The organism is Vibrio sp. HENC-03 (assembly GCF_000305755.2).
GTDB classification, from domain to species: Bacteria; Pseudomonadota; Gammaproteobacteria; order Enterobacterales; family Vibrionaceae; genus Vibrio; species Vibrio owensii.
This window is the reverse complement of sequence record NZ_JH976133.1, coordinates 1-115,343: the sequence shown is the minus strand read 5'-3', so window position 1 is coordinate 115,343 and position 115,343 is coordinate 1. Positions and strand designations below refer to the sequence as shown.

Below are 115,343 nucleotides of genomic sequence, written 5' to 3'. Positions count from 1 at the left end.
CCCAATGACACTGCCACTTGTTCGCATGCTGAAAACCAGCAAGAGTGAGCGTCCTTTGGTTTACCTTCCAGTGCAAGTGAGTGAAACCGAGACACAGCAATGGTTGGTCTATCTGCGTGATCGCAGCGGCTTTAGTTCGCAAATCCGTTTGGGCAAAGACGTGGCAAGTCAGCACTTCGTGATTGATACCGATAAAGAGAACTTGCTAGGTGGGGTCGAGAAATCATTCAAGAGCGCGCTTAAATCAAAACCATTGGTTATCTCTCCTGAAGAGACAGTGAATATCGATGGTCACGTGCTATCTGCTTATCCAACTTTTGCGGTTAAAACGCCGTTGTTGCGTGTGGATGGTTTTGAACTGACCGAGAAAGACAAAAAAGAAGTCGTGACCTTCTACCTGCCAAGTTCGAAGGGTAAGGAAGAGAAAATCACCAAACGTGTACTGAAGAAGCTTAAAGTCGGTGATTCGGTTCGCCCAGTTGTTGAGGGGGAATTCCTGTTTGGTGACGAAGAGAAGACCATCGACTTCGCGATTGATGTTTTAGAGAAAGACGACCAAGAGCAGCCGTTCTTTGTCTTCGGCCACAACATGGCGAAAGGTGGTGTGCTGCTAAATACTCGCGCTGACCACTTACTCGATGCGCGTCCACTGTTTAAAGCTGGCCACATTGAAGTGGCAGAAGTGGAAGGCATGTCTTTCCCTGTGAAATTGGATACGGGCGCGGATGTGAGCTCGATTAATGCCAAGAACATCAAACAGTTCAAGAAAGATGGCAAAGACATGGTGAGCTTTACCTACGAGAACGACAGCGGTATGAAGAAAGAATTTACCAAGCCCGTTGTTGACGTGATGCGCATTAAAGCCAAGAAAGGTGAGAAAGCCAACGTACGCCCTGTAGTGGAAATGCACGTTAAGCTTGGCGAATTAGAGAAGAAGATTCGAGTTAACTTGCAAGACCGTAGCCGCTTCCATTACAGCATGATTCTGGGTAAGAACTTCTTGAAGCACGGTGCGATCGTTGCCAGCGACACTAACTACATTGTGACCGAGAAGCCTGACTACGAAGAGTAACCTTCAAGGTTGATATCCAAAACGTAAAAGCCGCACTAAAGAGTGCGGCTTTCTTTTTATCGGGTCATTCAATCAGTTTTCTTCGGCTTGGTAGCGAATACTATTGATAAACCATTCTTTGTAGCCTTCCGGCGTTCTCACTGCGAACTCGTCATCGACTTCTTTTTTTAGTAGCGCACGAGCCATTGGGGAATCAATCGAGATATAACCTTTTGCATCGCCATAGATTTCATCGGGACCAACGATGCGGAAATTCTTCACATCGCCCGCTTCATTCTCAATTTCCACCCAAGCACCAAAGAACACTTTGCCTTCTTGCTGAGGCGAGTAATCCACCACTTTGACTTGCTCTAGACGCTTACGTAAGTATCTGACACGGCGGTCAATTTCACGCAGACGTTTTTTGTTGTATTGGTAATCTGCATTTTCACTTCGGTCGCCCAAGCTTGCTGCCCAAGTGACTTTTTTGGTGACTTCTGGGCGTTCTTCTCGCCATAAAAAGTCGAGTTCTGTTTTTAGGCGATTGTAGCCTTCACGGGTAATTAAATTGGTTTTCATTAGAAGTAAATCAGCCGTTATTGGATTCTGTTGATCATATTAGCCTTGATTTTGTCTGACTGTAAATTGTTGTGATGAGGAGAAAAATAATGCGAAACATCGAAATAATTCATCAAAACCGTGGCTAAGATAAAAAGAGTAACAATTTGAACAAGCACGTTTGAAAAAACAGTGATACATTTTTGACTATAGATGCCTCTGAAAGGATGTTTCAATGCAGGAAAATCATAAAATATTAGTGGTTGATGACGATGCTCGTTTGCGTGCTCTGTTGGAGCGTTACCTTTCTGAGCAAGGTTTTCAAGTGAGAAGTGTCGCTAACGGCGAGCAGATGGACCGTCTTCTGACCCGTGAAAACTTCCACCTTATGGTGTTGGATTTAATGTTGCCGGGCGAAGATGGCTTATCGATTTGTCGTCGTCTACGTCATGCCAACAACATGCTACCTATTCTGATGCTGACAGCGAAAGGCGATGAAGTCGATCGTATCGTTGGTCTTGAAGTGGGTGCAGACGATTACCTACCAAAACCGTTCAACCCGCGTGAACTGCTGGCTCGTATTAAAGCAGTACTTCGCCGACAAACGGTTGAACTGCCAGGTGCGCCAAGCACGGAAGAGAAAGTGGTTGAGTTCGGTGACTTCCGTCTGAACCTAGGTACACGTGAAATGTTCCGTGGTGACGAAGCGATGCCACTGACCTCTGGTGAATTCGCGGTGCTGAAAGCGCTAGTGACCAACGCTCGTGAGCCGATGTCGCGTGATAAGCTGATGAACATGGCTCGTGGTCGTGAATACTCAGCGATGGAGCGTTCTATCGACGTTCAAATCTCACGTCTACGCCGCATGCTAGAAGACGATCCAAGCAAGCCACGCTACATCCAAACGGTATGGGGCTTGGGTTACGTGTTCGTCCCAGACGGCAAAGAAGCGTAATACCTTCTAAGGCCTGCCGATAATACTCGGCTGCTCATATTCCACCCTCAAGCCTCCTTCCTGTTTGAGGGCTGGAAACTCGCAGTTAATGTTGTTCACTAGGAACAGTCCATTAGGGATCCTCCATGCGAATCCGAAGTTCATTTACACAATCCATTCTGCTGTTCATCTCTTTGCTTCTCGCTAGCCAAGTCTTTTCTTACTACGCCGTTTTTAACTACGCGTTGATGCCAAGTTTGCAGCAGTTCAACAAAATTCTCGCCCACGAGTTGAATCTGGTACTCGATGAAGATGGTCTACTCAAAGCTGATGCTCCGCTGCGCCACCAACTGCTGGAAAACTTGGGTGTGACGGTACACAGCGTTGATAGCGAGATGATGAATGAGTTCAATCATGCGATGTCGATTGATTTGATGTCGGAAGAGATGACTCAAGAGCTCGGCTCACCAACAGAAGTACGTTTGCTGCTTGGCAGTGAAAGCTACATTCTGTGGATGCGCATCGATCAGTTGCCTAACTCCATCATCCGTATTCCGCTTTCTGAATTGCAAGAAGAAGACTTTGCTCCGCTGTTCCGTAACAGCTTGATCATGGCGCTTCTGATCATTGCTGGTGGTTGGTTGTTTATCCGTTTACAAAACCGACCTTTGATTGCGCTAGAAAAAGCCGCTAAAGGGGTTGGTCGAGGTGAAATTCCTCCGCCGTTGCCGGAGAAAGGTGCTTCAGAAATCCGCTCTGTCACTCGCGCATTCAACCAGATGTCGAAAGGCATTCAAGAACTGGAAGAAGATCGTGCGCTACTGATGGCAGGCATCAGCCACGACTTACGCACGCCACTGACGCGTATTCGCCTTGCGACAGAAATGATGTCACCTGAAGACAGTTACCTAGCCGAAGGCATCATCAGTGATACCGAAGAGTGTAACGAGATCATCAGTCAGTTTATGGACTACCTCAAGCCAGTAAATAAAGAGTCGTTTGAGCAGGTGGACATTAATACCATCACCAGCGATGTCGCAACGTCGGAAGGGGGTTATGAAGTCGAAATTGAAACTGACCTCAACCCAACGATGCCAACCGCAAAAGGCAGTCCAATCGCGATCAAACGTGCGGTGAGTAACCTTGTGGTCAATGCTCTGCGATACGGCAATGGCTGGGTGAAAATCAGTACAGGCGTCACCGCCGACAAACAGTTGGTTTGGGTGTGCGTTGAAGACAATGGCCCGGGCATTGAGCAATCGCAAATTGCCAAGCTGTTTGAACCTTTTACCCGTGGTGATACGGCGCGAGGCAGTGAAGGGACAGGCTTGGGTTTGGCCATTGTGAAGCGTATCGTTAGCCAGCATTCTGGTTCGGTTGTGGTACGTAATCGCAGTGAAGGCGGGTTAAGCGCACAAATCAGCTTCCCAACCAAGTAAGCTTTCTCGCTCAATCTATCCTAATAAAAAAGCCCAACCAAAGTTTGGTTGGGCTTTCCGATCATCCTAGTGCAAGATTATACCAATTCCATCAATTATCTGCTCATTCTTGCTGGTTAAAATCACTTATAACGGTGTTAAAGATTTTGTAGGTAGAGTAACTAGCTAGCTGCAATCTTTGCCTTGTTCTAAGTGATTTTTCCGGCGCAATTTTTTGAACATCTAATTAACGGAGTTGGTATTAGGATTCTTTTACCTCTTGAGCAACCAGCTCATCCTCCTCTTCCAGTTTCTCTGGAAGCAGCAGGTTCAATACGATAGCGGTGATGCCGCCTGCTGCCACGCCCGTGGAGAAAATGCTCTTAATAAACTCAGGCATGAATTGCAGAATTTCTGGTTTTTGTGCAATGCCCAAACCCATTGAAAACGACAACGCCATAATCAGGATTGCGCGGCGATCGAGGTCGACACGAGAGATGATGCGTACGCCCGCTGCGGCAATGGTACCGAACATCACGATAGTTGCGCCGCCCAGCACTGGCTCAGGAATCAGCTGAACAAAGCTTGCCACGCCCGGGAACAGACCCAGAATCACCAACATGCCTGAGATGAAGTAACCCACGTAACGGCTTGCTACGCCAGTGAGCATAATGATGCCGTTGTTTTGGCTAAAGGTAGAGTTCGGGAAGCTGTTGAATACTGCTGCAATCGCTGAGTTCAGACCGTCAGCTAATACGCCGCCTTTGATGCGCTTCATGTAAACCGGACCTTTCACTGGCTCACCGGACACCTCAGACGTTGCGGTAATGTCACCAATTGCTTCTAGTGCTGTGATAAAGAAAATCAGAACCAGTGGAATAAACAGCGACCAGTCGAAGCTTAAGCCGTATTGCATTGGGATCGGCAGTGCGATGAGGTCAGTTTCGCCCAGTGTTGAGGTGTCGACCATGCCCATGAAGTACGCCATGATGTAGCCAACCAGCATTGCAATTACAATTGATGCAACACGTAGGTATGGGTTCTTTGAGCGGTTAAGGATTACGATCAAGCCAAGTACTGTGCCAGCGAGAGCTAACTTGTCTAGGCTACCGAAAGAGCCATCGCCCATTGCAGCATAGCCTCCGCCCATTGATACCAAACCCACTTGGATAAGCGTCAGACCGATAAGCGTCACGACAATGCCAGATACCAATGGCGTGATGATGCGGCGTGCGTGTTCTAGGACGCGAGATAGCAGGATCTCAGCAAAAGACGCCACCAAGATAGTACCGAAAATCGCTGCCATCATGGTGCCAAGATCAGCGCCACCTGCTTTAAGAGAAAGACCCGCACCAATGATTGGCCCTAAGAAGTTAAAGCTGGTGCCTTGCACTGAAAGCAAGCCAGAGCCGATAGGGCCAAAGGTACGAATTTGAATAAAGGAAGACACGCCAGATGCAAACAGTGACATGCTGATGATGGTGTTGGTTTGGTCAGCAGGCACACCCAAAGACTGACAAATGATCAGAGAAGGAGTGATAACGGCTACGAACATCGCCAATAAGTGCTGAAGTGCAGCAAAAATGGTCTGAGGTAGTGGTGGACGATCGTTTAACTGATAGACCAGTTCCGAAGTTCGGTTTGAAGTTGTCATGTTTGTCTCGCTAGTCGCAATAATTCTTGCCCCAGAGCTCGCTGAATGGGAGTGCTGGGTGGAGTTGACGTTATGACCTGTGATTGCTGTTAATCAGTGTCAACTCAGGTTGGTTTGATGTGACAAGATGCACACCATAAATTTTGAGCGCGATTATAGAGGGATTTATTCAAAAAGCAAACGTTTGCTTTGAGCTACAAAGAAAAGGCGATAACGGAATGGTTATCGCCTTTGAGGTTTTACTTTAGGAGGTTAGTTTTTTAAGTGCTTATCGAAGAAGCTCAACACATGAGCGTAATATTTAGCTCGGTGTTCATCTTTGTAAAAGCCATGTCCTTCATCGTCTAACACAAAAGATTCGTATGGGTAGTTGAGCTTGTCGAGTGCTTTAGCCATTGCCTCATAATGTTCAATAGGTGCACGTTGGTCTTTTCCCCCATGCACGAGAAGGATAGAAGCTTTCAACTTGTCTGCATTATGAGTTGGAGACATGGCTTTCCAGACTTTAGGGTCGGTTCCCAGTACTTCTTTCAAAAAGCTTAACCCCATGCGACTATCGGGCACATCACCTTCGGTGAACATCAACTCAAGGTCATAAACACCGGCACTGCCCACGGCGCACTGAAACAACTCAGGTGCAAGGGTGGCGGATTGTAATGCACTGTATCCGCCAAAGCTTCCGCCAGAAATACAGATGCGTTCTTTATCTGCGATGCCTTCTGCGACAATGTGTTTGGTGGCGTCGATGATGTCATATTGAATGTTCGTTCCCCATTTACGATAGCCAGCCTCTTCAAACTGCTTACCGAAGCCACCACTGCCACGGAAATTTACTTGCATCACAGCATAGCCATTGTTAGCGAGAAACTGATTCTCCTCGGTAAAACGCCACCAATCTCGTGGACCATGAGGACCGCCATGCGGATTGACGATAAGAGGGAGATTTTTAGCTTCAGTATTTGGTGGCAATGTAAGATAACCAGAGATGGTTTTCCCGTCTCGACTAGTGAACTCAAAAGGCTTCACTTCAGCCATTTTCTCTGGGTCTAACCACTCTCGTGCCGAGAACAGATAACGAATTTCTTTTGGTTCGGTGGTAAATAAGTAGTAATCCCCGGGGTTTCTATCGTTGAAGGCCATAATGACGTAAGCATCACCAGCTTCAGTCTCACTGACTAGGCGAACTTGATGACCAGGTAGAGAAGTGAGGATTTGCTTTAAGTATTCGCTGCGTTTGTTTTTTGGATCAACAAAGGCATAAGTAGGGTAATCACTTTCAAACTCGACCGCGTAAAGCTGTTTTGAGTCTGGATCTAACCAATATTCCTTCGGATCGACGGTATCATCCGAGGCAACTTTTGTACTTTTGCCGGTTTTTAAGTTGAGATGATGGATTGCTCTTGGCTCACCTGACTGACTTATCGCGGCATAAACGGAATCTTGATTCTCTGCAAAGGAGATAGGATAGAACTCTTCGAAATTTTTTAAAGCCGCCAATTTATCGGAGCTTTTCCATTGATCGTCGACGCGATAATAAAGCTCGACTTTGTTGTTGCTATTCAAGCCTGAAACAAAGCGAACTTCACCATCATGGTCGGTGAGAAACCGACTCAACGGGATGGGTGCTGTCGTTATCTTCGAGCGTCTACCGGTGTATACGTTGACGCGGTACACCTCTCTTGGCGCTTCCAAGTTGAAACTGTATTCACCGAAAGGAAGAGCTGAAACTAAGATATGGCGGTCGTCTTCAGGCAGAATATCTAAGACATCACCGTAAGCTCTTACGATAGAGGATGCTCGCACTAGGCGGCTAGTTTGAGGAGGGTTATAACCAAATATATAAGCGTATTTGTTTCCATCCACATTGGCCGAGACGAGTTCGCCATAGTAGCGAGGAGCGGTAGACCAACTCTTTAAATATTCTTTGGATGCGACAACACGTTCATTATTGACCCAGTAATAATCACCCACTTGCTCGTTACCTGAGAAGCGCAGCACACTGCTCGGCTGCATGGTTTTACTGTCGAGTATAACCAAAGCATCTTTACCATCGATGCTGGACTCAAAGGCTAAGTGCTTACCATCTGGTGATATTTTGGGATTAAAGTAAGCCGAACTTTTGGCAAAAAGCTCTGCCGACTGAAGAATCGCGCTCTGTTTATCTTGCGCTGCTATGGGGGCGGAGTGTACAGAGCCAACTAATGCTGCTGTTACCGCAAGCAAGGTACGTTTTTTCATGCATCTATCCTTGATGACATTGTGTATTTATGACGTTTTTTATATCCGCTTGGAGTATTAACTTTATGTAGAGTTTACTTGCTCTAACTTGTCGTAATTATTGAATAAAGTCGAGTTGGCTTTTATTAAATGAGATATTCATTGGCGCAATGAATGTATGCGAAACCTCCTTACAGAACGGTGTCTGTAAGGAGGTTTATTGATGGAGCGAGGGTAGGTGAGAAAAGAAGCGCTTACGCCTTAGAGTAAATGTCACGCTCGCCTAACCAACGGTCAATAATTGCCGTCGCATTCGTTGGGTAGTTGTCATGAATGTAACGCGCGATGCGTTGAACTTCCGGAATTAAGCGCTGATCTCGCACTAAGTCGGCAATTTTAAAATCTGCCAAGCCAGTTTGTTTGGTACCAAGAAGCTCACCCGGTCCACGAATCTCTAAGTCTTTCTGTGCAATCACGAAGCCGTCGTTGCTTTCACGTAATACGCCTAAACGTTTTTGGGCGGTTTTTGATAGTGGTGAGTGATACAGCAACACACAATGGCTCGCCACTGAACCTCGACCAACACGACCTCTCAACTGGTGCAACTGCGCTAAACCTAAGCGCTCTGGGTTCTCGATGATCATCAAACTGGAATTGGGCACGTCCACGCCCACTTCAATCACCGTAGTTGCTACCAGCAAATGCAGCTTGTTGTCTTTGAAATCCTGCATCACCGCTTGTTTCTCTGCGGGCTTCATTCGTCCGTGCACTAGACCAATTTTTACGTCAGGCAGTTTCCGTTGCAGCTCTTCTGCGGTATCAGCGGCAGCTTGAGCCTCCAAGACTTCGGACTCATCAATCAAGGTACATACCCAATACGCTTGTTTGCCTTCGTTTAAGCAGGCATTGCGCACTCGTTCGACGATATCATCGCGTTTGGTGTCTGGAATTGCGACCGTCTGGATTGGTGTTCGACCTGGCGGTAATTCATCAATCACTGACGTTTCTAAGTCAGCATAAGCTGTCATGGCTAATGTTCGCGGAATTGGCGTTGCTGTCATGATGAGCTGGTGTGGATAAGCGCCTTGTTTTGCGCCTTTCTCGCGTAGCTCTAAGCGCTGGTGGACACCAAAGCGGTGCTGTTCATCAATAATGACCAAAGCAAGATGATGGAACTCAACATGTTCTTGGAAGAGAGCGTGAGTACCCACGACCATTTGCGCTTCACCACTGGCAATACGCGCCAATTCGGCTTCTTTGGCTTTACCTTTTAATTTTCCTGCAAGCCAACCGACCTGAATGCCCATTTTCTCAAACCAATTGGCGAAGTTAATCGCGTGCTGTTCGGCGAGCAGTTCGGTCGGTGCCATTAAAGCGACTTGATAGCCGTGTTCAATGGCTCTGACTGCTGCGAGTGCCGCAACTAAAGTTTTTCCCGAGCCTACGTCACCTTGAACAAGGCGCATCATTGGGTGCGTTTTTTCTAAGTCAGCTTCAATTTCTTTAACCACTCGTGCTTGAGCATTGGTCGGCGAAAAGGGCAATTGAGCCAGTAACTGCTTTTTCAGCGAGTCACACGACGCCAAAGGTAATGCAACGTCTTGTTGCCCTTTGCTGCGCACTGCCAACATAGAGAGGTTCTGCGCCAGTAACTCTTCCATGATCAACCGAATTTGAGCAGGGTGTTTACCTTCATCAAACTCATCCAAATTAATGGTTGGAGGCGGTCGATGAATCGTATGCAGCGCTTGCGACATGGTGATCTGGTGATTGTACAAACCAGAAGGCAGCAACTCTTGTACAGCGGCTTTATCGAGGAGTGATAAGGCTTGTTCCGTCAGGTTACGCAAAGTGATTTGGCGTAACCCATCGGTGGTTGGATAAACGGGGGTTAAGCTCTGTTCCACATCCGGCTTTTGTTCACTTGCATAAAACTTGTAGTCAGGGTGAACAATTTCTAAGCCCATACTGCCACGCTTAATTTCACCGTAAGCGTGTACTAACTTACCATTCGAGAAATTGTTCTTCATCGCGGCAGTAAAGTTAAAAAAGCGTAGGGTAATCGTGCCATTGCCGTCACTGATTTTTACCGTCAGCATTTTGCGTTTGCCGAAAGTAGTATCGACAGCCATAACTTTGCCCTGTACCGCCGCCCAGAGCCCAGCATGCAGTTTGGCGATTGGGTAAATGCGAGTGCGATCTTCGTAACGAAGAGGAAGATGAAACAGTAGATCTTGAACACTATGCAAGCCAACTTTGGCGAGTTTTTCTGCGACTTTGGCGCCAACTCCAGACAGAGAGGTTAAAGGAACAGCAGATAACATTTGGGCAGACATAGTGGGCTCAAGAAAATAGTTAACATAGCAGTATGTTAACCACTAAGCTGTGTTTTTGTACAGGATTAAGTTATAGAAAGGGATGTGGGAACGCTTACGCTCCGAGATTCGAGAACGCGGAAATAAACTTAACCAGTGAGGCTAGAAAGAGCCATATCGATTGGTTATATGAGGTTATCTCGAAGCAAAGCGTTCTCGCCTCTCGAGTCTATCTATTTCTTCTGCATCTCTTTCCACCACGATTCGTCAGCCATAATTTGGCCTTCGTCATCAAGTTGTGGATATTCTAGCCCTTTGCGTTTCGCTACTTTTGCTAAGACTGGATGACCACGCTCAAACAGAATGCGGTTGATGGTCTCTTTTGGTAGAGCGCTTTCCTCACGTTCGTACATACCAGCGGCTTCACGCTGACGCTGCGCTTCATAAAGAATCACGGCACTGGCGACTGAGACATTCAAAGACTGCACCATACCGATCATTGGAATAATGATGTCTTGGTCTGCGAGTTTCTTCGCTTGCTCTGAAGCGCCAATTTTTTCGCTACCAAGAATGATCGCCGTTGGCTTGGTGTAGTCGATTTCACGAAAGTCGACCGCGGTGTCCGAAAGGTTAGTGACCAGAACTTGCATGCCTTGCGCTTTGAGCTCGGTAATCGCAGTTTCAATCGAATCGTGAGTATCCACTTCAACCCAGTTACGAGCACCTGCTGAGGTGTGAGTCAGTGTGCGCATTTTGTCGGGCCAAATCGCATGAACTTTGTGTAAGCCTGTTGCGTCAGCGGTACGGATCACTGCAGAAACGTTGTTCGGCTTATGGACTTCTTCAAGGCACAGAGTGAGGTCGGTTTGGCGTGCTTTTAGCACCTGATGGATGCGGTTGTAACGTTCTAAATTCATAATAAATAGGGATATAAAAAAATCGCCACCCAGAGTGTGGGTGGCGATAGAGTTTAGTTCTTTCTTCGTCTGACTCGAGTCGCCTGTGGCATGGTCTTAATCTTACGCATGATGCCAGCAAGGTGAACACGATCTTTGGTGGTTAGCAGAACGGTAACGGTGTACAAGCGACCATCGCGTTCTTCGGTTGAGAGACCGTGAATGTTCGAACCAGTTTTCGAAATCACATTGGTCAATTCCGCTAACGCGCCTTGGTTGTTGAGCATATCGACTTTCAGTTCCGCGATGAACTCTTTGTCGTACTCTTCAGACCAAGCGACTGCCATATATTTGTCCGGCTCTTTCTGGTATCCGCGTACGTTTGGACACGTTTCACGGTGAACCACAAGACCACGACCTGGCGATACGTGAGCAATAATGTGGTCATCCGGGATAGGGTGACAACAATTTGCGAAAGTCAGTAGCAGACCTTCTGCACCACGGATTGGCAGTTTCTTGTTAGACTCGTTTGGAATTGAGCTTGTGGTGGTCAATTCATCAGTGTCACCCAATAAGCGACGTGCGATGACGATACTCATCAACTCACCCAAACCAATAGCTGCTAGCAGATCATCGACGCTTTCTAGGCGCAGATCAGTCAGCACTTCTTGGATGTTTTCTGGGTAGATTGAATCAATCGAATGACGACCTAAAGCGTGATTCAGTAGACGACGACCTAAGGTAATCGACTCTTCACGACGCATGGTCTTCAATACTTGACGAATCTTAGTACGCGCGCGAGAAGTCACGACATAGTTCAGCCAAGCTGCGTTTGGACGCGCACCTGGTGCACTGATGATTTCTACTGTCTGACCGTTCTTCAATGCCTTACTTAGTGGGTAAGGGTTACGGTCAACACGAGCACCAACACAAGAGTTACCAACATCAGTATGTACGGCATAAGCAAAGTCGACAGCCGTTGCGCCTAATGGCAGTTCAACGATACGACCTTTTGGTGTGAAGACGTAAATCTCATCAGGGAAAAGATCCGATTTTACGTTTTCGATGAATTCGAATGAGTTACCAGCGCTTTGTTGTAGCTCAAGCAGGCTTTGCATCCAACGCTGAGCTTTCACTTGTGCTGTTGTGCCAGACTTGTCGCCCTTGTCTTTGTATGACCAGTGCGCAGCGACACCTTTGTCCGCCATTTGATCCATATCTTCGGTACGGATCTGAACTTCAACTGGCACGCCATGTGGGCCAACCATAGAGGTATGCAGCGATTGGTAGCCGTTCGCTTTTGGTACCGCAATGTAATCTTTCATACGACCAGGACGCGGCTTATACAAGCTGTGTACTTGGCCTAGAACGCGATAACAAGTATCGGCAGTATCAACAACCACTCGGAAAGCGTAGATATCCATGATGGTGTGGAAACGCTGTTCTTTGGTTTTCATCTTGTTATAGATGGAGAACAGGTTCTTTTCACGACCTAACACGCGCGCATTCAAGCCAACATCTTCGAGTCGACCTTCAATTTCGCTGTGAATACGTTGGATCATCTCTTTACGATTACCACGTGCCGCTCTTACCACTTCTTTTAGAACGCGGTAGCGGTTCGGGTAAAGCGCTTCGAAGCCAAGCTCCTCAAGTTCCGTTTTGATATTGTGAATACCAAGACGGTGAGCCAGTGGCGCGTAGATTTCCAGTGTTTCACGAGCAATACGGCGTTTTTTGTCAGGGCGCAGGGCACCTAACGTGCGCATGTTGTGCGTACGGTCAGCCAGTTTGATCAGGATAACGCGGATGTCTTGCACCATCGCCAGAACCATCTTACGGAAGTTCTCGGCTTGAGCCTCTTTCCTATCGCGGAATTTGAGTTTGTCCAGTTTAGATACACCATCAACCAGCTCAGCGACGGTATTGCCGAATTTCTCTTCGAGATCTTCTTTTGTAACGTCACAGTCTTCGATGACGTCATGCAGCAAAGCAGCTTGGAGGGTTTCGATATCGAGGCGCATTTCGGCCAAGATTCGAGCCACAGCGACTGGGTGGATGATGTATGGTTCACCGCTTGAGCGGGTTTGCCCTTCATGGGCATCTCTTGCTACCACATAAGATTGACGCAGAGCCTCAATTTGAGGCTCTGTTAGGTATTCTTGGGCAACGTCTTTGAGGCTATCGAATAGATACAAATTATAGGCCCGGGAGGTTGTTGAATTCTAAAGTCAGAATTAACGGTTGTGAGCGATGCTGCTTACTGCCGCTAGCTCTGCCGCTTCTTGCTCTTGCTGTTCTTGACGTTCACGAGCGTCTAGAACTTCTTTAGTAATTAAACCTTCTTCGATTTCGCGTAGAGCGATAACCGTTGGCTTATCGTTCTCTTCTGGCACTAGTGCATCTTTACCGCCAGTTTGCATTTGACGAGCGCGGCGAGCCGCAATCAGTACTAGGTCGAAACGGTTGCCAACTTTTTCAACAGCGTCTTGAACAGTTACGCGTGCCATGAGGACTCCAAATAGTTAACTAAATTTTGAATGACGAGAAAGTATACAGTCTCAGCGTAATATTTACTAGCGATAAGACGTGCAACAACAATGACTTTCTATATAAGCAATATAAGCTTCCTTACCGTAATAAAGAAGCGAAAATTTGTGTTTCTGAGCAGAATTACTCTGCTAGAAGTGCGTCAAGCATACCTTTATATTTAGCAGCTTGCTTTTCTTCCTTCAATCTTTCCGCACGTAGGATGGCTTTAAAGTCCATCAATGCAGTATCGAAATCGTCGTTTACGATCACATAATCGTACTCGTTGTAGTGCGAGATTTCTGACTTTGCTTCTGCCATGCGTTTTGCGATAACGTCATCGCTGTCTTGACCACGAGTGGTTAGGCGGCGCTCAAGTTCGCCATTTGATGGCGGTAAGATAAAGATGCTTTTCGCTTCTGACATTTGCTCGCGGATTTGACGCGCGCCTTGCCAGTCGATGTCTAGGAAAACGTCGATGCCTTTGTTTAGCGTTTCTTCAATCCATACACGTGATGTGCCGTAGTAGTTACCAAACACTTCTGCATATTCTAGGAAGTCGCCTTGTGCAATCAGAGCTTCAAACTCTTCTTTTGCAACGAAATGGTAGTGGATACCGTTTTCTTCGCCAGGGCGCATGCCACGAGTAGTATGAGACACAGACACTTTCATTGCGTATGTTGGGTTACGTTCCAACATTGCTGAGATCAAGCTAGATTTACCTGCGCCGCTAGGTGCAGATACGATATAGAGAGTACCTTTGCCCATTGTACTGTTCCACTTTTGGTTGGATTGAGTGAATGCCGAAAAGAAGTCTCGACCTTGTAGTTATGCCAATGATGCTTATCAGCGAGATTGGTATAACGATAGCACTGACGTTGATGATTTCTCCACCAAACCACTCAGGATTGGTGATAAACCCGCCAGAAAAATGGAGGCGAAGAGTATCATGAACTCCCTGTGGTTGCTAGCCGATCTTTTTGATCTTTGATGTGTGGGATGACTTCTCCCTCTATATATAGAGGCGAAAAAAGGGGAAGCTTTCACTTCCCCAGGCGTGCGACTGACTCACACTTAATCTTCGGAGCAACTTTAGCGTTGCACGTTACTGCTTTTCAGGGACTAGCCTTGTGACTCCAAGAAGTTTATCCAAGGGCTAGCTACTGCTTTCATGTCAGGTGATTGTGCTGCACTCTTCATTGCTTTAAGTGCATTACTTGGCTGGTTGAGCTCAAAATAAGCCATGCCTCGAATGTAATTCAGTTCACCTTTATCATCGCGTTTGGCGTCTGGAGCTGCATTCTTCGCAAACTTGGTTGCTGCAGAGTACTGCTTATCCAAGATCATCAAACGAGCAATCTTGATCTGCGTTTTGGCTTTTGGTGCTAATTGGTAAGCCGCTACATAGGTCTCAATCGACTTATCCAGTTCCTGAGCCTGTTGCCAGAAAGACGCTAGCTTCTCTAAGTTTTCAGCATTACGCGCAACATGACCTTCTTCCATCGACGTTTGCATTGTTTTAGCCGCACGGAAAGGTACACCTTGATAAGCTTGGAAGTTCACTAAACGTAGATACTCTTTCTCTCCTTCTAAGAGACCCATTTTATGAGCCATTTCTAAGGTCGAAAGGGCATTACGCTCTTGCTTGAGTTCCATGTAAATACCAGACAATTGAGTCCAGTAACGCTTATTTTGCGGGTACTTGGTGGTTAAGATTTTTAGCACGCCAGCAACACTTTTGAATTGCTTTAGTTCATAGTGAGCAGACATCAACAGTTGATACCAAGATTCACTAGGGTTCTTCGTCATTGCAATTGCCTTTTTGGTTGGCGGAATTGCGTTGCGGTAATCTTCTAGTTGAATGTAAGCACTTGCCAATGTGATGTAAGCATGTGCTTGAGGTTTTTCCTCTGTTGTTTCAGCAATCTTGAACCACTCGTTCATTGTATTAACGGATTGCTTAAATTTGCCTTCTGCTAGATAAAGCTGTGCAAGGCTATAACGAACCTGTTGAGCTACGGGTACTGGTAAAGCATCTAACTTGAGTGCTTCAGCAAAGTATTTCGCTGCTTTTGGGTAATCGTCCTTTAAAGAATACAGAAAGCCCATCTGTTGCAGTAACACGGCGCGGTCGTATTTCTTTTTCTTGGTACTTCCCAAGGCAGAGTTCAGTTTAGAGATTGCATCCGAGTATTTTTCAGTTGCAATCAGTTCCTGAACTTTGTTCACGGTTCGGAATGTTCTGTCAGACAACTCAGGAGTATTGGCAAAAGCAGGCGCGCCATACGCGCCTGAGATAAACACCAGAGAAGCCAACAACTTAGTATATGCTTTCATATTGCGACTCCTTAGTTCGTAGAGAACTCGATTTCCTGAGAAAGACGAGAGCTAACCGCTTGGCCATCAACCATTTTTGGTTTGAAAGTCCACTTTGATACAGTTTTCTTCGCTGCTTTACCCAAGCCCAACTTACGTGGTGATTCTTTTAAGACTTTAACGTCTTGTACGCCACCACGTTCGTTAACCGTAAACTCTACGAGTACGATACCTTTTTCTAATCCCGATCTCGCTGCTTTACGAGGCATTTGAGGCTGGAAAGTCGCAAGAGGAACTGGGCCTCCGCTACCTGCCAACTTAGCACCACCACCTTGGGTGTAGTGTCCAAGTACTGAACCACCGGTTACGTTAACTGGAAGATCAAGTTTTGGCATGTCCATTGGGATTTGATCCATCACCGGTTTTACCGTTGCCGTTACCTTCATTTCTGGAGGTGGTGGCGGACGCTTCGGTGGTGGCGGTTTCGGAAGTTCGCGTTTTTTCTCCTGTATTTTTTCGTCCGGTTTAATGCGAATGAATTCAACCATACGTAGGTCATCATTCGACACTAGCTCGTGGCGCTCTTTGTTTACTAGCTTGTCCATCCCCCAGAACAATCCGAGGGAGACAATGAGCGCCAGTGCAATTGAGGCCAGATACCGCATAGGCTTAATCCTTATTGGTTGCGGCAATGGAGATGCTTTCTACACCTGCCATCTTAATCTGGTCCATAACCTTCACGACTACGCCAGCGTTAGCTTCTGTATCCGCTTGGATAACAACCGCGCCATCTGGGCTTTCTGCACGTAGACGTTCGATGTTGGCACGTACGGCGTCAACTTCAATACGACGTTTATCAACCCAAACATCACCCGCAGCACCGATGGCAACCATGATGTTACCTTTCTTAACGGTTTGCGCTGAGCTCGCCGTCGGACGATTTACTTCAAGACCTGCTTCTTTAACAAACGATGTTGTTACGATAAAGAAGATCAACATGATGAACACGATGTCTAGCATCGGGGTCATATCGATAGCAGCTTCGTCGCTGCTGTCATTGCTATAGCGTCTCTTCATGACCTATACCTCTAATTCCGTTTACTCAGGCAATGTGCTTTAGCTTGTCTTCAAGCTTCTGCGTGGTGACTTTGGCTAAATGATCAAGACGTGTACTAAAGAAAAGTCCTGATAGTGAAGCCACCATTCCCGCTAGTGTTGGGATTGTTGCCTTTGAGATCCCCGAGGCCATTGCTCGAGGGCTTCCTGTTCCTGTTACCGCTAAGATGTCGAATACTTGAATCATGCCGACAACGGTGCCGAGCAAGCCAAGTAGGGGACAAAGTGCAATCAATACTTTGACGATTGGCAGTCCCTTTTTATTCTCAATATCCTGACGAGAAACCATTTCTTGTCGGATCATCTTTGCGTTCCAGCTTTTATGTTCTGAACGCTCTTCCCAAAAGCTAACGGCTTTTTTCATTGCTTTGGGAGCGACGGCAGCGAAGTAAAACCAACGTTCTAGTAAGACTGCCCATAACATGAAGCTGAGGATAAAGATGGCGACAAGTACATCACCACCCATTCCCAAGAAGCGCCTAATTGATTCAAGTTCTCCAACTAACCACCACATAACGCCTCCTTAGCTTTCGGCTTTATGCAGTTTTTCCTGATAGCGAGCGATGAAGCCTGCACTCTGTTCTTCAAGAGTTTGAACCAAACGACGACCTTTACTGTGTACGATTGTGTACAGGAACAGCAGAGGAATTGCGACAACCAGACCAAGCATCGTAGTAACAAGTGCTTCTGAGATACCGCCAGCCATTAGCTTCGGATCACCTGTACCAAATAGTGTGATTGCTTGGAACGTACCGATCATACCCATAACTGTACCCAGTAGACCTAGAAGCGGTGCTACAGAAGCAAACAGTTTGATTGAGCTGATAAAGCGTTCAATGCTCGGTGCGTTACGCAGGATGATTTCGTCCAGCTTCGCTTCAAGATCTTCAAGGTTGTCACCTTTATGTTCTTGGTAAGCTTGGATAACTTCACCCAATGGGTTGCCAGGGATAACAGTGTCTGATTTCGCTTGTTTGCGCATTTTGCCACCGATAACCAATAGGCGTAGGTAACAAACGAGAGCGATAAGTGCACCAATTGCACCCATACCTAGGATGACGTAACCAACGATACCACCTTGGTCAATACGCTCCTGAACAGTAGGGCTTTGTACTAATAGAGACAGAATCACACCACGAGATGGGTCGATAAACAGTGGTTCGTATGTGCCGTCTGCTGATTCAAAACCACCCACAAGACGAGTGATGTTTTTGCTTGGTTGACGTGATAGCTCTTCGAACTTACCTGTTTGAGGTACGTAAGTTACGTATTTGCCATCTGCGATTGCGTTAAACTCACCAACTAAGGTTACGTCACGGACCGCTTCTTTACCTTCACCGTATACAACGGTTGCTGGTGCTGTTGTTGTATCGCCTGAAGCTACGACTTGTTGTAGGATCGTGTGCCAAAATGCTTCAAGTTCTTGCGTTGATGGCAGTTCTTTACTTTCTGCTAGTTTAGACAGTAGAGCATCACGCTCAGGGAAAAGAACGGCGTTTTGCGAAGCGGCAAATAGACCTTTGAATTCACCCGCATACTGACGAACCACACCAAACATCTCACCTAGCGTACCTGAACGAACGCGAAGCGTTTCAGTCAGCTCCGTCAGCTGTTTGTCATTTTCGTCAAACGTGGCTTTAAGCTCATCACCTAGTGCTTGTTGTGCTGCAAGTTCTGCACGAGCTTTTTCAAGCAGTGCAGCTTGTTGGTCACGGTTGTTTTTGAACTCAGCTTCACGAGCTTTGTTCTCTTTTGATTCAACGATACTTTCTGATTTTACGTTTTTCAGTAGTTCAGATAGGTTCTGAGGTGCTTCAGCTTGTGCACCAGAAATCATGAATAAGCTCGCTAGCAAACCAGCGGCTAGAGTTTTGAATCCTTTCATTTCTTATTCCTCCCCAGCAAATACAGGCAGTTTGATCAGCGCTGGTGGCGCTTGTTTCTTAGCGATACGAAGGCCTTGCTGTACAGCGATACGGTAGTTCTCAGGTAGTGATTCCCATTGACGAGTTTGTTGGTTCCACATGCCTGTTTCACCGCCATCCGGAGATTGGAATAGAAGCGCAGTACGACCAATACGTAGGAAGTCGTAAGTCACGGTTTCACCGTTGCGCTCTAGGCTAGCTTTGTAAGATTCAATTGAGCGAGAGAAGCCTTCTTCGATTTGGTAGGCTTCCATCACTTTACGGAATTTCTCTGAAGTTGTTACGTCCGCACGATCCATTAGGTCACGTAACTCAACGACACGTTTAGTACGCTCTTCTTTTTGGAATGGTAGATCCAGAGTAACGAATTCATCTAGGGCATCGATCATTTTTAGCGTAAGAGGCACAACCTCTGTTGCTGTTTGGTCGATTTGAGCAATCTGGCTGTTCAATGAATCCAGCTCTCCCTGCTGAGATTGAACCATGCGGTTGATTTGCTCGTTGTAGACTTTCATGCTGTCGATCTGACGCAGTAGGCCTTTGTATTCAGCCAACATGCCTTCAGTGCTTTCAGCATAGGTGTCGATTTTTTGTTGTGAAGCCTGAGAAGACTTCGTTGTCTTTGCTTGGTTAGCGACAACGGTACCAGAGTCCGCAGCAACAGCTGCTCCACTTACCGTTAGTATCGCGGCAGTAACTGCACTTACGCCAAATTCCTTTAACGTCATAGTTGCATCCTTGTCAGTGTATAAAAGTCAGTCGAGAGGGGCGCAGGAAAAGCTCCTGCGCCAAAGGTTTTAATTAAAAGTTTTGAGAGTATTTCACGAAGTAAACGCGGCCTTGAATGCTGTATAGGTCAGCATCGTAAGTCACACCATCAGACTCAAACGCTGGGTCTTCATCGGTAAGGTTACGTACACCTGCAGTGAACTTCGCATCCCATGGAGCTAGGTAGTTGTATGCTACGTTCCAGATTGTTTGCGATGGGATGTTACCTGTCTTGTTGTAGTTCTCATCAACGTCTTGTGCTTGTGACGCGATGTAGTCTGCTGATAGGTAAACATCGTGCTCTTCTAGGAAGTTAAGACCAACACCAGTGTTGAAACGGTACTCAGGTAGACCATTACGGCCAACTTGGTTGTTCACTGGACCATTCACGTATTCAGGTGCGCTGTAGTCAAGAACATAGCTACCCATGAAGTCGTAACGTAGAACGGCTGAGTCGAAGTCGTAACGGTAGCCAACTTTCAGGTCAAGACCAGAAGTATCTAGAGTACCTAAGTTTTCTAGGCCTGCTGTTGCGTGTGTAATACGGCCTGTTGCATCGCGTTCGATGTTAGGGTTAGCAACACCACTACTACGCTCTTGGTCGATCATGCTTTGTAGAGAGTTAAGCGTAATTACGTCATCGATACTGATGTTGTAGTAATCAAGTGTTAGATCTAGATCTTCGATTGGTGAGTAACTTACACCGAAGTTAAATGAAACTGACGTTTCAGCATCTAGATCTTCGTTTGATGTACGAGTTACATCGTACTGAGTTTCTGGACAGTCTGCGTCTGAGATGCCGTTTGCTTGACAGTAAACGTAGTCTTTTGCTTCGTCGGCAGAGAAGCTATCCGCACCGTAAAGGTTTGCTAATGTTGGCGCACGGAAGCCCATACCTGCACCTGTACGGAACATTAGGTTATCAAGAGGTTGGTAACGGAATGATGCTTTTGGTGAAATCTCACTACCAAAGTCACTGTAGTGGTCGTAACGTGCCGCAATGTTCATCTCTAACTCATCGGTAAACGCGATCAGAGACTCTGCGTAAAGCGCGTAAGTTTCACGGTCACCACCTGCTGAGTTACCAGAACTACCGATGATGTTACCTGCTTCACTTTGTGGATCGTATTGGTCAAAGTAGTCGTAAGTTGTGAACTCTGCACCAATATATACAGGGATGGTAACGTCACCGATTTCTGCTAGGTCAAACTGAAGACCACCGTAGAAGTTGTGCATTTCCATTTGCGTTTCGCGGCTTGTTCCGGCTGCTAGGTCGCTCGTTGCATCAGCACTGAACTCGCCGTTTACAAACTCGCCTGAGTTCGCTAGCTGTTCAGCCGGTGAGCGGAACACGTAACCTGTACCAATTTCGTTACTGTTCGAGAAGTTAAGCTGGTAACCTGTTTCCCAAACCACATCACCGAAGCTATCTGTGTAAAGTGTGCCGTCTAGGCCTGCCTTCAAATCAGCTTGGAAGTCAGTTACGTTGTTGTCACGTGTACCTACGTTGTTGAAACGGTAGTAAACACGAGCTGGGCCTGCTGCTGGATCTAGACCATTCTCTGTGAAGAAATCAGAACCACCAGACGTTGTTGGGTCAACTTCAAACCAACCTGCTGCAGGAGCGTAACGACCGAAGCTTTCGTTGCGGTTCAAAAGCACTTGTGCATTGAACGTGGTGTCGTCATTTAGGAAAATATTACCGTTAACAAAAACAGTATTACGCTCTAGTGAAGCTGTTTGTGCCGCTTCTGACGTGTAGTCGTAACCACAGATATCACCCAGGCCTGGGTAGTTGGTTAGACCAACAAAGCCTTTTGATGAATCACAAGTTGCGTCTGTATCGTAACCTTTCAGCGCTTTCAGCTCGCCGTTATGGTAAACGTTTCGGCCGTAGATACTTACACCAGACATATCAAAGTAGTTATCTGAGCCAGTATTGGTTGAACTTAGGTAGTCACGATCGCGTTGGTAGATTTCGTCTTTACTATCATGCTCAAACGAGAACATGATGTTGCCTTTCTCGCCACTTGTACCCATCACGAAAGCAACATTCTGCTCATCGCCGCCTTCTTGACTAGGTATACCTGAACCAACCGTAACGTTGATGCCGTCGAACTCATCTTTCAAGATGATGTTAACTACACCTGCAACAGCATCTGAACCGTATACAGCAGAACCGCCGTCGGCCATTACTTCAACACGTTCTACGATTGCAGAAGGGATTACGTTGATGTTGGCAGCACCGCCACCCATAGCTGCTGAGCCAGGAAGACGTTTGCCGTTAATTAGAACTAGAGTTCGTTCAGAACCTAGACCTCGTAGAGAGATGGTTGCTTGGCTTTGTGCCGAGCTGCCTGAACGTTCGCTGTGTGAACCAAAAGAGTTAAATGAAGATTTACGTAGTACATCAGCGATAGATACGTCACCAGCTCGTTCAATTTCTGCACGGCCGATAACAGCTACTGGGGTGCTTCCTTCCATAGATGCTCGCGTTAGACGCGAACCAGTAACTTTCATTTTTTGTAGTTTTTCAACTTGCTGCTCTTCTGCCTGCGCTGCTAGAGGGGCCACTGCTGCCGTCCCCAGTGCAAGGCTGATCGCAACAGATAAAGCGGTTGTGTTTTTATACATCCTTGTTGCTCCGATTATTATTATTCCTATATCTGGCCATAACGGCCAATTATGACGTTAATATTTCGTTAACGTTCCGGACATGTATACCTGAGATGAAAAAAGGAAGTCAAACCAGTGGTAAACAGAGATAAAGAAATGTAAAAAAGATGTAAAAAACCAAAAGTGACATAAATCACAGAATAATTTACTGCATGACGTTTATAAATTGAGATTAAATTTTAATAAAACACCGTATTTTGTGTTTCTTGTAAAGTCTAATGACTTATATCGCCTATGCTTTTTAAGTGGGCGATTGGCACTGAATTTAAGTGTAAATCTAGATAATTGTTCTGCTTGAGGGTTTTTATGGAATGCTGGGCATGTTAACTCGATCGCACAAGGTGGTATCAGAATATGATACCCACCGTTATAAAAGGGCTCACTCGTATTTTGAGGTCAAATGGTAGTGGGGGTGTTTTGTCTAATTATTCTGCATATATGCATGTTTATATAGGGTTTTGGCTCTAAAGTGCCTAGATTGATATTCTGTATGAATTGGTTTTGTGGTTTTTTATAATTATTTACAAAAACATTTCTGTTTTTGGACATCGGAGGAAGTTTGTCATGTTTTGGATTCAAACACTTGAAGCTTACTTGGATTCAAGATAAATATGACGCTGAAATTATTGCAGTAGTGGAAAAAACTAGCTTTTGAAACTCAGGGAGTGTGTTTCAACAGCTTTAGTTACTACGGGATAGAGATGCACCATTTTGGGCCGGAATTCTCCTCTCCAAACCCGCCTAATAATGGACAGTAGACAAGGAGCAAGTTGTATATGCTGTCGTACTTTTTACGCCGTTTAGCGTTGGTTATTCCAACGTTTCTCGGGATTACCATTCTTATCTTTGCTATCACTCGATTCGTGCCTGGTGGCCCGGTAGAGCGCATGCTTTCACAAATGCAGGCGCAAGGTGATGGTGCCGCATCTATGACATCAGCTGGTGGTAACACTGCCTTATCTGATGACCAAATTGCAGAGCTAAACGCTTTTTACGGACTGGATAAACCCGTAATGGAAGCCTACGTAGAATGGTTAAGCCGTTTGGTGACGTTAGATTTAGGTGAATCGACTCGATACTACGAACCTGTATCTGACATGATCGCAGAGCGCTTACCGGTGTCTTTGTTCTATGGCGGAATGACCTTCTTTATCAGTTACTTTATTTCGATTCCGCTCGGCTACTATAAAGCGCTTAAACACGGCTCCGTATTTGATTCCGCTTCTTCTATTCTCATCTTTGTCGGGTACGCATTACCCGGATACGTCGTTGGTGTCCTGCTTATTACCTTGTTCAGTTATCACCTAGAGTGGTTCCCGATGGGGGGCTTTGTCGGAGACGACTTTGATGACTATGAAACTTTCTTCGAGCGCGCAAAAGACATCATGTGGCACGCAGTATTGCCGTTGATCTGTTACCTCATTGGTGACTTCGCTACGCTAACGATGACAATGAAAAATAACCTAATGGAAAACTTGTCATCTGATTACATCCGAACCGCGATTGCTAAAGGTCTGCCATTTAAGAAAGCAGTGCGTAAACATGCTCTGCGTAACAGCTTGATTCCGATTGCCTCCCACTTTGGTAACTCGCTGCTGTTCTTCATGACGGGCGCTTTCCTTATCGAAGTAATCTTTAATATTGATGGTATCGGTCTGCTTGGTTATGAATCCATCATGGAGCGCGATTACCCAGTAGTAATGGGGATCGTAGCTATCAACGCGGTATTGCTACTGATCGGCAATATCATTTCAGATATCTGTGTTGCTTTAGTCGACCCACGTGTGAAGTTTGGAGCGTAATATGATTAAAGTGAGCCCGTTAACTCAAAAGAAAATCCGTCACTTTAAAGAAATCAAACGTGGTTACTGGTCGTTTTTGATCTTATCAACCATGTTGATCCTGTCTCTGTTTGCTGAACTGTTGATCAACAGTAAAGCTTTGGTCGTTAAATACGATGGCAGTTATTACTTTCCGGTCGTAAGCGATGTACGTCTAGGTAGCGAGTTTGGCCAAGCGTCTTCAAGTGAGGCCGATTATCGAGAGCTGCAGAAAGTATTTGAAGCGGAAGGCGGCGATAACTTCGTTATTCTACCGATTGTTCCTTGGAACCCATACGAGCAAGACTTTAGTGGTGATTTCCCACCGACAGCGCCAAGTGCCGAAGATAAGCACTACCTAGGCACTGATGTGATTGGGCGAGACATCTTAGCTCGATTGGTTTACGGCTTCCGTACTGCGATGGGATTTGCGCTACTTACAATGGCGATCTCGTACGCGATTGGTACTGCCGTAGGCTGTGCGATGGGGTTCTGGGGTGGCAAGTTCGACTTATTTGTTCAGCGTTTGATCGAGGTCTGGTCAATGGTGCCTTTCCTATACGTCATCATGATCCTCGTCTCGATAGTGCAACCAACCTTTACTCTGTTCGTCGGTATTAACGTACTCTTTGGGTGGATGGGGATGACCTGGTACATGCGTACCATGACCTATAAAGAGTCGGCGCGTGAATACGTAATGGCGGCCCGTGCATTAGGTGCATCGACTGGGCGCATCTTGTTTAACCACATTCTGCCAAACACCATGGTAATGATCGTGACACTTGCACCGTTTACCATTGCAGCCAACATCACCGCTCTGACCGCTCTTGATTACCTAGGTCTTGGTTTGATGCCACCAACGCCAAGTTGGGGTGAGTTGCTACAACAAGGTAAGTCAAACTTAGACTCGCCATGGATTGTTTCTTCAGTAGTAAGCTCTATCGTACTGGTATTGGTGATGGTGACCTTCATCGGCGAAGCAATCCGAGCGGCATTCGACCCGAAAAAATTCACACGCTATGTTTAAGCAAGCATTGTGAGCAAAACATAAAAAAGGGAAGTTTTATGAAAAAATTATTACTAGCGTCAACGCTGAGCGCCCTGAGTTTTGGTGCGATGTCAGCAACGCTTCCGACTGACTTAAACTGGCAAACAAACTGGGATGAGCCTCAATACGGCTCTCCTGAAGCAAAACGCGGTGGTACTTTCCGAGCGTATATGTCGAGCTTTCCGCAGACTTTGCGCAGCGTTGGCCCTGATGCGAACTCAGGTTTACGTTCTTATATCTTGGATGAAACACCGGGCTTGGTGGTACGTCACCCAGATACTCTGGAATTCATCCCAGAGTTAGCGAATGAGTGGGCGTTAGCGGGTGATAACAAAACCGTTTATTTCAAACTGAATCCAGAAGCAAAATGGTCGGATGGTAAACCTGTTACTGCCGACGACTTTGTCTTTATGTTGAAGTTCTACCGCTCGAAAGACATTCTCGAGCCTTGGTACAACGACTACTACAACAAGACTGTTGAAGATGTGATTAAGTTTGATGACCTAACGTTTGCGGTGAAAGCAGCGAAAGAACTTAACCCTGAAGAGCTGTTGTTAAGAATGGGGGCGCTGCGTCCTCGTCCTGCTCACTTCTATGCCAACCCTAAGAAAGATGAAAACGGCGATGGTATTCATGATGACTTCGTTCGTTACTACAACTTCAAAAGTGAGCCAACCACTAGCGCTTACTATCTAGCTGATATCAAAAAAGGTAAGAGTGTTACCTTTAAGCACGTTGGCGAAGATTGGTGGGGATACACCAATAAGTACTATGAGAACCGTTATAACGTCGACAAGATTCGCATCACGGTTATTCGTGATAACGACATTGCCAAGAAGCACTTTGAAAAGGGCAGCCTAGATTCATTTGGCTTGGTTTTACCTAACCTTTGGCACGATAAGTCTGATACTGCGCCTTACCAAAAGGGCTACATTCAGAAGTTTTGGGGCTACAACCAATACCCTGTAGGCGCTGGCGGCGTTTGGATGAATACCGCGATGCCATTATTGGATGACTTAAACATTCGTAAAGGCATCACTTACGCGATCGACTTTGATGGCATGATCGAAAACATCATGCGCGGTGACTACAGTCGTAAGCCAAACCCAACAGGCTACGGGCATGGTAAATACACACTGCCAGACGCGAAAGCACCAAAGTTTGATCCAGAAAAAGCGGCAGAGGCGTTTGCAGCAGCTGGTTTCGATAAGATTGGTTCCGACGGTATCCGTGTTAACGACAAAGGCCAGCGTTTGAGCTTCGAGTTGACCTACGCAACGCCAGTGCACACGCCTCGTATTGCATTTGTGCGTGAACAAGCGAAGTTGGCCGGTTTGGACATCGAACTTAAGCTGATCGATGGCTCATCAATGTTTAAGTACGTACGTGAGAAAAAGCACGATTTAGCGTTCCTAGATATGGGCACTTCTGAGATCCCAACGTATTGGGAATACTTCCACTCAGTGAATGCCAATAAGCCACAAACTAACTCTTTCACGAACTACAGCACACCAGAACTTGATGAGAAAATCATTGAGTACCGTTTCAACATGGACATGGATAAGAAGATCCAACTAGGTCATGAAATCCAACGTGACATCATTGATGCACATGTGATTGTTCCGGGTTACATGGTGCCTTACGTTCGTTACGGCCATTGGCGTTGGTTGAAATTGCCAGAGAAACCAATGAACCGTATGACCGAAGCACTATTTAGTGGCGGCATTATTGGTGATGGTACTTACTGGATTGATAAAGACATCAAGAAAGAAACCCAGAAGGCAATGAAGTCGGGTAAGACTTTTGAACCGGTTGTTGTCGTTGATGACACGTACAAGTTGTAAGGATGTGTTATGGAAAACGATGTAATCTTGAGTGTTAAAGATCTAGAAGTTGAGTTCACCACGGACGATGGTCCGGTAAAAGTGCTGCATGGCGTGAACTTTGATGTTCGCGCTGGGCGTACCCTTGGTCTTGTAGGTGAGTCCGGTAGTGGTAAGAGTGTCACCTCCATGTCCATCATGGGTTTGCTGCCGAAACCTTACGGTAATATCGTTAATGGTGAGATTGATTACCGTGGCACGAACTTGGTCACGCTACCAGCAGAAGAAATGTACGCTATGCGCGGTGACCGCATTTCAATTATCTTCCAAGACCCAATGACGGCGCTGAACCCAGTGCATTCAATTGGTCGTCAGCTTTGCGAAGTGCTAGAGCTGCACCGTCCTGAATTGGATAAAAAAGCGCGCGAATCTTACGCCGTTGAAATGCTGGCGAAAGTAAAAATTCCGATGCCGGAGAAACGCTTGAACGAGTACCCGCATAATCTATCCGGCGGCATGCGTCAGCGTGTGATGATTGCGATGGCATTGGCGTGTAAACCCGACATTCTAATCTGTGATGAGCCAACCACTGCACTGGATGTAACGGTTCAGGCGTCTATCCTTGAACTAATGAACGAGCTTCAAGAAGAGACGGGCATGGCGATGATCTTCATTACTCACGATCTTGGTGTCGTTGCGGAAGTGTGTGATGACGTTGCCGTGATGTATGGCGGTCGTATTGTGGAAAAGGCCGAGATTTTCGAGCTGTTTGATAACCCACAGCACCCATATACAGAACGTTTGATGGGCTTGATGCCAAGCTTAGATAATGAGCCTAAGCAGATGATCGACATTAAACCGATCGATGCCAGTATGTTTGCTAGCTAACTGGTGCAAAGTGAACAAGTCATAAAAGAGGATGTTATGGCAAAAGAAGTATTAAGAATTGAAGATCTTAAGCAGCACTTTGTATCTGGTAAGGGACTGTTTAAGAAAGGCTACACCATTAAAGCCGTTGATGGTGTGTCGCTATCAGTAGGTGAGGGGGAAACTCTTGGCCTAGTAGGTGAATCAGGCTGTGGTAAAAGTACCCTAGGTCGTACTATTTTGAAATTGTACGAGCCAACTGAAGGTAAAATTTTCTTTGAAGGCAAAGACATCACCAAATTGTCTGTGAAGCAAATGCGTTCATTGCGTAAAGACATGCAGATTGTCTTCCAAGACCCAATGGAATCGCTAAACCAACGCCATACTATCGGCATGATTCTCGAAGAGCCGTACGTGATTCACAACATCGGTACGTCTGCAGAGCGCAAACAGTGGGTGAAAGAGCTACTTGTTAAAGTTGGCTTGCCAGAAACTGCGGTAAACCGCTATCCGCATGAGTTCTCCGGTGGTCAGCGCCAACGTATTGGTATTGCTCGTGCGATTGCCCTGAAGCCTAAATTACTGATTTGTGATGAGTCGGTGTCAGCATTGGACGTATCGGTTCAAGCGCAAATCCTAAACCTGCTATTGCAACTGCAACAAGAGATGAACCTTGCGATTATCTTTATCTCGCATGACTTGTCTGTCGTGAAGCATGTGTCTGATAAGGTTGCGGTGATGTACTTTGGCAAAGTCGTGGAAGCGGGTAACGCGAAAGAAATTTACGCGAACCCTCAGAACGATTACACCAAGAAGCTGTTGTCGGCGATTCCAATCACGCATCCTAAGTATCGTAAGAAAAAGCGCTTGGCAGAAAAAAAGCAGCAAGTGGCGTAACGCCACCATCCAAATAAAACCAACTTATAAGATAAAAGCGCTCCACTTAGTTGGAGCGTTTTTATTTCCGATGATTTTCTGTCTTCAGCTTCTTTAAAATAGCGTGCTACACTGCAAACTTATTCCTTTGATTTGTTTGGATAGTTGACCATGCCGTCGCATTTACCTAAATCATTCAGTCGTCCCTTTCTGAAAGTCTTTCATCTGCTCGAAGCTGTGCTTTTGGTCGCCATTACTCTGGCAACTGTGTGGGCGATGGTGGAAGAGTTTGTCCACATTTACGTCCAGAAGCGTGTTGCACTCGATGACATCTTATTAATGTTCATCTATCTGGAAGTGCTCGCTATGGTTGGGCAGTTCGTGATGAACGGTAAGATACCGGTTCGATACCCGATCTACATTGCCATGATGGCGATTGCTCGCTACATCACACTTGGTATGAAAGAGCTCGATTCGGTGATGATTGTATGGCTCTCGTTAGCCGCGTTTATCTTGGCGGCGGCAACCTTGGTTATTCGAGTAGGCCATCATTATTGGCCGTATATAGATAATCAAACCGCTGAAAAAGACGAATAACGTGAAGCCTCGCCTAATGCGAGGCTTTGTTTTTGTGTGAAGGGAAATCACACCTTGATGGCGTGGGGGTAAAAAAGTGTAAAGTCATCTCAAGCCATCTTGTTTCTTGTCTTGTTGATGAGTATCTTCACGCTAACCCTTTATAACTGCTTTGATGAGAGATTGTGATGCTAGCGAAATGCACATCGACAATGTATTTTCTGCTGAGTGTCTTGATTGCATTTGCGCTTTCAAGCGGTATTGCTCGTGCAGAAACGCCATCAAGCGCAGCAAATCACATTGCATCAGCAACAGAGTCTTTGCATATCAGTTTTTGTGATTTGACCTTTAGCTCGGCAGAAAAGAGTGAGCCGGGGTGTTGCGAGCCGGGCGGAACATGTTTTGAGAAGCAGTGTTGTTCCCATGGTCACGCATCGGGTACGGCTGTTGTCGAAACTCAACCAAGATCTTATGAAGCTCCATTCCGAGATGAGTTGGCGGTAAGCAAAGCCGCGCTCTACACCAGTGCAGATATGCACTCTCACTATCGTCCTCCGATAGCTTAATTCCTATCTCGCAGCGTTTCGCTGCCAACAATGTTACTGCACGAATTGTCGTGTGAATTTGTTATGCGTGTGAATAGCTTTCTATTTGCACCATCCTGTGATGGGAATGAAAAATGAAAACCAATCTAATTGCTCGTACCGAGCACCTTGCTGCGTACCTACCAAACCTTGTTATCAACCGACAAGCGGGAGGTCGCCATGACGTATAAGCATCTACCAATTATCTTGTTTGTGTCTGTGTGTTTGATTTGGGGCACCACGTGGTTTGCGATGGAAGTGGCTGTGCAAACTATTCCGCCCATCTTTGCGACCGGCCTGCGCTTCCTGATAGCTGCGCCGCTATTAATCATGTTGGCGAAACACCTCAAACAACCTCTGTTCTTCCCGAAAGGCAAAGTGTTCTGGATGTTCGTCGTTGCGATTTTCTATTTCGCGATTCCGTTTACCTTGATGATTTTTGGTGAACAATACATTTCATCGGGTCTTGCTTCGATCATCTTCGCCAACATGCCGATTGCGGTGATGGTGACATCAAGCCTGTTCCTTGGACTTAGGTTACGTAAATCTCAGATTGCTGGTCTTTTAGTCGCGGTGTTGAGCTTAGTTTTGATCCTAGCGAAAGAGATGAGTTTGGGTGGAGAGGATTACCTGCTAGGCTTTCTCGCTTTAGGTGGGGCGGTCGCGATTCATTCGGTGATGTACGTGTTTGTTGAAAAGTTCTGTAAAGGCATTCCAGTGCTGACTTACAACGCCTTTCCAAGCTTTGTTGCCTCAGCGTTGCTCTTTATCACCTCACTGATCGTCGAACAGCCGGATCTTTCTCAGTTCTCGATGGATTCGATTACCGCTGTGATTTATCTCGGTATGTTTGCCAGCGTCGGTGGCATTGTGGCGTACTTTAAGCTTGGACAAGTGTCGACGCCGTTTACCGCCTCGATCTGTTTTCTGTTTTTCCCGTTGATTGCGCTTAGCCTTTCAACATGGATTGCGGGTAACAGTTTATCGTTGGTTTCTGTCGCTCTGTTGCTGCCATTATTGGGCGGTATTTTTGTGACTAAAGCTGAGCCTACTTTCTGGCAGCGTTTTCGCTTCAAGTCTGCAGAGCAAAAGCCTGTGCTATGTGAGCATTGTATGAAGAATATCAATGCCTAACATAGGCTAAACATCATGAAAAAGCCCCATTTAGTTGGGGCTTTTGGCGTAATGCTATTTACCTTGCTCGTTACGAAGATACATGATGGCAACCATGCTAAAGCCAATAAATTGCCATAGATATTGTCCATCACTTGCACCTGTAATGGTTTGGGTGAAAGCCATACAACCCGTTACGAACAGAGATGCAAAAGCCGCATAGAGTAGCCAAGGGCGCTCTTTACCAGCCATAAACTCACCTGCCAGCACCGAGCGAATCACCAATAAAAACGGTAAGCACTGCAAAGCAATGAGAATCGGGAACATAAAGTCAAACGTTGGGCTCAGCAGTGCATGACCGACTTGGCTCTTATCCCACGTTCCAACGATATAACCTTTCCAGCCAGCCCAAGTATCACCTGCATAGGCGGTGTCAGGCGTTATGATACCAAGTAGCACGCCCATCACTTTATCGATAAAGCCATTTTTGAACCAAAAGACGAACAGAAAGATCTGGATTGGAATGATCTGAAAAGCAAACTTCTTCAACATGTGTGTATCCCAAGAAATGAATGATTTGGTTTACAAGTATGTGGAAGGCGCGTTTTTTACGCTTGATGCAAGGCAAGCGAGTTGAACTCCAAACAAAAATCAAACATCCAGAATACCCATCAGTATTGGGGAGGCTGACTTAACAATAGGCGAGAGCAGCGATTTTTCGTTCTGGCTTATTTGAGGCTATTCTGCTGTTTGGAATAGGTTTGCTTTTTGTGAAGATTCAATAAGATCAAACAGTTGCCCATTATGTTCTTTTTTCATCTCAGTATAGCGTTGGTAATTGTATTGCGAACCTTTTGGGTTATCTGCGAGTTTGTCAGCCACACTGAGCAAGTAAAAACTGATTGGACTTGGCGTACTTTCTGCTGCATAAAACAAGTACGGGAAGGCTTGATTAGGGTGCTGGTTGATAAGCAAAGCAAGCCCCAAAGTGAGGTTGGCAATATCACAACGTGGGTTCAGTTCGAACGCCTGCTTAGCTGAGTGAAGTGCTTGTTCTCGGTCTTCTTGTTTGTGCTCGCGTAAGTAAGCTAAAGATTCAGAGTAAGACAACAAAGCGCTGACCAAATAGCTGTCTCGCCCTTGTTGTTGAATCGCATTAAGCTGCTGAGCAATATCCGAAAAAGCGGGACCCCCTTTACCTTGATAGAAAAGAGAAATCCCTTCAGAGATCACTTTCCAATCGTCATAGTTACTGATGGACGTCACGCGGTGGCTAGCCACTTCGTAATCGGAACTCATTGGTGCAATGATGGCTTTGATTTCTAAAATCACATCGCCTATAGCATCGAAGAAATTATCTTGATTAAAGGTCTTTTCAACCTTTTGGCTCTGGTTGGGTTGATGGTTGTTTTGCACCAAGACGCTAAGCACATAATTGCCATCTACTTTCTTAATCCAGCTTTTGAGCTCAACACCGTGGTTGGCAAGAGACTGCTTACTTTGTTGGGATAACTGAGAATAGTGATAACCGGATAGGTTTTTGGCTGAATTTAATCCATAGAAGAGATAGTTATATACGCTTTCTGCCATTTCAAAGTCGCTGGTGGAATCAAGCGTAATATCATGAATATAAACGGGCACTACGTCACTTTGTTGTGCTGTTATCACCGTTGTGTCATCAGTGGTGTCACCATTTTGTACTGCCCAAGCCGCAATAATTCCAACAGTCAGGATTGCCGCTACAGCTAAACCCATACGCTTGTTTTTAGGCTTGGCGGTATGAGTAAGAGGAGTGGATTCTTCAGGGATTGGAGTGCGCGTTATGTTTTGCTCAGTCACTTCGATATCAAATAAGTAACCTTGCTTAGGAATGGTCTGAATGATGCGATACGGACGCGTTTTGTCCTGAAGCTGACTGCGCAGTAGACTAATGACTTGTCTCACCAAGTTGTCGGAAACTTGCGTCCTTTGCCAGACATCATCGGCGATTTGTTGGGGACTCAGTACTTTCCCACGGTTCTCGATAAAGTAGCTCAGCAATCTAGCTTGCAATGGCTCTAAATGAATCTCCTCACTATCAATCATCAACTGATTTTTGTCAGGGTAGAAAGAAATAGGAGAGTCATGTTGCAGGACAAAGCAATGCGGACGAGTCATAGCGATTCAATGGTTTAGAAGTAACCACACAAGATTATTGGTTTTATATATAGGAAGCAAGTGAAGCATCAGCAAATAAAAAGCCCCGCAGTGCGAGGCTCTTTAGATATCTCATCGAGGCCTTTTATTATTCGATGTTTTGAATTTGTTCGCGCATTTGCTCAATCAGAACTTTCAGTTCAACACCTGATGCGGTGATGTCTGTGCTGATAGATTTTGACGCTAGTGTGTTCGATTCACGGTTGAACTCTTGCATCATGAAATCTAGACGACGACCGACTGCGCCACCTTTCTTCAGGATGTTTGTGGTTTCTTTCACGTGAGAATCAAGACGGTCTAGCTCTTCTGCTACGTCTGATTTCTGTGCTAGAAGGATAAGTTCTTGCTCTACGCGAGATGGGTCTAGCTCAACTTTCGCATCTTCAAACTTCGAGAACAGACGCTCACGTTGCCACTCAAGGATTTCTGGCATGCGTGCGCGAACTTTCACAACTTCTGATGTGATCGCTTCTAGGCGCTGTTCGATAAGCGCTTTCATGTTGTCGCCTTCACGGCCACGCGCTTCGATGAACTCGCTGATTGCTTCGTCAAAAGCACCAAGCAGCTCTTTATTTACCTCATCCATGTTTTGCTCTGGCGTTTCCATCACACCAGGCCATTGCATTACTTGGAATGGGTTGATGCGGCTGAGCTCGCCAGTCATGTGCATCACTTGCTCAGCGGCTTTGATCACTTGGTTTGCCAGTGTTTCATTGATGCTTAGTTCTGCTTTTGCTGCTGGGTTAGCTTCAAAACGCAGGCTACATTCTACTTTGCCGCGTGCTAGGCGCTTGCGAAAACGCTCACGCAGTACTGGTTCAAGAGCACGGAACTGCTCTGGCATACGGAAGTAAGTTTCTAGGTAGCGTTGGTTTACACTGCGGATTTCCCACACTGCGCTGCCCCAATCGCCTTTCACTTCTTTACGCGCGTACGCTGTCATACTGTAAATCATTGAATTTTCCTGTCTTCTAATTTGCTGAAAATTACCCCGCAATAGTAGCACAGCAAGATGGCAGTGGCTTTGCTATTCTGAGCCGAGATTGTCCAGATAGCTTTATTTAATCGATTCCGTTATAATCTGCGCCCAACCAAATCGTCTTCTCCTCATTACTTAAGGTAGATGCCCATGCGTCCAAACGATCGCAAGGCGGATCAAGTTCGCCCAATCAAAATTACTCGTAACTACACAGCTTACGCTGAAGGCTCAGTGTTAGTTGAATTTGGTAACACCAAAGTGTTGTGTAATGCGACCGTTGAAGAATCTGTGCCTCGTTGGCTAAAAGGTCAAGGTAAAGGCTGGGTAACGGCTGAATACGGCATGCTACCTCGTGCAACTCACTCGCGTACGCGTCGTGAAGCAGCGAACGGTAAGCAAGGCGGTCGTACAATGGAAATCCAACGCTTGATCGCACGCAGCCTACGCGCTGTGGTTGATCTGCAAGCGATGGGTGAGTTTATGATCACAGTTGACTGTGATGTTATCCAAGCTGACGGCGGCACTCGCACTGCATCTATCAGCGGCGCAAGCGTTGCAATGGCAGATGCGTTCCAACACCTAGTGGATAGCGGCAAGCTAAAAGCAAACCCAATGAAAGGCCACGTAGCGGCAGTTTCAGTTGGTTTGCTAGGTGATGATGTTCTGTGTGACCTTGAGTACGTTGAAGATTCAGCGGCAGACACAGACATGAACGTTGTGATGACAGAAGAAGGCAAGATGATTGAAATTCAGGGCACCGCAGAAGGTGAACCGTTCAGTCACGAGCAGCTGATGGCTCTACTAGAGTCGGCGAAAGTCGGCATTACGGAAATTGTCGCAGCGCAGAAGGCGGCGTTAGCCAATTGATTTTAATAGCTCCCATTATGGGGGCTATTTTTTTATCTCCGTCGTATATGAATCTACAGCGTTGTTCGCTGCGCTTTTCTACTGGGACGCCAGTCCGACCTATTTACATAGAAGACTATGCTCATAGGGATAGAAAAACTTGCTGCCTAGCTGTAAATCCATCTACTTAGGAGATAACGCATTAGTGTTTATTAACTGCTTGGGAATATGGATACCAAGCCTGTATTTAGAGAGAAAATAATGAAAGCATACCAGCGTGAATTTATTGAGTTTGCACTTGAGAAAGAAGTTCTTAAGTTTGGTGAGTTTACTTTGAAATCTGGCCGTAAAAGCCCGTACTTCTTTAACGCTGGTCTTTTCAATACTGGTCGTGACCTAGCGCGTCTTGGTCGTTTTTACGCAGCAGCGCTAGCGGATTCAGGCATTGAGTTTGATGTACTGTTTGGCCCTGCGTACAAAGGTATCCCAATCGCGACTACAACTGCAGTAGCGCTAGCGGATCACCACGACATCGACACACCTTACTGCTTCAACCGTAAAGAAGCAAAAGACCACGGCGAAGGCGGTAACCTTGTAGGCTCGGCGCTTGAAGGTCGTATCATGCTAGTAGATGACGTAATCACAGCAGGTACCGCGATTCGCGAATCAATGGAAATCATCCAAGCAAACGGTGCGGACCTAGCAGGTGTGTTGGTTGCGATTGATCGTCAAGAAAAAGGCAAAGGTGAGCTGTCTGCGATTCAAGAAGTAGAGCGTGACTTTGGTTGTGCAATCATCTCAATCGTTAGCCTGACAGACCTTGTGACTTTCCTTGAAGAGAAAGGTACAGACAAAGAGCACCTAGAAGCAGTCAAAGCGTACCGCGCAGAATACGGCATTTAATTGTTGTTCCATCATTAAAGAAAAAGGGGCTGGTGGATATCCATCAGCCCCTTTCTTTTATCTTTATCACTTACTTGTAGCGAATGCCTTTTGGCGCAGTTTCATTAGCCATGGTCTTGTAGCGCTTGTGCAGCCACATCCACTGCTCTGGTGCACGCAGAATCACTTCTTCCACAAAGGTGTTCATGTAAGCCGCTGCCGCAACTTCGTCTTTTTTCGGGTAGTCGGCTTCAATGCACTTATCAGCGATGATTTCATACTTGCCATCTTCATTACGGAAGCCAGAGCCCGGAATAATCGAGCACTTAGACGTGTAAGCCAGAATGCTGGTGCCTGTCGTGGTACAAGCGTCTTCAACTGCGAAGAAAGGCACGAATACCGACTTGTTACGACCATAATCGTGGTCTGGTAAGTAGAACAAACGCTCACCGCTACGTAGAACGCGAATCATCTGTTTAACGTCTTTACGATCAATCAGCTTGTTGCCGTTGTGTGTGCGCCCCCAGTACTGAATGAAGTTGTACGCAGGGTTGTTGTGCGGACGAAATGCGCCGTAACCCGCCACGCCAAGTACTGCAAAGGCACGCGCCGTGATTTCAAGATTGAGTGCGTGCACGCAGCACAGCAATACGCCTTTGCCTTCTGCATTTTTCTCATGCAGCGCACCCAGATCTTTCTCGATAATCAGAGTTTTGAAGCGCCACGTTGGCCAGAACCAAGTGATGCCGGTTTCGATCAGCGCCATACCGGTGTTTTTGAAGTTCTCTTCAACGATATGTTGGATCTCTTCAGGCGTTTTATCTGGGAAAGCCAACTCAAGGTTACGTGTCGCAACATGGACACGACCTTTGCCGTAACGCATACCAAGGCGACCAAGTGTGCGACCTAACGATAGCAGCATGCGGTATGGAAGGATATTGACCACGATAGCCAAAAAGCCAAAGCCGAGCCAAACGCCCCAGTTACGAGGGTGGAGAAGGGAAAGAGAAAACTCCGGCTTAGTGAATTTGTCTTTACTCATAATCTCTACTTAATTTGTGCGCTAAGAAGTGCCCAATACTCGTCAAAGTTCGCGGTTGGTTGGTATTTGAAATCACTACGAACAAAGCGGTTCAAGCTGCCTTCAACTTGTCCTAGGATTTGAGCAGCCAAAATGCGCTCTTCCACTGGGAACGATTTGCCTTCACGGATCTTACGTTCACGCAGGATCTGACGAAGCTGTGTTTCGATGCGTTCAAACAGTTGGTTGATGCGATCGCGTAGGCGCTCATTTTCAAACATTAGAGCATGACCAGAAAGAATGCGTGTCAAACCTGGGTTACGTTCGGAGAATGCCAGAATAAGGTGCATTACCATGCGAATGCGCTCTAGTGTGTCTTTCTCATCATCCAAAATACGGTTGATGCGTGTCATGAGTGCTTCTTCAATGAACTCAATCAAGCCTTCAAACATGCGAGCTTTACTTGGGAAGTGGCGGTAAAGTGCCGCTTCTGAAACACCGACCTGTTTCGCCAATTTTGCCGTAGTAATGCGTGAAGCACCTTCTGTAGATTCAAGCATCTGCGCGAGAGCTTGCAAGATTTCTTCACGACGATTGGATTTTTTACTGCCGGCCATTTAGTTACTTCCTTTCAAAATACAAAGTTGAGCGGAGGGGATTATAAGACGCTCTTTGGCATCAAACTAGACCAGTGAGGAGGTAATGGGAGCTTTAACACCCTCACTTGTCATGTTTGTACCAAATTTGTGCCAGTTTTCTATGAAAAGCGAATGGCAATTACATCAATTCGTGCATTTTTTCCAAAATTCTGAAACTTAGCGCTTCTTTGGATTCTAGTGCCAACGCCTGCTCGCCTTCTGGCCAGAATAAAGTGATGGCGTTGTCGTTACTGTTAAAACCTTGGCCTTCAACAGAAACATCGTTCGCACAAATCATATCGAGGTTTTTCTTTACCAGTTTACCGCGAGCGTAGGTTTCTACGTCGTTGGTCTCTGCTGCAAAACCAACTGTGAATGGACGTTGCTCAGTCATATTGGCGACGGTCGCTACGATATCAGGATTCTTGACCATGTTGATGGTCATCTGATCGTTGTTTTCGGTCTTTTTCAACTTTTGAGACGCCACGTTTTCTGGACGGTAATCGGCTACGGCGGCGCAGCTAATGAAAGCATCGTGGCTAGGCGCGTGAGCCATTACTGCATCATGCATCTCTTGTGCACTCGCAACATTGATACGCTCAACACCTGCTGGCGTATTCAAGCTGACAGGCCCACTGACTAGTGTGACTTTCGCACCTAGTTGTGCTGCTGCATTTGCTAGTGCAAAGCCCATCTTTCCTGAGCTGTGGTTAGAAATGTAACGCACTGGGTCAATCGCTTCACGAGTTGGGCCTGCGGTGATCAATACTGATTTTCCTGCCAATAGTTTCGGTTGGAAGAACTGCTCACACAGATGCACTAACTGCATTGGCTCTAGCATTCGACCAGGGCCAACATCGCCACATGCTTGCTCACCGGCCGCAGGGCCCCAGATGTGCATACCACGGCGTGCCAGTGTCGCGATGTTTTCTTGAGTTGCGACATTGCGGTACATCTGTTGATTCATCGCCGGAGATACCGCTACTGGTGAATCTGTCGCAAGTACTAACGTGGTGAGCAAATCATTACCCATGCCTGCCGACATACGTGCAATCAAATCTGCGGTTGCAGGTGCAAGAAGAACCAAATCTGCCCATTTTGCCAGTTCAATGTGACCCATCGACGCTTCTGCTGCTGGGTCTAACAAGCTGTCCGACACCGGACGCCCAGAGACTGCCTGCATGGTTAAGGGAGTAATGAACTCCTTCGCTGCTTTGGTCATCACTACTTGAACTTGCGCGCCTCTTTCTATTAGGCGACGGGTTAGCTCCGCACATTTATACGCGGCAATACCGCCACTGATGCCGAGTAGAATTTTCTTTCCTGCTAGTGTTTGCATGTGAGATCTCCAATTTTTCTGGCGACGAGTTTAGCACAACTGAATCTCTCATCGCCCAAGCAAATCTGATGAGAAGCTAATCCATATCAAACTACAGAATATTAATTGCTGAGCCTTATATAAAACTTTTGCTTACTTCACAGACAATCTTTGCCCGCTCTGCAAGATAGAAGGGGAAAAATAACAATAATGAGGTAGTGGAATAAGATGGTGCTGAAAAGTCGAAGTAAATTGCTGCTGGTGACTCTGATCCCTTTGTTGTTGATCACCACATTGATCTCGGTGGTCTATTACATCAACGGCAGTAATAGCTTAGAAGCAGAGTTAGCTCGAGATAGACAAGAGTTAATTGATACACGCAAGAAAGAGCTGCAAGCCTACATGATGATGGGGGTTACAGCGATAAAGCCGCTTTACGATACGGACGTAAACGGCAATAACAAACAAGCAGCAAAAGAAATTCTCAAAGCGATGCGTTTTGAAAGTGACGGTTATTTCTTCGCTTATGATTCGAAAGGTGTCAACACGCTGCACGCGATTAAGCCGTCTCTAGAAGGTAAAAACCTTATCGGTTTGAAAGATGAAAATGGCGTAGCAGTGATTGGTGGGTTGATTGATGCATCTAAGAACGGCGATGGCTTCCTTTATTTCTCTTGGCATAAACCAACCATCGATGCGCAAGCTCCAAAATTAGGTTATGCCGAGTACTTGTCTAAGTGGGACTGGGTGCTGGGTACGGGCATCTATATTGATGATATTGATCAGCAAGTGGCGATGCAGCGTGAACTGCGCACACAAGAGTTGAATGAACATACGCTCTCTGCGGTAACCATCTCGGTCATTGGTCTTATTATCACTAGCGTGCTTACCAGTATTATCGTGTCGAAAGGCATTCAACCATTGCAACACATTGCCGCTTCTTTACAAGATGTGGCTGCGGGTGGCGGTGACTTGACGGCTCGTTTGAAAATCGAAAGTAAAGATGAAGTCGGTGAGGTGGCCTCGGCATTTAATGAGTTCATGGATAAGCTGCATCCGCTAATGCAGGACATTCAGCGTTCTGCCAATACAGTACAAAGCGTCTCTGGGCAATTGGATCAGCAAACCTCTCAAGCCAGTGCTCAAATGCAAAACCATTGTCTAGAAACCGATAAGGTGGTGACGGCCGTAACGCAAATGAGCATGACGGCAAAAGAAGTCGCGAGTAATACCAATGCTACGGCACAGGCGATTGATGATGCGAACGGACAAGTTACTGAAGCGCAGCGCGAAGTCGATCAAGCGATTGATGGCATTAGCAAGTTAGTCGATGAAGTAAACAGCACCTCTGAAGCGATTGCAGAACTGAGTCAACAAACCGAGCAAATTACCAAGGTACTCGATGTGATTGGTGAAATTGCCGAGCAGACCAACTTACTCGCATTGAATGCAGCGATAGAAGCTGCGCGTGCCGGTGAACAAGGTCGTGGTTTTGCAGTGGTAGCTGATGAGGTTCGTTCGCTAGCGAGTCGAACGCAGAACAGTACTCATGAAATCGGCGATATGCTCAAGCAGCTACAAACAGGCGTATCGAGAGCTGTCACTACCATGGCGGCGAGCCAAGAGCGTGGAGCTAAGACGGTTGAAGAGTCCTCTATGATTCAGCAATCGCTGTCTGGCGTGCATCATTCTATTGGCACCATTCGAGATATGGGTATCCAAACCGCTTCTGCAGCAGAAGAGCAAAGTGCGGTTGCCGAAGACATCAACCAGAATCTAGTGGCGATTCAACAAATCGTGAATCGTATTAATGACACGCTTCAGCACGCGGAAGGCATCAGTACTCAACTGTCGAAGTCAGGATCTGAAATTCACGATCTGGTTGGAAACTTCAAGCTTTGATGGATCGCTCGATTACATAGAAAAGCAGTGGTTAACGAAAAAAGCGAAAGTCAGGTTCGACTTTCGCTTTTTATTTTGTGCAATAGGCGCTCACTTATAGAGAGAACCGCCTAATGACACTGAAAACCTTGCCCAACGAGTCCATGCCAAGAGAGAAATTGCTTAAACGCGGACCACAAGCGTTGTCGGATGCCGAATTACTGGCTATTTTCCTGCGCACCGGTACACAAGGTATGAACGTCATCGAATTAGCGGACTTTCTGATCCAAGACTTTGGATCGCTTCGCCAGTTGTTTTCTGCCTCAGAGAAAGAGTTTTGCCAACATAAAGGGCTAGGGCAAGCGAAATACGTGCAGTTACAAGCCGTTTTGGAAATGACGCAACGCTATTTAGCCGAGACATTAAAGCGTGGTGATGCGTTAACCAGCCCAGAACAAACCAAACTTTATCTTTCTTCTATATTAAGAGACCGACAAAGAGAGGCTTTTTATATTCTTTTCTTAGATAACCAACATCGGGTAATAAAAGATGAGATTTTATTTGAAGGAACACTCGATGCTGCATCGGTTTATCCGAGAGAAGTCGTCAAACGCGCCTTGCACCATAACGCTGCTGCATTGATTTTGGCTCACAACCACCCGTCAGGTGTGGCGGAACCTAGCCAAGCAGATAGAAGGATTACCCGGCGTTTAATCGACGCTTTAGCGCTGGTGGATATTCGAATTTTGGACCATTTCGTTATCGGAGATGGGGAAAGCGTCTCTTTTGCCGAAAGAGGTTGGATATAACTGTGCGTTTTTTAGGTTGTTAGTTGCTAAAAATCTGCTATCATCCTCGCCACTAAATTTTTAACTGAATTCAGCTTGGACTGCTAGAAAAAACCTGCTGTCTAAAAAAAGATCACGAAAACCTGTAAAAAGGATCTGTTCGGGTCTTGAGCAATGCATATCAAGTTAGTATAATGCGCGACCTTTGATAGCCTTGTATGGATTTTCCATAGCGGTTCTTAACCTCTAACTTCTTTCCAAGAAATAGAGAGGTTCGGCCACCAAGGTTGATATCGAGCTGAAACGATTTTGGAGAAGACATTCATGTCACGAGTATGCCAAGTAACTGGTAAGCGTCCAGTAACGGGTAACAACCGTTCACACGCACGAAATGCTACTAAGCGTCGTTTTCTGCCGAACCTACAAACTCATCGTTTCTGGGTAGAGAGCGAAAAACGTTTTGTTAAACTACGCCTATCTGCAAAAGGTATGCGTATCATCGACAAGAAGGGTATTGATACTGTTCTTGCTGATATGCGTGCACGTGGCGAAAACGTTTAAGAGGAAATAGGCAATGGCAAAGAAAGGCGTTCGTGAGAAAATCCGTCTAGTATCTTCAGCAGGTACAGGCCACTTCTACACAACTGATAAGAACAAGCGTAACATGCCAGGCAAATTTGAGATCAAGAAATTTGATCCAGTTGTACGCCAGCACGTTATGTACAAAGAAGCTAAAATCAAATAATTGGTTTTATCTCTTTGATGATTTGAAAAACCCAGCTTTCGAGTTGGGTTTTTTATTACCTAAAATTCCTCCATCTCTCCTTCATTTCCATCCTCACCACGTTTGCATACAGATGTTCTAGTCAAGATTGATGAGCTTTGATAGTTTGTCTCTAACTACTTGAGATTAGGAACCACTATGCGTGTAAGTCCGGCTCGCCGCCGTCGTTGGAATAACATTCTTATCCTAGGCATCATCGTATTTATGCTGATCCTCAATGCACCAACATGGATCAAATCTTATCTTATTGAAGAACCAACGGATCCTTATCCAAATTTGCTGCGCTCCGATCATGACGTCAGTGCTATCTACTATGCAGGTTGGGAATTAGATAAGCAGAATGGCCAATGGCAATCGAACATTAGAGCCAATATTCCCGTACAAGAGCTTGTGACTCGTTGGCAGTCATTGGAAGGTACTGAGCTGACACCAGAGCAATACGAGCAGTTAAAGCCGCGCTTATCATCACCGGAAAGCATCGAAATTTGGTATCAAGGTTTGGAAGAGCCACAGCGAGTGACTTTCTATCGCCTTGACGATTTTTGGTTGTTTAAAAACTGGCAAGGGAAATGGATTGCGATTTCTGTCGATGGCAATTACATCATGCCCAAGTAACGTTATTGCCAATAACCCTTTGCGTCACCAGTATTTGTCTTGGCTTTTTTCGATTATGCTAGCCACCCAGTATCAAAGTTCTTAGCGTTGTAAGGAGAATCAAATGCCTGAATTACCTGAAGTTGAAGTAAGCCGAATGGGCATCAGCCCACATATGATTGGCCAAACGATCAAGGCATTTGTATTCAGAACCCCGAAACTGCGTTGGGATATCCCTCAAGAGCTTAAAAAGCTAGAAGGGCAGGTGATTCGTAATATCAGTCGCCGCGCTAAGTATCTGTTGATAGATACGGACGAAGGAACTGCGATTGTTCACTTAGGCATGTCGGGCTCATTGCGTGTGTTAGATGCTGATTTTCCTCCAGCAAAGCACGATCATGTGGATCTCAAACTGAGCAATGGCAAAGTGCTGCGCTACAACGATCCGCGTCGCTTTGGCGCATGGCTGTGGAGCGCGCCCAATGAGCCACATGCCGTTTTAGGTCATATGGGACCAGAGCCTTTAACTGAAGAGTTCAACGCGGACTACGTAGCAGAGAAAGCCAAAGGTAAGCGTGTTGCGGTTAAGCAGTTCATCATGGACAACAAAATCGTCGTCGGAGTCGGAAACATCTACGCCAACGAATCTTTGTTTAAGTCACGCATTCATCCCACTCGCCCAGCAGGAAAACTAACTAAGAAAGAGTGGCGATTACTGGTTGAGAACATCAAAGCCACGCTAGAGATCGCCATTCAGCAAGGCGGAACCACACTGAAAGACTTCGCCCAAGCAGACGGCAAGCCAGGTTACTTCGCACAAGAGTTATTAGTTTACGGAAAAGCCGGAGAGCCATGCCCAGAATGCGGCGAAGCTCTCCAAGAACAAAAGATAGGCCAACGCAATACCTTCTTCTGCGGGGAATGTCAGAAGTAAAACTTAAGAGCGGAACGGCAAGATTACATTTGTCCTGATTTCTCGAAGTATTTTTTCGCGACTAATAAAGAAATTAAACGCTCGCGTTTTTGATCTCGGAACTGATCGACCCATGCGTGAGCATTTTTGATGATGCTTTCCGCTTCTTCTGGATGCGCGATGTAGTACTCCATTTTCTCGATTAAATCAGAGTAGTCATCCGCAACTTCAACATAATGAATGCCCGCTTCGAGGCGACCCTCCATAAACCAAGTTTCGCAAGTTGGCTTCGACATGAGCACTAGTGAATTTGAGGACATTGCCCATTTAAGGTTGGTGGCAACGTCATTTCCTTCAATGGCCAGAAGGAACTTGTAAGTAAGTTGCTCTTCTATTGACATAAACTCTTTCTCCCATGGTTTTCCATCTAAAGGTCGAGTCTGGCCAATATTGCACATTGGATTATCATGAAATTTCTGTAACACAACCTGTCTACGTGGTTGGAATCCTACACCACGCCAAGCCACCATATTTTTCTTTGCTTCAAATGACAATTTATCGCGAACAAAGTAAAAGTGTCGAATTGCATTTAATTTTAATATTACTGAGTTGCCATTATCGTCGCTAATGGGGCGACTTTTCACAAATGTCGGCTCATCTGGGACGTGTCGAACATCACCGTTGAGGTAATGAAAAGCGAAGTTTGACGGAAAGCCTTTAATGACTTTGAGTAAATCGAAGTAATATGTTGTCCCACTCGTTTTCTTAAAACTACCGACTTTAGTTCCTTTATTGCCTACTTCAAATTGCTCTATGATCTTGTTGTAATATTTGACTCTAGCTTGAATGTCACTTTGCTCATTCTCGTCGTATGCCTTTAGCTTTCTTTTGGCATACAGTCGAAAAAGCGAGGCGGGAATGAGCGATATTAATGAGTTGCTGGAATAGTATTTGAATTTAGTGAAGCTCATTTGGCTACCTTTGTTTTGATAGCTGTATGAACACATTTTGGCACAAACTGCTCGACATCACCGCCATGGATTGCTACTTCACGGACGATGGTAGAAGAGAGAAAAGCATACTCTTCTGCTGGCGTCAGGAACACGCTCTCAACACCTGGTAACAGTTTGCGATACATGCTCGTTAGGCCAAATTCGTATTCAAAGTCGACAGTTGTTCTAAGGCCGCGCACCAGTACATTTGCTTCTTGTTCACGAGCAAAATCAACCAGTAAGCCACTAAAACCAGCGGTTGATACATTGCTTAAGTGCGCTGTTGATGCTTCAACGAGTTTTACTCGTTCTTCTAGGCTAAACAGTGTTTTTTTCGAAGGACTTGCTGCGACACCGATAATAATTTGGTCAAACATGTTTGCGGCACGCGTAATGATATCTAGGTGACCGTTAGTGATTGGGTCAAACGTTCCTGGGTAAATGACTTTTTTCATCGTAAAACTTTCTCGTAAACATCTACGTATTGGTTAGCAGTGTAGCTGATATCAAATAACTTCAGTTTCTCTTGCCCATTGGCGATGAATTCTTGTTGAAGCTTTTCATCTTGAGCGATCTTCATTATTGCGTTCGCCAACTCTTGTGCATTACCTGGTTCAACAAGTAAGCCGTTTGAATTGTGATCGATAATGTCAGGGATACCACCTGCATTAGTACCTATAACAGGTAAACCAGAGCCCATACCCTCCAAAATGACAGAGCCCAGCCCCTCTGTGTAAGAAGGATGAACCTGCAAATCTGCCGCAGCAAACCAATTACCCATATTGCTTTGTTTGCCCTCGAAACTGATGTTAGTTAGGCCTTGTGCTTGAGACTCAAGAGCCTCTCTCTCTGAGCCATCACCTAGCAAACAAAAATGAACAAAGGGTGCGGACTTTTCTAATAGCCTTGCCGCGTCGACAGTGACATTGAAGCCTTTATGTTTCAGCATATTTGCTCCATGTATCACTATAAATTTGCCTGCGAAGCGGTCTCTAATTGCTTGTACAGTTGCAGCGTTAGCAGGGTATGTCACCGGTGAACTTGGGATTTTGTAGGTTACTGAAGTTGGGTAAGCGTCTTTCACTCTCTGAACTATTTCAGTACTTAAACCTACCACAGCGGAGGCTTTCGAATAGGCTAAGTTTGCCAACCATTTCTTTTTCAATGCGTTGTCGATTCGGCGAGTGACAATATATGGTTTGCCGTAGAGCATATGTTGGATCAGAGCCCAATAAATAGCACGTCCTTCATGCACATGGATCAGAGCACAATCCTTAGTAATAGATTTTGAGTGTGCTTTGGTAAAGTGGTTCGCTAATACCACTTTAACACCTAACGCTTTTACCGCATCGGCGAAAGGGCTTTTAGGGTTTGCAACAACTGTCAGTTGATAGCCGAGCTTCACTTGCTGCTTAATGAGTTGCAGCGTCTGATTCTCGCCACCATGGTATCCAGAAGCTAAGTTAACGTGGCAAATGTTCATGTTATTGCTCTTTATTATGTTTTTTGACGTAATCACGCAGCCACAGGTCTGCATAGCGAGTAAAGGTTGTATTTGCACTTAGTACGGCGAGTAAAAAACCATGTCGACCATCTAAGAAGCCACGTTTAATAATATACATTTTGAAGAAACGGAAGAAACCATGGGTAAATGCACTAAAAAGTGAGGCTGACTTTTTACCTTCACGCTGGTCTGCCCAAGATTGCATGTACAGTTGGGTTTTTCGCGTGTACTCACCAAGCTTTTCATAAGTAAAATGCTTCAAACGACCATTTAATGAAACAACTTTAAAGCCATCGGGAATAACAACACTTTCATGAACGAGCGCGTCGTTATATTTCGTTTCTGATGTTTTGTATAAACGTACAACCCAATCAGGTGACCAGCCTGAGTAACGAATCTCTTTTGCAAAGGCTGTCGTCAGTCGGTTCACACGATAAATATTTTTATCGCAGTGTTGGCTGATTGCGTTGAGTATGTCTTCGCGTAATTCATCGGTAACACGCTCATCGGCATCCAACCAAAGCACGAAATCCGATTCCACATAGTCTTGAGCAAGCTGGCGTTGCTTGCCAAACCCAGGCCATTCTAAATTGGTATAAAACTTATCAGTATACTGCCTAGCGATCTCTTCAGTGGTGTCAGTACTACCTGAATCTAGAAGAACAATCTCATCGACCCAATCTTTTACTGTGTCTAGACAAGCTTTTAGATGCTTCTCTTCATTTTTAACGATCAACGCGACGGCTAAGGTAGGTTTAGACAAGGTAGTTTCCTTCTTAAACAATCTTCTACAGGTATAATTTACTGATATTGTGGATACAAATCTTCTACGACTTGGTCGAACATTGCTACGACACGGTCGCTTGTAATGCGGTTCATTGCGGCTTCATCCTTTGCTCGGGTTCGCCAACTTAATTCTTGGCTAGTCTTTCCTGTTTCTGCAAGAATCACTTCTTCATATACAGATACGGCATACTTTAAAAAGCGATAAGGGCCTACTCGAATGGGATTGTGATGGGCATATAAACCAATAATCGGTGTGTTCATTGCACTCGCCATGTGGGCTGGGCCAGTATCTGGTGCTATCACCATCTGTACAGTATCAATTAAAGCTAGCATTTGTAGGATGGAGCTTTCTCCTACTAAGTTTAAACAAGGTTCACGCAACAAAGCTTGAATCTCATTTGCTAGGTCAACTTCCACCTTTGCAGGACTGCCCGCTAGTATGACATTCCAGCCTTTCTCTCGCGCATGATTAATGACATCCACATAACCCTTCGCGTTCCAGTTCTTGTAGGCTTTACTTGCTCCGGGAACCAATAACAAGTTTGGTTGCACCGTACCTAGTTTTGCCTTAGCCCAAGTACTATCCTCTTCGGGGTAAGATAAAGACCAAGATAGTTCCGATTGAGGTACTCCAATCTGATTGGCAAACGCCATTAAACCATCCGCAACATGCAAAGAGCTTGGTGAAGGGACTTTGACATTGGTGAACAAAGTTTGAAAGTCTTGGCTACGGTCAGAAGAGAAACCAAGTTTGTATTTCGCTTTAATACCCAACGTCGCCACGCTCGCTCGAATGGCATATTGCATATGAAGCAAGGCATCAAACTCGCGTCCTTTGAGTTGCTTCCACAATGACTTGTAGCCATCAAGTCCTGCTTTTTTATCAAAAACAATCACTTCAACGTCATCTATCGCTTGTAGCAATTGAGCTTCAAGTTTGCCAGTAATCCAAGTGATATGGGTCTCAGGCCATTGTTTTTGAATCGCTTGAACCGTCGCGATAGTATTGCAAACGTCACCAATTGCAGATAAACGCAATATACAGAGTGAAGAAGGGGTAGAAGTGAACATAGTTATTGTCTGATCAGATAAATAGATGCAGGTAAATTATGCAGACATCCCCAATAAATGTAAAATACACCGCTTCTATACTGAGCACTGACGAGTCTTCGCAATGTCAAATAGCCAACAATATCAATCTCCAAATTCGGGTAAACCTGGAAACACTGGTTTAAAGCGCATCATCAAAGCTACGGGATATTCTGCGAAAGGCTTAAGGGCGGCGTTTAAACACGAAGCAGCGATTAGACAAGAGCTTGTGATGCTAGCCATTGCTATCGTTTTGGTGTGTGTTTTTGACTTGAGTGTCATAGAACGCATTTTGATGCTTGGTGTCGTCGTTCTTGTTTTGATTGTTGAGTTGATCAATTCCGCGATAGAGGCGGTAGTGGATCGCGTAGGCGTCGAACATCATGAATTGAGTGGGCGAGCAAAAGATATAGGGTCAGCGGCAGTTATGGTGGCATTAGGTTTCGCTGGATTCACATGGCTGTATATCTTGCTTAGTCTTTATCTCTAAATCACTTTAGCTGTGAGTATTAAAGATATGATTCAAACTTCACAACAAGGTAATTGCACGATTTGGTTTGATGATGAAATCATTTCAGACCCAGCATTGCCATTGTTTGATGCCGACTATTGGCAAGAACAAGGTAAAATCTTGGGCAACGCTTCTGGTCGGGGTACTACCTGGTTTGTTCAACTCGACTCTATGCAAGCTGCCCTTCGGCATTATCGCCGAGGTGGTCTATTCGGCAAACTTGTGAAAGACCAATACTGGTTTTCTGGTTGGGAACAAACTCGTAGTGCTCAGGAGTTAAATCTTTTGCAGGTTTTGATAGATGCCGGCGTTAATGTTCCTCGCCCGATTGCCGCGCGAGCAGTTAAAACAGGTTTGACTTACCAAGCGGATCTTCTAAGCGAAAGAATCCCAAATGCCAGAGACTTGGTCAGTATTTTGCAAGAAAAATCATTACCGGAAGTGATGTACCAAAAGGTTGGGCAAGAAATTGCCAAGATGCATAGAGCTAACGTGAACCATACCGACTTGAACATTCATAACATCTTAATTGATGATCAAGACAAGGTCTGGATTATCGACTTTGATAAGTGCTTTTCATCTACAGATTCTAAGGTTTCTAAAGAGAACTTAGAGCGACTATTGCGCTCATTTAATAAAGAAAAAGGTAAATGCGCGATTGCGTGGAGCCTCCAAGATTTTGACTGTTTGCTAAGCGGTTACCACCAAAGTAATAAAGGATAGAGAATGCGTACGTTTGTGATTAGTTTGGAAAGCGCAGTTGAGCGCCGCGCGCATATCGAAGCTCAATTTGCTGGTGTAGAGCAAGACTTTGAGTTTTTTGATGCAATAGATGGACGTAAAGGCGAGCATCCTCTGTTTAGCAAGTACAACGTTGAGAAAAGACTTAGAGTGAAAGGCTATGGAATGACGCCAGGTGAATTGGGGTGCTTCGCCAGTCACTATTTGCTTTGGGAAAAGTGCCTAGAGTTAAATGAGCCGATTGTTGTCATTGAGGATGATGCTCAACTAGAAGAATGTTTTGATGATTCGATGAAAAACATCAACGAGCTCCAACCATATGGTTATGTTCGTTTATTTGTTAATGGACGCAAACGGCCATTCGTCAAAATTGGTTCATATAAATCTCATGATGTCGTCGAGTATTTACGAGGCCCAGGCGCAACTCGATCTTACTTCGTCACCCCAATGGCTGCAAAAAGGTTCATTGAATCTGCTCAAGAATGGTTACTGCCTGTTGATGATTACATGGACCAGTTTTGGTCAAATGAAGTTGCATGCCGAGGCATAATGCCAGGTATCGTTAAGAATGAAACAGATTTTGATTCTAGTGTCGGCAAGCTCGAGAAGAGTAATAAAATGAATCGACTTACGCGGGAGTTGTATTCTATTCAGTGTGCTCTTTGGCGTAAGTGGCATTTATTTCGTAACCCACCGAAGAAGGTCAAATAGGATGCTTAAACTATTGATAAAATGGCTTTCTACGTCTGAACCCTCAAAAAAGTTTCGTGCCGAATTAGATCTAATGTTTTGGGGGACGCAACACTCTCGTTTTATACGCAAGCGTTTTCAAAGACGTATTTTTTATGTTTACAACTGTGATGTTAGCCATTTAGCCGACATTCATCCAACAGTATTGTTTCCTCACCCTTGTGGAATTGTGATCGGTTCGCAAGCAAAAGTGGAAAAAGGATGTCGAATTTATCAACAAGTCACGATTGGCAGCAACTTTGACTCCGATAACTCGATGGCCCACGTGTTAGAAAATACTTACATTGGTAGTGGAGCAAAGATCATTGGCGGGATTTCAATTGGTAAGAATTGTTACGTTGGAGCAAATTCGGTCATCACAAAAAACGTGGCTGATAACAGCTCGATAGTGGGCAATAATAAAAGTATTACTAATAAAAAAGAAAGTTAAGCATAGAAAATGAATCGTAATGTTTTACTTAAATTAAAGTATGTAGATTGAACTTAAGGACATATTAATGATTGATGGAAAAAAGGTATTAGCGTTTATCCCTGCTCGAGGAGGGAGTAAACGGTTACCAAGAAAGAATATCTTGCCAATTGCAGGGAAGCCATTAATTGGTTGGTCTATTGATGCGGCGAAAGGTAGTGAGTATATTGATGATATATTTATAAGCACAGATGATCAGGAGATCGCTGATGTAGCTGCAGGTTTAGGGATTCCTGCACCTGAACTTCGTCCAGAGCACTTAGCTTCTGATACTGCATCGACAGCGAATGTCCTAACGTACACGTTGGAAAAATTTGGTACTGATTTTGATATAGTCATTTTACTCCAACCCACGTCGCCTTTGCGTACTTCACAGCATATCGATCAGGCTCTAGAGCTATTTATTGAGAAACAAGCTTTTTCTGTTGTATCTGTGACACCGTGTGAGCATCCTCCACTTTGGTCAAATACATTGCCAGACAATGGTTCAATGGAAAACTTTATTCGACCAGAAGCTCTAAAGCGTTCTCAAGATTTAGGGAGCTTTTATCGCTTCAATGGTGCGATTTATATATTTGATGTTGAAAAATTACTCGAATACCAAGAGATCTGCTATACAAGTGAGTCCTTTGCTTTTGTCATGGAAAACAAGGACTCATTCGATATTGATCAACAGTTTGATTTTGAATTAGCTGAATTCTTCCTTAATAAAAGAAGATTGTCATAAGTCTTGAAAGCTATTAATTTTCTTTACATTAATAGCTTTGAACTGTCTTCTTAGTTCTGCTCGAAACACTTTATCAGGGTAGTCATCGGATATCGTATAGATGGGCATATCTGGATAGAGTAGTCTGCAAGTAAACATTACAGTTGAATAAGTCCCTACGAATCCAGAGAGTTCAATACCTTTATCTATTAACTCTATTTCTAGAGGATATTCACTACGGTGGTATATAATATAGCTTTTCCCTTGTAGTGCCTCTTTTACTTCATCTCGCTCTGTTCGGTGAGGGAAGTATACAATTTTTCGATTGCTAGACTTAGCGAGAGTATCAATCTCTTTAATGTATTGTGATACCGACTTTTGATATTTGTCACCAATAGCCCCTTGTCCTATATAGCCAATTGGAGCATCTCTATTATACAGAGATGGGTTACCATACTTCCCCTTTAATCTGCTCAAGGAATTCTTATGTACTTTATGTGCTATTGGATTTAAGTTGAACATCGTAAAAACTTCTAGATTATCAGAAGGTTTTAAATGACCAATTGGTTTACATCCATTAAGGCGCACCACTAAATCTTGAAGGAACCTTGGGCGGTAAAAGTCTTTTTTAGGCAGTATATACTTCGGGTACTCCGACAGTGTAAGCGTACCATCATCAAAATAGATTTGTTTCTCTATATTGAGGTTTTTTAGTATTAGTTTTGTTCGCCAAGCATTAAATTCAGCATAGAAAAAACGTTGTATCGAACACCCATTTAGTGCTTTCTTGATCTCTTTGATTGCTTTAGGGACAGCAACACTACGGTTTCCCCTATCAATGGTGATGATATTTTGCCACTCTTTAGCATTAAAAAGTCGGTTTTGTTGCTCTAAACCAAGCGTACTTTTCTGGTTTACCAACAGTAAGATCGCTTCTTGGCTGTTAAAGAATGTTTTAGCCTCTAAGGCACAAACATACTGCATGGGTGATGTAACAACAAAAAGATCCATAGTTTATAAAGTTACCTTATCCAGAGTTTTTTGTAATGAGCCTTGGTTTGAGTTTACGACAGAAAGTAGGCTTACCTTTACTTGATGGTAAGCACTTTCATTTTGAATTAGATCCTTTATTTCAATCGCAAGGGTGCTTGCGTTTGAAGTAATCGCTATCGCAGAAAAAGATACCATCTTGTCGACAATTTCTTGGAAATTAAAATAGCTCGGCCCTGTGATGACTGGCACGCCCAAAGCTGCAGGTTCTAGGACATTATGCCCACCAACCTTATCGCCAATTAAACTACCGCCCGTAAAGCATATATCGGAAGCACCAATCAAGATCAGCATCTCACCCATGGTATCTCCAAGATAAACCTGGGTCGATGTTGTTACTTCTTCTTGGCTTGTACGGCGAGCAGTTTCAAAGCCTTGACCTTGGCAAAGCTCAAATACATCTTCGAATCGCTCTGGATGTCGTGGAACAAGGATTAAAAGTGCATTTGGGTGAGATTCTAAGATTTTTTTGTGGGCTTCTAATACCTGCTCATCTTCGCCTTTATGAGTGCTGGCAGCTATCCAAATCGGGCGCTCTAATCCAAGGGCATCCCTTAGCGCTTTGCCTTTTTCTTTTACGTCGTCCGATATCTGGATATCAAACTTTATTGAGCCAGTAACAAAAAGTTTGTTTTTCTCGACACCTAAACATTCGAAACGCCCAGCATCTGACTCCGTCTGGCAAAGGACCTTCTCTATGCATGGATGTAAGAGATCAAACAGTGGCTGCACTTTTGCGTAGTTCTTACACGACTTTTCAGAGAGGCGAGCATTGACCACTATGACAGGGATTCCTGCATTGTGTACAGTATTAAGCGTGTTTGGCCAAAGTTCGGTTTCGATTATCAACATTTGCTTTGGGCGTATTGCCTCTAGAAAGCCTTTCACGGCAAAACCGAAATCGATAGGCATATAGCGGTGTTCAACTAAGTCGCCCAACTTAGCAATTTGTTCCGCACCAGTGCTGGTTGTGGTGGTGACCAAAATAGGTTGGGTTGGGTTTTGCTTTTTCAACTCTTTAATGAGTGGGATAGCGGCGATGCTTTCACCTACCGAAACCGCATGAATCCAAATGGGGCGCTCAGTTGTCTCTAGCTTTGGAGTTATACCAAAATGCTCTTTCCATCGTTGACCAAACTTGGGCTTGTTCGGTTTACTTTTATATAAACCAAACAATAGGAAAGGGGACGCAAGGGCAAGTAGCAATGTGTAAAAAATGCGGATTAGCATGAACTTACCGTTATCGCTTCAAGTTTTTGGATGCTGTCTAACACCTGTTTTGGTGATAACTCAGTTAAACACTTAAGGTGCTTAAACTCACACTCACGCTTAAAGCATGGACGGCAGTCAATATCGGTATGAACAATCTCTACCTTTTCCGCAAGCGGTGGAGTGTACTTTGGAGATGTTGAACCATAGACCGCAACGACGTTACAACCAACGGCAGCTGCCACGTGCATAAGACCCGAGTCATTTGCTACAACAGTCTGACATGCCGCTAGCAGATCAACGGCTTCTATCAGGCTTGTTTGTCCTGCCAAAACATGAATCTGGTGCTGGTGTTCTTGAGGTACTAATTGCTTGATGTTGTTGCAGGTCTCAAGGTCTTTTTGAGAACCAAATAGCCACACTTGCTTTCCTGCATTCGCCATAGCTGATGCAACTTCTGCGTAATGTGTCTCTGGCCATTTTTTTGCAGGGCCAAACTCTGCTCCTGGGCACAGGCCAACAACAGGCGCCTCTTGATTGAGGTTAAACTTAGCAATCGCTTCAGCTTGCTCTTTTTTATCAATAAACAGGCTAGGGCGAGGTAGGGTTTCTAAACCACCTAGAGAAGAAGAGTCGATCATTTCCTCTTGTGGGTAAGCTAATGCCACATAGCGCTCAACCATGAATTGGAAAGACTTCATGTTTGGTCGCAAGTCATTAAGTAAACCGTAACGCATCTCGCCTTTCCAACCTGTTCGAAGCGGAATATTTGCAAACCAAGGGATAAGAGCTGATTTTGCAGACTTCGGCAGGATGTAGGCGTGGTCGTATTGTTTTTCTCGGAGTGATTTACCGATTTCGCGACGACCAAGTAAGTTGAATTCACCATGACCAATAGGCATTTCAATTGCTTGATGGATCTCTGGCATGCGCTCAAGGATTGGTTTACACCAACCTGGTGCAATCACATCAATTTGGCTTTCTGGATGAAGTTGCTTTAAGACAATGTAAAGAGACTGCGACATCACCATATCGCCAACCCAAGAAGGGCCAATAATTAAGATTTTTTTCATTTGCTTATTTGCCAGTCAGTGTTGTATCTCGGTTTGAATAGGTTGTAATAGTTATTGCCATCTTCTTGAGAGTGTAAAAGCTGCAACACCCACATGTATTGTTCTGGCTTATTTGCTACAAAGTACTCAATCGCTTGGTTACAAGTGCGAGCATCTTGTTCTTCGCCCTTGTCTAATTCAAACGCCGGTAAGATTTCGATATCAAACGTACCATCTTCTGTATTCATAGAAGCAAACATAGGTAACACTTTAGCGCGTGACAGCTTGGCAATTTTACCTAAGCCTGGGAGCGTTGCTTTTCTGGTCGCAAAGAAATCGACAAAAACGCTGTGTTCAGGACCATGATCCTGATCGGGTAGATAATAGCCAATGTAACCGTCACGAACTGATTTCAAAAACGGCTTAACACCACCAGAGCGTTCATAAACGCGACCGCCATATTGCACACGTTGTTCGTGCATTAGCCAATCAGCCACTTCATTTTTCTGCTTTTTTGCCATTGCAGAGACTGGCATCCCCATCGAAGCAAGCAACACCGCGGGAATATCAATTGCCCATGAGTGTGGAACCATCAAAATGACTTTTTCATCATTGTCGATGTGTTTTTGTAGGATGTCTAAACCTCGGATCTGGCAACGCCGCTGTAACCATTTAGATGAACGTAAGCTAAGTAAGCTGAAACGGAAAAAGAACAATGCTGCGGTATAAAGCGTTTTTTCAATCAGCGCTTCGCGCTCTTCAAATGATTTCTCTGGGAAGCACAGCTCAAAGTTGACTCTAGCTCGGTGAGCCGGACCTTTATGTGATTTAGCCAGTTTCTTCGCGATGGTTTTTGCTAGCCATTTTTGAACCCCTAAAGGTAGTAAAGCAAGCGGCAAAGAAAGGACAACACCTATCCACGTCCCCCAATACTTCGGCGCTAAAAAGTGGCGCTCAAATTCAGGGTTATAAGCTTTAGGATCGAAATCATCACGTTGATTAGTCATGAAGTTTTAAGTACCTATATTTTTTGGAGAGAGGCGAGTGGAGGTATGTAGTAATAATATCAGAGTAAAGGTGGTAGAGAGTTAACTACCACCTTAATGAAGGGAATTAGTGGTTTTGAATCACTAGGTATTCAGCAACACCCTCAGCTACCGTTTTGAATTCTACATCACAACCAGCTGCACGAAGCTTAGTTAGATCCGCTTGAGTGAATTCTTGGTAAGCGCCTTTCAGGTGCTCAGGGAACGGAATGGTTTGGATTTCACCTTTGTTGTGGTGCTTGATAACCGCTTTTGCTACTTCTTCAAAAGATTCTGCACGGCCAGTACCACAGTTGAAGATGCCAGAAACACCATTTTCAAAGAACCAAAGGTTTACTTTGCATACATCGCCAACATAAATAAAGTCACGCTTAAAGCTTTCGCTTCGCTCAAATAGTTTAGGGTTTTCGCCGGCATTGATTTGGTTATTTAGGTGGAAGGCAACTGATGCCATGCTTCCTTTGTGATCTTCACGTGGGCCGTATACATTGAAGTAACGGAAACCAGTGATTTGAGAAAGCTGTTCGCCATGCTCTTCTGCGTCTTTCCATAGGCGACGAACGTAGTTATCAAATTGCTGTTTCGAGTAGCCGTATACATTGAGTGCGCCTTCGTATTCACGCTCCTCAACAAACGTTTCTGTCTCACCGTATGTCGCAGCTGATGACGCGTATAGGAATGGAATTTCACGATCTAGACAGTAATGAAGCAACTCTTTTGAGTACTCATAGTTGTTTAGCATCATGTACTTGCCGTCCCACTCAGTTGTCGCAGAACAAGCACCTTCATGGAAGATGGCTTCGATAGGGCCGAAGTCATCACCTGCCATGATTTGGGTAAGGAAGTCATCACGATCCATGTAATCTGTGATATCAAGATCAACTAAGTTTTTAAACTTCTTGCCATTTTTTAGGTTGTCGACAACGAGAATATCGTTAATACCTGCTTCGTTCAGAGCTTTAACAATGTTGCTGCCGATCATGCCAGCACCACCAGTTACGATGATCATAAGACTTCCACCATAGATTAAAATTTTCTCAGGAAGTTTAGCAGAGTTAAGCCTTTAGGTGCTAGTACTAGGGGAAGTCGTTGTCATTAGGCAAACAAAAAGGAAGCCGAAGCTTCCTTTGTTTTAGTTAAGTCATCTAATCAGAACTAGATTATTTTTCGTCTGACGTATTTGGACGTTGGTACCAAGGGTTTCTGTGATCTGTTAGTTCGATCAAGTTGTATTTGCGACCGAGTTTCTGTCCGCCATCTCGAGTAAGAGGCTGCCAATTAAAGTTAGCACGGTTTTTACTTGGTTTTACAGTCATGATGTCAAATGGGATTGATATGTAGAAGCCCTTTGTGAAACTACCTTCTCCAAACTCTTCAGCTGAGAGGTCTGTGAAGGATGCATATGCACCTGCGATAACACCACTCTTGAACTGTTTCGATACATTCAATTGCGTTCCAACATCGCCAGCTAAGAACTGGCCGACGTCGACTTGAATCATCAAGTTTTGTAAGAAGTCCCATTGTGGGTAGTAGTAGCCGGACACAAAACCAGTAAAGCCCTGGTCTATAACTCGGAAATCTCTTCCATACCCCGGGACACGCTGCCATTCTTCATCATAGACACCGAAGTAACTTTGAGGATCTCGTTGTGAAATTAAATTAAAATCAGCACCAATCGCCCAGTTTGCGCCTTGTGGTCGGTATAAAAACTCAGTACCAACACCTGCAAACATACTTTCTAAGTAACCTGCATAGAACTGTTGGTCCATACTGTCGGAGTAGTTTTGGAACCAAGTAAGTTGCAAGTTAGTCATCGTCACATCGTGTTCATTAGTATAAGCCCTGAACATGGTTCGAACACGTGGAACACTCGTTCCATCTGGAGGAGTTATGTAGTTATACTTGTCATAGTTGTTATACCAATCCCAGTATAATGATCCACCAATCTCGAGATTGTCATTGAACCAGTAAGATGCGCTTCCTTTTAAACCGACACTAAATAGATAAAATTCTTCAGGGTTACCTAAAGTTTGTACTAGTTGAGGTGCAAATCCCCAATCAAACCTTTCAAAGCCATCGTAAACTTTAGTCTGTTTTTCATTAGCCAAACCAGGTGTTTCATCGAGTGCGTCTTCGATATTCGGGGCTATGTAATTTACATTGGCTACATCAACATAATCATTTGCTGATATCGTGGCTCGATGTCCTGATAAACCGTTGTTTCTTTCTTCAACTGTATAAGCGTCAATATCTTTTGGTAGTTGGTTATGAAGTATCGCACCTGCTTTTTCATAAGCCTTGTTTCTATCTCGATATTTGGTCTGCTCACCGACAATAGTCACTTCACTATCAGAGACATAAATTTGATTTGCCTCATATCCGGCGATCTGATCTAAATCTTCGCTCACTCGCTTCCAGTCAACATCTGAGATCGTTTCTGGCTGCTCATCTTTTAATTCAGGTGTAGGAGTATCACGCCAAAACGATGGCATATTATTGAAGTTTGTATTTAAACTCACTCCTGCGACTAAAGTATCTCCCCGCTCATAGCTCAAGCGCAAATCGGCGATGCTACCTAAGCGATACAACACACCAAAGTTCCATGGAGTATGAGGAGTCATGTCTACCCCTCCTTGAACAACAGGGAAGTCTTCACTGTAATCGTTACTGTCATATTCAACTTTAAGGCGCAGTGGCGCATGAAGCGTTTGGTATTCTATACCACCAAACAACGCAGCTGGGCCTTTGAAGAAACGATCGTAATTGGTTGTTCCACCTGTAAGCTGGTAATCATCAGGTCGTGTACAGAATCGGTCTGAAATTTCACAAGCTGGGTTAGAAATATTGTCTCTGGTACCCATTGAGCCCCAGCCAATACCCAAAGTAAAATCAAAAGTACCTAAGTTCTTATTAGAATACTGTTTGGTTGCAGCGAAGTACTCTGAGTCAAACAGTCCTGTACCTGCAAAATCCCTAACACCAAAGGACACCTCAGGTAAGTATTGACTTTCCTCTAATAGTCTAAACTTAAAATCGATACCTTTATCAGTATACTCATTGTCACCACAGAATCTTGGGTCTGTACAATATGGTAGCCCGTCGACAATCGTATATCTAATCGTAGCTTCGGCCCAAGGCATTACTTGTAGAGTGGCATTGTAGAAAAGGTATTCGTTGCTAGATGTAACGCTAAAGTTGAACTCTCCTTCAGGAGCCATTCGTCCAGTTGGCATCTGCATTAAACCAACGCCACCATAATCCATTTGAGATGGCTGTAATGGTGGTGCTTCGAAAGGAGTGCTTTGAGCCCACGTTAGTAGGGGACTCATTGTTGTTAAGACAAGAGTACTTTTAATGAGTTTCATGGGTGAGTCTTCAATAAGGTAAGTAGCTCCACTATGCTCTTATCCAGTTCTGATGAGCGGAAATCAGCAAATGGGAAATATACAATTGATAGCGGCGGCAAATAATAATATGTGCTTTTCCAATGACCTTTATGTGGCTCAACTACTTTGCCATCAGGATATATAATGACAGGATAAGGGTTACGACTATCATAAATATTGTTCAAGTTTGTAAGAATATCCGATAGTGGCAGGCCTTGTTGATTCTTTAGTATATTAACGCTATCTAAGTTGCCTAAAAGTAGAATTTTATCGCTTCGTTCAGGTGTTATTAATGAATACTCACCTGAAATTAGAGGGTTTCTATCCTTTTTAAGGCGTAACTCATCAAGATCTAAGTCCGACAATACTCTTTTAGAGAACCCGTTATCTTGAATGAATTTATAAAACGGATGCGAGATAAGGTTCTTTTGCATTAGTTGGTTTAATACAAAGGACTTAAGTGATGAGGAGTACTCCTTCGCTTCTTCTGATTCATCAAACAAAGTCGTGGCCAAAGGGTAATCCATTGATGCGCCATGTTGTTGGCTAGCTTTCATGATCTCTACAAGTCTTACTTTTCCATCAAATTGAAGAGATTTTTGTAAACCTGTGAGTTCAACCGTGGTTTGAGAGGATGCTGCGTATATTGAGCCAGAGAAAGCGCACAAGCTTAATGCTAATAGTAATGATCTCATTTCTTTGCGTACCCCTTTAATACGACAAACTTGACTGGAAGCATGTCAGGTCCAAGGTATTGTAAGCTTTGTATTACTTCGCCTGAATCTGATACCCAGTAAGTATTAGTTAACTCGGAATCTAAAGTGGTAAATACAACTTTCTCTTTGTAAACAGTGGTATTGGTTGTACCCAAAGGGGTTACTACAGGTTCGCGTTGTAATTTGGTTCGCGTGATTTTTGCTGGAAAGGAGTAGCGGTAATTAGGAGTCCAATCGTAAACAGCGCCATATGCTACTGGAGTATCGCTTATGGCATCATATTGTGGCACTTGGCTTTGGATGCCTGCGAGGTTGTTAGATTGTAGCCCGAGAGTTTTCACAATTCGTCCATTCTCGGTTACGATCATCGCATTGTCTGCGCTGACCCATTTTAATTGAGTTATACCTGTCTTTTTGTTTTCTTCAGCAAAAGCAAGAACGACAAAAACTTGTTTTTGTGATCCGATAGTTAGATATGCACTTGCATATGGGACATTTCTGATCTCATCAGCTGACAGCTCAACGTCGACATAATTGCTGTATGCTTCTTTTACTGTTGCAGATACATCATTGAACTTTTGAGTGCACCCGATAGAGCCGAACAAAAACAGCACAAGCGAAAGTGCCTTGTAGCACTTTAAAGTAAGAGTTTGTTTCATTATTCCCTCATGCAAATAAAATCGCCCTGAATATTCAGGGCGATATGCATACAAACTACTTTTAAAACTTACTTAGCTGCTGAAGTAGAAGTAGAAGTAGAAGTAGAAGTAGAGTCACTGTCAGATGCTGCTACTGCAACAACTGTTACAGCTGCCGCTGCACCAACAGCAACCGCTGTTGTACCAGTTGCAGATGCAGATGCAGCAGCAGTGTTGCCCGCTTCCGCGCCTGTCTCGGCTGCGAAAGCTGTTGACGCGCTTAGAGCCATAAGAATAGCTAGAGCTGTGTTTTTCATTATTAATCCTTGTATTTCCGGTATTAAACATCGATGTTTGGTGTTTGCACACCAACTCCTATTTTAGATAAAAATCATCCAACATGTAAATAGTTTCTTATTTTGGTTTAGCTATTCACATTAACTTTTACAATGCTCGGACAACTCGAAAGTCTTATATCAGAAGCCAAGATCCTTATCAGGGCTGACTTGCTGATTAATGTTAATCCGTGCATAATTTGCCAGCCCTTGGAAAGACACTAACGGAGTCATGTTCAAGGTTAAGAAAATCAAATTTATGGCCATAGAATAATATCTAGCGTCAATTGAGTTAGTTAAACTGGCGAATAGTGGCTAGCGCAATGCCTCAGGGCGGTAGCGTGGCTTATATGCGTTCAACTTCCAAAGCGCTAACTAAAAGTACCGCGAGTTTAGTTTATAGAGGGCACTTTCGTGACGAATAAAAAAAGAAGCTTAGGATTGGCTTGTCTAGTAACTGCGAGTTGCATCTCTTTCTCTGCATCTGCAGATTTTTATACTGGAGCAGCCGTTAGTTATGCTAATGCAGAGCATCAATTCAATAACCAAGGCGCAATAGTCGAAGGCTCTCCTTTCGTATTACAAGCGCAAGTTGGTTATTTTTTTAATGATTATGTTGCTTTAGAAGCACGATATGGCACCTCTATACAAAGAGATAGTGGTTTAGCTATCGATCAACTGGCTAGTGGTTTTTTAAAGCTAAACATGCCGGTTAGTGGGCGTGTAGCGATGTACGGACTTGCTGGAGTATCAAGTGTGGAAGTCAACCAACAGGGGGCGGGTACATCAAAAGAAAATGGATTCAGTTTCGGTTTAGGTCTTCATTACGCACTGGACAACAAGAACGCTGTGGTTTTTGAGTTTGTGGATAATGTTTCAGAAGAAAGTATTCGCTTGAATACTATGACGATAGGCTTCCAGCATAGATTTTAGTCTTCGCAGAAATGCAACATGAGACCAAATTTTATTGGATATAACTTTTTAATCACTCTAACACGGCGAATTTACACGACATGTTCAAAGGATACCTTTCAGTTGCCGCTATAGTTCTGCTAGCAAGTAGCTTTACAACAAGTGCGTTGGCCCAAAACCCAACACCAGAACAGATCAAAATGTTTCAAAACTTGCCTGCAGATCAGCAGAAGTCGCTAGCAGACAAATATGGTTTCTCTGTCCCTTCTCAAAGTGCTAATCAAGAAAGTACTTTCCAAAACCCTCAGGTTATTCAGCCAAGAGATATGAATAACCTAACAGGTCAATATGATGATTCAGCAACTAAAACTAAAGGCGATGAAGAGCTTAAGCGATTTGGCTTAGACCTATTTTCTGGTTCTCCTAGCACATTCGCACCTATTAGTGATGTTCCTGTACCAGCAAATTACACCGTTGGAGCAGGAGATGAGATCGTTGTTCAGCTATTTGGTAAAGACAACACTACGCACCGCTTACGAGTAAACAGGGCTGGTACGATTAATTTCCCATCATTAGGTCCGATCCAAGTTGCAGGTTTGTCTTTTTCAGAAGTTAGAGACTCTCTAACCACAAGAGTAAAAGAACAAATGATTGGTGTTCGTAGTGATATCTCAATGGGTGAGCTGCGAACTATGCAAGTTTTTGTCATGGGTGATGCATACAAGCCTGGAGCTTATAGTGTAAGCGCTCTAACTACAGTGTCTCAAGCGATCTATTACAGTGGTGGTTTTGGTGAGAGTGGTGCGTTAAGAAATGTCCAATTAAAGCGTGATGGAAAGGTAATTCGTAAGCTTGATCTGTATGATTTACTTTTAAAGGGTGATGCAAGTAATGATGTACGCTTATTGCCTGGAGATGTTGTATTCATTGGTTCTGTGGGGCCAACAATTACCATTGATGGTGAAGTAAATAGACCTGCAATCTACGAGATGAAATCAGGTGAGAGCTACGAAACCGCCATTCGTTTTGCAGGTGGCTTTACTGCTAATGCATATACCGAGCAAGTTGAAGTAAAACGGTATGCCTCAAAAGGTCATCGTGATGCCATTACATTGAACTTTAACAGTTCGACAGTGAAGAGTGCCAAGGTGCATTCTGGTGATGTGGTTGATGTGCAAAGAAAGAGCGAGGAACTTACCCGTTATATCCAAGTGGAAGGGGATGTTAAACATCCTGGTTACCTCGAATGGAAAAATGGTTTGAGAGTCGCGGATCTATTCAGCTCAGTAGATACAGCATTCAACTCAACTGCTGATGTAAATTACGCTGTTGTCGTTCGAGAAGTGAATGCTCAACGAGATATTGAAGTCCACCAAATAAACTTAGCTCAGGCTATCTTGGCTCCTAACAGCTCTGATAACTTGAAGTTAATGTCTCGTGATAGAATTCTGGTTTTCAACCGCTTTAACAATGAAGATTTGGACTCTATTTCTGACTCGGAGACGACTAATAAAGTTAAGACCTTAGAGCAAGCACAAGAACAAGCCCTTAATGAGAAGCGTAAAGAAGAAGCCGTTTTGGATTCTTCTGTGAGCACTCAAGCAGTAAGTGCAGGTGTATCACAAATCAACGGTGCTAAAGCTAATGGCAGTGAAATGCCAAGTAATTTAGCTCAAGAGCAAGAGACAAAGATAATTTTTCGAGGTAAAGAAATCACACAAGATGATTTAGATACTCTCAAACAAAATACTCGCCGCTCTCTGTTAGCTCCGGTTTTACTGCAATTGCAACAGCAATCTCGCCTCGGTGCAGCTCCAGAAATCGCGGAAGTTTTTGGTGAGGTAAAACACCCAGGTCGCTACCCAATAGAGGCTCGAACGACTACTTCAAAGCTTTTGGAGGCAGCAGGGGGATTAACTTACAATGCATATACTATTAATGCAGAGTTGGCACGCACAGTAATCAATAGCGTTGATGAACGTGCTCGTATCGATGTAGAAAGAATAGATTTAAGAAAAGTTATTCAGGGAGATGTTGCTAGCGACGTTATTATTACGGCAAGAGATCGCCTCAACATTTTAGAAAAACCAAACATCAAACTACAAAGTACGGTTGTTTTACAGGGTGAGGTTCGTTTCCCTGGTACTTATACAGTGCGTCAAGGAGAAACGTTAGGTGAGCTATTGAAGCGCGCAGGGGGCTTAACTGAGTTTGCTCACCCACAAGGGGCAATTTTTACAAGGGAAGCGTTGCGTCTTCAAGAGCAAAAATTGCTTAATCAATACGCCGCTGATATGCGTGCTGAAACGGCTAAGAAAACGTTCCGAGCTGACAGTAACTTGGGATCAGTGATCTCTGATCCAGATAAGACTCTTTCGTTTGTTGAAGAAGCAAGCAAAAGTAAGGCTCTTGGTCGTATGGTTGTTCAACTAGACAGAGTGATTAAAGGCGATAAATCAGCAGACTTTATGCTTGAAGATGGTGACTTCCTCTTTATCCCTACATTCCGTAACACCGTATCTATTATGGGTGAGGTGCAGGTATCAATCACTTACCTTCTAGATAATAAGCTTGATGTAGATGATTACCTGAATAAAGCGGGTGGTGTTAAGAAACAAGCTGATGAAGACCGTATCTTTGTTGTTAGGGCTGACGGCTCCGTTTATAAACCGAGTTCGGGTTACTGGTTTGGAAATGACAAAGAAGAGCTAAAAGCTGGCGATACAATCGTAGTGCCAATTGATACTGATTACCGCGATGCTCTGAGCACTTGGACTGCGGCAACACAGATCCTGTACCAAACTGGTGTAGCGATCAACGCATTGCAATAACAAAAACAGTCGTGAGTCTAGGTTATTTCTGGGCTCACGTTTTTTGTTTGTGTATATCTGTATTTAATCAATGAGCAAGAAGCTAATTGACTGGGATAAAGTTAAATGAAATCTGAGCAATACCCAAACCTGCCCCCATATCCTCATACCAACATTCCTGCCGAAGATGAGATAGACCTACGAGAACTACTCTCTGCATTTTGGCAAGGGAAGTGGATAATCATTGTTGCGACTGTCATTTTTGCCGCTGCTTCTGTGGCATTTGCACTGTCAAAGCCAAATATTTACAGAGCTGACGCCCTTTTATCTCCAGCTCAAGATTCTAATGCTAGCGGCTTGGCAGCGATGTCTGGTCAGCTTGGAGGGTTGGCGTCTCTTGCTGGTTTCAGCTTGCCAAGCCAAAGCAACCAAACCGACTTAGCACTTCAAGTTATGAAGTCTCGTCAGTTTATTGAATCCTTTGTAGAGAAGCACGACATCTTAGTTCCTTTGATGGGGAGTAAAGGCTGGGACATGGGAGCCAACAAGCTGATATTAAACGATGAGCTTTACGACGAAGATAAGCAAGTTTGGTTGAGAAAACCTCAAGGGCTAAAGGGAGCTGAACCTACGGCTCAAGAAGCCTACCGTTTATTCATCTCAGAGGTTTTGAGTATTGAGCCCGACAAAGAATCTGGCCTATTCAGATTGTCAGTGAACCATTACTCACCGTATGTAGCTCAACAATGGGTGAACTGGTTAATAGAAGATATTAATCAAGTCATGCGTGAGCGTACAATTCGTGACAGCAATAAAAACCTAACATATTTGAGCGAGCAGCTTCAGAAGACAGCGGTTGCTGATATGCAGTCTACTTTTTATAAATTAATTGAAGAGCAGACAAAGAATTTAATGCTTGCTGAGGCTCAAGAAGAATTCGTATTTAAAGTAATCGACCCTGCGGTAGTTCCAGAAGAAAAAGCGTCTCCTAAGAGAGCACTTATCTGTATTGCAGGAACACTACTTGGCGGTATTTTAGGTGTTATGATTGTGCTAATCCGTTTTGTTTTTGCAAAGAGAGACACGTTGGGGGCTAATGAGGCATCACCAAGCTAAGGGCAAAGCATATAACGGTAAAGGGAGCATGAAGAGGGTTCATGCGCCCGCGAAAATTATTATTCAAGTTTTACATTAGGTCAGTAATGATGACAAAGAAAAGAGTACTTACGGTATTTGGTACCCGACCAGAAGCGATAAAGATGGCACCTTTGGTTCACGCTTTATCTTCTGATGAACGATTTGAAGCAAAATGTTGTGTAACAGCTCAACATCGAGAGATGCTAGACCAGGTGCTTGAACTATTTGAAATTAAGCCAGATTATGACCTAAATTTAATGAGAGCAGGGCAGTCTTTAAATGATGTGACCGCACGAATCTTGTTAGAGCTTAAATCAGTATTACAAGAGTTTAAGCCCGATGTAGTTTTAGTACATGGCGATACAGCAACAACATTTGCTGCTAGTCTAGCAGCGTACTACGAGCAAATTCCTGTTGGTCATGTTGAGGCTGGTTTAAGAACCGGAAACATCTACTCTCCATGGCCAGAAGAAGCAAATAGAAAGTTGACAGGGGCGCTTACTCAATATCATTTTGCACCTACAGAGACTTCACAAAACAACTTGTTGAAAGAAAACTTTAAGAAAGAGAGTATCTCGGTGACGGGTAACACTGTTATTGATGCTCTTTTGTTGATCAAAGAAAAAATCGATCATGATGAGGCTCTTCAACATAGCCTGTCTGAACAATTCCCATTTCTCTGTGAAGATAAAAAGTTAGTACTCGTTACAGGCCACAGAAGAGAAAGCTTTGGTGGTGGCTTTGAGCGTATTTGTGAAGCGCTAGCCTTTACTGCGCAAAAGCACCCAGAAGCTCAAATCGTTTATCCAATGCACTTGAATCCTAATGTACGTGAACCTGTAAACCGAATTCTTGCGGGAATAAGCAATGTACATCTGATTGAGCCTCAACAGTACTTACCTTTCATTTACTTAATGAATAGATCTCATATTATTCTAACCGACTCGGGCGGTATTCAAGAAGAAGCGCCTTCTTTAGGGAAGCCCGTATTAGTTATGAGAGATACAACAGAGCGCCCAGAAGCTGTAGAGGCAGGCACGGTCAAATTGGTTGGTACCAATGTAGATCGAATCGTTACAGGTTTAACGACTTTGCTTCAAGACGAGCAAGCGTATAAGGAAATGAGCTTCGCACATAACCCTTACGGTGATGGAAAAGCATGTCAACGAATTCTAGATGTTCTAGCAAAATAATTTAATTTAACGAGAAGTATATATGTCTTTTGAAACAGTATCAGTTGTAGGTTTGGGCTACATTGGTCTGCCAACAGCAGCAATGTTCGCATCACGCAAGAAAAAGGTTGTTGGTGTTGATGTTAACCAACATGCTGTAGACACTATCAATCAAGGTAAAATTCATATCGTTGAGCCTGAGCTCGATATGATCGTAAATGCCGCTGTCAAAGAAGGCTATCTAAAAGCTGTGACAACTCCAGAAGCTGCGGATGCGTTTCTCATCGCTGTTCCAACGCCCTTCTTACCTTGTAAAGAAGGTGAAGTGCCTGCACCTGATCTTTCCTATATTGAAGCTGCAAGTAAAGCAATTGCTCCTGTCTTGAAGAAAGGTGACTTAGTTATACTAGAGTCGACCTCACCAGTTGGTGCAACAGAACAAATGGCCGAATGGTTGGCTCAAGCTCGTGCAGATCTTACATTCCCACAGACTCACGGTGAAGGTGCCGACATTAATATCGCTCATTGTCCAGAGCGTGTTTTGCCAGGTCATGTAGTGAGAGAATTAGTTGAAAATGACCGTGTTATTGGTGGCCTTACACCGAAGTGTTCTCAACGCTCAGTTGAGTTATACCAAACATTTGTTCAAGGCGAATGTGTTATCACCAATGCACGCACTGCGGAAATGGCGAAGTTAACTGAAAACAGCTCTCGTGACGTTCAAATTGCATTTGCAAATGAGCTTTCCGTTATCTGTGATAAGTTAGATATCAATGTGTGGGAGTTGATCGCACTAGCAAACCGTCACCCTCGTGTAAACATCCTTCAACCAGGTCCTGGCGTCGGTGGTCATTGTATTGCGGTTGATCCATGGTTTATCGTTTCAAAAACGCCAGCGGAAGCTCAAATTATTCATACGGCACGTAAAGTTAACGACAGTAAGCCTGGTTGGGTTGTCGGTAAGACTAAAATGGCCATTGCAGACTTCCTGCAAGAGAATGCTGATAAAACAGCCAAAGAGGTTACAATTGCTTGTTACGGCTTAGCTTTTAAGCCTGACATCGATGACTTACGTGAAAGCCCTGCAATGCAGATTGTAAAAGAAATTGCTTCTTTCCATATGGGGAATGTAATTGCAGTTGAACCTAATATTCATCAATTGCCAAGTTCATTGGAGCAAGTTGAGCTTCAGAGCTTTGACGCTGCAAAGTCGACAGCTGATATTCATGTCATGCTTGTTGACCACAAAGAATTTAAAGCTGAGTCAATAAACTCACCATACTTAGTAGATACCAAGGGGATTTGGTAATGAATGCTATTTTGCCTTTAATCGGTCGTACTGAGGCCTTATTCACACAAGATATTGAAAATTATGAAGCAGAGCTGTCACGTATTGTTTCTGCGTCAAGTTTCCTTGTTTTGGGCGGCGCTGGTTCAATCGGACAAGCTGTAACTAAAGAGATTTTTAAACGTAACCCTAAGAAGCTACATGTTGTCGATATTAGTGAAAACAATATGGTAGAGCTTGTCCGAGATATCCGTAGCTCATTTGGTTATATTGATGGTGACTTCCAAACATTTGCTTTGGACATTGGTTCTCTAGAGTACGACGCATTCATTAAAGCCGATGGTAAGTTCGATTATGTATTGAACCTATCTGCGCTTAAGCATGTTAGAAGTGAAAAAGATCCTTATACACTGATGCGCATGATCGATGTGAATGTTTTTAATACCGACAAAACGATCCAGCAGTCTATTGATGCTGGCGCGAAAAAGTATTTCTGTGTTTCAACAGATAAAGCTGCAAACCCAGTCAATATGATGGGAGCATCCAAACGTATTATGGAAATGTTCCTGATGCGTAAAAGCGAGCAAATGGCAATCTCAACTGCTCGATTTGCAAATGTGGCATTCTCTGATGGCTCGCTACTTCACGGATTTAACCAACGTATCCAAAAGCGCCAACCTATCGTGGCCCCAAACGACATCAAGCGTTACTTTGTTACCCCTCAAGAGTCGGGAGAACTATGTTTAATGTCTTGTATCTTTGGCGAAAACCGTGACATTTTCTTCCCGAAACTGAGTGAAGCTCTACATCTTATTTCGTTTGCAGATATCGCGGTGAAATACCTAGAGCAACTTGGTTTTGAGCCTCACCTATGTGAAACAGAAGAAGAAGCTCGCCAACTTGCACATACACTTCCTGAGCAGGGCAAGTGGCCATGTTTGTTTACTGCAAGTGATACAACGGGTGAAAAAGACTTTGAAGAGTTTTTTACAGATAAAGAAGAGCTGGATATGTCTCGATTCGAAAATCTGGGCATCATCAAAAATGAACCTCTTTATGAGCAAGAGCTTCTTACTTTGTTTGAAAACAGCATCTCAGAGATGAAAGGTGAGCGAGCTTGGACTAAAGAGCAGATTGTGAAACTGTTCTTTACCATGATCCCTGATTTTGGGCACAAAGAAACGGGTAAATACCTCGATAGCAAGATGTAAGTGGAGCATTCAATGAAAGCGACATCTATTGTTGAATTTGTGAGAGATACTTACAAAACAGACGAATTTATTCCCTTACATGCACCGACTTTCGATGGCAACGAAAAAGCGTACGTAATGGAAACGATTGAAAGTACATTTGTTTCTAGCGTCGGTAAGTTTGTTGATGATTTTGAGAGAAAAATTGAAACTTACACTGGTACGGCTAAAGCTGTAGCGACAGTTAATGGTACAGCAGCATTGCATGCTGCATTGTACATGGCTGATGTTCAAAGAGGCGACCTGGTTATTACGCAAGCTTTGACTTTTGTTGCAACCTGCAATGCTCTTTATCATATGGGGGCTGAGCCTATTTTTCTAGATGTATCTCCAGTGAGTTTAGGATTGTGCCCTAAGGCTGTGGATGCATTTTTAGAAGAGAATGCTGAAGTCACCGACGCGGGGTGTATCCATAAAAAAACAGGTAGAAGAATCAAAGCCGTTGTACCAATGCACACGTTTGGTCACCCTGTAGAGCTTGATGAACTGGTTGCTGTTTGTTTGAAATGGAACATCACGTTGGTTGAAGATGCCGCAGAAAGTCTAGGCTCGTTTTATAAGGGCAAACACACCGGTACTATTGGTGATTTTGGTGCTGTCAGCTTCAATGGCAATAAGATCATCACCACAGGCGGTGGTGGCATGGTGTTATGTAAGACTCAAGAATTAGGTGTGCGAACTAAGCATGTTACTACGACAGCAAAAGTTCCTCATCCGTATGAGTTCTTCCATGATGAACCTGGTTTCAACTATCGTATGCCAAACCTGAATGCAGCTCTAGGGTGTGCTCAGATGGAAGTTATCGAGCAGTACCTAAAACAAAAGAGAGTGCTTGCTGAAGGTTACAATGACTTTTTTAAAGGTTCAGACATCAAGTTTGTCACTGAACCTGAATATGCGCAGTCAAACTATTGGTTAAATGCGATCATTTGCTCGGATAAAGAAAGCCGCGAAGAGATCCTCAGTGTCACAAATGATTCTGGAGTGATGACTCGGCCAATTTGGCAGCTTATGCATAGATTACCTATGTTTGAGAATTCAATACGTGGTGACCTAACGTATTCTGAGTTTATTGAGGCGCACCTAATTAATTTGCCTAGTACTCCAATACTTCGAGCTAGATGATGACTGATATTACAATTAGAAATTTACCCTCAGATATCTATTACCAACGAGCATATTCCGCGTTGTATGAAGGTGAATGTGAACACTTTGAGTTCAAGTATGAAGAAGGTGATTCCAATGTACAGTTTAGTGCTCTAAAACGCCGCATCAAAAATGTTTCAGGCAAAGAAATTGACGAAGAGTTATATGATTTAGAGACTCCATATGGTTACGGTGGTCCAGTTTCGAACTCATTAGATGAGCAGTTTTTATGTCGTGCTTTTAGTGCCTACAGAGATTTCTGTAAAGAACAAAACATAGTATGTGAATTTATCCGTTTTCATCCATTTAATTCTTTAGGGAATATGGCCTCGCTTTTCGAAATGAACTTACCAGAAAGGCAAGTGGTCATTGTTGATTTGGAAAAAAGCACAGAAGAACGACGCAAGTTATATTCAAAAACGACAAGAAACATAATAAAAAAGGCTGAGAAAAAACTCACAATAGAGACGGGCTCAGTCGAGCTTTCCAGCTTTATGGAAATGTATTACGAAACGATGCAGAAAAACTCTGCAAGTGACTTTTTTTATTTCCAAGAAGATTATTTTAATGCTCTGAGCGCTCTGGAAGGAGTCGACTTACTAGCAACGAAGAAAGAGAGTACTTTCGCCTCTATTGGCTTTTTTATGTGCGGGAAAGAATTAGCTCACTATCATTTGTCGGCGAACAACCAAGCGTTAGCCAAAGAAAATGGTAACTACCTGCTACTTGATGCCGCCTTTGAACATGCCAAAAGCAAGGGCTGCCGTTATATGATGCTGGGTGGTGGTAGAACGTCTTCTCCTGATGACAGCCTGTTTAAGTTTAAGTCGAAGTTCTCACCACTTACGATGCCATTCTATATTGCGGGCTTAGACTTTCTTCCTGAAAAACGTCAAATGCTGAATCAAATGTGGGCTGAACAACATAAAGATGTAAGCCCTCCAAAACTATTTCAATTATACCGAGCTTAGAGGTAACCATGACAAACAAGACTTTTATCATCGCAGAAGCGGGTGTAAACCATAATGGTGACTTTGAGCTAGCAAAGAAATTGATTGATGCAGCCGTAGAGGCTGGCGTTGACGCTGTAAAATTCCAAACATGGAAAACAGAGCTGCTGGTTACGGAAGATGCGCAAATGGCCGAGTATCAAGTAGAGAATACTCAGCGAGAGGAGACGCAGTTTGAGATGCTGAAGCGTTTAGAGCTTAGCTACAATGATTTTTCAGATTTGAAGGCTTACTGTGACTCAAAAGCGATTACTTTTATGTCTACGCCAGATGAAGAGCAAAGCGCAACATTTCTTGATCAGCTGCAAAATGTCTTCAAAATTGGCTCTGGTGAATTAACCAATACACCATTCTTACGTCATATCGCTAGCTTTAAAAAGCCAGTTATTCTATCTACTGGAATGGGCTACTTACATGAAGTTGAACATGCAATCATGACCCTAGTTGATGCAGGATTAACTCTAAGTGACATTACGGTTTTGCATGCGACGACAGATTACCCTACTGCACCTGAAGACGTTAATTTGGCGGCGATGTTAACGATAGAAAAGGCCTTTCCAGGTATTACAGTCGGATACTCTGATCATACTTTAGGCATCGAAATTCCCGTTGCAGCCGTAGCAATGGGAGCAAAGGTTATTGAGAAGCACTTTACACTAGACAACACTATGGAAGGACCAGACCATAAAGCGAGCCTTGAGCCACAAGAGTTGTCAGATATGGTCACATCAATTCGTAATATTGAAAAAGCGCTTGGTTCAGGTTGGAAAGTACCGACAAAAACAGAGCAGGCTAATCGAAATGTTGTTAGAAAAAGCATTGTTGCAGGACAAGAGATATCGGCAGGGCAGTTGATTACTCCTGATATGCTAGAAATTAAACGCCCTGGTAATGGCATCTCTCCAACAAGATGGGATGAAGTCGTTGGCTCTGTAGCCAAAAAAGACTACCAAATTGGAGAGCTAATCTGATGAGAAAAATCTGTGTCGTGACGGCTACGAGAGCTGAGTATGGTTTATTAAAATGTCTATTGGAAGACATTGAAAATGATCCAGAGCTAGAGTTGCAGATCATTTCAACAGGCAGCCACCTGTCTCCTGAATTTGGCCTGACGAATCAGCAAATTCTTGATGATGGATTTTGTGTAAACAAGAAAATAGAAATATTGTTGTCATCAGATACTCCAATCGGAGTAAGCAAAAGCATGGGGCTTGCGCAGATCAGCTTCGCTGAAGCATTTGATGAATTGCAGCCAGACATCGTGGTTGTATTAGGTGATCGTTACGAGTTAATCCCAATTGTTTCTGCCGCAAATATTGCGCGTATTCCAGTGGCTCACTTAAGTGGCGGAGAGCTAACAGAAGGCGCGATTGACGAACTGATTCGTCACGCAGTGACCAAATTGTCTCATTTACACTTTACCGCAATGGATGAATATTCAACGCGTGTGATTCAAATGGGAGAGTTGCCAGAAAGAGTGTTTACGGTTGGGGAAGTCGGCTTAGATAACTTGCTGCGCATGCAGTTGATGTCCAAAGAAGAATTTGAAAACTCGATAGATTGTAAGCTGAAAGCAAAAAACTTGCTATTTACCTATCATCCAGAGACCACTCAGGATGTTGAAGAGGTCGAACGTGACTTCTCTGAGATTCTGTCAGGTTTTGACAATCTCAATGACACGTTAATCATATTTACTAAGGCAAATGCTGATGTTGGTGGTCGTTTGATTAATAAAATGATCGATGCCTATGTTGCAGAGAATAGTGACAAAGCGATTGCATTTACTTCGCTGGGGCAGCTCAGGTATTTATCAGCATTGCAATACGTTGATGCCGTGGTCGGGAACTCATCTAGCGGTATCGTAGAGGCGCCATCGTTTAAACTTGCCACTATTAATATCGGCGATCGCCAGAAAGGAAGAGTGAGAGCGAACAGTACTCTTGATGTAGCCGTAAGCGCTACCGAAATCTCGTCTGCTTTAGACCAAGTGTATAGCGGTGCATTTAAAGAGTCTCTATTGCAAACAGTGAACCCTTACGGACAGGGAAATAGTTCTAAAAAAGTGGTAGATGTTCTGAGGGCTGTTGATTTGAATAGTTTAAAAACTAAGCCATTTTATGATGTTAAATACTGAAAATAGAACGATAGGCGGTGAGCAAGAGCTTGCCAAGGATGGTCTCTTTTATGGAGTGACGAATAGTGGGCGCTCTTCGCTAAGATGGGCTGTTCGCTCAATGTCACTTCAGGGGAAAAAGGTTCTTGTTCCAGACTTTGTATGTCAAATTGTTGTTGATGTATTACTAGAATTCGATATCGAAGTACTATTTTATGCAGTTCAAGATAACTTTGAATTCGAATTTTCTGATGATTATCAAGATATTAGTGCAGTATATTTAGTTAAGTATTTTGGTCATGAGAGTACTTCGTTTCGTAATTTGATAGAGCACTCTCAAGTTCCATTCATTATCGATGATGTTTTTGGTGTCGAGCCTCCTAAGGTCTTGGCTGATGTACAGTGGTGTTACTTTAATAGCTTAAGAAAAATAACCGCAATAGCTGATTTCAGCCAACTGATATCAAACGTACCATTAGAACGATTGAATAAGTTACGTTTGTCAGAATTTTCAGAGATCAAATATCAAGCAAAAAACATAAAGGCTGAGTTTCTCAGTAATTCTATCGGTAATGAGAGTGATTACTTATCACCTTTTTCATATGCCGAAAATTTGTTGGATAGCGGTGTTGGAATCTATGAACCAGAAGATAAAAGTACGGTTCTAGCATGTCAGTTCTATAGTGATAAACACGTAGAATTAAAGATACGTAAAGAAAATCTGACGACCGCCAAAGAACTTCTTAGAACCGACCAATATATAGATATTAATGTGAACTTCCCCTCTTTCTTGCCACTACTGTTAGCTAATCGCGATAAAGTGAGAAAGGGACTGATGGAGCATTCAATCTTTTTGGCGGTCCACTGGCCTGAAGTTGAGCAGGTTTCAAATCAGTTATCAGGAAACGTTCTTTCCTTACCTTTGGATAGTCGCTATACGCAAGAAGATATCTCACGAATTTGTAACTTGATTAAGAAACTAGATAAATGAATGAAGAAAAATTAGAGTTGAAGCTCGCTAGTTATGAATATTTTGAAAGCTTTTTTCGATTGAGAAGCCAACCCCAAAATATCTACTGGTCGGGCTTTTCTGAGGCTCCCATTAAAGAAAAACTAGAGCATCATTTTTTTGCAGCCATCGAGAGTAGCTCTAGAGAGTTCTACCTTTTATGTGAAAAGGGTGAAGCGATAGGTTATTTGTATATAGATTATAATTCTGATGCTGACGAAGTTGAGATTGCATATGGTATATCTTCTGAGAAGAGTGGGCGTGGGTTAGCAAAGTTCATGATCAAAGAAGGATTATCTGTAACGAAATATAAAGTCGATAAAGTAATCGCGTGGATTGCAACTTCAAATATCCCTTCTATTAAATCGGTTGAATCATTAGGATTTATAAAAACGATAGAAGAAGAAGTTCGATCTTTTAATCAAGAAGTCGAGCCAGTAAAATTCTGTAAGTTCATAAAGATTTATGGTGATTGTCAATGAGTCACGAGTGGAAAAATGTGTTGCTAGAACCTTCAGCAACAATTCTAGAAGCATTAGAAATTATCAACAAAGAAGCCTTGCGCGTTGCTTTGGTTATTGATAAAGAGCAGCACCTAGTTGGGGTCGTTACAGATGGTGATATTCGACGAGGTTTGCTCAATAACCTTTCCTTAAATGATGCCATAGCTCTAGTTATGAATACAAACCCAACAGTTGCAGAGGTTGGTGCTGAAAGAGAAACCTTAATTGATTTAATGGAATCTAAAGGTGTTCTTTCAATTCCATTGCTCAAAGATGGCAAAGTTGTAGGTTTGGAGACACTGCACGGTGCATTAAGTAAAAATAAATATCAAAATCCAGTATTTATAATGGCAGGAGGTTTTGGTACCAGATTACGCCCTTTAACAGACACATGTCCAAAACCGATGTTAAAGGTTGGTGATAAACCTATCTTAGAAACTGTTGTTAAAAGTTTTATTAAAGCAGGTTTTAGTAACTTTTATATTTCGACTCATTACATGCCAGAGCAAATTCACCAACACTTTGGTGATGGAAGTAATTTAGGCGTTAATATCTCGTATGTACATGAAGATTCACCGTTAGGAACTGGAGGAGCTCTTGGCTTACTGCCAGAAGATATGCCAAGAGATTTGCCTCTAATCATGATAAATGGAGATGTATTAACCAAGGTGGATTTCCAACGGTTATTAAACTTCCATATAGAAAATGATGCGGACGCTACTATGTGTGTTCGTGAATATGATTATCAAATACCATATGGTGTTATTAATGGTGAAGGTAACCAGATAACAAGCATGGTCGAAAAACCAGTGCAGCGCTTTTTTGTAAATGCTGGTATCTATGTTGTTTCTCCAAGAGTTATTCAGTCTGTGGAAAAAAACCAGAATATTGATATGCCTACATTACTCGAACAGCATATGAAAGAGCGTCAAAAAGTACTTATGTTCCCTATTCATGAATATTGGCTAGATATTGGTCGTATGGATGACTTTAAAAGAGCTCAAGTGGACATTTTATCTTTAGGTATATAACTTGATAATTTTTAAACAATAGGCTTGAAGTGAAAGTTGGAATTAAGTTTACTTAGTTACGTTTTTAATTGATAAACTTTCATACCAAATACAACAGAGTTAAAATATCAACTTGAATTTATATAAGTTGATGGCTTGGAAAAATTAAATGCTAATCAATATAAAGAAAACATCTCAAACTGGACTTGAAAGCAATATTGAGTTCAATAACAAAGTATTTTATTACCATGTGTTTGGTAGCTTATATTTGGAAAATGAAGCAGAAGTCATTAAATCCATACTAGACGATAATCAGGAATACTTGAGAAAGTTAGTTGGTAATTTCACAGTGGTCGTCCTAGATCCGATTTCTGGGCAAGTAAAGATAGTTTCCGATCGCCCAGGTAAGCAGAATATTTTCTACCATATGGGTTCTCAGGGGCTTACGATTTCAGATGATTTTTGGGAAATAAAAGAAGCGCTTTCACTTAGTATCGACGATGTTGATAGAATGGCGATAAAACAACAACTTGTGTTTTTTACAGGATTGAATGGAAGAACATTATTCAAAGAAGTGAAAAGCGTCCCAGCAGCGTCAATCTTGAAATTTAAACTCGATGATCTGAACGTTACAATAAAAAGATACTGGCAATTTAGCTACAATGAGAATCAATTATCTTACGATGATAAACTTGACCTTATTGATCAAACTTTTACTAACGCACTTGGAACTATTAAGAAACTGAATCCGCAAGAAGAAAGTTTTGCTGTAGGGGTCAGTGGCGGTCTAGACTCGAGAATTATTCCTTATTACGCAACCAAAAATGGTATGAATATTGAGGGTTTCACTATTGGTATCGAAAGGCCTAGGAAACTCTTTTTATCAAATGACTTTAATAGTGCAAACAAAATAGCGAGTCATTTTGGTATAGAGCGTAGAACTTTGCAGTACAACTCAATTTCTTTTGAAGAACAATTGCAGATGGAAACGCGACTGGCTCCTGAAGTTGGTTCACAGATGTTTAAAATCGTCGATGTTGGTCAGTTGAAATCGAATATTTTGATTACAGGGGCTAGTGGGTTTGTTATTGGCGCATCTCCAATGTATAGCTCCATGAAGCAAAGTCCTCTCGTTGACCATACATTACTGTATCAATCGCTGTTAGGAACTAAACCAAGAGCTGCAAAAGTTAAGAAAGCGATCAGTTCACTAACAGGGGCTTCATTAAGTTTTAAGCCTCAGCTAAACATGACTGGCTTTGGAAGCTTCTTCACTAAAGAAGAAGTTGATGAATGTATCGCAGATATCGAGCAGTTTTATTCAGATTTAGGTCCTCTTTCTAAATCTGAAAAACTCATGAACTACGCTATTTTTGGTGTTGGTCGTAATAACGCTAAAGGTGCATTTGAGAGTTTCTTAGGACAGAAAGAGTCATATAGCATCTATACGCCATTCTTCTTGGATACAGTTCAACAATTTAGTGAAGATGAGCTTCTTAACAGACAACTATTCCAAGAATTTATTGCAAAGCGTTTACCTGAGTTAGCGGCTATACAGGGACAAGACTTTAAGCCAACCCTTTTAGGTGAAAATAGCGCATTGACATCTCTATCAAGAAAGTTGCTAGCAATGGGGAACTTTGTGATTCGAGGCAATGGTGTTATGAACTATGAAAACTGGGTTAAATCTCGAGAATTCAAGGAGCTAAAGTTGCGTGTGGATCACGAGGCGAAACCAATTCTAACAGCCTTAGGAGTAAATTTTGATTATGGTGAACATAGAGTCCATTCAGCTCTTCAACAAAATATCTTAAAGATGCAAAACATTCTAACAAAGATATAATTTATGAACATCAATAGTATTAAAATACTATTATTGAAGCCAGTAGTGATTTACTTACTGGCTGATATTCTAGTGAAAAGTTTGCAGTTTCTATTGATGCCTTCAGCATCTCACTTGCTTGATATTCAAGAATACGGAAAGTTAACATTATTTTTAGCGTTGTTAACGGCTCTTGTTCCAATGGTAAGTTTATCAAGTGAGTCTGCCTATTCAATTTTTTATAATCATAAGTTGGGTGAGAATAAAGAGAGACTGTTCATTAACAGCATTCATGTTGCGGCAACAGGATATGTTATTTTTACGTTGTTAACATTATTGCTTTCCTTAATAGATGATCATCTCATATTCAATTTTGTCTCATTGAAGCATCAAATGACAAAAATGTTTCTCATCGTATTTTTTGAGTATTTTGTTAACCTTTATTTATTATCAAGTCGATTAAGTTTCAATAAGAATAGGTACTTCGTTTGGTTCATATTTTATTTCTCAATGAAGTTTTTTATTGGATTAGGAAGTATTTATCTCTTTAGAAATTCAGATGCATATTTGAATGCTATCTTATGCCTGAACTTGTTCTTTGTGCTTTTAGTTGTATCTAGGCAATTTAGTTTATCCGACTTCTTTAAAGAGCTTTTTGTTTTTGAAAAAAGCATTTACATAAGAATCATTAGATACTCTGCAATAATACTTCCTGTGAGTATTTTTTCCGTAGTCAACTCTATGGTTGACAAGGCTTATATAACTTCTTTGCTTCCAGTAGAAGATCTTGCGAACTATACTTCTATTTTTTTACTCGCAGGGTCCATACAGATTGTCATTTTAGCAATGAATAAAGCATATATGCCAAAACTGTTAAAAGTGTACTCTGAGCATGGATATTTGGCATTGGATAAGATGAAAAATAGCACCCGCAACTTAATGGTTGTTAATTTTTCTATCTTTATTGTCTGTATTATAGTTCTGCCATTTTTATTTAAGTTAATATATAGTGATAAGATACAGTTTAGTTATGACGTTTTTGTTGTTCTTAGTCTGAGCTTCTTGTTTAATACTATTTATATTCTTTACACGAACGTTCTTTCACTAGAAGAAAGTACAGCAAAGTACAAAATGTTTGGTTTTATCTTTGCGATATTGATAAACATACCACTAAGCTATATGTTGACTCTTAATTATGGAATCTTGGGAGCTGCCGCATCTACAATGCTAAGTTGTATTTTTGCAGCATTCACATTGTTTTTGTTAGTTAACTTTAAAGTAAAGAAAATCTACCTTCTTAAAGAGAGTTGTATATTTGTTTGTGGTGCATTTTTAGTTTCAATATTCATGTTATACCTTAATTCAAAAGTGGTATTTTTATAACAAATGAAGGTAATATAATATGGCTGAACCTTATCTTTTGATTGATTTAGAATCTATCAAGCACAATGCAGCAACACTTAATTCTGCGGCAAGAGGAAATTGTGAACTTGTCGGTGTAATTAAAGCCGATGCCTATGGACATGGAGCTCTTGAGGTTTGTCAAGCTGTAGACTCAATAGATACCTTCGCTGTTGCTCGTCTATCGGAAGGTGTTGCTTTAAAAGAATCTGGTATAGAGAAGAATATTCTAGTTTTCTCCGGAGTGAATACATATGACGATTTAATGGTTGCTATTAAATATAACCTTATTGTTGTAGTCCACACAGAAAGCCAACTAAAACTTCTTTCTACTATTCCAAACGGATATAAGCTTCGTTGTTGGGTTAAATATGATAGTGGTATGCATCGACTAGGGTTACATAAAGATGAACTGATGCGTGTATTATCTACTTTAGAGTTAATGGAAAGTGTTAACGTAGATGGCGTATTGAGTCACTATTCCTCGGCAGATAACGATTGTGAACGAAGTTTAATTCAGTTGGAGAACTTCGATAAGGCTGTTGCTAGTTGTGAAGCAAATACATCGATAACAAATTCAGCTGCGCTTTTGAAAGGGTACTATAAAGGTCAAAGCCATGCTCGAATTGGCCTTTCTTTATACGGGATATCTCCTTTTAGCGATAAAGTCGGAGCTGAACTTGGCTTGAGTCCTTCGCAATCTCTAAAGGCATTTGTTACTTCTGTTCGTCGGCACCCAAAGAGAGAGCCTGTCGGGTACGATGGGACTTGGGTATCAAACGAAGATACAAACTTAGCTGTAATTGGAATTGGCTATGCAGATGGTTATCCACGAAGTGCAAAAAATGGTACGCCAGTTCTTATAAATGGTGTTGAATTCCCGCTAGTTGGCCGTGTATCAATGGACTTGATCAGCGTAGATATTGGTAATCACTCAGATGTAAAAATTGGTGATGAAGTTACGCTATGGGGGCCTGAGCTTCCAGTCGAACGCATAGCAAAATACGCAAACCTGATTCCTTATGAACTACTAACAGGAGTATCGAAACGGGTGCGTCGTTACTATTCTAACACTCACAGTGACATTGATGCCTAATGTATTTTGTCTCATGAGTAAATTGAAGTCATTCTTGGTATCAATATGATATTTACCTCAAAGGGTTACCTGAATTTATTGTTGGCTACATTAATTCTGTTTTTTATTTCTCGTCAGAATTTAGTGAACTTGGGTTTCTTAGCATATTTTAATCACATCTACATATTGATTTGCACTGCAGCTTTTCTTATATGTATATTTTATAAGCCAGTTAAACGAAGGTTTCTTTTCTTATCCTTTATACTGTTTTCTTATTCTGCGTTCATGGTAGTTAGAAGCGGTATACCGGTAATAAACATCCTCCAAACGTTTTTAACTTTGAAGTTTGTTTTTGTGTTTTTTGTTATGGCCTATGCATTGAATTCAGATAGGCCATTAATACTAGCAAAGTTCACTAAAGCTCTTACGTATATATTATTAGCGTCATCTCTATTTGTAATATTTGATTATTTAGCACCAAACTTTTTATATACCTTAGCAAAGGATGGAAGAGGGATAATGGGAGTATCTCCTGGCTCTTTCTTTGGTTCTCGAGTCTTATATTCTGGCTTTCTTTTGTTATATAGTATTCTTCTATTGTCGTTTAAGTATTGCGAAAGTAGAAAACGATATTTCATCTATAAGCCGAAGGTTTACTGGTCTTTGCTTGGTCTTGCTTTCGTTCTTTTGTTTCTAACCTTTTCTAGAAAGGAACTGCTTATATTACTGGTCGCATATGGTGTAACCGTGATGTATCGGAATAAAGGCTTAATAAGATTACTTGGGACTATTGCCCTTATCATCATTACTCCTGTTATATTGTCTGCTCTGTGGTTAGTTTTTGGTGAGTCTATACAAGCTAACTTTAACGAGAATTATGTACGCTATAAAATCTTCTATTACGCTATGGAGATATTTGAGTATAACTTTCCGTTTGGCTCCGGACCAGGAACATACGGAACCGTAATGTCAAAAATGTATACGGATGTTTATAGTTTCTTTAAAGTTGATAGAGCTATCATTGGCTATGGTAGTCAAATAGAAGGCCCTATCTTTGACTTGTTTTTTGTTTCTCTTGTAGCAGAGTACGGGCTTGGAATAATATTTGTGATGTGGTTTATATTCTTACCATTTGTCGCAGAGAAAGACCATTATGTAGATCAATTTGTTCATATAAAATTAATACGAATTAATAGTTTTATCATGCTCATGGGTATAGGTTTTATGGTGCCAATTATGGGGAATATGATAGGGTTGTTGCTTTTCTTTTTACTAGGAATATTGACATCAAACAATTCAATTTTTGTTCAAGGTCGGAAGCAGGGTAATGCATAAGGTAGTAGAAACATATATTATCAATAATAATCTTACAAATGAGGCTGAAGTTTGGCCTTTAATTAAGTGTCAGATGTATCGTCATGTCCGTCTTTCAAAGAATGTAGACGACATGGAGTATAAATCCACGTCATACCTACCACTGTTTTTTGCCTTGTTATTAAGTGTTTTTAATATACTTAGAACTAAGTTTAATAAAAAAGAAGTTGCATATTTTGGTGCATTTTCGCGGGTGTCGATACAGAAAGGCCAACTTCACGATGAGTTTGTTTCGCAAGAAAAGCAAAAAAAGATGTGTACGCTTTATCATTGTTCTAACTTCGAAGGCGTCAAACTTTCTGCGTGTTTTAAACGTGGCGTGATTTTTGAAAACCTCATAGTGAAGCTATTAGGCTTAATTATTAAACGTGGTGGTTGGTTTCCCCAACCGCCTGTCTTATCAGAGCGTTTTTTTGAATTATTAAGCCAAGAGTACGACGTCTCTAAAGAGAAAATACAAGGTATCTTGCTTGATTATGAGTGTAAGAAAGCCGCGTACAAAAAGTTGATTCAATGGTTGGGTGTTGTGCGAGTTGAAGTTGTATCCGCGTACACTAAGCCTGCAATTGTTAGTGCTGCGAATGGCTTAGGTATTGAGACTCTTGAGTATCAACACGGTTTGTTAGCACCCTACCACCCATCTTACCATTACACAGGTGATAAATTGTGGCGCAGCAGTATGTTACCGAACCGCCTAAAGCTGTACTCTAGCTTTTGGCAAATGAAGATGCGTGAGGCTAATTTTGTTAAGGAAGACGCAATAGAAGTAGAGGGGGGGTTATCTCCTGTTCATCACGATGTTAAAAAACAAGTATTTAGCAAAGTTGGGAGCGAAAAGTTTTTCCTCTTTACTGGCCAAGGACTTTGCTACTCTGAAGTGTCAACATTTATCATCGACCTCATCGCGAAGTATCCCGATTATACTGTTGTATATCGACCTCATCCCAGAGAGCATCAAAATCATGAACAGCTTTCTCTTAAGATAAATAACGACAGATTTATTGTGATTGATAGGGAGACCCATCAAGACACATTAACTTTGATTGGCGCATCTAGGGCACACTTCTCAATATTCTCTTCATGCCACTTTGAAGCTATCGAACTTCTTGGTAAAACGTATGTTTTAGATATCATAGAACATAACTTAATGAAGGAAGGTGGTGAAGATGAGAACATAATCTTCATTACCAACGCATCTCAAATTATGGATATCTAGCGCGAAAGTATCTCTATGAAAAAGTTAAAACTCGTAATTTACTACCTATTTTTCTATAACTTACCTAACTCAAGGTACTTGCCACTGTTTAGTAAACTTCGTTGCTGGTACTTGAGTCGAGTATTAAAAGTTGTAACGGCACATCAAAAAAACCGATTAGAAAATCGGATTTACATTTCTGATGCCTCTGGGTTGAAGATTGGCCAGAATGTACGTATCAACGAGAACGTGTTTATTCAAAGTGCCACAATCGGCAACAACGTTATGATTGCACCTAATGTGGCAATTCTCTCTAGTACTCATAGCTACGAAAGACTCGATATTCCAATGGTCGATCAAGACGATATCTTCGGTCTACCGCCGGTCATTGAAGATGATGTTTGGATTGGCCGTAATGTAGTGATAAAGCATGGTGTTACTATTGGGAAAGGCGCAATTGTTGGCGCATGTTCTTTAGTTACAAAAGACGTACCAAGTTATGCCATCGTTGGTGGTGTGCCCGCAAAAGTAATCAAATATAGAAACGCCCAAGAAACAGAAAAGAAGTACGAAAATGAATAAAACATGCACAATTGGTGGGCTAGAGATTTCAGCATACGACAGCATGGAGCACGCTGTTGATTCTATCTTACACAATGGAAATGTTGTTAGTGGCTTTGCCGTCGCAGTGAATGCGGAAAAGATTGTATCTAGTTACGAAAAAGCAGAAGTAAAAAACATCCTAGAGTCTGCAACTATTCGATATCCAGATGGTGCAGGGGTGTCTCTAGTCATGTCAAAACGTGGCTGTCCGAGCGCGAGAATCCCTGGATGTGACTTATGGTTGGAGCTAATGAAAGGCTCTGCACCACTCAGCGTGCCTGTATTTATTGTGGGTGCGAAACCAGAAGTGAACCAACAGACTGTCGATAAGCTCAAGCAAGAGCTAAACGTTAATGTTGTGGACTCTTGTGACGGTTACTTTAAAGATGAAGCTGAGTTGATAGAGCGTATCAAGCAAAGTCAGGCTAAAGTCGTAACTGTTGCTCTTGGCTCTCCTAGGCAAGAGAACTTTATTAACAAATGTCGTGAAGTTTATCCAGAGGCCTTTTACATGGGGGTTGGCGGTACCTACGATGTATTTACGGATCGTGTTAAACGTGCACCACAATGGGCGCAAAAGTATAACTTGGAGTGGTTCTACCGATTAGCGTGTCAGCCGACAAGAATTACTCGTCAACTTAAGCTCGTAAAATACCTGTCTTTGGTCGTGACAAAGAAAGTTTAATCTTGTTCTTTTATATTAGATAGAAAAATGCCCACGATGTCGTGGGCATTTTTGTTTGAGTTCAAGTCAGATTACGATAAGAGAGCTATTCAAGTTAACTATTGGAAATCGTAACCGTTTCAGGCTTTCCCAGCTTACTACGCACATAACTGGTGATACGCCAAACGTAAGACAGAATAAAGCAGTAAGCCACAAAACAGGCGATGAAGGTATAGAACATAATCGCTTCAGAAAGGCCTGTCATCTCTCCATAAATACCAAATGCCGCGTATGCCGATGCAATGAAACATATGGCGACAAGCGTTTGTTTTGAGCTAAGCCCTAAACGTTGGAAGATGTGATGCAAGTGTTCACGGTCCGGCTTGAATGGAGAGTCACCACGACGTACTCGGCGAATCATAATGGCCGCCATGTCCATAAGAGGCACCGCGATCAGCCATAAAGCGGTTACTGGACGCATCAAAGGTTTGCTTTCTGCTTGGCTGACACCGAGCAATAGCCAAATGACTGTAAAACCAATCATCATGCTACCGGCATCACCCATAAAAATTTTTCTTTCTCGCCCTAACATTCCTAGGTTCATAAATATATAGGGAAGCATCGCGACGATAATCACCACGCAAAGGTAAGCAAGGCCGTGTTGGCTATCGACTTGCAGTAAGAAAGCAAGTGCGCCAAAAGTCACAATAGAAAGGCCTCCTAGTAGGCCATCAATGCCATCCACCATATTGAACGCATTAATTGCACCAATAACTGCAAAAGTAGTGATAACAGTACCTACCCAGCCAAGGCTTATCTCACCAAAACCAAACATATTACCTAAGCTATGCAGCTCAATGCCAGCAACCTTCATCATCACAAGAGATAATACTGCTTGGATAGTTATGCGAACTTTTACACTCAGATCAAACTTATCGTCTAATGCTCCAATAAACGTAAGTAAACAGATAGAGCTAACGTATAGCCAACTATGTTCAATGACATCGGGTTTGAACGTTAAAAATTGCGTCAAGACAAGACATATAGAGATCCCCCCCACTAAAGGAACGACGCCTTCGTGAAGCTTGCGCTCATTGGGCTTATCTACTAATCCAATGCTCTTAGCGGCTTTGCGCATAATAAAGAGAGTTGCAACTGAAGAGAAAAATATGAATATGAGTTCTAGGAGCATATATATCTTGCCAACACGTAGTTTTAGTTATTCGCGACCTATTCTAACCGACAGATCGACTATCACAAGGGGAAATTGAGTAACATTGTGAGAGAGAGCGAGACTAAATATTGCTAATAATATTGAAGCAAGGTTTTATTCATAATGTAATTAAAGCACGGTTTTCAGATTTTTCTCGAGAAAGTGTTGATATAGCGCTTCTTTTGCCGTCCTCTCGCCATGAATCAAATGGATCTCTTTAGGAGGAGGGCTTATCCCTTCCACAAAACGAATCAGCTCAGCTTTATCTGCATGTGCAGAATAACCAGACATCGTATGTATCTTAGCTTGCACATGAATTCTCTCATCATCAATCTCCACTTCTTCAGCACCACCTTGTATATCCCTACCTAACGTTCCTTCTGCTTGGTAGCCTGCGAACAACACATCATTACGCTTATCCGGTAACAAGGCTTTGAGGTAATTGACCACACGGCCGCCTTCACACATGCCAGAAGCCGCGACCACAATAGCGGGCTCTGCCGTGCTAGCGAGACGATTTACCAAGCGCAAATGTTCCGCATGATTCTCAATAGTAATACATTGTTCAAACGCCAGAGGATGACGATGATTCCCCAAGCGCTGCTTTGCTTCTTTTCCCCATAGCTTCTTAAATCGGCGGTAAGTCTTGGTGACCTTTTTCGCTAAAGGAGAGTCTAGAATGATAGGAAGAGAATTGTGTAAATCATGTTGATGAATAAGCTGTTCAATATCAAACAGCAATTCCTGCGTTCTGCCTACGCTAAATGCCGGAATAACTATCACACCACCATCTTCAAGCGCATGACGAATAATTGCGAGTAACCTTTGGCTTCGATTCTCGACACTCTCATGCTGTTTGTTACCGTAAGTGGATTCGATAAACAGATAATCCGCACGAGTAGGGGAGATTGGGTCTGGAAGAAGCGGTGTGTTACTTGGCCCCAAGTCACCAGAAAAGACCACCAACTCATTATTAGGAAGTTTAAACTCCACATAAGCAGAACCAAGAATGTGCCCCGCCGGCTGAAAGCGAAGATAAGCCAACTCTTTAAGCGGAAGCCATGTCTGGTAATCACAAGGTACCAATCGCTTTTTAATGACATTCAGGACTTGTTCTCTTTGTGCTTTCTTTAATCCTAGTTGAAGCTTCAACCCATCTTCCAGCATAAGCGGCACCAGTTCTGCCGTCGCACGAGCGCAGTAGATTTTACCTTTATAGCCTGCAGCTAATAGCCAAGGTAAGCGACCAATATGATCGATATGCGCATGAGTCAGCACCAAAGCTTTTATTCTGCGGACAGAAAACTCAATTTCTAATGAGCGGTGTTTGCCATTCTTCAATGCGTCCCGTCCCTGAAAAAGCCCACAATCGATCAAAATGCTGCCTTTAGGTAACTTGAGCTCGTGACAAGAGCCTGTTACTGAGTGCTTTCCTCCATGGTGCACAACCTGCATAAGCCTTTTTCCTTTTCGCGATTTACCTAGAACTGATTTGTTAAAAGATAAGCCATTTTTCGTCAGTTTTAACTTAATTGATAATCTCATCGAAAAGGAGAAGGTAAGTGGCAAAAATAGACAAAATTATACACACATAAACGAGAGTCATAAATTTGGCAGTAATTGATTGCTGCAGAGTGTGAACTCTCTCTAAGTTATGCAGTTTTATGCACTTTATGATTCGTGTTGCTGCATAAGAAGTTATTATAAAGGGAGTTCTATAAGGTGTTGATTTGTAGTAGTCGCTTGAAAACTGCCTTGTATTTATAAAATAACTGCCAAAAAAATGTCATGAAAAAGTCAGTTTTTCGTAAGCTTATGGCTTTTAGTTGCAACCTGTTTGCTATACAATTCCATGCCTAGAGTACGACATATTAAAAAAGCGGATTACATTGCCTTTAGGAGCCAGACCTAGGGGCGGTAGCGTACTCAAATTAGAAATCACGCGCACATGATGACGAACATCATCAAGGAATGCCGTAACATATAAATATAATTAAGCACATAGTTGCGCATCTGGCAAGTTGCTTCTTATCAAAAGGAGCGCTTAAACAAACATTTAAGTAAAGCCCCATTACGTCAGAGGGGCAAAATTAAAGCTGATACCCAGTTTTGAGTGATACATTGGCTAGGCATAAGGTTTCCCTTTCTATAAATATACCTTTCATTTCTCATAACTAGATCATTCGCGATTTAGTTATGCACAAGCCTACCTTTCCAGTATTGATTCTCGAGCGTAGCTAACACCCGTACGTGTCGTGGTGTTGCCCTGCGTTCGCAGCTTATTACTAATTCAAATTTTACTTTGTTATTTCGAAGTAGCTTCGTACATCCAAAATTTGGATATTCACTTTCAGCGTCTATTCATTGGCTAGGCTAATTTACATGTCAAAAAAGAAAATTCTTACCGTATTCGGTACTCGTCCAGAAGCCATCAAAATGGCACCTCTTGTCCATGCGCTTGCAAACGATGAACGATTCGAAGCAAAGTGCTGTGTGACTGCGCAACACCGTGAAATGCTTGATCAAGTCCTTGAACTGTTTGAGATCAAACCAGATTATGATTTGAACTTAATGAAGGCTGGGCAATCCCTCAATGATGTGACTGCACGTATCTTGCTAGAGCTCAAACCTGTACTGCAAGACTTTAAGCCTGATGTGGTGCTTGTTCATGGTGATACAGCCACTACTTTTGCCGCGAGCCTTGCAGCCTATTACGAGCAAATTGAAGTTGGCCATGTAGAGGCCGGATTACGCACAGGCAACATCTATTCGCCTTGGCCAGAAGAGGCGAACCGCAAGCTAACTGGTGCGCTAACCAAATACCATTTCGCGCCAACCGAAACCTCTCAAAATAACCTACTAAAAGAAAACACCAATCCAGCGGATATTTCTATCACCGGCAACACAGTGATTGATGCGTTACTTATGGTGAAAGACAAGATCGACAATGATGCAGCATTGAACGAGCAGCTCGCAGCGCAGTTCCCAATGCTAAAAGAAGACAAAAAGTTGATTTTGGTCACCGGGCATCGCCGTGAAAGCTTTGGAGGTGGGTTCGAGCGTATTTGTGAAGCGCTAGCACGCACAGCAAAAGAGAACCCTGATGCGCAAATCCTATACCCAGTTCACTTGAACCCAAACGTAAGAGAGCCAGTAAATCGCATTCTATCCAACGTGGATAACGTGCACCTTATCGAGCCTCAGCAATACCTTCCTTTTATTTACTTGATGAGCCGTGCGCACATCATCCTTACCGATTCCGGCGGCATTCAAGAAGAGGCGCCTTCATTAGGTAAGCCAGTATTGGTGATGCGTGATACCACAGAAAGGCCAGAAGCCGTTGCAGCAGGCACCGTGAAACTAGTGGGGACAGATGTCGACAAGATCGTCACAGGCTTAGAAGTGTTGTTAAAAGATGAAGAGGCTTATAAAGCAATGAGCTTCGCACACAACCCTTACGGTGACGGCCTAGCATGCCAAAGAATTTTAGACGAATTAGCAAAATAAAAAACCTCAGGAAATGAAAATGTCTTTTGAAACAATCTCAGTTATTGGCCTAGGTTACATTGGTTTACCTACTGCCGCGATGTTTGCATCACGTAAGAAAAAAGTGATTGGTATTGATGTTAACCAGCACGCAGTGGATACCATTAACCAAGGTAAAATCCACATTGTAGAACCTGATCTGGATATGATCGTGAGTGCTGCTGTATCAGAAGGTTACTTAAAAGCTAGCACAACCCCAGAACCAGCGGATGCGTTTTTGATTGCCGTACCAACCCCGTTCTTACCTTGTGAAGAGGGCGAAGTACCAGCACCAGATCTGTCTTATATAGAAGCAGCAAGCAAAGCGATTGCTCCTGTGCTAAAAAAAGGCGACTTGGTGATTCTAGAATCCACTTCTCCTGTCGGTGCGACAGAGCAAATGGCGGCTTGGCTTGCAGAAGCTCGTTCGGATCTTACTTTCCCGCAAACACATGGTGATAACGCGGATGTTAACGTTGCTCACTGCCCAGAGCGCGTACTACCAGGGCATGTTGTTCGTGAACTAGTAGAAAACGACCGCGTTATTGGCGGTATGTCGGCTCGTTGTTCAGAACGCTCTGTTGAATTGTACAAGACCTTTGTTTTAGGTGAGTGTGTGGTGACCAATGCTCGCACGGCAGAAATGGCGAAGCTAACCGAAAACAGCTCTCGCGATGTACAAATTGCCTTTGCTAACGAGCTATCCATCATCTGTGACAAGTTAGACATCAATGTCTGGGAATTGATTGCACTCGCGAACCGTCATCCACGTGTAAACATCCTTCAACCGGGCCCAGGTGTAGGCGGACACTGTATCGCAGTTGACCCTTGGTTTATCGTATCGAAAACACCAGAAGAGGCACAAATCATCCACACTGCGCGTAAAGTGAATGATGGCAAGCCGGAGTGGGTAATCAACAAAGTGAAACTGGCTATTGCGGACTTCCTACAAGCGAACCCAGATAAAACAGCAAGAGAAGTGACAGTCGCTTGTTACGGTCTGGCATTTAAACCGGATATTGATGACTTACGTGAAAGCCCGGCGATGGCTATTACACAACAGATTGCACAGATGCATGCTGGCCGCGTGATTGCAGTGGAGCCTAATATCGAATCTATTCCTGAAAAACTAAAACATGTTGAACTTGTAGAATTTGATATCGCAGCAAAAGAATCTGATGTACAAGTACTTTTGGTTGACCATAAAGAATTTAAGATACACCGTATTACAACTGGTAGAGTGATTGATACGAAGGGCATCTGGTGAGAAGCCTTATTCTAAAGAATTCATTAGCTCTTATTTCATTAAAACTAATTAATGCCATACTAGTCCTTGGTATTGTAGTGCTATCAGCTAAATACCTAGGGCCAGAGGAATATGGGAAATATGCATTAGTATTGTCAATAATTACTTTGCTTTCTATTCCTTTAAAAAATGGAGCATCAAATCTAACTATAAGAGAGTATAAAAAAGGACCTAGTCCAGAAATAAGAAAAAAGATAGATAGCATACAGGTTTTCTACTTCTTTATATTCATTATTTCTACAGGTGTTTTGTTCTCTATACTTTACTATCTAAAAGTAGTTGAAGGAGATCCATTTATAGTTATTGTGTCTTCAGTACTCTTTTCGATAGGAGCTGGATACGTTTCTATCTTTCGTACATACAATATTATAAATGAGAGATATAGGCTTTCACAGATTCCAGAAATGTTGCTCTCACCTGTTTTTATATTGGTCTTTCTTTTTATAGCCAATATTGATACGGGATATTTTTTGCTACTTATAAATGCTCTATCTTTTTTATTAATTTCATTAGGTATATACTTCATACGACGACCAATAACAATTAAATGGTGTGTTGGTTTGAAGATGGCCATCAAGTCCAGAGGGTTTATTACTTCTTCTTTGTATATGTCGGCATTAACTGGTTTACAACTAATAAATAGTCAGGTCGATATCTATTCTTTAGCAATGCTCTCGACTGAATCTAGTGTTGGTATATATAAGGTCGCTAACCAATTTGCTTCATTTTTATTTATTCCTGTCGTCTCTCTATCTATCTTTGTTGCACCAAAAATATTAGGTGAGATTGAAAAAGGGAATAAGAATATATCAAAGAAACTATTTCTACAAAGTTGTCTGATTGGATTTATTCTTTCGCTTTCTCTTTTAATCGGAGTACTAACTTTTTATCAGGAAGCGATAATGTACTTATTGGGAGAGGCTTATTCTGGTATAGGGGATGTGCTAGTTATTTTGTGTGTTGGCGCAGTGATGTACTCTATTTTTGGTCCAGTATTAGGCGTTGCCAATATGCTTGGTCTTGAGAAGTTATCATTAGTTTTAAGTGTTTTTTCAATTGCTATAAATATAACTTTAAATGGAATATTGGTTCCCCAACATGGAGCGGTAGGTGCGTCTGTATCAACAGTTATATCAATGATGATATGGAAGATTACTTTGAGTGTTTTAATTATAATAAAATGGAGAAAGGTTTGAAAGTTGCAGTGGTTGGGATGATTTATAGTAAAAACCTAGGCGACGGTGTGATCTACCAGTCACTAAAAGAGCTTCTTGAGAAGTCAGGAGTGACGGTTGTGCCCCTAGATACGGCGGGCTTGCGAGAGTTCTCGTTGTCTGAAGAAAAATATAGCAAGAAAAGTTTTAAAACAAAGATTATGAACTTTAGTCCGCTAACTTATAGATTGGCCACTTTGTTCACATCTAATGTAAAGCGAAGAGCATATAATAATTATGCTGAAAATATTATCAAAAGCTCAGATGCAGTAATAATAGGTGGTGGCCAATTAATTACCAATTTTACTGAGACATTGCCAACGCGATTATTGGATATCGCGAAGATATGCAAAAAATACAATAAGCCATATTCAATTTATGGATGTGGAGTAGGAACAAAATTCACTAAGTCCGGAATAGTAAAGTATACAGAATTAATTAGCGGTGCATCCTATGTGTCAGTGCGAGGTGAAAACTCTAAAGATAGACTAATCACATTGTTTAATGCTGACAATGTTAATGTAGTACCAGACCCGGTTTATGGGCTAGTTAGAAATACAAAAACTAGCGACGAAAAGAAAGTTGGAATTTGCTATCAAGATATACTTTCTTTAGGCATGCATGACGAAAACTTTTCTAAATTGGGTAAAGGTGGGTTAGACAAAATACTTGCAACTACAATTGAGCACCTAAATTTGAAAGGTATTCAATGCTGTGTTTTCACAAATGGTGATAAATTAGATTTTGATTATGCCTACGAGTTTTACAAAACTTATGGAGAGAAGCTTGGTTTTGAATTTGCAGCTAGGCCTAAGACACCTTCTGAACTTATAGATTTGATTGGAGGTTTTTCGCACGTTCTGTCATTTAGGATGCATGGTGCGATAATAGCACATGCGCTAAATAAACCTACTCTGAATATTGTATGGGATAAGAAGATCGAGGAAGTTTGGGCTGCTATTGGTTCTGAAACGCATACGTTGTCCTCAAACGATTTTTTAGATGAGGCTGAATTTTTAACTAGGCTTGAGATATGGTTAGGTTCAGGCGTTGAAAATAAAACTACTCATTCAATGTCGGAACGAAATCTGAAAAAATGCCTTGACAGAATGAGGTAGTATTTTGTGTAGTTCGGTTCATGTCGCTAAAAATCAAGAAAATGAAATTCATAGTCTCTTTTTGCTAATTGTAGCCATAGTTTTCGTATTTGCTTTTAGTATATATGTTGGTGGGTATTATATCGAAGGTGATATTCTTCACTATGTCCATATCTATGAAAGCTTATGGAGACTGGATCTAAATCTCGCATACTTTGAGTATGTTAGAAACATTAGTTCTCGTGAATTACCGCACTTTTTAATTGTATATTTTTTGGCGGGAATGTTAGATAGAGAGGTTTTTGTCTTACTGTCGAACTTAGCGCTTGTTGTTTCGGCTTTTCTTTACTTTAGGAGCCTTGGAGCAAGTGCATTTGTTATAACTCTTCTGTTAGTAACAAATTTCTATTTCTTTGTACTTTATATTCCAGCTGAAAGACTGAAGTTTTCGTTTATATTTTTATTCTTTGGTCTTTATTTTCAGAGTAAGGGAAAAGGTCTTTACTCACTTTTTTTCATTTTTTTATCAGTGCTAACCCATATAAGTATTGCGATCCTATTAGTTCCTTTTATTTTGAGAAAGTTTTTCCCATTACTAATGAAAAGGCCATTATTAAGCTTTTTCATGGCTATCTGTGTAATTGGTGTGCTTGGAATTATATCACAACACTTAGTGGCAAAATTTATATCATACTCAAAACTAGGTGGAAGCTACATTGATGTAATTAAGGTTATTTTGTTTATGACCTTAGCTTGTCTATCTACGCTGAGGTCAAAGAAAGAGCTTGTCTTTGTTATTTTCGCCTTCTTGTGGATGGCGATTTGTGTCTACTTGTTAGGTGGGAGTCGCGTTAACATGCTTGCCTTCTTTTTGTTTTTGTATTTCTCAATGCAATATAAGAAAGGCATTAATATTTACTTGCTTATACTTGTTACTTATTTTTCCTATGCATCTTATAACTTTATATTAACAGCGATAAAGTATGGAGATGCGTTTTATTTCGCATCTTAGGTGAATTGTTTTGACAAAGAAAAGAATAATGGTCAATGCTGTATCTGCTAAAGTTGGTGGTGCAAAGACTATAGTTGAAAAATTTTTCCATAACTTTGATGATAGATATCAGGGTGTTTTTCTTAGTGGCTTTTCAAAGCCAAGTTATAACAAATTGGATGTTGGTTGGTACCGGTTTCCGCTGTCAGGGTTTATATCGATTTTATTCACACTTTTTTTTTCCTCTATTATCAAAAAATTTTACAAATGTGATGTTTTACTATCATTTAATAATGTAAATAGTCTTTTTGAAAAAAAATGTCTTACCTATTTTCATCAGGCAAAGGTATTTGATGATGGTGATCATAGTTTAAAATGTAATATTTATAGAATCTATTTTAAACTTAAGAAAACTGATCTGGTAATTGTTCAATCAACTTTAATGAAGAAGAAGTTCATTGAGTATTTTAATTATCCGCATGATAAGGTTCTTGTTGTGTGGCCTGGCGTTGATTCCCTTAGTGTAGAAAAGCTAATGGATGAGTCAATTAACCACGATAAATATTCCGATTTCTACTTGGTTCCATATACATCAATAGATAGTGCCCATAAGAATTTTGAATTCATATCGCAATTGGCAAAAATTCTACCGTCGGATAAAAGAATTGTTATTACATGCGATGAACCTGAGTTAGAGCAGCATGAGAATATAGTTTTTATCGGTCGCCAGAGTATCGAAAACTTGGCAAATTTGTACTTATCATGCACCGCAGTACTTTTCCCTTCGACTGTAGAAACTATAGGTCTCCCTATTTTTGAAGCAATTACACTAAATAAATATGTATGCGTTGTGGATAGCGATTATATTAAAGATCATCAGCAAAATTTTCAGATTTCGGATAGGCTGATTATTTCGTCAACTGTTGAAGAGTTATTGGTTAATTTGAGTAATATCAAGGAAGCCAACTCTAAGTGTATAAGTGACTCTAAAATTAGCGAAAGAGATTTCTGCAAGAACGACTGGCAAAAATTATTTGGGATATTGAAATGAAACAAGTACTACAAGACATGGCAAAAGGTGGCTCCAACTTAGTGGAAGCTCCTGCACCAAAAGCTTCAACTGGTAATCTATTAATTGATACTAGTATTTCTTTAATTTCAGCAGGCACAGAGCGCATGTTAGTGGATTTTGGAAAAGCAAGCTTACTGGATAAAGCACGCCAGCAACCCGATAAAGTGAAAATGGTGCTTGAAAAGGTGCAGACAGATGGCTTAATGACAACATTGGAAGCAGTACAGTCTAAGTTGGCACAACCATTGCCTTTGGGTTATTGCAACGTTGGTGTAGTTAACGCCGTTGGTAAGGGTGTTCAGGGCTTCAAAGAAGGTGCTCGCGTTGTATCTAATGGCCCTCATGCTGATGTTGTTCGTGTACCAAAAAACTTATGTGCGCTTATTCCTGATAATGTATCAGATGAAGAAGCATCATTCACCGTTGTGGCAAGTATTGGTTTACAAGGTATCCGTTTAGCTGAGCCTACGCTGGGTGAGGCGTTTGTCGTGACTGGCGTTGGTTTAATCGGCTTACTGACTGTTCAATTACTGCGTGCTCAAGGTTGTCGTGTACTAGCCATCGATTATGACGATGCGAAACTAGAATTGGCTAAGCAGTTTGGTGCCCAAGTTTGTAACCCAGGTAAAGGTGAAGATCCTGTCGCTGCGGGTATGGCTTTTAGTCGCGGCAAGGGTGTTGATGGTGTAATTATCACGGCGTCAACGAAATCTAATGATCCAGTAACACAAGCAGCACGAATGAGCCGTAAACGTGGGCGTATTATTCTTGTTGGTGTTACTGGGCTAGAGCTTAATCGCGCAGACTTCTATGAGAAAGAACTGACATTCCAAGTTTCTTGTTCTTATGGCCCTGGTCGCTACGATGCGGACTATGAGGACAATGGTAATGACTATCCATATGCTTTTGTTCGTTGGACTGAACAGCGTAACTTTGAAGCCATCTTAGATATGATGTCTTCAGGCCAAGTGGACGTTAAGCCTCTTATTACTCACCGATTCAAATTTGAAGACGCAGCTCAAGCATACGAGCTCCTGACGTCTGACAAATCTGCTCTTGGAATTTTGCTTCAATACCAGAGTGACTCCAGTACTCGTCATGAGCAATCCGTTACGCTTAACAGTGAAGCGACGTTTGAGGCATCTAAGCCTGTCGTTGGTTTTGTAGGCGCTGGTAACTATGCGTCTCGAATGCTGATCCCTGCGTTTAAGGCTGGTGGTGCTCAATTACATACTATTGCTACTTCTGGTGGTATTAACGGCGTAACTCATGGTGAAAAAGCAGGTTTTGCTAAAACGACCACAGATACAAGCGCCATGATTTCTGACTCAGAAATTAACACAGTTGCAATCGTTACGCGCCATAACAGCCATGCTCATTTTGTTTCTGAAGCGCTCAATGCAGGTAAAAACGTATTTGTAGAAAAGCCTTTAGCTGTCACGCTCGAAGAGCTTGCGGAAGTGGAAGCGACCTATTATTCGAAAGCATCTACTGCTTCAGCGCCAAAGTTAATGGTTGGCTTTAACCGCCGTTTTTCGCCTCAAGTGCAAAAAATGAAAGAGCTACTGTCGTCAGTGAAAGAACCTAAGAGCTTTATGATGACGATGAATGCTGGCGCGATCCCTGCGGATCACTGGACGCAAGATAATGAAGTTGGCGGTGGTCGAATCATTGGCGAGGCATGCCATTTCATCGATCTGATGCGATTTTTAGCAGACTCAGAAATTGTTTCCGTACAGTGCCGTCGCATGGGAGATGTTGACGGTGTTGATATTACCGAGGATAAAGCAGCGATTATCCTTGGCTTTGCTGATGGCTCATTCGGTACGATTCATTACTTAGCTAACGGTGCGGCGAACTTCCCTAAAGAGCGAGTAGAAGTATTTGCCGCAGGGCGTGTTCTTCAACTTGATAACTTCCGTAAGTTAAAGGCATTCGGCTGGCCAGGCTTCAGCAAAATGAATTTATGGAAGCAAGACAAGGGACAAACCGATTGTGCGGCGGCTTTCCTTAGTGCGATTGAATCTGGTAAAGAGTCTCCGATTCCAGCACGAGAGTTGTTCGAAGTAGCAAAAATCACGATTGAAATCGCAGAGCAACTACGTAAACAGCGATAAGTTGTAAAAATAAGATGAGTTTTAAATTAAAAGCGCAAACAGCCATCGACTTAGGGCTTTTAAACTTAGCTCGAGTCGCAGGTTATCAACTTGGTGTTCGAAGCGGACTCAACCCAGTTAAGCGCCTTTCTCAAGCCCCGACCTCGGGGCTTTTGTTCCGCCCTACGACTTGCTCAAGACAATTGAAATGCATTAAGCCATATAAACTCGTTCCATTTGGCTGGTTGCCCGAACTGTCTGTAAAAGAACTTAAATGGGATAACAGCGTACTAACCGAACATCGCTTTTCAGATATGAGTAAGCCTTGGTTCAACCTATCTGATTTTGATTCAAATGTTGGTGATATTAAAGGCATTTGGGAGACATCTAGATTTGATTGGGCTTTGGGATTAGCACGAGAGCATCTTTTTGGTAGTGAGTCAGCTTTAGATGAACTCAACGCTACCGCAAAAAGGTGGATGGAGCAGAATGCTCCTTATCTTGGCCCTAATTGGAAGTGCGGGCAAGAAGCGTCAATACGCGTTATGCACTTAGCGTTCTCCGCTAAACTGCTTAATCAAGTTCGTAAAACTGAACCTACACTTTTGGCGCTAATAAAAGCGCATCTTCAACGAATAGCACCGACGATCTCCTACGCGGTTGCGCAAGATAATAACCATGGCACATCTGAGGCTGCTGCTTTGTTTATTGGTGGCAGTTGGTTAGTCGCTAATGGCGATAAAAGTGGGAATCGCTGGCAAAAGTTGGGGAGGAAATGGTTAGAAAACCGAGCCAAGCATCTTATTGCTAAAGATGGCACCTTTAGTCAGTATTCGGTGAACTATCACAGGGTAATGCTAGACACTTACTCAATGGCTGAGCTTTGGCGTCGAGAACTAGATCTTCCCCCATTTTCAAAAGAGCTGACAAAAAGGGTAAGTCTGGCAACGCAGTGGCTTTATCAGTTAATCGACACATCAACAGGTGATGCGCCGAACTTAGGTCATAACGATGGTGCTCGCTTATTGCAGTTAACGGATACTGACTATCGAGATTTTCGTCCATCTGTTCAGCTTGCTTCTGTCGTGTTCCTTCAAGCATGCGCATGGCAGGAAGATGGGGATTATGATGAAGCCCTTGCACTGCTGCAGTTACGAAAACCGCAAAAAAACTTACAAACACCAGCATCGTTTCATTTTGAGCACGGTGGCTATATCGGTCTAAGAAATCAATCGGGAACATTTGCTTTATTTAACTATCCCAAGTTTCGGTTTAGACCCGCCCAAAATGATGCGCTTCATGTGGATTTATGGCGTGGTGGGGTCAATCTGTTACGCGATGGTGGCACGTTCAGTTATAACGCCGGCCAAGATTACATTGACTACTACGGCGGTACACAAAGTCATAATACCATCCAGTTTGATGGACATGAGCAAATGCCAAGGCTTAGCCGCTTTTTGTTAGGTGCTTGGTTAAAAGCAAAGAACGTCAACTTTGACGAGCGTCAGCTTAATGGACAAGCGGGTTATCGAGATTATCTGGGATGTGAGCATCACAGAGAAGTCTCTCTGACGGAAACGTCTTTGAGGGTAACAGACAAAGTACAAGGCATTAAAAACAAAGCTGTTCTTCGTTGGCGGCTAAACCCTGATAATTGGCAGATTCAAGGACAAAAAGTGACCAATGGTAATCACAACATCTTAATCAATAGTGATGTAAAGATTGACCGCCTAGAGATCGTAGAAGGCAGAGAATCTCGTTATTACTACCAAGAAAGCTCTATCCCTGTTCTTGAGGTGGAGATTTCGTCAGATGGCAAAATTACAACAGAGTATCAATTTCACTCATGAATATTCTTTATTTTCATCAACACTTTTCTACACCGAAAGGTTCAACAGGGATCCGTTCCTATGAAATGGCTAAGCGCCTAATTCATCATGGACATCATGTGACTATGGTCTGTGGCACTTATGGTGGTGGAGAGACGGGTTTAGATTCGACGTTTGTTTCTGGCAAGCGCGAGGGTATCGTCGATGGCATTCGAATCATTGAGTTTGATTTGGCTTACTCAAACTCAGATGGTTTTATAAAACGCAGTATGACGTTTGTGAAGTTTGCCCTAAAAAGTATTGGCCTTACCTTTACTGAAAAATACGATGTGTTGTTTGCAACCACAACACCCCTGACAGCGGGCATTCCGGGTATCTTTGCTCGTTGGTTACGCGGCAAGCCATTTGTTTTTGAAGTGAGAGATTTATGGCCAGAACTGCCCAAAGAAATGGGGGTAATTAAAAACCCAGTCATTCTTAGTTTGATGTCGTTTTTAGAGTGGGCATCTTACCGAAGTGCGCATCGTTGTATTGGCTTATCTCCGGGTATTGTTGATGGCATTAAAAAGCGCGGCGTGGACGAAAGTAAAATAGCCATGGTGCCAAATGGTTGTGATTTGTCTATCTTCAGTCAACCAAGTGAGCCTTGGCGCCCGGAAGGCGTGAAAGAAACAGATCTGATGGCGATTTTCACTGGAACCCATGGAATGGCAAATGGCCTTGATGCGGTTTTAAATACGGCAGTGGAGCTACAGAAACGTGGTCGAAAGGACATTAAGCTAGCTTTAGTCGGGCAAGGTAAATTAAAACCTGAACTGGAGAGAAGGGCGAAAGAGCTCGAATTGAACAATGTGGTGTTTCACCCTCCGGTAAATAAGCAGAAGTTATCTGGTTTGATGGCAAGTGCAGACGTTGGCATGCAAGTATTGGCGAATATACCTGCCTTTTATTACGGCACATCGCCTAATAAGTTCTTCGATTATATCTCTGCGGGCCTACCTGTAATTAACAACTACCCGGGGTGGTTAGCCGGAATGATTGAGCAAACGCAATGCGGATTCGCGGTTCAGCCAGAAGACCCAATGGCTTTCGCTGATGCCTTAGAAAAAGCAGCCAATCAAAGAGAAGCCCTTACCTTGATGGGAGCCAATGCACGCCAACTAGCAGAGAGCCACTTTGACCGCGCGCTATTGGCTGATAAATGGGTGGATTGGGTGACTGGCGTTAATGCAGAAGAGGGTAATGCGACAGATCGCCATGCATCAGAGGTGAAAGATGAAAAGACTGTTTGATTTCCTCGCGTCTCTTATCGCGCTTATTCTGATATCTCCTATTATTGCTTTAGTCGCTTGGAAGATTCGTAAAAACCTGGGTTCTCCGGTTCTGTTCCGTCAAACGCGTCCGGGTTTAAACGGAAAACCTTTTGAAATGGTGAAGTTTCGCACCATGAAGGATGCGGTGGATCAACAAGGGAATCCGCTACCGGATTCTGAGCGTATGACTCCCTTTGGCGATAAGCTAAGAAACAGCAGCTTAGATGAACTACCAGAACTATGGAATGTGTTAAAAGGTGAAATGAGCTTAGTTGGGCCTCGTCCGTTGCTCATGCAGTACCTTCCGCTTTATAGCACAGAACAATCAAGACGCCATGATGTTCGTCCTGGTGTAACGGGCTGGGCCCAAATAAATGGCCGAAACGCGATCAGTTGGGAAGAAAAGTTTGCCTTAGATGTTTGGTACGTAGATAACAAAACATTGTGGCTAGATATTAAGATTCTTTTCATGACGGTAAAAAAGGTCTTCGTGAAGGAAGGCATATCTGCAGACGGCCACGTCACCATAGAGCCATTTACAGGCTCAGAAGAGCAAGGTAGTCGCCAATCATGAAAAGCTGTGCCATTTTAGGAGCCAGTGGACATGGCAAGGTGGTCGCAGACATTGCAGAGTTAAACGGTTATCAACATATCACATTCTTTGATGACCGTTGGCCCAGTTTAACCTCTGTTGAGCATTGGGACGTCTCTGGTGATACTGCTTCACTTTTGGCAGCGGCAAGCGAATATGATGTGGTTGTGGTTGCTATTGGCCATAACGCGACGCGCTGTGCGAAACAACGTGAGTTGAGTGCCGCAGGTGCGAACTTCGATTTGTTAGCTCATCCAAGTGCAGTAATCAGTAAATACGCCAACATCAAAGCAGGAACAGTGGTGATGGCAAACGCAGTCGTGAACCCATTTAGCCATATCGGGGCGAGCTGTATTATTAACACAAGCTCTGTCGTAGAACATGATTGTAGGCTGGCTGAAGGCGTTCACATTAGTCCTAATGCAAGCTTAGCTGGCGGCGTAGAAGTTGGCGAAAACGCTTGGATAGGGATCGGTAGCCAAGTGAAACAACTTGTCGTCGTTGGTTGTAATGCCGTTGTCGGCGCTGGCTCGACGGTAATTAACCATATACCAGATTTTCAAACCGTAGTGGGCTCTCCTGCTCATACGCTTATCAAATCAGAAAAATAACACTTATTAGGTGACATCGTGCTTAATACACCATTTTCTTCATGGCCTTCTTTTACTCAAGAAGAGGCTGATGCAGTGAGCCGTGTGCTACTGTCAAACAAAGTAAACTACTGGACAGGCAACGAGTGTCGTGAGTTCGAAAAAGAGTTCGCGGCATGGGCTGGTTGCGAATACGCGATTGCTCTTGGCAATGGCACGCTTGCACTCGATGTGGCATTGAAAGCCTTGGGCGTAGGCGAGGGCGATGAAGTGATTACCACCCCAAGAACGTTCCTTGCTTCGGCTTCGTCAATTGTGACTTCCGGTGCAGCACCCGTTTTTGCGGATGTAAACCTAAACAGCCAAGCGATTACGGCGGAATCGATACAAACGGTACTCACGCCAAAAACAAAAGCGGTGATTGTGGTGCACCTTGCTGGTATGCCAGCAGAGATGGATGCCATTATGGCGCTGTCACAGCAGCACGGTTTTTACGTAATTGAAGATTGCGCTCAAGCGCATGGTGCGAAGTACAAAGGCCGCAGTGTTGGGACTATTGGTCACATTGGTGCGTGGTCTTTCTGCCAAGATAAGATCATGACGACAGGTGGTGAAGGCGGCATGGTGACAACCAATGATAAGACATTGTGGTCAACCATGTGGTCGTACAAAGATCACGGTAAGAGCTTTGATGCGATTTACAATCGCGAGCATCCACCGGGCTTTCGTTGGTTACACGAATCTTTCGGCACTAACTGGCGCATGACAGAGTTACAAGCTGTGATTGGCCGTATCCAACTCGCTCGCATGCCAGCATGGACAGCGCAGCGCCAAGCGAATGCTGCACAAATTGATGAAGCGGTTGCAGACCTAAGCGTGGTTCGCCGAGTGGAAGTGCCGGAGTACAGTGAGCACGCAGCGTACAAACACTATCTGTTTGTAGAGCCTCAGAACCTTGCGGAAGGGTGGACACGAGATCGCATCGTAGAAACCATCGTTGAGCGCGGTGTGCCAGCTTACCAAGGCAGTTGCTCAGAAGTTTACCTAGAGAAGGCGTTTGACAATACGCCTTGGCGACCAGAGCAGCGATTGAGCAATGCCGTGGCTTTAGGCGAAACAAGCTTGATGTTCCTTGTGCATCCAACCTTAACGATTGAAGAAGTGTCTAAAACGGCTCAAGTGATCCGAGAAGTGCTTTTAGAAGCTCAGCGTTAAATATTGATTTGCAAATCTTATGAGAGTGTTTTGACTCTCGTTCTAGAACCTAGAACCTAGAACCTAGAACCTAGAACCTAGAACCTAGAACCTAGAACTAACCCCTGCGGCGCCTTCTGTGCGCCGTAATTTTGCGAAGGGACAAGGAGTACAGTTCCTTTGTTGCATTGCGTTGCAAACTCAACGCGACGTTGCTAATTATTATGCATCCGAGTGTTCTATTAATAGTCACTGAGTTGTATAATGTTTGTTCAGCGGCTGTATAAATTCAACAAAAAACATTACCACCAACTCTTACTAATAAATCTGGGGTAATGAGGCTTATTCTTCGTCATGATTGAACACAATTCCAAATTAAACGTCATTTGGTCGTTACCACGCTATAAAAAACGTGTCATTAGTGCGGTAGTAGACTTTTTCATTATTTCCAGTGCGTTTTTAATGGCGTACTGGACCAGAATTGGAGAGTTTACTCACCTACCAGATACGGCAAGCCAGTATGTGCTTTATTCCACTATCGCGATTACGTTAGCGATTTTTGCAGCTTTAGGTCTATATCGAGCGGTACTACGCTATCTAGGCTTTCATGTGCTGGCGGTTGTTGGCTTAGGCACCATACTTTCTGCGATGTGCGCGGCTACGTTTGCTTTTGCCTTCCATGCAGAGTTACCTCGCTCTGTCCCTTTTATTTATGCGGCCTTTCTGGCTATTGGCGTCGGTAGTAGCCGCTTAATCGTCAGAAGTTTAGTTGCCCAATCAGTGCATAAAGTGGGAGCACCAGTGCTTATTTATGGTGCTGGTAGTGCAGGCCGTGAATTGGCGTTCGCGTTGCGCCAATCGGAGACGCATCGTGTGATTGGCTTTGTTGATGAAGACAAAACACTCTACAACACCACCTTAATGGGACACTTTGTTTACACGGTAGAAAGTGCACCGAAAGCGATCAAAAAATACGACGTGAAACAGATTCTACTGGCGATCCCAAGCGCTTCAAATAAACGTCGTAAAGAAGTGTTGGATAGCATTTCTAAACTGCCTGTTGAGATTCAGACTGTGCCAGATATGCGCGATATCTTAACCGGTAAAGCAAAAATCGATGAACTAAAAGAAGTCCCAATTGGTGATTTGTTAGGTCGAGACGCGGTTCAACCTCAGCAAGTATTGATGGAATCAAACATCAAAGACCAAACCGTTATGGTAACGGGGGCTGGTGGCTCTATCGGCTCAGAGCTTTGTCGACAAATTTTAAATTACTCCCCGAAAGCACTGGTCTTGTTTGAGTTATCTGAATTTGCTCTATACCAGATACATATTGAGCTGAGCCAAATCGTTAAAGATAGAAAACTAAATATTGTGGTTGTCCCTTTGGTTGGGTCGGTACAAAGACAAAACCGCCTCGAAACCACCATGAAGGCGTTTGAGGTCGACACGGTTTACCATGCTGCCGCGTACAAGCACGTCCCGCTTGTTGAATACAATGTCGTAGAAGGTGTACGTAACAACGTATTTGGTACTTACTATACGGCTTTAGCTGCCATTGATGCAGGCGTGAAAAATTTCGTTTTAATCTCTACTGATAAAGCGGTTCGTCCTACTAACGTGATGGGCACAACCAAGCGAATGGCGGAGCTAGGCTTACAAGCGCTGGCAGAGCAACAAAACCGCATTCGAGAGAACAACCCAAACCTAGGCACTCGCTTTTGTATGGTGAGGTTCGGTAATGTTTTGGGTTCATCAGGTTCGGTTGTACCGGTTTTCAAAAAACAAATTGCTAACCGTGAACCAATCACGGTGACTCACAAAGACATCACTCGATACTTTATGACGATTCCAGAAGCCGCACAGCTTGTGATTCAAGCCGGGGCGATGGGCAAAGGTGGCGACGTCTTTGTTCTTGATATGGGCTCGCCAGTAAAAATCGTCGATCTAGCGAAGAACTTAATCCACCTATCGGGTTTGGAAGTCAAAGATGAAGCCAATCCAGAAGGGGACATTGAGATCAAGTACACAGGCTTAAGACCCGGCGAGAAGCTGTATGAAGAGTTGCTGATTGGTGATGAGAATGTTTCTGAAACCGCTCACAGCCGAATCATGACCGCGCAAGAAGACTTCTTGCCAATGAAGGAATACGAAACGCTAATTGATAAATTGGATGTGGCTTGCCATAACTTCCAACATGAAGTGATTCGCCGTTTGTTGCTCGAAGCACCGACCGGCTTTAACCCTGTAGACGGCATCGAAGATTTGGTCTGGAAGCAAACATCACAAACAGCGGCTTTGTTTAACTTTGAGCCAAAGCAAAGTAATGCAGCTGAAACTTGATGCTTTAGTTGTGATGATAAATAATAGATAAATTAATTATTTGCTGGTGGAGGCTTGTGAAGGAACGGTTAGATTCCAATCATCATCAGCAATGAAATGACAAAAGTTAAAAGGCACCAAAGCGGTGCCTTTTTGTGTATTCATGACTTTAACAGTGGCAAAACTGATGGCACAGAAAATTATTAAAAAACGGATTGCAGCACTATCGCTACCGCTCTTTATGAGTGCGCCTATTGCAGCAGAAGGCTTAAAAACGCTCCCCTCCAATCAGAGTTTTACGGGACTGACGTTAACGCCTAATGCTCAGTCTTTGGAGTATGGGGACTTCTCTTTCACGTACGCTCAGGGGCTGCCTTTTCGAACCCAGATTCAAGATCTTGATTCACTCAAGTTTTCATTTGGGATTGTTGAGGGGTTGGAAGCGCATGGCAGAATTGTAACCGATGCCTATCACTCGAATTGTTTCGTAGATTGTGGGGATACTCGTGATTTGTCCATGTCATTCAAATATCAGTTACCAAACTTTTGGGGTGTCGATAGCTTAGACTTTGCTGTAGGTGTTCAAGATCTCGGAGGATCGGCAAACCAATTTAGTACCCAGTATGCCGTCGCTGATTATTCTTTTGATTTTGCTCCAATTCGCGTATCTGCAGGTTATGGTGTCTCTGACATTATGTTAGGTGTGATGGACGGACCATTTGGTGGTATTGAATACCAACCATTTGATTTTGTTCAGCTCACCGGAGAGTACGATGCTGTCGAGTTTAACTCATCACTGAAAGTGTTCACGCCTGAAGATCTGCTGCCCTACGACATGACGGCTTCTTTGAGCTATCAAATTTACTCTGGCCATGAGACAGATGAACAGAATATGTGGAATGCTGCACTATCTATCCCGCTCATCACCGATTACACCCGTTCTCGTGAGTATGCTCGTAGCAATGTGTCACTGATGGAAAAGCTCTCCTTGGAACAAAGCAAAGCTAATAATGCGTCAATCTCTGCCTTGGTAAGCGCACTGCGCAACGAAGGTTTTGTCAATATTCAAGTTGGCACCTTAAACCAGTCGGTTGTCGTAGCTCTAGAGAACCGCCGCTACAATCACAACCAGATGGATGGTTTAGGTGTTGCGATGGGGATCATTTCAAGTCACTTCGGATCGAACTCAGCACAAGAAATGGGCTTAAGCTCTGATCGTGTAGAGTTAATGCTATTGGCGAACCAAAAACCAGTCGTGAGTGTGCAAACGGATGCGACTTGTTACCAGAGTTTTGTGAATGGTTCTGCGGCATGTGATGACATTCAATTCAGTACCAAAAATCTATCCGACAAGCTTGAGTTGGTGGAGTGGAAAACAGAGCGCGTAAACAGCGGAACGTTAGATTCACAATTGGTGTTATCGCCAATGGTACGTCATGGTGTTGCGACCGAATTTGGTGTTTATGATTACTCGTTTGCGATGTCGAGCAACCTATATACCTTCTTGTGGTCTGGTGCTGCTGTTGATATTCGCCATATCCTCCCATTAGCGGAAAGCGATGATTTTGAAGAGGGCGGTTACTTTGAAGATAGCGCCTACGAAAACGAAATTGACCGCGCCATGGTACATCAATTCTTCCGCTTGCCATATGTCGATGTTGCTAACCAAGTGTCGTTAGGTTTGGTGAAAACCGATTATGTCGGTGCTCGCAGTGAATCTGCTTGGTTCTCTCCATCTGGTGCTCATGCTCTTGGGCTAGAGATGAGTTATTTCCAGCACATGGATGAGAAAGACAAAAATGGTTATGCAAACCCGGATCGCCAAACGTTCCTAACTCGTTATACCTTTAGTATGCCTGAATGGGATTGGCAGTTTAATGCGACTGCGGGTGAGTTTTGGAAAGGGGATGTCGGTGCGAAGTTCACGACTTCACATTGGTTTGAGGACATTGAAGTTTCTGCGAGCTACCAGGTGACGAAGTTTAATGATACCGATGAAGAGCAGTTCGTTACTGTTGCGGTGAAACTACCTCTGACACCTTGGCGTGATATGTCTCCAGGCTTACTTCAGGTTCGTGGTAATGAAGCATACGACTTTAATGTCTCGACGCGAGTTGGTAATGATGCGAACTACTTAAGCACAGGACAAGGTGATGAACTGGTGATGGATAACAGCATGCTACGTCGTTACTTTAACCGTGGCCGTTATGGTAGTGATTACTTCGAAGAGAACAAAATCCGTATGCGCAATGCTTACTTGCGTTACTTAATGACTCAAATTGATTAGTAGACCCTCGCTTAACTATCGAGCAAAAAGTTGATCTTGTAGTAAGTGGGAGACTAATTTTAGTGAGCGATGTATTCTGAAATAGTAAAAAGCGGCCGAAAGGCCGCTTTTTTGCTTTCAGTCATTCTATAAGATTAGATTGCAGAGTATTAAGCTATCTTGAATCTGAAACTATTGATATCCTACTATTAGAAATAAAACTCAGGGCATTAGAATGAAAATAGCGGTTGCCGGTACAGGTTATGTAGGGCTTTCTAACGCAATGTTATTAGCTCAAAACCACCAAGTTGTTGCACTAGATATTGTTGCTGAAAAAGTTGAGTTGCTGAATAACAAGCAATCACCGATTGTGGATCGTGAAATCGAAGACTTTCTAGCGAATAAGACGCTGGATTTTGTTGCGACAACAGATAAGGCGTTGGCATACAAAAACGCAGAGTTTGTCGTTATTGCAACGCCGACAGATTATGATCCAGTAACGAATTACTTCAACACTTCTTCCGTTGAGGCAGTTATTAGAGATGTGATGAGCATTAACCAAAATGCGGTGATGATCATCAAATCGACGGTACCTGTCGGTTATACCGCTCGCATCAAAGAGGAAATGAACTGTGAAAACATCATCTTCTCGCCAGAGTTTCTTCGTGAAGGTAAAGCGCTGTATGACAACCTTTATCCTTCTCGCATCATCGTTGGTGAGCAAAGTGAACGTGCGAAGGTGTTTGCTGATTTGCTAGTCGAGGGCGCTGAGAAGGAGAACATCGAAGTTCTTTTCACGGACTCTACGGAAGCTGAAGCAGTAAAACTGTTCTCTAATACCTATCTTGCTATGCGCGTTGCTTACTTTAACGAGCTTGATTCTTACGCGGAAGCGCATGGCCTTAACTCTCGCCAGATCATTGAGGGTGTAGGTTTAGACCCTCGTATTGGTAATCACTATAACAACCCTTCTTTTGGTTATGGTGGTTACTGCTTGCCAAAAGATACTAAGCAGCTACGAGCGAACTACCAAGATGTACCGAACGACATCATTGGTGCAATTGTAGAAGCAAACCGTACGCGCAAAGACTTTGTCGCGGAATCAGTCTTGAAGCGTGAACCTAAAGTTGTTGGTATCTATCGCCTTATCATGAAAGCGGGGTCTGATAACTTCCGCGCTTCTTCTATCCAAGGCATCATGAAACGCATCAAAGCGAAAGGTGTTGAAGTTGTGGTTTACGAACCGGTGCTGCAAGAGGATGAGTTCTTCAACTCTCGTGTTCTTCGTGACTTAGAAGAGTTCAAACAAGTCTCTGATGTCATTGTGTCGAACCGCATGGTCGAAGACTTAGAAGATGTGGCTGATAAGGTTTACACTCGAGACTTGTTTGGTAGCGATTAAGCAATAGAGATTCGTAAATGGGCTCCTTTTTAGGGGCCTTTTTTGATCGGGTGCTTGGCGAATGGTGTTGATTTGCTGGTTGGAGTTAGGTGCTTGTCGTGAGCAGATTCTTGATGTCGCTTAGGCTCCTCGGAATGACAAAACTCATTAGATCGTAAGCAAACAAAAAGGGATGCGTGATGCATCCCTTTGTTATTTCTGCTTAATAAAAAGCGAAATTAAGCTTTAGCTGCTGCCGCTGCTTTAGCGATAGCTACGAAGCTCTTAGCGTCTAGAGAAGCGCCGCCAACTAGAGCACCGTCGATGTCTGGTTGTGAGAAGTAAGCTTCAGCGTTTTCTGGCTTAACAGAACCGCCGTATTGGATGATTACTTGTGCTGCAACTGCTTCGTCTTTCGCTGCGATTAGTGCGCGGATAGAAGCGTGGATGCGTTGTGCATCTTCAGCTGTTGCTGCTTTACCAGTACCGATAGCCCAGATTGGTTCGTAAGCGATGATTGCGCCGTTTAGAGCTTCAACACCGTAAGTGTCGATAACTGCGTTGATTTGACGTGCACATACTGCTTCAGTTTCGCCAGCTTCGTTTTGAGCTTCAGATTCACCGATACAGAAAACAGGCGTTAGACCGTTTTCTTTTAGGAAGTTGAATTTCTTCGCGATGAACTCGTCAGATTCGTTGTGGTATTCACGACGCTCTGAGTGACCGATGATGATGTGAGAAGCACCGAAGTCTTTCAGCATTTCTGGAGACATATCGCCAGTGAAAGCACCGCTGTTGTTTAGGTCAGTGTTTTGTGCACCTAGGATAACTTTGTTACCGCCTTCAGCGATTACGCGCTCAGCTAGATCGATGTAAAGAGCTGGTGGAGCTACTGCTACGTCAACACCTTCAACGCCTTCAAGTTCAGCGTTAATACCAGTTAGCAGCTCAGTTACCATTGCTTTGCTACCGTTTAGTTTCCAGTTACCCATCACTACAGGACGACGCATAGGAATATCTCCCTTATCTTTAATGTAAATAGTCTATTAATGTAAAAAATCTACGTAGGAATATAACAGAATAATGTGAACAGATCATGATTGGCGTCATGTCTTATTCGGCTTTCTTCATCTGGTCGGTGCTGCATTTGTTCTGTTATTTTTGTCAAAAGCAATCGATTGGTGATCGCGTAGACAGAATGATAGTCCATTCCTCGGAAATTGCCGCTTAGATTGGTATTACTACGGGTTAAAAGTTAGCCGTAATAAGAAAGGAATCAAAATGCCAAACTTAGTTTTAGAATATTCCAACTCGGTCGATGAGCGTGTGAATGTTCAAGGCCTATTAGAAGACTTACACAAAGTGACTTTAGACAGTGGTTTGTTTGAGCTGGCGTCCGTTAAGTCTCGTGCACTTCGTTGCCACAACTGGCTAGTCGGAGAAGAGGGCGATAGTGTGGACTTCATCCATATCACCTTTGATTTGCTCGCAGGAAGAAGCCCTAAACAGAAACGGGAATTATCAAGAGCACTGATGGTGGTATTACAAGAACAGGCGAGCCATGTTCGCAGTTTGACCGTGAATGTTCGAGATATGGATATTGATTGCTTCCAGAAGGTGGTAAATTAGACACACTAGATTTACCTAGTGCGGCCAAGGAGTTGTCGCACTTTCAACATGTTGAGTGTTTCGATGTCGATTAAAGAATTACTGTTTTCTTTCCAAGGTCGTATAGGCCGTAAAACTTACTGGATGTGGAATATCATCTACTACATCATGATCTTGGGCTTCGGTGCGGGCATCAGTAAGTTGTTCCCCGCGTTTTCTTATATTCTTCTGCCTATCTTCTTATTGATTCTTCTTATCCCAGACTTAGCGATCACCACTAAGCGCTGGCATGACCGTAATAAGTCGATTTACTGGTTGGCGTTAAACATCCCGTTGATCATTGGTCGAGTTGCCACGCCAATGACTAACCCAGCCACACAGGATCCATCAATGCCGCAAATGATGATCGCTTCGATTTCTCTGATTTGTGGCCTGTGGATTTTGGTGGAGTGTGGTTTCTTGAAAGGTACGGCAGGTCAAAACAACTACGGTCCTGAGCCGAAGTAAGTATAGCCCTCTGAGTTTTAAATAAGGTTCTAGGATTCTGGAGCCTTATTCCTATCCCTCAGTAAAAATCACCCCTATCTTTAAACGCTCTCAACTCCACTACATCGGCTTTTTGAGTTGGTGCAGACTCCCCTTGTAATGCTTCTCTAAATTTCACCACCTGTTTCTGTAGCTCATTCATCAAAACGACATTGGTGTGGTTTGGGTTTTTGCAGTTATGAATGACTCTATCTATGTGGCTTTGTTGCGCCCATAATCTTGGCTGCATTTGCTCTGAAGCACCTTCAATCATCTCTTTTGCCATATCATGACGAAACTGCTCAAAGGCTTCGGGATCGCGTTCCGCCATTTTTACCATTTCATCGAATGAGGGCAAAGCTTGTGGTTTGTGGGTGCTTGGCATGGCTATCTCCAAATCCATTGGACGTTGCTCCTAATTAATAAAAGCTTAATCCATGCAGAAACGGAGATAGAAAGAATTACAACATCGTCTCATTAATAAGAGCGTATGTTCATAATGAAGTGGAAGAGATTCGAGATATTAGGCTTGAATGCGGTACACGCAGCGGCGTTGACCACTAATGATGTGCTCAGCTCGCTCTATTTTGGTGTCACTGCCGAGAAGTGACTGGAAGACGTTGAGCTCAGATTGGCACAAGCTTGGGCAGCGAGTCGCGGCTTTACAGATAGGACAGTGGTTTTCGATGAGAATAAATCCGTGCTCATCTTTCTCTAATTCGGCCATGTAGCCTTCTTGCTCACGCAGAGTAACCAGTGTCTTTAGTTTGCTCTCTAGAGAGTCACACTGCTCAAGATGCTGTTGGTAGTTTTGTAAGGTGAGTTTCTCGCGCTCGGACGTGACTTTCTCTAATCCATCTTTACCGAAGATATGCTCTACGGCCTCAATAAATTGAATGGTCAGTTCACCGTGGCGATCGGCAAATTGCTCATGACCTTTTTGTGTCAGAGACCAATGGCGAGTTGGGCGACCAACTTTGACTTTTACATCATGAATCGACAGGACGCCGTCATCTTCCAAACCTTGCAGATGCTGGCGCGCACCCATGGTTGTCATACCCAGTTCAGAAGAGAGTTGTTTCGCGGTGACAGAGCCATCACGCTTAACGATTTGCAAAATCCTATCTACGGTCTTCATATACCCACCATTTATATGTCAGTACATATTATGCGCGATAGGGTTAGTAAAGAAAAGTGTTGACTTAGTTTGTGTGTGGATTTGTTGAATCACAAACAAAAAGGGTTGGCACTTGGCCAACCCTTGGGAATCAATCTACGTCGAGATTAAAGAATAATATCGCGTACTTCTGGATCTTTACGTTCTAGGTAGTGCGTAGACTTGATGCGACGAATAGTACGACAACGGCCACGGATCAATAGAGTTTCTGTTGTTGCGATATTACCTTGGCGAGAGATACCTTCTAGTAGGTCACCTTTAGTAATACCCGTTGCAGAGAAGACTACGTTGTCGCTGCGCGCCATGTCTTCCATCTTCAATACAACATTCGCTTTTACACCCATCTCTTCACAGCGTTGTAGTTCCGCTGAGCCGTAGATGCGGTTTTCTTCCGTATCGCCTTTTACTTCGTGACGAGGAAGAAGACGACCATGCATGTCACCGTCCAGTGCACGAATCACCGCTGCTGATACAACGCCTTCAGGAGCACCGCCGATGCAGTACATCATATCTACTTCGCTATCTGGCATACAAGTTAGGATTGAAGCAGCTACGTCACCGTCTGGCACTGCGAATACGCGAACACCCATTGCTTGCATCTCTGCGATCACTTTATCGTGACGAGGCTTCGCAAGCGTAATAACGACTAGCGTATCAAGAGGCTTGTTCAGCGCTTTCGCTACGTTTTCTAGGTTTTCTTTAAGTGGCTTACCTAGGTCGATAACGCCTTTTGCATCTGGACCAACAACCAGTTTTTCCATGTACATGTCTGGCGCTTTAAGGAAGCTGCCTTTCTCTCCCGCTGCCAATACTGCTAGGGCGTTAGATTGACCCATTGCGGTCATGCGTGTGCCTTCGATTGGGTCTACTGCGATATCGACTTCGTCGCCACCAATACCCACTTGCTCACCGATGTACAGCATTGGTGCATCATCGATTTCACCTTCACCAATAACGATTTCACCACTGATGTCTGTTTTATTCAGTAGGGTACGCATCACTTCAACTGCAGCGCCGTCCGCTGCGTTTTTGTCGCCACGGCCAAGCCATTTGTAACCAGCCAAAGCGGCACCTTCAGTAACACGGGAAAATGCCATTGCTAAATCGCGTTTCATGATGTCTCCAAGTAACAAGAGGGAAGAATAATTTGCGCGGCGATTTTATCACATCGTCAGTTAAACGTTTGCCTTTTTGCTGAGCTTTTACTTTAACTAAGTTGAATTTGATCAATACTTGGGTGAGTTTATGGGGTAGCGATGGGAAAATACATTGCTCAAAAATGCTTCGAGGATAAGAAAAGTCAGCGTTTAGTGAGATTGCGCTGATTTTTTAACCGAATGATGCAAAATATCGAATATAGTAAGTGTTTCTCATCGCTACGCTGAGTAGAATGAACCTCATAGGTAAGGTGCAAGCGAACGCTCGCGCATCGTCCCACGGAATAACAATAGGTAGGCCAAGATGTCTTTTGAAGTACTAGAACAACTAGAAGCGAAAATTCAAACTGCAGTTGACACAATCACTCTTCTTCAGATGGAAGTTGAAGAGCTGAAAGAAGACAAAGTGAAATTAGAAGCTGAAGCTAACGAAATGCGTTCTCAACGTGAAGAGCTTGAGCAAAAATCTCAGCAAGCTCAACAAGAGCATGCTCAGTGGCAAGAGCGCATCCGTGCACTACTTGGCAAGATGGACGAAGTGGAATAATCCACTTAAGTATCCAGAATCAAAAACACCCGCTTCGGCGGGTGTTTGCGTATTTGGTGATGTTTTTTTAGCGCTGGAGTTAGTCGCTACTCATGGAGTAAGGTTAGTTTAAACCTTCCTCACCGTCGCCGTCTTCTTCATCGAGCTCTAAGTCGACATTCAATGGCTCAGGAGAGAGAATGATGCCAGTGCTGTCTGCATAGATGTAATCTTCGGGTAGGAAGCTAACACCGCCGAAGTTAACCGGGACGTCGATTTCACCGATACCTTGGTTTGCTGCCCCTACAGGGATAGACGCGAGTGCTTGAATGCCAAGGTTCATGTCTTCTAGTTCGTCCACTTCACGGACGCAACCGTAAACGACAATTCCTTCCCATTCGTTTTCTTCTGCAAGCGTTGCGATTTCTGCATCGATTAAGGCTCTGCGTAGGGAACCGCCACCATCAATCAACAATACTCGTCCGATACCATCTTGTTCTAACGTTTCGCGGATCAGTGCGTTGTCTTCAAAGCACTTAACTGTCGTCACTTGCCCGGCAAACGACGCTCGGCCGCCAAAGTTACTGAACATTGGTTCAACTACATCTACCTGATCAAGATAGATATCACAGAGTGCTGAGGTATTGTATTCCATAGCGTACCTTTCTAAACAGAAACTGTTGTCTTTGAGTATATCTAGGCATTAAGTCAATGCAATGACAATCCTTTTTTAACTCATCAGAGTTTGAGCTACCACAATTGTTGCAAATAAAACGTTAGTCACCAGTGAGCACTTCACAACAACTGGCATCATAGGTGCGATTTGTGCTGGCTTCTCGGTATCCCAAACCGCTTTGCCGTGATGAGCCAACACGTAAATGCTGATCAAGAAGGGCAGACTAATCCATACAGGCTTGTCTTGAATAAGCAGATAAGCCGCGAAAGCCAATAGTGCACCGCCAAGTAAAATGAAGTGGTATTGCTTTGCTTTACGTTGGCCAAGTCGAACGGCCATGGTGCGCTTACCACATTCGCTGTCGTTCTCGATGTCACGCATGTTGTTGATGTTCAGCACTGCTACCGCTAACAAGCCACAGCCCAATGCAGGTAAGAACAATGTCGCATCCACATGACCGGTATGCAGGAAGTAGGTGCCAGAGACACCAAGTAAACCAAAGAAGATGAAGACGGACAGGTCGCCTAAGCCGACGTAACCGTAAGGCTTGCTACCCATGGTGTAAGCAATCGCCGCGATAATGGCAAGAATGCCTAAGCCGATAAAGGTAATGATGCTTTCAAAAGAACTCAGTGCGTAAAACACCAGAGTTAAGCCAGCAATTGCGGTCAGAATGATGTTGAAGATGATCGCGACTTTCATTTGCTGTGCTGTGACTGCGCCAGATTGCATTGCGCGCTGAGGGCCTAAACGGTTGTCGTTGTCCGTGCCTTGCACTGCATCGCCGTAGTCGTTCGCAAGGTTCGACAAAATTTGCAGTAGGGTCGCCGTGATAAACGCCATAATGGCAATCGTCAGCGAGAAGTGTCCCGCAGAGTAGGCGAGTACGCTACCGGTCAAAATAGACACCAGTGCGAGGGGTAATGTTTTTGGGCGAGCGGCTTCGAGCCAGATCTGCAATGATTGTTTCATGGATATTTCGTGCTAGTAACCAATGTGCCCAGTATAAGCACAAAGCGCTCAATACGCTATTGACCTGAAGCAAGTCAATTAAGAGTCAAAGGGTTACGGAGAAGGAACACAGTTTCCATATTTGAGGCAATAAAAATGCGCTTTTTGGGGAAGGGTATGGCGCACGTTGTTAGTAGATCCTTAGTCTCGCTTGAGCTCGCTAGGATGACGAACTCTTTTGGTTTAGAGCTTCTGTAAAGTAAACCGTCATTCTGTATATGGACTCCCAATTAATTACAACCGATTTTTAAACAGTGAAAGGTAGATAGGA

Annotated in this window: 104 protein-coding genes and 2 pseudogenes (1 of these 106 running past the window's edge); 63 read left to right on the top strand and 43 right to left on the bottom strand. The window is 43.4% G+C overall.

The window, feature by feature from the left end; translation table 11 throughout:
• Nucleotides 1–1,072, top strand: partial view of an ATP-dependent zinc protease family protein gene (locus VCHENC03_RS00745; protein ID WP_009707959.1) — the 3' portion only. Its footprint begins 812 nt before the window's first position; the window shows 1,072 of its 1,884 coding nt (coding positions 813–1,884); its start codon lies beyond the left edge, outside the window; its stop codon occupies nucleotides 1,070–1,072.
• 72 nt (nucleotides 1,073–1,144) lie between these two features.
• Here the strand turns inward: VCHENC03_RS00745 and greB are convergent, their stop codons facing one another.
• Nucleotides 1,145–1,630, bottom strand: a complete 486-nt coding sequence (gene greB / locus VCHENC03_RS00750) for a transcription elongation factor GreB (RefSeq protein WP_009707958.1) — start codon at nucleotides 1,628–1,630, stop codon at nucleotides 1,145–1,147.
• A 214-nt stretch (nucleotides 1,631–1,844) separates the two neighbouring features.
• Between greB and ompR the strand changes: the two genes are divergently transcribed.
• Both ompR and envZ read left to right on the top strand, forming a co-directional pair.
• Complete coding sequence (gene ompR / locus VCHENC03_RS00755) at nucleotides 1,845–2,564, top strand: osmolarity response regulator transcription factor OmpR (protein ID WP_005430151.1); 720 nt, start codon at nucleotides 1,845–1,847, stop codon at nucleotides 2,562–2,564.
• Between the two features lie 125 nt (nucleotides 2,565–2,689).
• On the top strand, nucleotides 2,690–3,982 hold the full coding sequence (gene envZ / locus VCHENC03_RS00760; protein ID WP_005430094.1) for a two-component system sensor histidine kinase EnvZ: 1,293 nt from the start codon (nucleotides 2,690–2,692) through the stop codon (nucleotides 3,980–3,982).
• Between the two features lie 241 nt (nucleotides 3,983–4,223).
• Here the strand turns inward: envZ and VCHENC03_RS00765 are convergent, their stop codons facing one another.
• The 14 genes from VCHENC03_RS00765 to VCHENC03_RS00830 form a co-directional block, all read right to left on the bottom strand.
• The gene (locus tag VCHENC03_RS00765; RefSeq protein ID WP_009707957.1) at nucleotides 4,224–5,615 is read right to left on the bottom strand and encodes a uracil-xanthine permease family protein; all 1,392 of its coding nucleotides are present in this window, start codon (nucleotides 5,613–5,615) and stop codon (nucleotides 4,224–4,226) included.
• A gap of 252 nt (nucleotides 5,616–5,867) precedes the next feature.
• Nucleotides 5,868–7,853 carry a S9 family peptidase gene (locus tag VCHENC03_RS00770; RefSeq protein ID WP_009707956.1) on the bottom strand — a complete coding sequence of 662 codons (1,986 nt, stop codon included), beginning with the start codon at nucleotides 7,851–7,853 and terminating at the stop codon, nucleotides 5,868–5,870.
• Nucleotides 7,854–8,086: 233 nt separating this feature from the next.
• Nucleotides 8,087–10,168: an ATP-dependent DNA helicase RecG gene (gene recG, locus VCHENC03_RS00775; RefSeq protein ID WP_009707955.1), complete on the bottom strand. Its 2,082-nt coding sequence runs from the start codon at nucleotides 10,166–10,168 to the stop codon at nucleotides 8,087–8,089.
• A gap of 212 nt (nucleotides 10,169–10,380) precedes the next feature.
• Nucleotides 10,381–11,064 carry a tRNA (guanosine(18)-2'-O)-methyltransferase TrmH gene (gene trmH, locus VCHENC03_RS00780; RefSeq protein ID WP_009707954.1) on the bottom strand — a complete coding sequence of 228 codons (684 nt, stop codon included), beginning with the start codon at nucleotides 11,062–11,064 and terminating at the stop codon, nucleotides 10,381–10,383.
• A gap of 53 nt (nucleotides 11,065–11,117) precedes the next feature.
• Complete coding sequence (gene spoT / locus VCHENC03_RS00785) at nucleotides 11,118–13,238, bottom strand: bifunctional GTP diphosphokinase/guanosine-3',5'-bis pyrophosphate 3'-pyrophosphohydrolase (RefSeq protein WP_005434453.1); 2,121 nt, start codon at nucleotides 13,236–13,238, stop codon at nucleotides 11,118–11,120.
• 39 nt (nucleotides 13,239–13,277) lie between these two features.
• Nucleotides 13,278–13,550 (bottom strand): DNA-directed RNA polymerase subunit omega, encoded by a 273-nt coding sequence (rpoZ, locus tag VCHENC03_RS00790; RefSeq protein WP_005379346.1) that lies wholly within the window; start codon nucleotides 13,548–13,550, stop codon nucleotides 13,278–13,280.
• Between the two features lie 163 nt (nucleotides 13,551–13,713).
• The gene (gene gmk, locus VCHENC03_RS00795; protein WP_009707953.1) at nucleotides 13,714–14,337 is read right to left on the bottom strand and encodes a guanylate kinase; all 624 of its coding nucleotides are present in this window, start codon (nucleotides 14,335–14,337) and stop codon (nucleotides 13,714–13,716) included.
• A gap of 354 nt (nucleotides 14,338–14,691) precedes the next feature.
• Complete coding sequence (locus VCHENC03_RS00800) at nucleotides 14,692–15,906, bottom strand: tetratricopeptide repeat protein (protein ID WP_005434449.1); 1,215 nt, start codon at nucleotides 15,904–15,906, stop codon at nucleotides 14,692–14,694.
• An 11-nt stretch (nucleotides 15,907–15,917) separates the two neighbouring features.
• A complete protein-coding gene (locus VCHENC03_RS00805; RefSeq protein WP_005394943.1) occupies nucleotides 15,918–16,550 on the bottom strand; it encodes an energy transducer TonB in 633 nt (210 codons plus the stop codon).
• Between the two features lie 4 nt (nucleotides 16,551–16,554).
• Nucleotides 16,555–16,962 carry an ExbD/TolR family protein gene (locus tag VCHENC03_RS00810; protein WP_005430119.1) on the bottom strand — a complete coding sequence of 136 codons (408 nt, stop codon included), beginning with the start codon at nucleotides 16,960–16,962 and terminating at the stop codon, nucleotides 16,555–16,557.
• 25 nt (nucleotides 16,963–16,987) lie between these two features.
• On the bottom strand, nucleotides 16,988–17,515 hold the full coding sequence (locus VCHENC03_RS00815) for a MotA/TolQ/ExbB proton channel family protein (RefSeq protein ID WP_009707952.1): 528 nt from the start codon (nucleotides 17,513–17,515) through the stop codon (nucleotides 16,988–16,990).
• 9 nt (nucleotides 17,516–17,524) lie between these two features.
• Nucleotides 17,525–18,886, bottom strand: coding sequence for a MotA/TolQ/ExbB proton channel family protein (locus VCHENC03_RS00820; protein ID WP_005434439.1), 1,362 nt, complete (start codon nucleotides 18,884–18,886; stop codon nucleotides 17,525–17,527).
• 3 nt (nucleotides 18,887–18,889) lie between these two features.
• Nucleotides 18,890–19,654 carry a DUF3450 domain-containing protein gene (locus VCHENC03_RS00825; RefSeq protein WP_005434436.1) on the bottom strand — a complete coding sequence of 255 codons (765 nt, stop codon included), beginning with the start codon at nucleotides 19,652–19,654 and terminating at the stop codon, nucleotides 18,890–18,892.
• 73 nt (nucleotides 19,655–19,727) lie between these two features.
• Nucleotides 19,728–22,328 carry a TonB-dependent receptor plug domain-containing protein gene (locus VCHENC03_RS00830; protein WP_009707951.1) on the bottom strand — a complete coding sequence of 867 codons (2,601 nt, stop codon included), beginning with the start codon at nucleotides 22,326–22,328 and terminating at the stop codon, nucleotides 19,728–19,730.
• Between the two features lie 818 nt (nucleotides 22,329–23,146).
• On the opposite strand from VCHENC03_RS00830, the gene VCHENC03_RS00835 reads away from it, so the two are divergent.
• The 8 genes from VCHENC03_RS00835 (at nucleotide 23,147) to VCHENC03_RS00865 (ending at nucleotide 31,098) form a co-directional block, all read left to right on the top strand.
• Nucleotides 23,147–24,172: an ABC transporter permease subunit gene (locus tag VCHENC03_RS00835; protein ID WP_005434432.1), complete on the top strand. Its 1,026-nt coding sequence runs from the start codon at nucleotides 23,147–23,149 to the stop codon at nucleotides 24,170–24,172.
• Between the two features lies 1 nt (nucleotide 24,173).
• Nucleotides 24,174–25,217 carry an ABC transporter permease gene (locus VCHENC03_RS00840; protein WP_005434430.1) on the top strand — a complete coding sequence of 348 codons (1,044 nt, stop codon included), beginning with the start codon at nucleotides 24,174–24,176 and terminating at the stop codon, nucleotides 25,215–25,217.
• A 38-nt stretch (nucleotides 25,218–25,255) separates the two neighbouring features.
• A complete protein-coding gene (locus VCHENC03_RS00845; RefSeq protein WP_009707950.1) occupies nucleotides 25,256–27,082 on the top strand; it encodes an extracellular solute-binding protein in 1,827 nt (608 codons plus the stop codon).
• 9 nt (nucleotides 27,083–27,091) lie between these two features.
• The gene (locus tag VCHENC03_RS00850; protein WP_009707949.1) at nucleotides 27,092–27,949 is read left to right on the top strand and encodes an ABC transporter ATP-binding protein; all 858 of its coding nucleotides are present in this window, start codon (nucleotides 27,092–27,094) and stop codon (nucleotides 27,947–27,949) included.
• Nucleotides 27,950–27,985: 36 nt separating this feature from the next.
• Nucleotides 27,986–28,825 (top strand): ABC transporter ATP-binding protein, encoded by an 840-nt coding sequence (locus VCHENC03_RS00855; RefSeq protein WP_009707948.1) that lies wholly within the window; start codon nucleotides 27,986–27,988, stop codon nucleotides 28,823–28,825.
• A 150-nt stretch (nucleotides 28,826–28,975) separates the two neighbouring features.
• Nucleotides 28,976–29,401 (top strand): phosphate-starvation-inducible protein PsiE, encoded by a 426-nt coding sequence (locus VCHENC03_RS0126330; protein WP_010650185.1) that lies wholly within the window; start codon nucleotides 28,976–28,978, stop codon nucleotides 29,399–29,401.
• Nucleotides 29,402–29,568: 167 nt separating this feature from the next.
• Nucleotides 29,569–29,946 (top strand): hypothetical protein, encoded by a 378-nt coding sequence (locus VCHENC03_RS00860; protein WP_009707946.1) that lies wholly within the window; start codon nucleotides 29,569–29,571, stop codon nucleotides 29,944–29,946.
• A 198-nt stretch (nucleotides 29,947–30,144) separates the two neighbouring features.
• Nucleotides 30,145–31,098 carry a DMT family transporter gene (locus VCHENC03_RS00865; protein ID WP_009707945.1) on the top strand — a complete coding sequence of 318 codons (954 nt, stop codon included), beginning with the start codon at nucleotides 30,145–30,147 and terminating at the stop codon, nucleotides 31,096–31,098.
• Nucleotides 31,099–31,152: 54 nt separating this feature from the next.
• Here the strand turns inward: VCHENC03_RS00865 and VCHENC03_RS00870 are convergent, their stop codons facing one another.
• The 3 genes from VCHENC03_RS00870 to VCHENC03_RS00880 form a co-directional block, all read right to left on the bottom strand.
• Nucleotides 31,153–31,629: a hypothetical protein gene (locus VCHENC03_RS00870; protein ID WP_009698961.1), complete on the bottom strand. Its 477-nt coding sequence runs from the start codon at nucleotides 31,627–31,629 to the stop codon at nucleotides 31,153–31,155.
• A 186-nt stretch (nucleotides 31,630–31,815) separates the two neighbouring features.
• Nucleotides 31,816–33,234, bottom strand: coding sequence for a winged helix-turn-helix domain-containing protein (locus VCHENC03_RS00875; RefSeq protein WP_009707944.1), 1,419 nt, complete (start codon nucleotides 33,232–33,234; stop codon nucleotides 31,816–31,818).
• 127 nt (nucleotides 33,235–33,361) lie between these two features.
• Nucleotides 33,362–34,228 carry a YicC/YloC family endoribonuclease gene (locus VCHENC03_RS00880; protein ID WP_005434413.1) on the bottom strand — a complete coding sequence of 289 codons (867 nt, stop codon included), beginning with the start codon at nucleotides 34,226–34,228 and terminating at the stop codon, nucleotides 33,362–33,364.
• A 174-nt stretch (nucleotides 34,229–34,402) separates the two neighbouring features.
• Between VCHENC03_RS00880 and rph the strand changes: the two genes are divergently transcribed.
• Together rph and pyrE are read left to right on the top strand one after the other, a co-directional pair.
• A complete protein-coding gene (rph, locus tag VCHENC03_RS00885) occupies nucleotides 34,403–35,119 on the top strand; it encodes a ribonuclease PH (RefSeq protein WP_005430192.1) in 717 nt (238 codons plus the stop codon).
• A gap of 240 nt (nucleotides 35,120–35,359) precedes the next feature.
• Nucleotides 35,360–36,001, top strand: coding sequence for an orotate phosphoribosyltransferase (pyrE, locus tag VCHENC03_RS00890; RefSeq protein WP_005379384.1), 642 nt, complete (start codon nucleotides 35,360–35,362; stop codon nucleotides 35,999–36,001).
• Between the two features lie 70 nt (nucleotides 36,002–36,071).
• Here the strand turns inward: pyrE and VCHENC03_RS00895 are convergent, their stop codons facing one another.
• The 3 genes from VCHENC03_RS00895 to coaBC all read right to left on the bottom strand — a co-directional run bounded on the left by VCHENC03_RS00895 (nucleotide 36,072) and on the right by coaBC (nucleotide 38,978).
• Nucleotides 36,072–37,022, bottom strand: coding sequence for a Kdo(2)-lipid IV(A) acyltransferase (locus VCHENC03_RS00895; RefSeq protein ID WP_009707943.1), 951 nt, complete (start codon nucleotides 37,020–37,022; stop codon nucleotides 36,072–36,074).
• A gap of 5 nt (nucleotides 37,023–37,027) precedes the next feature.
• Nucleotides 37,028–37,618 carry a nucleoid occlusion factor SlmA gene (gene slmA / locus VCHENC03_RS00900; RefSeq protein ID WP_005434407.1) on the bottom strand — a complete coding sequence of 197 codons (591 nt, stop codon included), beginning with the start codon at nucleotides 37,616–37,618 and terminating at the stop codon, nucleotides 37,028–37,030.
• 160 nt (nucleotides 37,619–37,778) lie between these two features.
• Nucleotides 37,779–38,978 carry a bifunctional phosphopantothenoylcysteine decarboxylase/phosphopantothenate--cysteine ligase CoaBC gene (coaBC, locus tag VCHENC03_RS00905; RefSeq protein WP_009707942.1) on the bottom strand — a complete coding sequence of 400 codons (1,200 nt, stop codon included), beginning with the start codon at nucleotides 38,976–38,978 and terminating at the stop codon, nucleotides 37,779–37,781.
• Between the two features lie 207 nt (nucleotides 38,979–39,185).
• Between coaBC and VCHENC03_RS00910 the strand changes: the two genes are divergently transcribed.
• From VCHENC03_RS00910 to mutM, 6 genes are all read left to right on the top strand, one after another.
• Complete coding sequence (locus VCHENC03_RS00910) at nucleotides 39,186–40,859, top strand: methyl-accepting chemotaxis protein (protein ID WP_009707941.1); 1,674 nt, start codon at nucleotides 39,186–39,188, stop codon at nucleotides 40,857–40,859.
• A 113-nt stretch (nucleotides 40,860–40,972) separates the two neighbouring features.
• Nucleotides 40,973–41,647 carry a RadC family protein gene (gene radC / locus VCHENC03_RS00915; RefSeq protein WP_009707940.1) on the top strand — a complete coding sequence of 225 codons (675 nt, stop codon included), beginning with the start codon at nucleotides 40,973–40,975 and terminating at the stop codon, nucleotides 41,645–41,647.
• A 303-nt stretch (nucleotides 41,648–41,950) separates the two neighbouring features.
• Nucleotides 41,951–42,187: a 50S ribosomal protein L28 gene (gene rpmB / locus VCHENC03_RS00920; RefSeq protein ID WP_005384783.1), complete on the top strand. Its 237-nt coding sequence runs from the start codon at nucleotides 41,951–41,953 to the stop codon at nucleotides 42,185–42,187.
• A gap of 13 nt (nucleotides 42,188–42,200) precedes the next feature.
• Nucleotides 42,201–42,371 carry a 50S ribosomal protein L33 gene (gene rpmG / locus VCHENC03_RS00925; RefSeq protein ID WP_004410866.1) on the top strand — a complete coding sequence of 57 codons (171 nt, stop codon included), beginning with the start codon at nucleotides 42,201–42,203 and terminating at the stop codon, nucleotides 42,369–42,371.
• Nucleotides 42,372–42,548: 177 nt separating this feature from the next.
• Nucleotides 42,549–43,025 (top strand): hypothetical protein, encoded by a 477-nt coding sequence (locus VCHENC03_RS00930; protein WP_009707939.1) that lies wholly within the window; start codon nucleotides 42,549–42,551, stop codon nucleotides 43,023–43,025.
• A gap of 103 nt (nucleotides 43,026–43,128) precedes the next feature.
• Nucleotides 43,129–43,938 carry a bifunctional DNA-formamidopyrimidine glycosylase/DNA-(apurinic or apyrimidinic site) lyase gene (gene mutM / locus VCHENC03_RS00935; RefSeq protein WP_009707938.1) on the top strand — a complete coding sequence of 270 codons (810 nt, stop codon included), beginning with the start codon at nucleotides 43,129–43,131 and terminating at the stop codon, nucleotides 43,936–43,938.
• A 23-nt stretch (nucleotides 43,939–43,961) separates the two neighbouring features.
• Here the strand turns inward: mutM and VCHENC03_RS00940 are convergent, their stop codons facing one another.
• Genes VCHENC03_RS00940 through VCHENC03_RS00960 form a run of 5 tightly spaced genes read right to left on the bottom strand, consistent with a single transcriptional unit; the run spans nucleotide 43,962 to nucleotide 48,270 of the window.
• Nucleotides 43,962–44,888, bottom strand: a complete 927-nt coding sequence (locus VCHENC03_RS00940) for a glycosyl transferase family 90 (RefSeq protein WP_009707937.1) — start codon at nucleotides 44,886–44,888, stop codon at nucleotides 43,962–43,964.
• The gene (coaD, locus tag VCHENC03_RS00945; RefSeq protein WP_005428202.1) at nucleotides 44,885–45,364 is read right to left on the bottom strand and encodes a pantetheine-phosphate adenylyltransferase; all 480 of its coding nucleotides are present in this window, start codon (nucleotides 45,362–45,364) and stop codon (nucleotides 44,885–44,887) included. Before coaD ends, VCHENC03_RS00940 begins: the two co-directional genes overlap by 4 nt.
• On the bottom strand, nucleotides 45,361–46,392 hold the full coding sequence (locus VCHENC03_RS00950; protein WP_009707936.1) for a glycosyltransferase family 4 protein: 1,032 nt from the start codon (nucleotides 46,390–46,392) through the stop codon (nucleotides 45,361–45,363). The genes coaD and VCHENC03_RS00950 overlap by 4 nt, the downstream gene beginning before the upstream one ends.
• 1 nt (nucleotide 46,393) lies before the next feature.
• A complete protein-coding gene (locus tag VCHENC03_RS00955) occupies nucleotides 46,394–47,176 on the bottom strand; it encodes a glycosyltransferase family 2 protein (protein ID WP_009707935.1) in 783 nt (260 codons plus the stop codon).
• 38 nt (nucleotides 47,177–47,214) lie between these two features.
• Nucleotides 47,215–48,270 carry a glycosyltransferase family 9 protein gene (locus VCHENC03_RS00960; RefSeq protein WP_009707934.1) on the bottom strand — a complete coding sequence of 352 codons (1,056 nt, stop codon included), beginning with the start codon at nucleotides 48,268–48,270 and terminating at the stop codon, nucleotides 47,215–47,217.
• Between the two features lie 103 nt (nucleotides 48,271–48,373).
• Here VCHENC03_RS00960 and VCHENC03_RS00965 point away from each other — a divergent pair, with 103 nt between their 5' ends.
• From VCHENC03_RS00965 to VCHENC03_RS00980, 5 genes are all read left to right on the top strand, one after another.
• Nucleotides 48,374–48,778, top strand: a complete 405-nt coding sequence (locus VCHENC03_RS00965; protein WP_009707933.1) for a diacylglycerol kinase — start codon at nucleotides 48,374–48,376, stop codon at nucleotides 48,776–48,778.
• Nucleotides 48,779–48,805: 27 nt separating this feature from the next.
• Complete coding sequence (locus VCHENC03_RS00970) at nucleotides 48,806–49,522, top strand: 3-deoxy-D-manno-octulosonic acid kinase (protein ID WP_009707932.1); 717 nt, start codon at nucleotides 48,806–48,808, stop codon at nucleotides 49,520–49,522.
• A gap of 3 nt (nucleotides 49,523–49,525) precedes the next feature.
• A complete protein-coding gene (locus VCHENC03_RS00975) occupies nucleotides 49,526–50,251 on the top strand; it encodes a glycosyltransferase family 25 protein (protein WP_005428216.1) in 726 nt (241 codons plus the stop codon).
• A gap of 1 nt (nucleotide 50,252) precedes the next feature.
• Nucleotides 50,253–50,720, top strand: a complete 468-nt coding sequence (locus VCHENC03_RS0126325; protein ID WP_032803141.1) for a serine acetyltransferase — start codon at nucleotides 50,253–50,255, stop codon at nucleotides 50,718–50,720.
• 67 nt (nucleotides 50,721–50,787) lie between these two features.
• Nucleotides 50,788–51,486 (top strand): acylneuraminate cytidylyltransferase family protein, encoded by a 699-nt coding sequence (locus tag VCHENC03_RS00980; protein WP_009707930.1) that lies wholly within the window; start codon nucleotides 50,788–50,790, stop codon nucleotides 51,484–51,486.
• Here VCHENC03_RS00980 and VCHENC03_RS00985 read toward each other — a convergent pair.
• From VCHENC03_RS00985 to VCHENC03_RS01025, 9 genes are all read right to left on the bottom strand, one after another.
• Nucleotides 51,481–52,476 carry a hypothetical protein gene (locus VCHENC03_RS00985; protein WP_009707929.1) on the bottom strand — a complete coding sequence of 332 codons (996 nt, stop codon included), beginning with the start codon at nucleotides 52,474–52,476 and terminating at the stop codon, nucleotides 51,481–51,483. The genes VCHENC03_RS00980 and VCHENC03_RS00985 overlap by 6 nt on opposite strands.
• A gap of 3 nt (nucleotides 52,477–52,479) precedes the next feature.
• The gene (gene waaA / locus VCHENC03_RS00990; RefSeq protein WP_009707928.1) at nucleotides 52,480–53,745 is read right to left on the bottom strand and encodes a lipid IV(A) 3-deoxy-D-manno-octulosonic acid transferase; all 1,266 of its coding nucleotides are present in this window, start codon (nucleotides 53,743–53,745) and stop codon (nucleotides 52,480–52,482) included.
• Nucleotides 53,739–54,797, bottom strand: a complete 1,059-nt coding sequence (waaF, locus tag VCHENC03_RS00995) for a lipopolysaccharide heptosyltransferase II (protein WP_009707927.1) — start codon at nucleotides 54,795–54,797, stop codon at nucleotides 53,739–53,741. Before waaF ends, waaA begins: the two co-directional genes overlap by 7 nt.
• Nucleotides 54,794–55,783, bottom strand: a complete 990-nt coding sequence (gene lpxM, locus VCHENC03_RS01000) for a lauroyl-Kdo(2)-lipid IV(A) myristoyltransferase (protein WP_009707926.1) — start codon at nucleotides 55,781–55,783, stop codon at nucleotides 54,794–54,796. Before lpxM ends, waaF begins: the two co-directional genes overlap by 4 nt.
• A 106-nt stretch (nucleotides 55,784–55,889) precedes the next feature.
• Complete coding sequence (gene rfaD, locus VCHENC03_RS01005; protein WP_009707925.1) at nucleotides 55,890–56,831, bottom strand: ADP-glyceromanno-heptose 6-epimerase; 942 nt, start codon at nucleotides 56,829–56,831, stop codon at nucleotides 55,890–55,892.
• A gap of 151 nt (nucleotides 56,832–56,982) precedes the next feature.
• Nucleotides 56,983–59,187, bottom strand: coding sequence for a YjbH domain-containing protein (locus VCHENC03_RS01010; protein ID WP_009707924.1), 2,205 nt, complete (start codon nucleotides 59,185–59,187; stop codon nucleotides 56,983–56,985).
• Nucleotides 59,184–59,903: a capsule biosynthesis GfcC family protein gene (locus VCHENC03_RS01015; RefSeq protein ID WP_009707923.1), complete on the bottom strand. Its 720-nt coding sequence runs from the start codon at nucleotides 59,901–59,903 to the stop codon at nucleotides 59,184–59,186. Before VCHENC03_RS01015 ends, VCHENC03_RS01010 begins: the two co-directional genes overlap by 4 nt.
• Nucleotides 59,900–60,583 (bottom strand): YjbF family lipoprotein, encoded by a 684-nt coding sequence (locus VCHENC03_RS01020; RefSeq protein ID WP_009707922.1) that lies wholly within the window; start codon nucleotides 60,581–60,583, stop codon nucleotides 59,900–59,902. Before VCHENC03_RS01020 ends, VCHENC03_RS01015 begins: the two co-directional genes overlap by 4 nt.
• Nucleotides 60,584–60,651: 68 nt before the next feature.
• Entirely contained in the window at nucleotides 60,652–60,879 is a 228-nt protein-coding gene (locus tag VCHENC03_RS01025) for a hypothetical protein (RefSeq protein WP_009707921.1), read from the bottom strand.
• A gap of 432 nt (nucleotides 60,880–61,311) precedes the next feature.
• On the opposite strand from VCHENC03_RS01025, the gene VCHENC03_RS01030 reads away from it, so the two are divergent.
• The 21 genes and pseudogenes from VCHENC03_RS01030 (at nucleotide 61,312) to VCHENC03_RS01115 (ending at nucleotide 84,412) form a co-directional block, all read left to right on the top strand.
• Entirely contained in the window at nucleotides 61,312–61,830 is a 519-nt protein-coding gene (locus VCHENC03_RS01030) for an outer membrane beta-barrel protein (RefSeq protein ID WP_032803139.1), read from the top strand.
• 80 nt (nucleotides 61,831–61,910) lie between these two features.
• A pseudogene (locus VCHENC03_RS28240) lies at nucleotides 61,911–63,404 on the top strand (SLBB domain-containing protein); the annotation flags it as partial.
• A gap of 90 nt (nucleotides 63,405–63,494) precedes the next feature.
• A pseudogene (locus VCHENC03_RS28235) lies at nucleotides 63,495–64,640 on the top strand (SLBB domain-containing protein); the annotation flags it as partial.
• 105 nt (nucleotides 64,641–64,745) lie between these two features.
• On the top strand, nucleotides 64,746–65,735 hold the full coding sequence (locus VCHENC03_RS01040; RefSeq protein ID WP_009707917.1) for a Wzz/FepE/Etk N-terminal domain-containing protein: 990 nt from the start codon (nucleotides 64,746–64,748) through the stop codon (nucleotides 65,733–65,735).
• A gap of 89 nt (nucleotides 65,736–65,824) precedes the next feature.
• Nucleotides 65,825–66,949 carry a non-hydrolyzing UDP-N-acetylglucosamine 2-epimerase gene (gene wecB, locus VCHENC03_RS01045; protein ID WP_009707916.1) on the top strand — a complete coding sequence of 375 codons (1,125 nt, stop codon included), beginning with the start codon at nucleotides 65,825–65,827 and terminating at the stop codon, nucleotides 66,947–66,949.
• Between the two features lie 22 nt (nucleotides 66,950–66,971).
• Complete coding sequence (wecC, locus tag VCHENC03_RS01050; RefSeq protein WP_009707915.1) at nucleotides 66,972–68,237, top strand: UDP-N-acetyl-D-mannosamine dehydrogenase; 1,266 nt, start codon at nucleotides 66,972–66,974, stop codon at nucleotides 68,235–68,237.
• Nucleotides 68,237–69,427: a UDP-N-acetylglucosamine 4,6-dehydratase gene (locus VCHENC03_RS01055; protein ID WP_009707914.1), complete on the top strand. Its 1,191-nt coding sequence runs from the start codon at nucleotides 68,237–68,239 to the stop codon at nucleotides 69,425–69,427. The genes wecC (VCHENC03_RS01050) and VCHENC03_RS01055 overlap by 1 nt, the downstream gene beginning before the upstream one ends.
• Nucleotides 69,428–69,439: 12 nt before the next feature.
• Nucleotides 69,440–70,591, top strand: a complete 1,152-nt coding sequence (locus VCHENC03_RS01060) for a LegC family aminotransferase (protein ID WP_009707913.1) — start codon at nucleotides 69,440–69,442, stop codon at nucleotides 70,589–70,591.
• On the top strand, nucleotides 70,591–71,583 hold the full coding sequence (locus tag VCHENC03_RS01065; protein WP_009707912.1) for a GNAT family N-acetyltransferase: 993 nt from the start codon (nucleotides 70,591–70,593) through the stop codon (nucleotides 71,581–71,583). Before VCHENC03_RS01060 ends, VCHENC03_RS01065 begins: the two co-directional genes overlap by 1 nt.
• Before the next feature lie 8 nt (nucleotides 71,584–71,591).
• A complete protein-coding gene (neuB, locus tag VCHENC03_RS01070; RefSeq protein ID WP_005428233.1) occupies nucleotides 71,592–72,593 on the top strand; it encodes an N-acetylneuraminate synthase in 1,002 nt (333 codons plus the stop codon).
• Nucleotides 72,593–73,756 (top strand): UDP-N-acetylglucosamine 2-epimerase, encoded by a 1,164-nt coding sequence (gene neuC / locus VCHENC03_RS01075; protein WP_009707911.1) that lies wholly within the window; start codon nucleotides 72,593–72,595, stop codon nucleotides 73,754–73,756. Before neuB ends, neuC begins: the two co-directional genes overlap by 1 nt.
• The gene (locus tag VCHENC03_RS01080; protein ID WP_032803137.1) at nucleotides 73,740–74,726 is read left to right on the top strand and encodes a pyridoxal phosphate-dependent transferase; all 987 of its coding nucleotides are present in this window, start codon (nucleotides 73,740–73,742) and stop codon (nucleotides 74,724–74,726) included. Before neuC ends, VCHENC03_RS01080 begins: the two co-directional genes overlap by 17 nt.
• Nucleotides 74,723–75,226, top strand: coding sequence for a GNAT family N-acetyltransferase (locus VCHENC03_RS0126320; RefSeq protein WP_032803136.1), 504 nt, complete (start codon nucleotides 74,723–74,725; stop codon nucleotides 75,224–75,226). The genes VCHENC03_RS01080 and VCHENC03_RS0126320 overlap by 4 nt, the downstream gene beginning before the upstream one ends.
• Nucleotides 75,223–76,278: a nucleotidyltransferase family protein gene (locus VCHENC03_RS01085; RefSeq protein WP_009707908.1), complete on the top strand. Its 1,056-nt coding sequence runs from the start codon at nucleotides 75,223–75,225 to the stop codon at nucleotides 76,276–76,278. Before VCHENC03_RS0126320 ends, VCHENC03_RS01085 begins: the two co-directional genes overlap by 4 nt.
• 148 nt (nucleotides 76,279–76,426) lie before the next feature.
• Nucleotides 76,427–78,100, top strand: a complete 1,674-nt coding sequence (locus tag VCHENC03_RS01090; protein WP_009707907.1) for an asparagine synthase-related protein — start codon at nucleotides 76,427–76,429, stop codon at nucleotides 78,098–78,100.
• A 3-nt stretch (nucleotides 78,101–78,103) separates the two neighbouring features.
• On the top strand, nucleotides 78,104–79,462 hold the full coding sequence (locus tag VCHENC03_RS01095; protein ID WP_009707906.1) for a lipopolysaccharide biosynthesis protein: 1,359 nt from the start codon (nucleotides 78,104–78,106) through the stop codon (nucleotides 79,460–79,462).
• A 19-nt stretch (nucleotides 79,463–79,481) separates the two neighbouring features.
• Nucleotides 79,482–80,576: an alanine racemase gene (gene alr, locus VCHENC03_RS01100; RefSeq protein ID WP_009707905.1), complete on the top strand. Its 1,095-nt coding sequence runs from the start codon at nucleotides 79,482–79,484 to the stop codon at nucleotides 80,574–80,576.
• Between the two features lie 498 nt (nucleotides 80,577–81,074).
• A complete protein-coding gene (locus VCHENC03_RS28080; RefSeq protein ID WP_223975847.1) occupies nucleotides 81,075–81,890 on the top strand; it encodes a hypothetical protein in 816 nt (271 codons plus the stop codon).
• Nucleotides 81,883–83,145: a hypothetical protein gene (locus tag VCHENC03_RS01110; protein ID WP_009707903.1), complete on the top strand. Its 1,263-nt coding sequence runs from the start codon at nucleotides 81,883–81,885 to the stop codon at nucleotides 83,143–83,145. Before VCHENC03_RS28080 ends, VCHENC03_RS01110 begins: the two co-directional genes overlap by 8 nt.
• A gap of 15 nt (nucleotides 83,146–83,160) precedes the next feature.
• Nucleotides 83,161–83,706: an acyltransferase gene (locus VCHENC03_RS0126315; protein WP_032803134.1), complete on the top strand. Its 546-nt coding sequence runs from the start codon at nucleotides 83,161–83,163 to the stop codon at nucleotides 83,704–83,706.
• On the top strand, nucleotides 83,699–84,412 hold the full coding sequence (locus VCHENC03_RS01115) for a WecB/TagA/CpsF family glycosyltransferase (protein WP_009707901.1): 714 nt from the start codon (nucleotides 83,699–83,701) through the stop codon (nucleotides 84,410–84,412). The genes VCHENC03_RS0126315 and VCHENC03_RS01115 overlap by 8 nt, the downstream gene beginning before the upstream one ends.
• A gap of 94 nt (nucleotides 84,413–84,506) precedes the next feature.
• On the opposite strand, the gene wecA is transcribed toward VCHENC03_RS01115, so the two are convergent.
• Together wecA and VCHENC03_RS01120 are read right to left on the bottom strand one after the other, a co-directional pair.
• Nucleotides 84,507–85,583: a UDP-N-acetylglucosamine--undecaprenyl-phosphate N-acetylglucosaminephosphotransferase gene (gene wecA, locus VCHENC03_RS0126310; RefSeq protein ID WP_032803133.1), complete on the bottom strand. Its 1,077-nt coding sequence runs from the start codon at nucleotides 85,581–85,583 to the stop codon at nucleotides 84,507–84,509.
• A 150-nt stretch (nucleotides 85,584–85,733) separates the two neighbouring features.
• Nucleotides 85,734–87,059 carry an MBL fold metallo-hydrolase RNA specificity domain-containing protein gene (locus VCHENC03_RS01120; RefSeq protein ID WP_009707899.1) on the bottom strand — a complete coding sequence of 442 codons (1,326 nt, stop codon included), beginning with the start codon at nucleotides 87,057–87,059 and terminating at the stop codon, nucleotides 85,734–85,736.
• 927 nt (nucleotides 87,060–87,986) lie between these two features.
• On the opposite strand from VCHENC03_RS01120, the gene wecB (VCHENC03_RS01125) reads away from it, so the two are divergent.
• The 15 genes from wecB (VCHENC03_RS01125) to VCHENC03_RS01195 all read left to right on the top strand — a co-directional run bounded on the left by wecB (VCHENC03_RS01125) (nucleotide 87,987) and on the right by VCHENC03_RS01195 (nucleotide 108,413).
• Nucleotides 87,987–89,111 carry a non-hydrolyzing UDP-N-acetylglucosamine 2-epimerase gene (gene wecB / locus VCHENC03_RS01125; RefSeq protein WP_009707898.1) on the top strand — a complete coding sequence of 375 codons (1,125 nt, stop codon included), beginning with the start codon at nucleotides 87,987–87,989 and terminating at the stop codon, nucleotides 89,109–89,111.
• 19 nt (nucleotides 89,112–89,130) lie between these two features.
• Nucleotides 89,131–90,396 (top strand): UDP-N-acetyl-D-mannosamine dehydrogenase, encoded by a 1,266-nt coding sequence (gene wecC / locus VCHENC03_RS01130; protein WP_009707897.1) that lies wholly within the window; start codon nucleotides 89,131–89,133, stop codon nucleotides 90,394–90,396.
• Nucleotides 90,393–91,631 (top strand): oligosaccharide flippase family protein, encoded by a 1,239-nt coding sequence (locus VCHENC03_RS01135; RefSeq protein WP_009707896.1) that lies wholly within the window; start codon nucleotides 90,393–90,395, stop codon nucleotides 91,629–91,631. Before wecC (VCHENC03_RS01130) ends, VCHENC03_RS01135 begins: the two co-directional genes overlap by 4 nt.
• On the top strand, nucleotides 91,628–92,767 hold the full coding sequence (locus VCHENC03_RS01140) for a polysaccharide pyruvyl transferase family protein (protein WP_009707895.1): 1,140 nt from the start codon (nucleotides 91,628–91,630) through the stop codon (nucleotides 92,765–92,767). The genes VCHENC03_RS01135 and VCHENC03_RS01140 overlap by 4 nt, the downstream gene beginning before the upstream one ends.
• Before the next feature lie 4 nt (nucleotides 92,768–92,771).
• Nucleotides 92,772–93,758, top strand: a complete 987-nt coding sequence (locus VCHENC03_RS01145; protein WP_009707894.1) for a hypothetical protein — start codon at nucleotides 92,772–92,774, stop codon at nucleotides 93,756–93,758.
• Between the two features lie 10 nt (nucleotides 93,759–93,768).
• The gene (locus VCHENC03_RS01150) at nucleotides 93,769–94,788 is read left to right on the top strand and encodes a glycosyltransferase (RefSeq protein ID WP_198158295.1); all 1,020 of its coding nucleotides are present in this window, start codon (nucleotides 93,769–93,771) and stop codon (nucleotides 94,786–94,788) included.
• Entirely contained in the window at nucleotides 94,785–96,926 is a 2,142-nt protein-coding gene (locus VCHENC03_RS01155; protein WP_009707892.1) for a bi-domain-containing oxidoreductase, read from the top strand. Before VCHENC03_RS01150 ends, VCHENC03_RS01155 begins: the two co-directional genes overlap by 4 nt.
• Before the next feature lie 14 nt (nucleotides 96,927–96,940).
• Nucleotides 96,941–98,755, top strand: coding sequence for a heparinase II/III family protein (locus VCHENC03_RS01160; RefSeq protein WP_009707891.1), 1,815 nt, complete (start codon nucleotides 96,941–96,943; stop codon nucleotides 98,753–98,755).
• Nucleotides 98,752–100,026, top strand: a complete 1,275-nt coding sequence (locus tag VCHENC03_RS01165) for a glycosyltransferase family 4 protein (RefSeq protein WP_032803130.1) — start codon at nucleotides 98,752–98,754, stop codon at nucleotides 100,024–100,026. The genes VCHENC03_RS01160 and VCHENC03_RS01165 overlap by 4 nt, the downstream gene beginning before the upstream one ends.
• Entirely contained in the window at nucleotides 100,010–100,621 is a 612-nt protein-coding gene (locus VCHENC03_RS01170; protein ID WP_009707889.1) for a sugar transferase, read from the top strand. The genes VCHENC03_RS01165 and VCHENC03_RS01170 overlap by 17 nt, the downstream gene beginning before the upstream one ends.
• The gene (locus VCHENC03_RS01175) at nucleotides 100,618–101,250 is read left to right on the top strand and encodes an acetyltransferase (RefSeq protein WP_009707888.1); all 633 of its coding nucleotides are present in this window, start codon (nucleotides 100,618–100,620) and stop codon (nucleotides 101,248–101,250) included. The genes VCHENC03_RS01170 and VCHENC03_RS01175 overlap by 4 nt, the downstream gene beginning before the upstream one ends.
• Nucleotides 101,251–101,268: 18 nt before the next feature.
• The gene (locus VCHENC03_RS01180; RefSeq protein WP_009707887.1) at nucleotides 101,269–102,444 is read left to right on the top strand and encodes a DegT/DnrJ/EryC1/StrS family aminotransferase; all 1,176 of its coding nucleotides are present in this window, start codon (nucleotides 101,269–101,271) and stop codon (nucleotides 102,442–102,444) included.
• Between the two features lie 333 nt (nucleotides 102,445–102,777).
• Nucleotides 102,778–104,766 (top strand): polysaccharide biosynthesis protein, encoded by a 1,989-nt coding sequence (locus tag VCHENC03_RS01185; RefSeq protein ID WP_009707886.1) that lies wholly within the window; start codon nucleotides 102,778–102,780, stop codon nucleotides 104,764–104,766.
• A gap of 166 nt (nucleotides 104,767–104,932) precedes the next feature.
• On the top strand, nucleotides 104,933–107,032 hold the full coding sequence (locus tag VCHENC03_RS01190) for a YjbH domain-containing protein (RefSeq protein ID WP_009707885.1): 2,100 nt from the start codon (nucleotides 104,933–104,935) through the stop codon (nucleotides 107,030–107,032).
• A 214-nt stretch (nucleotides 107,033–107,246) separates the two neighbouring features.
• Nucleotides 107,247–108,413, top strand: coding sequence for a nucleotide sugar dehydrogenase (locus VCHENC03_RS01195; protein ID WP_009707884.1), 1,167 nt, complete (start codon nucleotides 107,247–107,249; stop codon nucleotides 108,411–108,413).
• A gap of 218 nt (nucleotides 108,414–108,631) precedes the next feature.
• Here VCHENC03_RS01195 and tpiA read toward each other — a convergent pair whose 3' ends face one another.
• Nucleotides 108,632–109,402 (bottom strand): triose-phosphate isomerase, encoded by a 771-nt coding sequence (gene tpiA / locus VCHENC03_RS01200; RefSeq protein ID WP_005428123.1) that lies wholly within the window; start codon nucleotides 109,400–109,402, stop codon nucleotides 108,632–108,634.
• Nucleotides 109,403–109,673: 271 nt separating this feature from the next.
• Here tpiA and VCHENC03_RS01205 point away from each other — a divergent pair, with 271 nt between their 5' ends.
• Both VCHENC03_RS01205 and VCHENC03_RS01210 read left to right on the top strand, forming a co-directional pair.
• Nucleotides 109,674–110,021 (top strand): 5-carboxymethyl-2-hydroxymuconate Delta-isomerase, encoded by a 348-nt coding sequence (locus VCHENC03_RS01205; protein ID WP_009707882.1) that lies wholly within the window; start codon nucleotides 109,674–109,676, stop codon nucleotides 110,019–110,021.
• A gap of 63 nt (nucleotides 110,022–110,084) precedes the next feature.
• On the top strand, nucleotides 110,085–110,507 hold the full coding sequence (locus tag VCHENC03_RS01210; RefSeq protein ID WP_009707881.1) for a DUF805 domain-containing protein: 423 nt from the start codon (nucleotides 110,085–110,087) through the stop codon (nucleotides 110,505–110,507).
• Between the two features lie 58 nt (nucleotides 110,508–110,565).
• On the opposite strand, the gene VCHENC03_RS01215 is transcribed toward VCHENC03_RS01210, so the two are convergent.
• The 3 genes from VCHENC03_RS01215 to glpX all read right to left on the bottom strand — a co-directional run bounded on the left by VCHENC03_RS01215 (nucleotide 110,566) and on the right by glpX (nucleotide 112,817).
• The gene (locus VCHENC03_RS01215; RefSeq protein WP_009707880.1) at nucleotides 110,566–110,928 is read right to left on the bottom strand and encodes a DUF3135 domain-containing protein; all 363 of its coding nucleotides are present in this window, start codon (nucleotides 110,926–110,928) and stop codon (nucleotides 110,566–110,568) included.
• A gap of 120 nt (nucleotides 110,929–111,048) precedes the next feature.
• Nucleotides 111,049–111,663 (bottom strand): helix-turn-helix transcriptional regulator, encoded by a 615-nt coding sequence (locus tag VCHENC03_RS01220; RefSeq protein WP_009707879.1) that lies wholly within the window; start codon nucleotides 111,661–111,663, stop codon nucleotides 111,049–111,051.
• Between the two features lie 146 nt (nucleotides 111,664–111,809).
• Nucleotides 111,810–112,817, bottom strand: coding sequence for a class II fructose-bisphosphatase (glpX, locus tag VCHENC03_RS01225; protein WP_009707878.1), 1,008 nt, complete (start codon nucleotides 112,815–112,817; stop codon nucleotides 111,810–111,812).
• A 346-nt stretch (nucleotides 112,818–113,163) separates the two neighbouring features.
• On the opposite strand from glpX, the gene zapB reads away from it, so the two are divergent.
• Entirely contained in the window at nucleotides 113,164–113,406 is a 243-nt protein-coding gene (zapB, locus tag VCHENC03_RS01230) for a cell division protein ZapB (protein WP_005435037.1), read from the top strand.
• Nucleotides 113,407–113,509: 103 nt separating this feature from the next.
• On the opposite strand, the gene rraA is transcribed toward zapB, so the two are convergent.
• Nucleotides 113,510–114,040 carry a ribonuclease E activity regulator RraA gene (rraA, locus tag VCHENC03_RS01235; RefSeq protein ID WP_009707877.1) on the bottom strand — a complete coding sequence of 177 codons (531 nt, stop codon included), beginning with the start codon at nucleotides 114,038–114,040 and terminating at the stop codon, nucleotides 113,510–113,512.
• 75 nt (nucleotides 114,041–114,115) lie between these two features.
• Nucleotides 114,116–115,033, bottom strand: coding sequence for a 1,4-dihydroxy-2-naphthoate polyprenyltransferase (locus VCHENC03_RS01240; protein WP_009707876.1), 918 nt, complete (start codon nucleotides 115,031–115,033; stop codon nucleotides 114,116–114,118).
• Between the last annotated feature and the right edge of the window lie 310 nt (nucleotides 115,034–115,343).

What these genes read in the sequence shown, in the direction of transcription:
- VCHENC03_RS01215 (WP_009707880.1), bottom strand. Translation starts at nt 110,928, where the DNA reads ATGGATTTGGAGATAGCCATGCCAAGCACCCACAAACCACAAGCTTTG.
- VCHENC03_RS01015 (WP_009707923.1), bottom strand. Translation starts at nt 59,903, where the DNA reads ATGAGATCATTACTATTAGCATTAAGCTTGTGCGCTTTCTCTGGCTCA.
- zapB (WP_005435037.1), top strand. Translation starts at nt 113,164, where the DNA reads ATGTCTTTTGAAGTACTAGAACAACTAGAAGCGAAAATTCAAACTGCA.
- rpmB (WP_005384783.1), top strand. Translation starts at nt 41,951, where the DNA reads ATGTCACGAGTATGCCAAGTAACTGGTAAGCGTCCAGTAACGGGTAAC.
- VCHENC03_RS0126325 (WP_032803141.1), top strand. Translation starts at nt 50,253, where the DNA reads ATGCTTAAACTATTGATAAAATGGCTTTCTACGTCTGAACCCTCAAAA.
- envZ (WP_005430094.1), top strand. Translation starts at nt 2,690, where the DNA reads ATGCGAATCCGAAGTTCATTTACACAATCCATTCTGCTGTTCATCTCT.
- VCHENC03_RS01190 (WP_009707885.1), top strand. Translation starts at nt 104,933, where the DNA reads ATGGCACAGAAAATTATTAAAAAACGGATTGCAGCACTATCGCTACCG.
- VCHENC03_RS00845 (WP_009707950.1), top strand. Translation starts at nt 25,256, where the DNA reads ATGAAAAAATTATTACTAGCGTCAACGCTGAGCGCCCTGAGTTTTGGT.
- VCHENC03_RS01085 (WP_009707908.1), top strand. Translation starts at nt 75,223, where the DNA reads ATGAGTCACGAGTGGAAAAATGTGTTGCTAGAACCTTCAGCAACAATT.
- VCHENC03_RS01210 (WP_009707881.1), top strand. Translation starts at nt 110,085, where the DNA reads ATGTCGATTAAAGAATTACTGTTTTCTTTCCAAGGTCGTATAGGCCGT.
- VCHENC03_RS01170 (WP_009707889.1), top strand. Translation starts at nt 100,010, where the DNA reads ATGAAAAGACTGTTTGATTTCCTCGCGTCTCTTATCGCGCTTATTCTG.
- glpX (WP_009707878.1), bottom strand. Translation starts at nt 112,817, where the DNA reads ATGAAACGCGATTTAGCAATGGCATTTTCCCGTGTTACTGAAGGTGCC.
- VCHENC03_RS00960 (WP_009707934.1), bottom strand. Translation starts at nt 48,270, where the DNA reads ATGTTCACTTCTACCCCTTCTTCACTCTGTATATTGCGTTTATCTGCA.
- tpiA (WP_005428123.1), bottom strand. Translation starts at nt 109,402, where the DNA reads ATGCGTCGTCCTGTAGTGATGGGTAACTGGAAACTAAACGGTAGCAAA.
- VCHENC03_RS00805 (WP_005394943.1), bottom strand. Translation starts at nt 16,550, where the DNA reads ATGCGGTATCTGGCCTCAATTGCACTGGCGCTCATTGTCTCCCTCGGA.
- rraA (WP_009707877.1), bottom strand. Translation starts at nt 114,040, where the DNA reads ATGGAATACAATACCTCAGCACTCTGTGATATCTATCTTGATCAGGTA.
- VCHENC03_RS0126315 (WP_032803134.1), top strand. Translation starts at nt 83,161, where the DNA reads ATGAAAAAGTTAAAACTCGTAATTTACTACCTATTTTTCTATAACTTA.
- VCHENC03_RS00965 (WP_009707933.1), top strand. Translation starts at nt 48,374, where the DNA reads ATGTCAAATAGCCAACAATATCAATCTCCAAATTCGGGTAAACCTGGA.
- ompR (WP_005430151.1), top strand. Translation starts at nt 1,845, where the DNA reads ATGCAGGAAAATCATAAAATATTAGTGGTTGATGACGATGCTCGTTTG.
- VCHENC03_RS00860 (WP_009707946.1), top strand. Translation starts at nt 29,569, where the DNA reads ATGCTAGCGAAATGCACATCGACAATGTATTTTCTGCTGAGTGTCTTG.
- VCHENC03_RS01020 (WP_009707922.1), bottom strand. Translation starts at nt 60,583, where the DNA reads ATGAAACAAACTCTTACTTTAAAGTGCTACAAGGCACTTTCGCTTGTG.
- VCHENC03_RS0126320 (WP_032803136.1), top strand. Translation starts at nt 74,723, where the DNA reads ATGAATGAAGAAAAATTAGAGTTGAAGCTCGCTAGTTATGAATATTTT.
- VCHENC03_RS01090 (WP_009707907.1), top strand. Translation starts at nt 76,427, where the DNA reads ATGCTAATCAATATAAAGAAAACATCTCAAACTGGACTTGAAAGCAAT.
- rph (WP_005430192.1), top strand. Translation starts at nt 34,403, where the DNA reads ATGCGTCCAAACGATCGCAAGGCGGATCAAGTTCGCCCAATCAAAATT.
- gmk (WP_009707953.1), bottom strand. Translation starts at nt 14,337, where the DNA reads ATGGGCAAAGGTACTCTCTATATCGTATCTGCACCTAGCGGCGCAGGT.
- VCHENC03_RS00765 (WP_009707957.1), bottom strand. Translation starts at nt 5,615, where the DNA reads ATGACAACTTCAAACCGAACTTCGGAACTGGTCTATCAGTTAAACGAT.
- VCHENC03_RS00865 (WP_009707945.1), top strand. Translation starts at nt 30,145, where the DNA reads ATGACGTATAAGCATCTACCAATTATCTTGTTTGTGTCTGTGTGTTTG.
- lpxM (WP_009707926.1), bottom strand. Translation starts at nt 55,783, where the DNA reads ATGACTAATCAACGTGATGATTTCGATCCTAAAGCTTATAACCCTGAA.
- VCHENC03_RS00825 (WP_005434436.1), bottom strand. Translation starts at nt 19,654, where the DNA reads ATGACGTTAAAGGAATTTGGCGTAAGTGCAGTTACTGCCGCGATACTA.
- VCHENC03_RS00855 (WP_009707948.1), top strand. Translation starts at nt 27,986, where the DNA reads ATGGCAAAAGAAGTATTAAGAATTGAAGATCTTAAGCAGCACTTTGTA.
- VCHENC03_RS00770 (WP_009707956.1), bottom strand. Translation starts at nt 7,853, where the DNA reads ATGAAAAAACGTACCTTGCTTGCGGTAACAGCAGCATTAGTTGGCTCT.
- neuC (WP_009707911.1), top strand. Translation starts at nt 72,593, where the DNA reads ATGAGAAAAATCTGTGTCGTGACGGCTACGAGAGCTGAGTATGGTTTA.
- VCHENC03_RS01195 (WP_009707884.1), top strand. Translation starts at nt 107,247, where the DNA reads ATGAAAATAGCGGTTGCCGGTACAGGTTATGTAGGGCTTTCTAACGCA.
- VCHENC03_RS00940 (WP_009707937.1), bottom strand. Translation starts at nt 44,888, where the DNA reads ATGAGCTTCACTAAATTCAAATACTATTCCAGCAACTCATTAATATCG.
- VCHENC03_RS28080 (WP_223975847.1), top strand. Translation starts at nt 81,075, where the DNA reads ATGGGAGTATCTCCTGGCTCTTTCTTTGGTTCTCGAGTCTTATATTCT.
- VCHENC03_RS01240 (WP_009707876.1), bottom strand. Translation starts at nt 115,033, where the DNA reads ATGAAACAATCATTGCAGATCTGGCTCGAAGCCGCTCGCCCAAAAACA.
- rfaD (WP_009707925.1), bottom strand. Translation starts at nt 56,831, where the DNA reads ATGATCATCGTAACTGGTGGTGCTGGCATGATCGGCAGCAACATTGTT.
- wecB (WP_009707898.1), top strand. Translation starts at nt 87,987, where the DNA reads ATGTCAAAAAAGAAAATTCTTACCGTATTCGGTACTCGTCCAGAAGCC.
- radC (WP_009707940.1), top strand. Translation starts at nt 40,973, where the DNA reads ATGACACTGAAAACCTTGCCCAACGAGTCCATGCCAAGAGAGAAATTG.
- pyrE (WP_005379384.1), top strand. Translation starts at nt 35,360, where the DNA reads ATGAAAGCATACCAGCGTGAATTTATTGAGTTTGCACTTGAGAAAGAA.
- wecB (WP_009707916.1), top strand. Translation starts at nt 65,825, where the DNA reads ATGACAAAGAAAAGAGTACTTACGGTATTTGGTACCCGACCAGAAGCG.
- VCHENC03_RS01060 (WP_009707913.1), top strand. Translation starts at nt 69,440, where the DNA reads ATGAAAGCGACATCTATTGTTGAATTTGTGAGAGATACTTACAAAACA.
- VCHENC03_RS00980 (WP_009707930.1), top strand. Translation starts at nt 50,788, where the DNA reads ATGATTGATGGAAAAAAGGTATTAGCGTTTATCCCTGCTCGAGGAGGG.
- rpoZ (WP_005379346.1), bottom strand. Translation starts at nt 13,550, where the DNA reads ATGGCACGCGTAACTGTTCAAGACGCTGTTGAAAAAGTTGGCAACCGT.
- trmH (WP_009707954.1), bottom strand. Translation starts at nt 11,064, where the DNA reads ATGAATTTAGAACGTTACAACCGCATCCATCAGGTGCTAAAAGCACGC.
- VCHENC03_RS00830 (WP_009707951.1), bottom strand. Translation starts at nt 22,328, where the DNA reads ATGTATAAAAACACAACCGCTTTATCTGTTGCGATCAGCCTTGCACTG.
- VCHENC03_RS00880 (WP_005434413.1), bottom strand. Translation starts at nt 34,228, where the DNA reads ATGATTTACAGTATGACAGCGTACGCGCGTAAAGAAGTGAAAGGCGAT.
- VCHENC03_RS00875 (WP_009707944.1), bottom strand. Translation starts at nt 33,234, where the DNA reads ATGACTCGTCCGCATTGCTTTGTCCTGCAACATGACTCTCCTATTTCT.
- VCHENC03_RS00895 (WP_009707943.1), bottom strand. Translation starts at nt 37,022, where the DNA reads ATGAGTAAAGACAAATTCACTAAGCCGGAGTTTTCTCTTTCCCTTCTC.
- waaA (WP_009707928.1), bottom strand. Translation starts at nt 53,745, where the DNA reads ATGCTAATCCGCATTTTTTACACATTGCTACTTGCCCTTGCGTCCCCT.
- VCHENC03_RS01160 (WP_009707891.1), top strand. Translation starts at nt 96,941, where the DNA reads ATGAGTTTTAAATTAAAAGCGCAAACAGCCATCGACTTAGGGCTTTTA.
- VCHENC03_RS00930 (WP_009707939.1), top strand. Translation starts at nt 42,549, where the DNA reads ATGCGTGTAAGTCCGGCTCGCCGCCGTCGTTGGAATAACATTCTTATC.
- VCHENC03_RS00870 (WP_009698961.1), bottom strand. Translation starts at nt 31,629, where the DNA reads ATGTTGAAGAAGTTTGCTTTTCAGATCATTCCAATCCAGATCTTTCTG.
- slmA (WP_005434407.1), bottom strand. Translation starts at nt 37,618, where the DNA reads ATGGCCGGCAGTAAAAAATCCAATCGTCGTGAAGAAATCTTGCAAGCT.
- VCHENC03_RS00975 (WP_005428216.1), top strand. Translation starts at nt 49,526, where the DNA reads ATGCGTACGTTTGTGATTAGTTTGGAAAGCGCAGTTGAGCGCCGCGCG.
- VCHENC03_RS0126330 (WP_010650185.1), top strand. Translation starts at nt 28,976, where the DNA reads ATGCCGTCGCATTTACCTAAATCATTCAGTCGTCCCTTTCTGAAAGTC.
- VCHENC03_RS01120 (WP_009707899.1), bottom strand. Translation starts at nt 87,059, where the DNA reads ATGCAGGTTGTGCACCATGGAGGAAAGCACTCAGTAACAGGCTCTTGT.
- neuB (WP_005428233.1), top strand. Translation starts at nt 71,592, where the DNA reads ATGACAAACAAGACTTTTATCATCGCAGAAGCGGGTGTAAACCATAAT.
- alr (WP_009707905.1), top strand. Translation starts at nt 79,482, where the DNA reads ATGGCTGAACCTTATCTTTTGATTGATTTAGAATCTATCAAGCACAAT.
- VCHENC03_RS01065 (WP_009707912.1), top strand. Translation starts at nt 70,591, where the DNA reads ATGACTGATATTACAATTAGAAATTTACCCTCAGATATCTATTACCAA.
- VCHENC03_RS00835 (WP_005434432.1), top strand. Translation starts at nt 23,147, where the DNA reads ATGCTGTCGTACTTTTTACGCCGTTTAGCGTTGGTTATTCCAACGTTT.
- VCHENC03_RS00820 (WP_005434439.1), bottom strand. Translation starts at nt 18,886, where the DNA reads ATGAAAGGATTCAAAACTCTAGCCGCTGGTTTGCTAGCGAGCTTATTC.
- wecA (WP_032803133.1), bottom strand. Translation starts at nt 85,583, where the DNA reads ATGCTCCTAGAACTCATATTCATATTTTTCTCTTCAGTTGCAACTCTC.
- VCHENC03_RS00815 (WP_009707952.1), bottom strand. Translation starts at nt 17,515, where the DNA reads ATGTGGTGGTTAGTTGGAGAACTTGAATCAATTAGGCGCTTCTTGGGA.
- wecC (WP_009707915.1), top strand. Translation starts at nt 66,972, where the DNA reads ATGTCTTTTGAAACAGTATCAGTTGTAGGTTTGGGCTACATTGGTCTG.
- VCHENC03_RS01110 (WP_009707903.1), top strand. Translation starts at nt 81,883, where the DNA reads ATGCATAAGGTAGTAGAAACATATATTATCAATAATAATCTTACAAAT.
- VCHENC03_RS01025 (WP_009707921.1), bottom strand. Translation starts at nt 60,879, where the DNA reads ATGAAAAACACAGCTCTAGCTATTCTTATGGCTCTAAGCGCGTCAACA.
- coaBC (WP_009707942.1), bottom strand. Translation starts at nt 38,978, where the DNA reads ATGCAAACACTAGCAGGAAAGAAAATTCTACTCGGCATCAGTGGCGGT.
- VCHENC03_RS00985 (WP_009707929.1), bottom strand. Translation starts at nt 52,476, where the DNA reads ATGGATCTTTTTGTTGTTACATCACCCATGCAGTATGTTTGTGCCTTA.
- mutM (WP_009707938.1), top strand. Translation starts at nt 43,129, where the DNA reads ATGCCTGAATTACCTGAAGTTGAAGTAAGCCGAATGGGCATCAGCCCA.
- VCHENC03_RS01080 (WP_032803137.1), top strand. Translation starts at nt 73,740, where the DNA reads ATGATGTTAAATACTGAAAATAGAACGATAGGCGGTGAGCAAGAGCTT.
- greB (WP_009707958.1), bottom strand. Translation starts at nt 1,630, where the DNA reads ATGAAAACCAATTTAATTACCCGTGAAGGCTACAATCGCCTAAAAACA.
- VCHENC03_RS01185 (WP_009707886.1), top strand. Translation starts at nt 102,778, where the DNA reads ATGATTGAACACAATTCCAAATTAAACGTCATTTGGTCGTTACCACGC.
- wecC (WP_009707897.1), top strand. Translation starts at nt 89,131, where the DNA reads ATGTCTTTTGAAACAATCTCAGTTATTGGCCTAGGTTACATTGGTTTA.
- VCHENC03_RS01175 (WP_009707888.1), top strand. Translation starts at nt 100,618, where the DNA reads ATGAAAAGCTGTGCCATTTTAGGAGCCAGTGGACATGGCAAGGTGGTC.
- recG (WP_009707955.1), bottom strand. Translation starts at nt 10,168, where the DNA reads ATGTCTGCCCAAATGTTATCTGCTGTTCCTTTAACCTCTCTGTCTGGA.
- VCHENC03_RS00800 (WP_005434449.1), bottom strand. Translation starts at nt 15,906, where the DNA reads ATGAAAGCATATACTAAGTTGTTGGCTTCTCTGGTGTTTATCTCAGGC.
- VCHENC03_RS01220 (WP_009707879.1), bottom strand. Translation starts at nt 111,663, where the DNA reads ATGAAGACCGTAGATAGGATTTTGCAAATCGTTAAGCGTGATGGCTCT.
- VCHENC03_RS00910 (WP_009707941.1), top strand. Translation starts at nt 39,186, where the DNA reads ATGGTGCTGAAAAGTCGAAGTAAATTGCTGCTGGTGACTCTGATCCCT.
- VCHENC03_RS00810 (WP_005430119.1), bottom strand. Translation starts at nt 16,962, where the DNA reads ATGAAGAGACGCTATAGCAATGACAGCAGCGACGAAGCTGCTATCGAT.
- VCHENC03_RS01155 (WP_009707892.1), top strand. Translation starts at nt 94,785, where the DNA reads ATGAAACAAGTACTACAAGACATGGCAAAAGGTGGCTCCAACTTAGTG.
- VCHENC03_RS01055 (WP_009707914.1), top strand. Translation starts at nt 68,237, where the DNA reads ATGAATGCTATTTTGCCTTTAATCGGTCGTACTGAGGCCTTATTCACA.
- VCHENC03_RS01115 (WP_009707901.1), top strand. Translation starts at nt 83,699, where the DNA reads ATGAATAAAACATGCACAATTGGTGGGCTAGAGATTTCAGCATACGAC.
- VCHENC03_RS01095 (WP_009707906.1), top strand. Translation starts at nt 78,104, where the DNA reads ATGAACATCAATAGTATTAAAATACTATTATTGAAGCCAGTAGTGATT.
- VCHENC03_RS01205 (WP_009707882.1), top strand. Translation starts at nt 109,674, where the DNA reads ATGCCAAACTTAGTTTTAGAATATTCCAACTCGGTCGATGAGCGTGTG.
- VCHENC03_RS00970 (WP_009707932.1), top strand. Translation starts at nt 48,806, where the DNA reads ATGATTCAAACTTCACAACAAGGTAATTGCACGATTTGGTTTGATGAT.
- VCHENC03_RS00840 (WP_005434430.1), top strand. Translation starts at nt 24,174, where the DNA reads ATGATTAAAGTGAGCCCGTTAACTCAAAAGAAAATCCGTCACTTTAAA.
- VCHENC03_RS01040 (WP_009707917.1), top strand. Translation starts at nt 64,746, where the DNA reads ATGAAATCTGAGCAATACCCAAACCTGCCCCCATATCCTCATACCAAC.
- coaD (WP_005428202.1), bottom strand. Translation starts at nt 45,364, where the DNA reads ATGAAAAAAGTCATTTACCCAGGAACGTTTGACCCAATCACTAACGGT.
- VCHENC03_RS00850 (WP_009707949.1), top strand. Translation starts at nt 27,092, where the DNA reads ATGGAAAACGATGTAATCTTGAGTGTTAAAGATCTAGAAGTTGAGTTC.
- waaF (WP_009707927.1), bottom strand. Translation starts at nt 54,797, where the DNA reads ATGAAAAAAATCTTAATTATTGGCCCTTCTTGGGTTGGCGATATGGTG.
- VCHENC03_RS01010 (WP_009707924.1), bottom strand. Translation starts at nt 59,187, where the DNA reads ATGAAACTCATTAAAAGTACTCTTGTCTTAACAACAATGAGTCCCCTA.
- VCHENC03_RS00950 (WP_009707936.1), bottom strand. Translation starts at nt 46,392, where the DNA reads ATGAACATTTGCCACGTTAACTTAGCTTCTGGATACCATGGTGGCGAG.
- rpmG (WP_004410866.1), top strand. Translation starts at nt 42,201, where the DNA reads ATGGCAAAGAAAGGCGTTCGTGAGAAAATCCGTCTAGTATCTTCAGCA.
- VCHENC03_RS01165 (WP_032803130.1), top strand. Translation starts at nt 98,752, where the DNA reads ATGAATATTCTTTATTTTCATCAACACTTTTCTACACCGAAAGGTTCA.